Annotated in this window: 112 protein-coding genes, 2 tRNA genes and 7 pseudogenes (2 of these 121 cut by a window edge); 63 read left to right on the plus strand and 58 right to left on the minus strand. The window is 62.1% G+C overall.

What is annotated here, in order from left to right:
• Positions 1 to 625, minus strand: partial view of a sugar phosphate isomerase/epimerase family protein gene (locus EJA05_RS16745; protein WP_125859098.1) — the 5' portion only. 461 nt of this gene lie to the left of the window's left edge; 625 of the gene's 1086 nt are visible here — the first part of the coding sequence; the start codon lies at positions 623 to 625; the stop codon falls past the left edge of the window.
• Between the two features lie 109 nt (positions 626 to 734).
• On the opposite strand from EJA05_RS16745, the gene EJA05_RS16750 reads away from it, so the two are divergent.
• Complete coding sequence (locus tag EJA05_RS16750) at positions 735 to 1319, plus strand: TetR/AcrR family transcriptional regulator (RefSeq protein ID WP_125859099.1); 585 nt, start codon at positions 735 to 737, stop codon at positions 1317 to 1319.
• Positions 1320 to 2011: 692 nt separating this feature from the next.
• On the opposite strand, the gene preA is transcribed toward EJA05_RS16750, so the two are convergent.
• The 3 genes from preA to hydA all read right to left on the minus strand — a co-directional run bounded on the left by preA (position 2012) and on the right by hydA (position 6296).
• Positions 2012 to 3286 (minus strand): NAD-dependent dihydropyrimidine dehydrogenase subunit PreA, encoded by a 1275-nt coding sequence (preA, locus tag EJA05_RS16755; RefSeq protein ID WP_110994707.1) that lies wholly within the window; start codon positions 3284 to 3286, stop codon positions 2012 to 2014.
• Positions 3287 to 4654 carry an NAD(P)-dependent oxidoreductase gene (locus EJA05_RS16760; RefSeq protein WP_125859100.1) on the minus strand — a complete coding sequence of 456 codons (1368 nt, stop codon included), beginning with the start codon at positions 4652 to 4654 and terminating at the stop codon, positions 3287 to 3289.
• A gap of 202 nt (positions 4655 to 4856) precedes the next feature.
• The gene (gene hydA, locus EJA05_RS16765; RefSeq protein WP_125859101.1) at positions 4857 to 6296 is read right to left on the minus strand and encodes a dihydropyrimidinase; all 1440 of its coding nucleotides are present in this window, start codon (positions 6294 to 6296) and stop codon (positions 4857 to 4859) included.
• A 604-nt stretch (positions 6297 to 6900) separates the two neighbouring features.
• Here hydA and EJA05_RS16770 point away from each other — a divergent pair.
• From EJA05_RS16770 to EJA05_RS16780, 3 genes are all read left to right on the plus strand, one after another.
• Positions 6901 to 8391: an NCS1 family nucleobase:cation symporter-1 gene (locus EJA05_RS16770; RefSeq protein ID WP_125859102.1), complete on the plus strand. Its 1491-nt coding sequence runs from the start codon at positions 6901 to 6903 to the stop codon at positions 8389 to 8391.
• 60 nt (positions 8392 to 8451) lie between these two features.
• Positions 8452 to 9738 (plus strand): Zn-dependent hydrolase, encoded by a 1287-nt coding sequence (locus EJA05_RS16775; RefSeq protein ID WP_125859103.1) that lies wholly within the window; start codon positions 8452 to 8454, stop codon positions 9736 to 9738.
• 1098 nt (positions 9739 to 10836) lie between these two features.
• Positions 10837 to 11211: a DUF2784 domain-containing protein gene (locus tag EJA05_RS16780; protein WP_125859104.1), complete on the plus strand. Its 375-nt coding sequence runs from the start codon at positions 10837 to 10839 to the stop codon at positions 11209 to 11211.
• Here EJA05_RS16780 and tam read toward each other — a convergent pair.
• Positions 11188 to 11964 carry a trans-aconitate 2-methyltransferase gene (tam, locus tag EJA05_RS16785; protein ID WP_125859105.1) on the minus strand — a complete coding sequence of 259 codons (777 nt, stop codon included), beginning with the start codon at positions 11962 to 11964 and terminating at the stop codon, positions 11188 to 11190. The two genes, EJA05_RS16780 and tam, sit on opposite strands and share 24 nt — an antisense overlap.
• Positions 11965 to 12070: 106 nt before the next feature.
• Between tam and EJA05_RS16790 the strand changes: the two genes are divergently transcribed.
• Positions 12071 to 12520: a FecR domain-containing protein gene (locus tag EJA05_RS16790; RefSeq protein WP_190305996.1), complete on the plus strand. Its 450-nt coding sequence runs from the start codon at positions 12071 to 12073 to the stop codon at positions 12518 to 12520.
• A 55-nt stretch (positions 12521 to 12575) separates the two neighbouring features.
• On the opposite strand, the gene EJA05_RS16795 is transcribed toward EJA05_RS16790, so the two are convergent.
• On the minus strand, positions 12576 to 13985 hold the full coding sequence (locus EJA05_RS16795; RefSeq protein ID WP_125464526.1) for an amino acid permease: 1410 nt from the start codon (positions 13983 to 13985) through the stop codon (positions 12576 to 12578).
• 439 nt (positions 13986 to 14424) lie between these two features.
• Between EJA05_RS16795 and EJA05_RS16800 the strand changes: the two genes are divergently transcribed.
• On the plus strand, positions 14425 to 15849 hold the full coding sequence (locus tag EJA05_RS16800) for an aminotransferase-like domain-containing protein (RefSeq protein WP_110996152.1): 1425 nt from the start codon (positions 14425 to 14427) through the stop codon (positions 15847 to 15849).
• A gap of 125 nt (positions 15850 to 15974) precedes the next feature.
• Here EJA05_RS16800 and EJA05_RS16805 read toward each other — a convergent pair whose 3' ends face one another.
• The 6 genes and pseudogenes from EJA05_RS16805 to EJA05_RS16830 all read right to left on the minus strand — a co-directional run bounded on the left by EJA05_RS16805 (position 15975) and on the right by EJA05_RS16830 (position 22372).
• Positions 15975 to 16244 carry a DUF3077 domain-containing protein gene (locus EJA05_RS16805; protein WP_125859107.1) on the minus strand — a complete coding sequence of 90 codons (270 nt, stop codon included), beginning with the start codon at positions 16242 to 16244 and terminating at the stop codon, positions 15975 to 15977.
• A gap of 64 nt (positions 16245 to 16308) precedes the next feature.
• Positions 16309 to 16540: pseudogene (locus EJA05_RS16810) on the minus strand (hypothetical protein).
• A gap of 572 nt (positions 16541 to 17112) precedes the next feature.
• Positions 17113 to 18363 (minus strand): IS256 family transposase, encoded by a 1251-nt coding sequence (locus tag EJA05_RS16815; protein ID WP_125857465.1) that lies wholly within the window; start codon positions 18361 to 18363, stop codon positions 17113 to 17115.
• A 413-nt stretch (positions 18364 to 18776) separates the two neighbouring features.
• Positions 18777 to 19799, minus strand: coding sequence for a histone deacetylase family protein (locus tag EJA05_RS16820; protein WP_125859108.1), 1023 nt, complete (start codon positions 19797 to 19799; stop codon positions 18777 to 18779).
• Complete coding sequence (locus EJA05_RS16825; RefSeq protein WP_125859109.1) at positions 19799 to 21040, minus strand: Zn-dependent hydrolase; 1242 nt, start codon at positions 21038 to 21040, stop codon at positions 19799 to 19801. The genes EJA05_RS16820 and EJA05_RS16825 overlap by 1 nt, the downstream gene beginning before the upstream one ends.
• Positions 21041 to 21067: 27 nt before the next feature.
• Positions 21068 to 22372, minus strand: coding sequence for an MFS transporter (locus EJA05_RS16830; RefSeq protein WP_125859110.1), 1305 nt, complete (start codon positions 22370 to 22372; stop codon positions 21068 to 21070).
• 285 nt (positions 22373 to 22657) lie between these two features.
• Between EJA05_RS16830 and EJA05_RS16835 the strand changes: the two genes are divergently transcribed.
• Entirely contained in the window at positions 22658 to 23566 is a 909-nt protein-coding gene (locus EJA05_RS16835) for a LysR family transcriptional regulator (RefSeq protein ID WP_125859111.1), read from the plus strand.
• Positions 23567 to 23572: 6 nt separating this feature from the next.
• Here EJA05_RS16835 and EJA05_RS16840 read toward each other — a convergent pair whose 3' ends face one another.
• Positions 23573 to 24733 (minus strand): GGDEF domain-containing protein, encoded by a 1161-nt coding sequence (locus EJA05_RS16840; RefSeq protein WP_125859112.1) that lies wholly within the window; start codon positions 24731 to 24733, stop codon positions 23573 to 23575.
• Between the two features lie 247 nt (positions 24734 to 24980).
• On the opposite strand from EJA05_RS16840, the gene EJA05_RS16845 reads away from it, so the two are divergent.
• Positions 24981 to 25937 (plus strand): DMT family transporter, encoded by a 957-nt coding sequence (locus EJA05_RS16845; protein ID WP_125859113.1) that lies wholly within the window; start codon positions 24981 to 24983, stop codon positions 25935 to 25937.
• A gap of 25 nt (positions 25938 to 25962) precedes the next feature.
• On the opposite strand, the gene EJA05_RS16850 is transcribed toward EJA05_RS16845, so the two are convergent.
• The 4 genes and pseudogenes from EJA05_RS16850 to EJA05_RS16865 form a co-directional block, all read right to left on the minus strand.
• Complete coding sequence (locus EJA05_RS16850; RefSeq protein WP_125859114.1) at positions 25963 to 26664, minus strand: HvfC family RiPP maturation protein; 702 nt, start codon at positions 26662 to 26664, stop codon at positions 25963 to 25965.
• Positions 26657 to 27490 carry an HvfB family MNIO-type RiPP peptide maturase gene (locus EJA05_RS16855; RefSeq protein ID WP_125859115.1) on the minus strand — a complete coding sequence of 278 codons (834 nt, stop codon included), beginning with the start codon at positions 27488 to 27490 and terminating at the stop codon, positions 26657 to 26659. Before EJA05_RS16855 ends, EJA05_RS16850 begins: the two co-directional genes overlap by 8 nt.
• Positions 27491 to 27570: 80 nt before the next feature.
• Positions 27571 to 27825 (minus strand): annotated as a pseudogene (locus EJA05_RS28810) (HvfA family oxazolone/thioamide-modified RiPP metallophore); the annotation flags it as partial.
• Positions 27826 to 27993: 168 nt separating this feature from the next.
• Positions 27994 to 28557: a DUF4174 domain-containing protein gene (locus EJA05_RS16865; RefSeq protein WP_125464537.1), complete on the minus strand. Its 564-nt coding sequence runs from the start codon at positions 28555 to 28557 to the stop codon at positions 27994 to 27996.
• A gap of 242 nt (positions 28558 to 28799) precedes the next feature.
• Between EJA05_RS16865 and EJA05_RS16870 the strand changes: the two genes are divergently transcribed.
• Positions 28800 to 29018 carry a hypothetical protein gene (locus EJA05_RS16870; RefSeq protein ID WP_125859116.1) on the plus strand — a complete coding sequence of 73 codons (219 nt, stop codon included), beginning with the start codon at positions 28800 to 28802 and terminating at the stop codon, positions 29016 to 29018.
• Positions 29019 to 29060: 42 nt separating this feature from the next.
• Here EJA05_RS16870 and EJA05_RS16875 read toward each other — a convergent pair whose 3' ends face one another.
• Both EJA05_RS16875 and EJA05_RS16880 read right to left on the minus strand, forming a co-directional pair.
• Positions 29061 to 31421, minus strand: coding sequence for a DNA polymerase II (locus EJA05_RS16875; RefSeq protein WP_125859117.1), 2361 nt, complete (start codon positions 31419 to 31421; stop codon positions 29061 to 29063).
• 55 nt (positions 31422 to 31476) lie between these two features.
• Complete coding sequence (locus EJA05_RS16880) at positions 31477 to 32673, minus strand: MFS transporter (RefSeq protein WP_125859118.1); 1197 nt, start codon at positions 32671 to 32673, stop codon at positions 31477 to 31479.
• Positions 32674 to 32788: 115 nt separating this feature from the next.
• On the opposite strand from EJA05_RS16880, the gene EJA05_RS16885 reads away from it, so the two are divergent.
• On the plus strand, positions 32789 to 33700 hold the full coding sequence (locus tag EJA05_RS16885; protein WP_125859119.1) for a LysR family transcriptional regulator: 912 nt from the start codon (positions 32789 to 32791) through the stop codon (positions 33698 to 33700).
• Here EJA05_RS16885 and EJA05_RS16890 read toward each other — a convergent pair.
• On the minus strand, positions 33681 to 34601 hold the full coding sequence (locus EJA05_RS16890) for a LysR substrate-binding domain-containing protein (RefSeq protein WP_125859120.1): 921 nt from the start codon (positions 34599 to 34601) through the stop codon (positions 33681 to 33683). The two genes, EJA05_RS16885 and EJA05_RS16890, sit on opposite strands and share 20 nt — an antisense overlap.
• Positions 34602 to 34771: 170 nt before the next feature.
• Here EJA05_RS16890 and EJA05_RS16895 point away from each other — a divergent pair, with 170 nt between their 5' ends.
• The 8 genes from EJA05_RS16895 to EJA05_RS16930 all read left to right on the plus strand — a co-directional run bounded on the left by EJA05_RS16895 (position 34772) and on the right by EJA05_RS16930 (position 40351).
• Positions 34772 to 35548, plus strand: coding sequence for a YqcI/YcgG family protein (locus EJA05_RS16895; RefSeq protein WP_125464541.1), 777 nt, complete (start codon positions 34772 to 34774; stop codon positions 35546 to 35548).
• 2 nt (positions 35549 to 35550) lie between these two features.
• The gene (locus EJA05_RS16900) at positions 35551 to 36180 is read left to right on the plus strand and encodes a LysE family translocator (RefSeq protein ID WP_125859121.1); all 630 of its coding nucleotides are present in this window, start codon (positions 35551 to 35553) and stop codon (positions 36178 to 36180) included.
• Between the two features lie 34 nt (positions 36181 to 36214).
• Positions 36215 to 37306: a hypothetical protein gene (locus EJA05_RS16905; protein ID WP_125859122.1), complete on the plus strand. Its 1092-nt coding sequence runs from the start codon at positions 36215 to 36217 to the stop codon at positions 37304 to 37306.
• Between the two features lie 92 nt (positions 37307 to 37398).
• A complete protein-coding gene (locus EJA05_RS16910; protein WP_223811836.1) occupies positions 37399 to 38118 on the plus strand; it encodes a sel1 repeat family protein in 720 nt (239 codons plus the stop codon).
• 90 nt (positions 38119 to 38208) lie between these two features.
• Complete coding sequence (locus EJA05_RS16915) at positions 38209 to 38907, plus strand: AzlC family ABC transporter permease (RefSeq protein ID WP_125859123.1); 699 nt, start codon at positions 38209 to 38211, stop codon at positions 38905 to 38907.
• Positions 38904 to 39218, plus strand: a complete 315-nt coding sequence (locus tag EJA05_RS16920; protein WP_125464545.1) for an AzlD domain-containing protein — start codon at positions 38904 to 38906, stop codon at positions 39216 to 39218. The genes EJA05_RS16915 and EJA05_RS16920 overlap by 4 nt, the downstream gene beginning before the upstream one ends.
• Positions 39215 to 40048, plus strand: coding sequence for an AraC family transcriptional regulator (locus EJA05_RS16925; protein WP_125859124.1), 834 nt, complete (start codon positions 39215 to 39217; stop codon positions 40046 to 40048). The genes EJA05_RS16920 and EJA05_RS16925 overlap by 4 nt, the downstream gene beginning before the upstream one ends.
• Positions 40049 to 40123: 75 nt before the next feature.
• Positions 40124 to 40351 (plus strand): hypothetical protein, encoded by a 228-nt coding sequence (locus EJA05_RS16930; RefSeq protein WP_110996175.1) that lies wholly within the window; start codon positions 40124 to 40126, stop codon positions 40349 to 40351.
• A gap of 67 nt (positions 40352 to 40418) precedes the next feature.
• On the opposite strand, the gene EJA05_RS16935 is transcribed toward EJA05_RS16930, so the two are convergent.
• The 5 genes from EJA05_RS16935 to EJA05_RS16955 form a co-directional block, all read right to left on the minus strand.
• Positions 40419 to 40901 (minus strand): copper chaperone PCu(A)C, encoded by a 483-nt coding sequence (locus EJA05_RS16935; protein WP_110996176.1) that lies wholly within the window; start codon positions 40899 to 40901, stop codon positions 40419 to 40421.
• Positions 40902 to 41510, minus strand: a complete 609-nt coding sequence (locus tag EJA05_RS16940; protein ID WP_125464547.1) for an SCO family protein — start codon at positions 41508 to 41510, stop codon at positions 40902 to 40904.
• Positions 41511 to 41792: 282 nt separating this feature from the next.
• On the minus strand, positions 41793 to 42377 hold the full coding sequence (nfuA, locus tag EJA05_RS16945) for a Fe-S biogenesis protein NfuA (protein ID WP_110996563.1): 585 nt from the start codon (positions 42375 to 42377) through the stop codon (positions 41793 to 41795).
• 57 nt (positions 42378 to 42434) lie between these two features.
• The gene (locus EJA05_RS16950; protein WP_125859125.1) at positions 42435 to 43469 is read right to left on the minus strand and encodes an acyltransferase family protein; all 1035 of its coding nucleotides are present in this window, start codon (positions 43467 to 43469) and stop codon (positions 42435 to 42437) included.
• 208 nt (positions 43470 to 43677) lie between these two features.
• Positions 43678 to 45978, minus strand: a complete 2301-nt coding sequence (locus EJA05_RS16955) for a fatty acid cis/trans isomerase (protein ID WP_125859126.1) — start codon at positions 45976 to 45978, stop codon at positions 43678 to 43680.
• Between the two features lie 174 nt (positions 45979 to 46152).
• On the opposite strand from EJA05_RS16955, the gene metH reads away from it, so the two are divergent.
• Both metH and EJA05_RS16965 read left to right on the plus strand, forming a co-directional pair.
• On the plus strand, positions 46153 to 49860 hold the full coding sequence (gene metH / locus EJA05_RS16960) for a methionine synthase (protein WP_125859127.1): 3708 nt from the start codon (positions 46153 to 46155) through the stop codon (positions 49858 to 49860).
• 92 nt (positions 49861 to 49952) lie between these two features.
• On the plus strand, positions 49953 to 50171 hold the full coding sequence (locus EJA05_RS16965; RefSeq protein ID WP_125464551.1) for a DUF2970 domain-containing protein: 219 nt from the start codon (positions 49953 to 49955) through the stop codon (positions 50169 to 50171).
• A gap of 326 nt (positions 50172 to 50497) precedes the next feature.
• Here EJA05_RS16965 and EJA05_RS16970 read toward each other — a convergent pair whose 3' ends face one another.
• The gene (locus EJA05_RS16970) at positions 50498 to 51574 is read right to left on the minus strand and encodes an ABC transporter substrate-binding protein (RefSeq protein ID WP_125859128.1); all 1077 of its coding nucleotides are present in this window, start codon (positions 51572 to 51574) and stop codon (positions 50498 to 50500) included.
• A gap of 216 nt (positions 51575 to 51790) precedes the next feature.
• Here EJA05_RS16970 and EJA05_RS16975 point away from each other — a divergent pair, with 216 nt between their 5' ends.
• The 3 genes from EJA05_RS16975 (at position 51791) to EJA05_RS16985 (ending at position 55605) form a co-directional block, all read left to right on the plus strand.
• The gene (locus EJA05_RS16975) at positions 51791 to 53443 is read left to right on the plus strand and encodes a nitrite/sulfite reductase (RefSeq protein ID WP_125859129.1); all 1653 of its coding nucleotides are present in this window, start codon (positions 51791 to 51793) and stop codon (positions 53441 to 53443) included.
• A complete protein-coding gene (locus EJA05_RS16980) occupies positions 53427 to 53921 on the plus strand; it encodes a DUF934 domain-containing protein (RefSeq protein WP_110995358.1) in 495 nt (164 codons plus the stop codon). Before EJA05_RS16975 ends, EJA05_RS16980 begins: the two co-directional genes overlap by 17 nt.
• Before the next feature lie 124 nt (positions 53922 to 54045).
• Positions 54046 to 55605, plus strand: a complete 1560-nt coding sequence (locus tag EJA05_RS16985; RefSeq protein WP_125859130.1) for a hypothetical protein — start codon at positions 54046 to 54048, stop codon at positions 55603 to 55605.
• A 76-nt stretch (positions 55606 to 55681) separates the two neighbouring features.
• Here the strand turns inward: EJA05_RS16985 and EJA05_RS16990 are convergent, their stop codons facing one another.
• From EJA05_RS16990 to EJA05_RS17000, 3 genes are all read right to left on the minus strand, one after another.
• Positions 55682 to 56530 (minus strand): c-type cytochrome, encoded by an 849-nt coding sequence (locus tag EJA05_RS16990; RefSeq protein ID WP_223811936.1) that lies wholly within the window; start codon positions 56528 to 56530, stop codon positions 55682 to 55684.
• A gap of 62 nt (positions 56531 to 56592) precedes the next feature.
• The gene (locus EJA05_RS16995; protein WP_125861339.1) at positions 56593 to 57255 is read right to left on the minus strand and encodes a c-type cytochrome; all 663 of its coding nucleotides are present in this window, start codon (positions 57253 to 57255) and stop codon (positions 56593 to 56595) included.
• Between the two features lie 147 nt (positions 57256 to 57402).
• The gene (locus EJA05_RS17000) at positions 57403 to 57762 is read right to left on the minus strand and encodes a hypothetical protein (protein WP_125859132.1); all 360 of its coding nucleotides are present in this window, start codon (positions 57760 to 57762) and stop codon (positions 57403 to 57405) included.
• Between the two features lie 161 nt (positions 57763 to 57923).
• On the opposite strand from EJA05_RS17000, the gene EJA05_RS17005 reads away from it, so the two are divergent.
• The 8 genes from EJA05_RS17005 to csrA all read left to right on the plus strand — a co-directional run bounded on the left by EJA05_RS17005 (position 57924) and on the right by csrA (position 63666).
• Positions 57924 to 58226: a DUF1883 domain-containing protein gene (locus tag EJA05_RS17005; RefSeq protein ID WP_046855131.1), complete on the plus strand. Its 303-nt coding sequence runs from the start codon at positions 57924 to 57926 to the stop codon at positions 58224 to 58226.
• A gap of 7 nt (positions 58227 to 58233) precedes the next feature.
• A complete protein-coding gene (locus tag EJA05_RS28275) occupies positions 58234 to 58404 on the plus strand; it encodes a hypothetical protein (protein ID WP_167409850.1) in 171 nt (56 codons plus the stop codon).
• Between the two features lie 36 nt (positions 58405 to 58440).
• Positions 58441 to 59526 (plus strand): NAD(P)H-dependent flavin oxidoreductase, encoded by a 1086-nt coding sequence (locus EJA05_RS17010; RefSeq protein WP_125859133.1) that lies wholly within the window; start codon positions 58441 to 58443, stop codon positions 59524 to 59526.
• 83 nt (positions 59527 to 59609) lie between these two features.
• Complete coding sequence (gene modA / locus EJA05_RS17015; protein ID WP_125859134.1) at positions 59610 to 60368, plus strand: molybdate ABC transporter substrate-binding protein; 759 nt, start codon at positions 59610 to 59612, stop codon at positions 60366 to 60368.
• On the plus strand, positions 60368 to 61048 hold the full coding sequence (gene modB / locus EJA05_RS17020) for a molybdate ABC transporter permease subunit (RefSeq protein ID WP_125859135.1): 681 nt from the start codon (positions 60368 to 60370) through the stop codon (positions 61046 to 61048). Before modA ends, modB begins: the two co-directional genes overlap by 1 nt.
• Position 61049: 1 nt before the next feature.
• Positions 61050 to 62141, plus strand: coding sequence for a molybdenum ABC transporter ATP-binding protein (gene modC / locus EJA05_RS17025; RefSeq protein WP_125859136.1), 1092 nt, complete (start codon positions 61050 to 61052; stop codon positions 62139 to 62141).
• Between the two features lie 56 nt (positions 62142 to 62197).
• Positions 62198 to 63217, plus strand: coding sequence for a DNA topoisomerase IB (locus EJA05_RS17030; protein WP_125859137.1), 1020 nt, complete (start codon positions 62198 to 62200; stop codon positions 63215 to 63217).
• A gap of 251 nt (positions 63218 to 63468) precedes the next feature.
• Positions 63469 to 63666, plus strand: a complete 198-nt coding sequence (csrA, locus tag EJA05_RS17035; RefSeq protein ID WP_110995367.1) for a carbon storage regulator CsrA — start codon at positions 63469 to 63471, stop codon at positions 63664 to 63666.
• A gap of 71 nt (positions 63667 to 63737) precedes the next feature.
• On the opposite strand, the gene EJA05_RS17040 is transcribed toward csrA, so the two are convergent.
• From EJA05_RS17040 to EJA05_RS17055, 4 genes are all read right to left on the minus strand, one after another.
• Entirely contained in the window at positions 63738 to 64109 is a 372-nt protein-coding gene (locus EJA05_RS17040) for a response regulator (protein WP_125859138.1), read from the minus strand.
• Positions 64110 to 64121: 12 nt separating this feature from the next.
• Positions 64122 to 65567, minus strand: coding sequence for an ATPase domain-containing protein (locus tag EJA05_RS17045; protein ID WP_125859139.1), 1446 nt, complete (start codon positions 65565 to 65567; stop codon positions 64122 to 64124).
• Between the two features lie 6 nt (positions 65568 to 65573).
• Positions 65574 to 66731 carry a two-component system sensor histidine kinase NtrB gene (locus tag EJA05_RS17050; protein ID WP_223277152.1) on the minus strand — a complete coding sequence of 386 codons (1158 nt, stop codon included), beginning with the start codon at positions 66729 to 66731 and terminating at the stop codon, positions 65574 to 65576.
• Positions 66732 to 66793: 62 nt separating this feature from the next.
• Positions 66794 to 67102, minus strand: coding sequence for a hypothetical protein (locus tag EJA05_RS17055; RefSeq protein WP_125859140.1), 309 nt, complete (start codon positions 67100 to 67102; stop codon positions 66794 to 66796).
• A 103-nt stretch (positions 67103 to 67205) separates the two neighbouring features.
• On the opposite strand from EJA05_RS17055, the gene EJA05_RS17060 reads away from it, so the two are divergent.
• The 3 genes from EJA05_RS17060 to EJA05_RS17070 all read left to right on the plus strand — a co-directional run bounded on the left by EJA05_RS17060 (position 67206) and on the right by EJA05_RS17070 (position 68115).
• Complete coding sequence (locus EJA05_RS17060; protein ID WP_125859141.1) at positions 67206 to 67418, plus strand: hypothetical protein; 213 nt, start codon at positions 67206 to 67208, stop codon at positions 67416 to 67418.
• A gap of 93 nt (positions 67419 to 67511) precedes the next feature.
• Positions 67512 to 67596, plus strand: a tRNA-Leu gene (locus tag EJA05_RS17065).
• 105 nt (positions 67597 to 67701) lie between these two features.
• Positions 67702 to 68115, plus strand: a complete 414-nt coding sequence (locus EJA05_RS17070; RefSeq protein ID WP_125859142.1) for a DoxX family protein — start codon at positions 67702 to 67704, stop codon at positions 68113 to 68115.
• Between the two features lie 30 nt (positions 68116 to 68145).
• Here the strand turns inward: EJA05_RS17070 and EJA05_RS17075 are convergent, their stop codons facing one another.
• Entirely contained in the window at positions 68146 to 68334 is a 189-nt protein-coding gene (locus EJA05_RS17075; protein ID WP_110995372.1) for a hypothetical protein, read from the minus strand.
• 226 nt (positions 68335 to 68560) lie between these two features.
• Here EJA05_RS17075 and EJA05_RS28585 point away from each other — a divergent pair, with 226 nt between their 5' ends.
• Positions 68561 to 68686 carry a hypothetical protein gene (locus EJA05_RS28585; RefSeq protein ID WP_267285390.1) on the plus strand — a complete coding sequence of 42 codons (126 nt, stop codon included), beginning with the start codon at positions 68561 to 68563 and terminating at the stop codon, positions 68684 to 68686.
• A 128-nt stretch (positions 68687 to 68814) separates the two neighbouring features.
• Here the strand turns inward: EJA05_RS28585 and EJA05_RS17080 are convergent, their stop codons facing one another.
• The gene (locus EJA05_RS17080; RefSeq protein ID WP_125859143.1) at positions 68815 to 69171 is read right to left on the minus strand and encodes a VOC family protein; all 357 of its coding nucleotides are present in this window, start codon (positions 69169 to 69171) and stop codon (positions 68815 to 68817) included.
• A gap of 368 nt (positions 69172 to 69539) precedes the next feature.
• Here EJA05_RS17080 and EJA05_RS17085 point away from each other — a divergent pair, with 368 nt between their 5' ends.
• Both EJA05_RS17085 and EJA05_RS17090 read left to right on the plus strand, forming a co-directional pair.
• Complete coding sequence (locus EJA05_RS17085) at positions 69540 to 69968, plus strand: RDD family protein (protein WP_125859144.1); 429 nt, start codon at positions 69540 to 69542, stop codon at positions 69966 to 69968.
• Between the two features lie 129 nt (positions 69969 to 70097).
• Positions 70098 to 70292 (plus strand): hypothetical protein, encoded by a 195-nt coding sequence (locus EJA05_RS17090; RefSeq protein WP_125859145.1) that lies wholly within the window; start codon positions 70098 to 70100, stop codon positions 70290 to 70292.
• A gap of 213 nt (positions 70293 to 70505) precedes the next feature.
• Here the strand turns inward: EJA05_RS17090 and EJA05_RS17095 are convergent.
• Together EJA05_RS17095 and sohB are read right to left on the minus strand one after the other, a co-directional pair.
• A tRNA-Cys gene (locus tag EJA05_RS17095) sits at positions 70506 to 70579 on the minus strand.
• A gap of 145 nt (positions 70580 to 70724) precedes the next feature.
• Entirely contained in the window at positions 70725 to 71744 is a 1020-nt protein-coding gene (sohB, locus tag EJA05_RS17100) for a protease SohB (RefSeq protein ID WP_125466226.1), read from the minus strand.
• A gap of 198 nt (positions 71745 to 71942) precedes the next feature.
• Between sohB and EJA05_RS17105 the strand changes: the two genes are divergently transcribed.
• The 4 genes from EJA05_RS17105 (at position 71943) to EJA05_RS17120 (ending at position 75085) form a co-directional block, all read left to right on the plus strand.
• The gene (locus tag EJA05_RS17105; protein WP_125859146.1) at positions 71943 to 72656 is read left to right on the plus strand and encodes a histidine phosphatase family protein; all 714 of its coding nucleotides are present in this window, start codon (positions 71943 to 71945) and stop codon (positions 72654 to 72656) included.
• Between the two features lie 54 nt (positions 72657 to 72710).
• Positions 72711 to 73028, plus strand: a complete 318-nt coding sequence (locus tag EJA05_RS17110; RefSeq protein ID WP_125859147.1) for an SCP2 sterol-binding domain-containing protein — start codon at positions 72711 to 72713, stop codon at positions 73026 to 73028.
• Between the two features lie 188 nt (positions 73029 to 73216).
• On the plus strand, positions 73217 to 74284 hold the full coding sequence (locus EJA05_RS17115; RefSeq protein WP_125859148.1) for a phosphotransferase family protein: 1068 nt from the start codon (positions 73217 to 73219) through the stop codon (positions 74282 to 74284).
• Between the two features lie 33 nt (positions 74285 to 74317).
• Positions 74318 to 75085: an SDR family oxidoreductase gene (locus tag EJA05_RS17120; RefSeq protein ID WP_125859149.1), complete on the plus strand. Its 768-nt coding sequence runs from the start codon at positions 74318 to 74320 to the stop codon at positions 75083 to 75085.
• Positions 75086 to 75088: 3 nt separating this feature from the next.
• Here EJA05_RS17120 and EJA05_RS17125 read toward each other — a convergent pair whose 3' ends face one another.
• Entirely contained in the window at positions 75089 to 75910 is an 822-nt protein-coding gene (locus EJA05_RS17125) for a class I SAM-dependent methyltransferase (RefSeq protein WP_125859150.1), read from the minus strand.
• A gap of 138 nt (positions 75911 to 76048) precedes the next feature.
• Here EJA05_RS17125 and EJA05_RS17130 point away from each other — a divergent pair, with 138 nt between their 5' ends.
• Positions 76049 to 77122, plus strand: coding sequence for a helix-turn-helix domain-containing protein (locus EJA05_RS17130; RefSeq protein ID WP_125859151.1), 1074 nt, complete (start codon positions 76049 to 76051; stop codon positions 77120 to 77122).
• An 8-nt stretch (positions 77123 to 77130) separates the two neighbouring features.
• On the opposite strand, the gene EJA05_RS17135 is transcribed toward EJA05_RS17130, so the two are convergent.
• Positions 77131 to 77481, minus strand: coding sequence for a hypothetical protein (locus EJA05_RS17135; RefSeq protein ID WP_125859152.1), 351 nt, complete (start codon positions 77479 to 77481; stop codon positions 77131 to 77133).
• Positions 77482 to 77716: 235 nt separating this feature from the next.
• Between EJA05_RS17135 and EJA05_RS17140 the strand changes: the two genes are divergently transcribed.
• The 4 genes from EJA05_RS17140 to EJA05_RS17155 all read left to right on the plus strand — a co-directional run bounded on the left by EJA05_RS17140 (position 77717) and on the right by EJA05_RS17155 (position 81893).
• Positions 77717 to 77899: a hypothetical protein gene (locus EJA05_RS17140; RefSeq protein ID WP_125464635.1), complete on the plus strand. Its 183-nt coding sequence runs from the start codon at positions 77717 to 77719 to the stop codon at positions 77897 to 77899.
• Between the two features lie 73 nt (positions 77900 to 77972).
• The gene (locus EJA05_RS17145) at positions 77973 to 78353 is read left to right on the plus strand and encodes a glycine zipper domain-containing protein (RefSeq protein ID WP_110995555.1); all 381 of its coding nucleotides are present in this window, start codon (positions 77973 to 77975) and stop codon (positions 78351 to 78353) included.
• A 167-nt stretch (positions 78354 to 78520) separates the two neighbouring features.
• Positions 78521 to 80350 carry an SLC13 family permease gene (locus tag EJA05_RS17150; RefSeq protein WP_125859153.1) on the plus strand — a complete coding sequence of 610 codons (1830 nt, stop codon included), beginning with the start codon at positions 78521 to 78523 and terminating at the stop codon, positions 80348 to 80350.
• A gap of 115 nt (positions 80351 to 80465) precedes the next feature.
• On the plus strand, positions 80466 to 81893 hold the full coding sequence (locus EJA05_RS17155) for a GGDEF domain-containing protein (protein ID WP_125859154.1): 1428 nt from the start codon (positions 80466 to 80468) through the stop codon (positions 81891 to 81893).
• Position 81894: 1 nt separating this feature from the next.
• Here the strand turns inward: EJA05_RS17155 and EJA05_RS17160 are convergent, their stop codons facing one another.
• On the minus strand, positions 81895 to 82656 hold the full coding sequence (locus EJA05_RS17160; protein WP_125464638.1) for a sulfite exporter TauE/SafE family protein: 762 nt from the start codon (positions 82654 to 82656) through the stop codon (positions 81895 to 81897).
• Between the two features lie 100 nt (positions 82657 to 82756).
• On the opposite strand from EJA05_RS17160, the gene EJA05_RS17165 reads away from it, so the two are divergent.
• On the plus strand, positions 82757 to 83656 hold the full coding sequence (locus tag EJA05_RS17165) for a LysR family transcriptional regulator (protein ID WP_125859155.1): 900 nt from the start codon (positions 82757 to 82759) through the stop codon (positions 83654 to 83656).
• A 136-nt stretch (positions 83657 to 83792) separates the two neighbouring features.
• On the opposite strand, the gene EJA05_RS17170 is transcribed toward EJA05_RS17165, so the two are convergent.
• Positions 83793 to 83987, minus strand: coding sequence for a hypothetical protein (locus tag EJA05_RS17170; protein WP_125464640.1), 195 nt, complete (start codon positions 83985 to 83987; stop codon positions 83793 to 83795).
• Positions 83988 to 84451: 464 nt separating this feature from the next.
• Positions 84452 to 84808, minus strand: coding sequence for an SH3 domain-containing protein (locus EJA05_RS17175; protein ID WP_125464641.1), 357 nt, complete (start codon positions 84806 to 84808; stop codon positions 84452 to 84454).
• A gap of 376 nt (positions 84809 to 85184) precedes the next feature.
• On the opposite strand from EJA05_RS17175, the gene EJA05_RS17180 reads away from it, so the two are divergent.
• From EJA05_RS17180 to EJA05_RS17190, 3 genes are all read left to right on the plus strand, one after another.
• Positions 85185 to 85370, plus strand: a complete 186-nt coding sequence (locus tag EJA05_RS17180; RefSeq protein WP_125859156.1) for a hypothetical protein — start codon at positions 85185 to 85187, stop codon at positions 85368 to 85370.
• A gap of 78 nt (positions 85371 to 85448) precedes the next feature.
• Positions 85449 to 85649 (plus strand): hypothetical protein, encoded by a 201-nt coding sequence (locus tag EJA05_RS17185; protein ID WP_110995563.1) that lies wholly within the window; start codon positions 85449 to 85451, stop codon positions 85647 to 85649.
• Positions 85650 to 85922: 273 nt separating this feature from the next.
• On the plus strand, positions 85923 to 87170 hold the full coding sequence (locus EJA05_RS17190; protein WP_223811838.1) for a tyrosine-type recombinase/integrase: 1248 nt from the start codon (positions 85923 to 85925) through the stop codon (positions 87168 to 87170).
• 112 nt (positions 87171 to 87282) lie between these two features.
• On the opposite strand, the pseudogene EJA05_RS28815 reads toward EJA05_RS17190, so the two are convergent.
• The 5 genes and pseudogenes from EJA05_RS28815 to EJA05_RS17200 form a co-directional block, all read right to left on the minus strand.
• Positions 87283 to 87647, minus strand: a pseudogene (locus EJA05_RS28815) (IS66 family transposase); the annotation flags it as partial.
• Positions 87648 to 87711: 64 nt separating this feature from the next.
• Positions 87712 to 88131 (minus strand): annotated as a pseudogene (locus EJA05_RS28600) (IS66 family transposase).
• Between the two features lie 84 nt (positions 88132 to 88215).
• Positions 88216 to 88359 carry an IS66 family transposase zinc-finger binding domain-containing protein gene (locus tag EJA05_RS28605; RefSeq protein ID WP_267285392.1) on the minus strand — a complete coding sequence of 48 codons (144 nt, stop codon included), beginning with the start codon at positions 88357 to 88359 and terminating at the stop codon, positions 88216 to 88218.
• Positions 88295 to 88630, minus strand: a complete 336-nt coding sequence (locus tag EJA05_RS28610) for a transposase (RefSeq protein ID WP_267285393.1) — start codon at positions 88628 to 88630, stop codon at positions 88295 to 88297. The genes EJA05_RS28605 and EJA05_RS28610 overlap by 65 nt, the downstream gene beginning before the upstream one ends.
• A gap of 203 nt (positions 88631 to 88833) precedes the next feature.
• The gene (locus EJA05_RS17200) at positions 88834 to 89652 is read right to left on the minus strand and encodes a DMT family transporter (RefSeq protein ID WP_223811839.1); all 819 of its coding nucleotides are present in this window, start codon (positions 89650 to 89652) and stop codon (positions 88834 to 88836) included.
• A gap of 270 nt (positions 89653 to 89922) precedes the next feature.
• On the opposite strand from EJA05_RS17200, the gene EJA05_RS17205 reads away from it, so the two are divergent.
• From EJA05_RS17205 to EJA05_RS28450, 6 genes and pseudogenes are all read left to right on the plus strand, one after another.
• Positions 89923 to 90540, plus strand: coding sequence for a TetR/AcrR family transcriptional regulator (locus EJA05_RS17205; protein WP_125859158.1), 618 nt, complete (start codon positions 89923 to 89925; stop codon positions 90538 to 90540).
• A gap of 186 nt (positions 90541 to 90726) precedes the next feature.
• Positions 90727 to 92034: a sulfite dehydrogenase gene (soxC, locus tag EJA05_RS17210; protein WP_223811840.1), complete on the plus strand. Its 1308-nt coding sequence runs from the start codon at positions 90727 to 90729 to the stop codon at positions 92032 to 92034.
• Positions 92021 to 92596, plus strand: a complete 576-nt coding sequence (locus EJA05_RS17215; RefSeq protein ID WP_125859159.1) for a c-type cytochrome — start codon at positions 92021 to 92023, stop codon at positions 92594 to 92596. Before soxC ends, EJA05_RS17215 begins: the two co-directional genes overlap by 14 nt.
• Positions 92597 to 93094: 498 nt before the next feature.
• On the plus strand, positions 93095 to 93520 hold the full coding sequence (locus tag EJA05_RS28820) for a TonB-dependent receptor plug domain-containing protein (RefSeq protein ID WP_407692079.1): 426 nt from the start codon (positions 93095 to 93097) through the stop codon (positions 93518 to 93520).
• Positions 93471 to 93920, plus strand: a complete 450-nt coding sequence (locus tag EJA05_RS28825; protein WP_407692080.1) for a hypothetical protein — start codon at positions 93471 to 93473, stop codon at positions 93918 to 93920. The genes EJA05_RS28820 and EJA05_RS28825 overlap by 50 nt, the downstream gene beginning before the upstream one ends.
• A 55-nt stretch (positions 93921 to 93975) precedes the next feature.
• Positions 93976 to 94247, plus strand: a pseudogene (locus tag EJA05_RS28450) (IS3 family transposase); the annotation flags it as partial.
• Between the two features lie 246 nt (positions 94248 to 94493).
• Here the strand turns inward: EJA05_RS28450 and EJA05_RS17225 are convergent.
• The 4 genes from EJA05_RS17225 to EJA05_RS17240 form a co-directional block, all read right to left on the minus strand.
• The gene (locus EJA05_RS17225; RefSeq protein WP_223811841.1) at positions 94494 to 95177 is read right to left on the minus strand and encodes a TetR/AcrR family transcriptional regulator; all 684 of its coding nucleotides are present in this window, start codon (positions 95175 to 95177) and stop codon (positions 94494 to 94496) included.
• A gap of 58 nt (positions 95178 to 95235) precedes the next feature.
• On the minus strand, positions 95236 to 95790 hold the full coding sequence (locus tag EJA05_RS17230) for an OsmC family protein (RefSeq protein WP_125859160.1): 555 nt from the start codon (positions 95788 to 95790) through the stop codon (positions 95236 to 95238).
• Between the two features lie 229 nt (positions 95791 to 96019).
• Complete coding sequence (locus EJA05_RS17235) at positions 96020 to 96352, minus strand: carboxymuconolactone decarboxylase family protein (protein WP_125859161.1); 333 nt, start codon at positions 96350 to 96352, stop codon at positions 96020 to 96022.
• Positions 96353 to 96765: 413 nt separating this feature from the next.
• Complete coding sequence (locus EJA05_RS17240; protein WP_125859162.1) at positions 96766 to 98235, minus strand: amino acid permease; 1470 nt, start codon at positions 98233 to 98235, stop codon at positions 96766 to 96768.
• Positions 98236 to 98567: 332 nt separating this feature from the next.
• On the opposite strand from EJA05_RS17240, the gene metC reads away from it, so the two are divergent.
• Entirely contained in the window at positions 98568 to 99743 is a 1176-nt protein-coding gene (gene metC, locus EJA05_RS17245) for a cystathionine beta-lyase (RefSeq protein WP_125859163.1), read from the plus strand.
• A 51-nt stretch (positions 99744 to 99794) separates the two neighbouring features.
• Here metC and EJA05_RS17250 read toward each other — a convergent pair whose 3' ends face one another.
• Complete coding sequence (locus EJA05_RS17250) at positions 99795 to 100361, minus strand: TetR/AcrR family transcriptional regulator (RefSeq protein WP_125859164.1); 567 nt, start codon at positions 100359 to 100361, stop codon at positions 99795 to 99797.
• Between the two features lie 320 nt (positions 100362 to 100681).
• On the opposite strand from EJA05_RS17250, the gene EJA05_RS17255 reads away from it, so the two are divergent.
• The gene (locus EJA05_RS17255) at positions 100682 to 101377 is read left to right on the plus strand and encodes a DsbA family oxidoreductase (protein ID WP_125859165.1); all 696 of its coding nucleotides are present in this window, start codon (positions 100682 to 100684) and stop codon (positions 101375 to 101377) included.
• Positions 101378 to 102663: 1286 nt separating this feature from the next.
• On the opposite strand, the gene EJA05_RS17265 is transcribed toward EJA05_RS17255, so the two are convergent.
• Entirely contained in the window at positions 102664 to 103644 is a 981-nt protein-coding gene (locus tag EJA05_RS17265) for an IS5 family transposase (protein ID WP_125859166.1), read from the minus strand.
• Positions 103645 to 104330: 686 nt separating this feature from the next.
• Positions 104331 to 104576: pseudogene (locus tag EJA05_RS17270) on the minus strand (transposase); the annotation flags it as partial.
• Positions 104577 to 104876: 300 nt separating this feature from the next.
• Between EJA05_RS17270 and EJA05_RS17275 the strand changes: the two are divergent.
• Positions 104877 to 105167 carry a c-type cytochrome gene (locus EJA05_RS17275; RefSeq protein ID WP_125859167.1) on the plus strand — a complete coding sequence of 97 codons (291 nt, stop codon included), beginning with the start codon at positions 104877 to 104879 and terminating at the stop codon, positions 105165 to 105167.
• Positions 105168 to 105321: 154 nt separating this feature from the next.
• Here EJA05_RS17275 and EJA05_RS17280 read toward each other — a convergent pair whose 3' ends face one another.
• From EJA05_RS17280 to EJA05_RS17295, 4 genes and pseudogenes are all read right to left on the minus strand, one after another.
• Positions 105322 to 106422: an MFS transporter gene (locus tag EJA05_RS17280; RefSeq protein ID WP_223811842.1), complete on the minus strand. Its 1101-nt coding sequence runs from the start codon at positions 106420 to 106422 to the stop codon at positions 105322 to 105324.
• Positions 106423 to 106507: 85 nt separating this feature from the next.
• A pseudogene (locus EJA05_RS28455) lies at positions 106508 to 107056 on the minus strand (acyl-CoA dehydrogenase family protein).
• Positions 106974 to 107891: an acyl-CoA dehydrogenase family protein gene (locus EJA05_RS28460; protein WP_223811844.1), complete on the minus strand. Its 918-nt coding sequence runs from the start codon at positions 107889 to 107891 to the stop codon at positions 106974 to 106976. The pseudogene EJA05_RS28455 and the gene EJA05_RS28460 overlap by 83 nt, the downstream one beginning before the upstream one ends.
• Complete coding sequence (locus tag EJA05_RS17295) at positions 107888 to 108166, minus strand: MoaD/ThiS family protein (protein ID WP_125859168.1); 279 nt, start codon at positions 108164 to 108166, stop codon at positions 107888 to 107890. Before EJA05_RS17295 ends, EJA05_RS28460 begins: the two co-directional genes overlap by 4 nt.
• Positions 108167 to 108349: 183 nt before the next feature.
• Between EJA05_RS17295 and EJA05_RS17305 the strand changes: the two genes are divergently transcribed.
• The 4 genes from EJA05_RS17305 to EJA05_RS17320 form a co-directional block, all read left to right on the plus strand.
• Positions 108350 to 108664, plus strand: coding sequence for a copper uptake system-associated protein (locus EJA05_RS17305; protein ID WP_125859169.1), 315 nt, complete (start codon positions 108350 to 108352; stop codon positions 108662 to 108664).
• Between the two features lie 125 nt (positions 108665 to 108789).
• Positions 108790 to 109665: a LysR family transcriptional regulator gene (locus EJA05_RS17310; RefSeq protein WP_125859170.1), complete on the plus strand. Its 876-nt coding sequence runs from the start codon at positions 108790 to 108792 to the stop codon at positions 109663 to 109665.
• A 104-nt stretch (positions 109666 to 109769) separates the two neighbouring features.
• Complete coding sequence (locus tag EJA05_RS17315) at positions 109770 to 110936, plus strand: pyridoxal phosphate-dependent aminotransferase (protein ID WP_125859171.1); 1167 nt, start codon at positions 109770 to 109772, stop codon at positions 110934 to 110936.
• Between the two features lie 47 nt (positions 110937 to 110983).
• Positions 110984 to 111191, plus strand: partial view of an AEC family transporter gene (locus EJA05_RS17320; protein ID WP_407692102.1) — the 5' portion only. It continues 668 nt past the right edge of the window; the window shows 208 of its 876 coding nt (coding positions 1-208); its start codon is at positions 110984 to 110986; its stop codon lies beyond the right edge, outside the window.

Below are 111191 nucleotides of genomic sequence, written 5' to 3' on the forward strand. Positions count from 1 at the left end.
GCTCACCCACCAGGGCATGGAAGCGCTCGAAGCTGGTGCCGTCGTGCAGGTCCTCGGCCGGGTGGATCTCGAAGCACAGGTTCACGCCCTGCTCGTCGCAGACATCGAGAATCGGCCGCCAGCGCCGCGCCAGCTCTTCGAAGGCAGCCTCCACCAGGCCTTGCGGGCGCTGCGGGAAGGGGAACAGATAAGGCCAGGCCAAGGCCCCGGAAAACGTACCCATGTCGGCCAGGCCCAGATTGCGGCTGGCGCGCGCTGCCAGCTTCATCCGTTCGATGGCCCAGTCGGTGCGGGCCGCCGGCCGCCCCGCCAGCGAAGCAGGCGCGAACGCATCGCACAGGGGGTCATAGGCCGGGTGTACCGCGACCAGTTGGCCGAACATATGCGTGGTCAGTTCGCTGATCTGCAGGCCGTGCCCTGCCAACTGCCCCTTGATCTCGTCGCAGTACCCCTTGCTCTGCGCGGCCAGGGCCACATCGAACAGGCGAGCATCCCAGGCCGGGACCTGCAGGGCCTTGAAACCCAACTGCGCGGCCCTACCGGCGATGCTGTCCAACGAGTCGAACGGCGGGTTGTCACTGCTGAATTGCGCCAGGTGCAGGCTTGGGCCTTTGAGCGTCTTCATGGAATCCATCCTATTGTTTGTCGATCGACAAACAATAGGCGTGATCGACGCTGCCCGTCAATCGCGAATTGGCTAGAATGGCCGTTTGGCGCATTCGGGCAGACAGGCAATGGCAGGACGACCTCGGGAATTCGACAAGCAACAGGCACTGCGCAAGGCGCTGCGGCTGTTCTGGGAACACGGTTACGAAGGCACTTCGATGGCAGCGCTGGTCGCCGAGCTGGGGATCGCCTCGGCGCGGATCTACGCAGCCTTCGGCAGCAAGCAGCAACTGTTCGAAGAGGCCGTGGCACTGTACGAATCGGCCGAAGGCGGTTTTGCCGACCGTGCCCTGGCCCTGCCGGATATCCACCAGGCGCTGGAGCAGATGCTCGAGGACGCCGTCGCTACCTATACCCGTGCCGACGAGCCCAAGGGATGCCTGGTGGTAAGCGCGGCCAGCGGCGTTGCACCGGACAACGTCGCGGTGCAGCAGTGGTTGGCGGATCACCGTCGCCAGCGCGGCGAATCGATCATTGCCCGGCTAAGCCTTGCCCGCGAGCAGGGCCAGTTGCCGGCCGATGCCGATGTGCAGGCCCTGGGGCATTTCTACGCCACCTTTCTCCATGGCATCTCGGTGCAGGCACGCGATGGCGTACCCGCGGCGGCCCTGCGCAGTGCCTGCCACTGCGCCCTGGCATTGCTGCCGCGATAGGCCTGCTTCGAGCAGTGGCACCCGGCGCCTGCCTTGGGATCGTATGTGGGCCAACAGGTGCAGGGCGATAGAGGTGCAGCGCTCTCAAGATCGAGCGCCGCCCGCGCGGCGCATCGCGGGGCAAGTCGCATCGGCGCACCGCCGCTCCCACATTTGTTTCGGGCCAATGAGTCCTGTGAAAGTACCGCTGCCCGCCTTGGTGCATGTCTTGAGTCATGTGATGCAGCGTTAGCGACCACGCCAAAACCGCGTCGTACCAACAAGGCGGACCAGGTGATGGCACAGGAAAGACTGGCCCGAAACAAATGTGGGAGCTGCGGTTCGCCGCTGCGACTTGCCAGCGATGCGCCGCGCGGGCGGCGCTCGATCTCATAGGCGCTGCAAAAACACCGGCAGGCACCTGGTGGCCTTCACCCAATATCCCGCCATGCACTTGGTGGCCATTACCCAATCCTGATTACCCAGGCCCAGCGGTGTGACGCCCAAGGGCCTGTCTTGAAATCGCATGTGGGCTACCAGACGCAGGGCGATAGAGGTGCAGCGCTCTCAAGATCGAGCGCCGCCCGCGCGGCGCATCGCTGGCAAGTCGCAGCGGCGAACCGCAGCTCCCACATCTGTTTCGGGCCAATTATGCCTGTGAGGGTACCGCTGCCCGCCTTGGTGCATGGCGTCAGACATGTGAAAGTCCCGGTTCAACCCACCTCACGGTAGGGATTGCGCGGATCCTGGGTCCAGTTCATGTACGGCTTGCCGGTGTCCTGCGCCTGCATGTCGATGCAGCTTTCCACCGGGCAGGTGATCTGGCACAGGTTGCAGCCCACGCACTCTTCCTCGATCACGCTGTAGGCATGGGTGCCGTCGGCCTTGAGCGTGCTGGCGATGGCCTGGTGCGAGGTGTCTTCGCAGGCGATGTGGCAGCGCCCGCAGCCGATGCAGGCGGCCTGGTCGATGTGCGCCACCGACTTGTAGTTGATGTCCAGGTACTTCCAGTCGGTGGTGTGCCCCACCGCCTGGCCACGGAAAGCGTCCAGGTTGCGGTGGCCATGCTGGTCCATCCAGCGCGCCAGGCCGTCCTGCATGTCCTCGACGATGCGAAAACCATGCAGCATCGCCGCCGTGCACACCTGTACCGCGCCACTGCCCAGGGCCATGAATTCGGCGGCATCGCGCCAGTTGCCGATGCCGCCGATACCGCATATCGGCAGGCCCCGAGTCTCGGGGTCGCGGGCGATCTCGGCGACCATGTTCAGGGCGATCGGTTTGACCGCCGAACCGCAATAGCCACCGTGAGTACTCTGATCGCCAACGATCGGGTGGGCCACCATGCGGTCGAGGTCGACGCTGGTGATCGAGTTGATGGTGTTGATCAGCGACACCGCGTCCGCACCGCCACGATGGGCCGCCCGCGCTGCCTGGCGAATGTCGGTGATGTTGGGGGTGAGCTTGACGATCACCGGCAACGAGCAATGGATCTTGCACCAACGGGTGACCTGCTCCACGTACTCAGGCACCTGGCCGACCGCAGCGCCCATGCCGCGTTCGGGCATGCCGTGGGGGCAGCCGAAGTTGAGTTCGATACCGTCGGCACCGGTAGCCTCCACCAACGGCAGGATGAACTTCCAGGACTCCTCGACGCACGGCACCATCAGCGACACCACCAGCGCCCGGTCGGGCCAGTCCTTCTTCACCTGGGTGATTTCACGCAGGTTGATCTCCAGCGAACGGTCGGTGATCAGCTCGATGTTGTTGATGCCCTGCACCACGCGGTTGGCGCCGTAGTGCGCCGAGTAGCGCGACGACACGTTGACCGCTGCCGGGTCCTCGCCCAAGGTCTTCCACACCACCCCGCCCCAGCCCGCCTCGAAGGCGCGGACCACGTTGTAGGCCTTGTCGGTGGGTGGCGCCGAGGCCAGCCAGAATGGGTTGGGCGCCTTGATGCCGGCGAATACGATGGACAAGTCGGCCATTTACGCAGCCTCCACATTGAGCATGAGTTGGGCATGGATGGCTTCGGCGGCCAGCTTGCCGTGCTGCACGGCCTGGACGGTGAGGTCCTGGCCCAGGGCGGTGCAGTCGCCGCCGGCATAGATGCCCGGCAGGCTGGTCTGCAGGTGTCCATCGACGCGTATGCGCTCGCCATCGCGGGCCAGTTGCGCGGCCAGCGGGTCGCTGATGCTGGCGTCGTCGAAGCGTTGGCCGATGGCCTTGAAGATTGCGTCGGCGGCCAACTCGAAGGTCTCGCCGGTGTCGTCGAGGCGCCCATCGACCAGTTGGGTGCGCACGAAGCGCATGCCGCGCACCCGGCCTGAGTCATCGAGCAACACGGCATCCGGCCGTGCCCAGGTGTGCAGGCGCACCTGATTGTGCTTGGCGATCTCCTGTTCATGGCCGGTGGCGCTCATGTCGGCCTCGCCCCGGCGATACACCAGGTTGACGTCGCGCGCGCCCAGGCGGCTCATCTGCACCGCCATGTCGATGGCGGTGTTGCCGGCGCCGATCACCAGGCAGCGGTCGGCCAATGGCAGTTGGCTGAGGTCGTCGGCCTGGCGCAGTTCGCGGATGTATTCGGTGGCGGCCAGCAGGCCGGGGGCTTCTTCATCCGCCAGGCCCAGCTGACGCACGGCATCCAGCCCCAGGCCGAGGAACACGGCATGGAACTGGTCGTGCAGCTCGGTCAACGACAGGTTGCTGCCCAGCCGTTGGCCGTGGCGGATCTCGATGCCACCGATGCCCAGCAGGAACTCCACTTCGCGCTGGGCGTAGTCGTCCACCAGCTTGTAGCGGGCGATGCCGTATTCGTTGAGGCCGCCGGCTTTCTCTCGCGCTTCGAAGATCACCACGTCGTGGCCGTGCATGGCCAGGCGATGGGCGCAGGACAGCCCGGCAGGGCCGGCCCCCACCACGGCGATGCGCTTGCCGGTGGCCGGCGCGCGCTGGAACGGGTGAGCGGTGAAGTGCGCGTTGTCCAGGGCGTAGCGCTGTAACTGGCCGATCAGCACCGGCGCACATTCCTGGGCGTTGTTGCGCACACAGGCCTGCTGGCAGAGGATCTCGGTGGGGCACACCCGGGCGCAACTGCCGCCGAGGATGTTGGCCGAAAGGATACGCTCGGCAGCGCCTTGCAGGTTCTCGTCACTGATGCGGTGGATGAACGAGGGGATGTCGATTTCGCTGGGGCAGGCGTTGACGCATGGCGCGTCGTAGCAGTACAGGCAGCGTGCGCTTTCGACGGCGGCCTGGCGGGCGGTGAGCGGGGGCGCAAGGTCGCTGAAGGCCTCGGCCAGCTGGTCGGCGCCGGCCCGGGGGCGCGGCAAGTGGTTCAGGGCGTCGATCACGGTTGTAGCCTCTCTCGTTTTTATTGGAGGCGGCGGTGGTCAGGTACCGCTTCCGTTTTGGGGATGGCAGTCAACAGGGGTATCTGGGTTGCGGGGGTTGCCTTGCGCCCCTATCGCCGGCAAGCCGGCTCCCACAGGGTCTGCGGTACGTCTGTGGGAGCCGGCTTGCCGGCGATAGGGCTGCGCAGCAGCCCCAACTACTTCAGCGCTGAACCGGCGTTGGCTTCTGCCGCTCGGCCCGGCGCTCCAGCACCTCGTACACCGACGGGTACGCCGGGCGTTCCACATAGCGCCCTGCCCCCGGCTCGGCGCGCAGGTCGCCGTCGGCCCACAGCACATTGCCCTGGCTGATGGTGTGGCTGGGGATGCCGCGCACGGTGCGGCCTTCGAAGATGTTGAAGTCGACGCGCTGGTGGTGGGTCTGGGCGCTGATGGTACGTGTGCCCTGTGGGTCCCACAGCACCAGGTCGGCGTCGGCGCCGACGCGGATGGCGCCCTTGCGCGGGAACAGGTTGAAGATCTTCGCGGTGTTGGTAGAGGTCAGCGCAACGAACTCGTGCATCGACAGGCGCCCGCTGTTGACCCCGGCGTCCCACAGCACCGCCATACGGTCCTCGATGCCTGCCGTGCCATTGGGGATGCGACTGAAGTCGTCGCGGCCCATGGCCTTCTGCTCGGCACAGAAGCAGCAGTGGTCCGTGGCGGTGGTGTGCAGGTTGCCCGACTGCAGGCCCCCCCACAGTGCGTCCTGGTGCTCGCGCGGGCGGAACGGCGGGCTCATCACGTAGCCGGCGGCGGTGGCCCAGTCCGGGTCGCGGTAAACGCTGTCGTCCAGCAGCAGGTGGCCAGGCAGTACCTCGCCGTACACCGGCTGGCCCTTGGCCCGGGCATAGGTGATCTCGTCGAGCGCCTCGCGGCTGGACACGTGCACCAGGTACAGCGGCGTGCCGAGGGTTTCGGCAATGCGGATGGCGCGGCTGGCGGCCTCCCCTTCAACCTGCGAGGGGCGCGACAGCGGGTGCGCCTCGGGCCCGGTCAGCCCTTGCGCCAGCAGCTTGCGCTGCAGGTGATAGACCAGCTCGCCGTTTTCGGCATGCACGGTGGGCACCGCGCCCAGTTGCAGGCAGCGCTCGAAGCTGGCCACCAAGGTGTCGTCGGCGGCCATGATCGCGTTCTTGTAGGCCATGAAATGCTTGAAGCTGTTGACCCCATGCTGGCTCACCAGCTCACCCATTTCTTCGGCGACCTGCTCGCTCCACCAGGTGATGGCGACGTGGAAGCCGTAGTCGGACGCACTCTTCTGCGCCCAGCCACGCCAGGTGTGGAAGGCTTCGAGCAGCGACTGCTGCGGGTTGGGGATGACGAAATCGATGATCGAGGTGGTGCCGCCGGCCAGGCCCGCGGCGGTGCCGCTGAAAAAATCCTCGCTGGCCACGGTGCCCATGAATGGCAATTGCATATGGGTGTGCGGGTCGATGCCGCCGGGCATCAGGTACTGGCCGCTGCCGTCGAGCACCTGGCAATCGGTGGGTGCTTCGAGGTTTTCACCGATGGCGCGGATCACGCCGTCGGCACACAACACATCGGCGCGATAGCTTTCTTCATGGGTAACCACGGTGGCGCCACGGATCAACAGGGACATGCCGTCTTCCTCGCAGGCTGACCGGTCTTTGTGGCCGGCTCTTGGAATTTTCATGGGCCAGTGCCTGCGGGTTTCGGTCAATCCTGTCAGGCCTGACAAGAATCGAGGCTAGTTGCGGTTCTGACATTCATCAAGAAAAAATATATGCAAATACTCAAAATTTTATCTTATTGATTTATATGAATTAATTGCACGAATCACCAAAACGGAACAGCCCTTCACCATTTTGACGCACTTGACAGGATGCAAATTTGGTCAAGATTTTCTACGCAAATTCAGCTGTTTAAAAACGGCTGGCCAGGCGCAGGCAGCGCAGCGGATACGCCGGGCCGCACCGCTTTGAATCACGGTGTGTTGGCCGGTGTCGGCGTCAACGTTATTCGCACGCGCCAGGCGCAATCAGGAATGCTTTTGCAAGTCAGTAAGTTACCTGCGGTCAGCAGCGACCACCGGGAATGGCCAAGGCCAACCCGGCACGGTTGTTGTAACCCCGGCCACAACCGCCATGGCCGGACCGCAGGTGCAGTACTGGTGGTGTGTGTACTCCGGCCATCGCATTAGCCCGATGAGCAAACAACAAGAAAAAACCCCTGGAGAAGGCCCCATGCAACAAAGCAGATCACAAGTGGTCGAGCAGCATGGCCTGTTCGAGCTCGACGCCGGCAGCGACGTGCTCGACAGCCCCCGTTACAACCACGACATCGCCCCCACCAAAGTGCACCAACGCACCTGGAACAAGTGGCACATCACCGCGCTGTGGGTGGGCATGTCCATCTGCGTGCCCACCTACACCCTCGGCGGCGTGCTCACCGCCTACTTCGGCCTGAGCGTGGGCGAGGCGCTGCTGGCGATCCTGCTGGCCAACCTGATCGTGCTGATCCCGCTCACCCTCAACGCCTTCCCCGGCACCAAGTACGGCATCCCCTTCCCGGTGCTGCTGCGCTCGTCGTTCGGTATCTTCGGCTCCAACGTGCCCTGCCTGATCCGCGCCGTGGTGGCCTGTGGCTGGTTCGGTATCCAGACGATGTTCGGCGGGCTGGCCATCCACCTGTTCCTCGGCTCGCTGTTCCCCGAGTGGAAGGCGCTGGGCGGCACCGGCGAAGTGATCGGCTTCATGCTGTTCTGGGCGCTGAACCTGTGGGTGGTGTTGCGTGGCGCCGAGTCGATCAAGTGGTTGGAGACCTTGTCGGCGCCGCTACTGGTGGCGGTGGGTATCGGCCTGCTGTTCTGGGCGATGCCGCACATGTCCATGACCGAGTTGCTGGCACAACCGCCCAAGCGCCCGGAAGGTGCCAGCGTGGTCAGCTATTTTTGCGCCGGGCTCACCGCCATGGTCGGCTTCTGGGCCACCCTGTCGCTGAACATCCCCGACTTCAGCCGCTACGCGAAAAGCCAGAAGGACCAGATCCTCGGGCAGATTTTCGGCCTGCCGCTGACCATGTTCCTGTTCGCCTCCCTGGGGGTGATCATGACCGCGGCCTCGGCCTCGCTGGTGGGCCAGACGGTGTCCGACCCGGTCAGCCTGATCGGCCATATCCAGAGCCCGGGTTGGGTGGCGCTGGCCATGGCGCTGATCATCATCGCCACGCTGTCGACCAACACGGCGGCCAACATCGTCTCGCCCACCAACGACTTCCAGAACATCGCCCCACGCCTGATCGGGCGCAGCCGCGCGGTCTGGCTGACCGGCTTCATCGGCCTGGCGCTGATGGGCCACGAGCTGCTCAAGAAGCTCGGCTGGATCGTCTCCGACCTGAGCCTTGAGAGCGTGTATTCCAACTGGCTGCTGGGCTACTCCAGCCTGCTCGGGCCGATCGCCGGGATCATGGTGGTGGATTACTTCCTGGTGCGGCGCCAACAGCTGGACCTGGCCGGACTGTACCGCGACGACGTGTACCCGGCGTGGAACTGGGCCGGTTTCGCTGCCTTCGGCGTGCCGGTGGCGCTGACCGTGATGGCCATCGGCAACAGCAGTTTCAGCTGGTTCTACGACTACGGCTGGTTCACCGGTTCGTTGCTGGGTGGCGGGCTCTACTACGCCCTGGGCGGCGTGGCGGTGCGCGGGCCGGCGCGGCTGGCCAAGCCGTTGCCCTGAACGCACCGCTCCCTGCGATGGGACCGCAACAGCCCGACAAAAAAGCCTGAGGAGACACCCATGACTACCCTCGCCAAGGAAGTCCTGCAATCAAGCAAGCACCACATCGACAGCGCACGCCTGTGGCAATCGCTGATGGACCTCGCGTGTCTCGGCGCCACCCAGAAAGGCGGTGTGTGCCGCCTGGCGCTGACCGACCTCGACCGCCAGGCCCGCGACCTGTTCGTGCAATGGTGCGAAGCCGCCGGCTGCACGGTGACGGTCGACGGGGTCGGCAATATCTTCGCCCGCCGCCCGGGGCGCAACCCCAAACTGCCACCGGTGATGACCGGCAGCCATATCGACACCCAACCCACCGGCGGCAAGTTCGACGGCTGCTTCGGGGTGATGGCTGGGCTGGAAGTGATCCGCACCCTCAACGACCTGGGCGTGGAAACCGAAGCGCCGCTGGAGGTGGTGGTGTGGACCAACGAGGAAGGCTCGCGCTTCGCCCCGTGCATGATGGGCTCGGGGGTGTTCGCCGGTAAGTTCACCCTGGAAGAAACCCTGGCCAAGCGCGATGCCCAGGGCGTCAGCGTCGGCGAGGCGCTGAACGCCATCGGCTATGCCGGCCCGCGTGCGGTGCTCGGGCACCCGGTGGGTGCTTACTTCGAAGCGCATATCGAGCAGGGGCCGATCCTCGAGGACCAGGCCAAGACCATCGGCGTGGTGCTCGGCGCGCTCGGGCAGAAGTGGTTCGACCTGACCTTGCGCGGCGTCGAGGCTCATGCCGGCCCCACCCCGATGCACCTGCGCAAGGACGCCCTGGTCGGCGCCGTCGCGGTGGTCGAGGCGGTCAACCGCACCGCCCTCGCCCACCAGCCCCATGCCTGTGGCACGGTCGGCTGCCTGCAGGCCTACCCGGGGTCGCGTAACGTGATCCCTGGTGAAGTGCGCATGACCCTGGACTTCCGTCACCTGGAGGGCGAGCAGCTGGACGCGATGATCGCCGAGGTACGCGGGGTGATCGAGGCGACCACGGCGAAGCATGGGCTGAGCTATGAGCTGACGCCGACTGCCGACTTCCCGGCCCTGTATTTCGACCCTGTCTGTGTTGATGCCGTGCGTCATTCGGCGGCGGGGCTGGGGTTGGCGCACATGGATATTGTCAGTGGTGCCGGGCATGACGCGATTTTCCTGGCGGAGCTGGGGCCGGCGGGGATGATCTTCGTGCCGTGTGAGGGGGGGATCAGCCATAACGAGATCGAGAATGCTACGCCTGGGGATTTGGCGGCGGGGTGTGCGGTGTTGTTGCGGGCGATGCTGGCGGCTTCGGAGGCGATTGCGGGGGGGCGGTTGGCGGCTTGAGGGTTTCGGGTTCGGCTTTCAAAGTGTTGGTTTTGATAGATGTATGCTCATTCAGCGGCGATAGCGACTTTTAGTCACCTTTCCGCCCTTACGGCGGCCTACTTTGGTCTTACCTCGCCGGCCGCGGCCAAAGTAGGCAAAGCCGCCTGCTCCCATCATACGGCCCCTGCGCTGCGCTCCGGGGTCCCCTCGCTCCGGTGCCTTCCGGGCCCGCGCGGCCTACGACTTGCTGCGCAAGTCTACATCTCGCGCCTTCGGCTTACGCCGAAGGGTGCTGCGCACCAGGGCCCTCCAGTCACCTCCACTCGGCCTCCTGAAGTCGCAATTTGTGTTGCCTGGACTATTGCGCGCTTAGAGGCAAAAGCAAAAACAGATCAAGAGCAGATCAAGAGCAGATCAAGAGCAGATCAAGAGCAGATCAAGAGCAGATCAAGAGCAGATCAAGAGCAGTAATGCGGTTATCTAGGTTTGACTGTTGTTTATGTGTTGTTTGTTCGGGCCCTATCGCCGGCAAGCCGGCTCCCACAGGTACAGCGCAAGTCTGAAAATTCGCACTAACCTGTGGGAGCTGGCTTGCCAGCGATTGCAATCCTGAGTTCCCACCCCAATCCAACTAGCGGCCAGCTAACGCCAGCCCAGGCGCCGCCCCTAACTTCGCGTCTTGCAGGAGTAGCGTAGGCGGTCTGGGAGGGCCCTTGGTGCGCAGCACCCTTCGGCGTTAGCCGAAGGCGCGAGATGTAGACTTGCGCAGCAAGTCGGAGGCCGCGCGGGCCCGGAAGACGCCGGAGCGAAGGGACCCGGAGCGCAGCGGAGGGCCGTATGAATGGAGCGAGCGGTTTTTGGTTACTTTTTTCCAAGAAAAAAAGTAACCCGCCGTAAGGGCGGAAAGGTGACTAAGCGTCGACATCACAAATGAATGCACATACAACTATCAAAACCAACACAACAGAATATCCAGCCAAAAACCAAGAAACCAAGAAACCAAGAAACTAAGAAACTAAGAAACTAAGAAACTTAAACCGCACCCATCTTAAAAACAGCACCCTCCCAGACACACATCTGATTTATGCTAAGCCCCCTCCCCCCCGAGCCCACCCCATGTTCTACCGCCTGGCCGCCGACACCCTGGTCCTGCTCCATTTGACCTTCATCCTCCTGGTCCTGCTCGGCGGCCTGCTGGTGCTCTGGCGCCGCAAAGCCCTGCTCCTCCACCTCCCCGCCCTCGCCTGGGGCCTGGCCGTGGAAGGCCTGCACCTGGAGTGCCCACTGACCGACTGGGAAAACCGCCTGCGCGCCGGCGCCGGCAGCGCCGGCTACCAGGGCGGTTTCGTCGAACATTACATCTGGCCCCTGATCTACCCCGCCGGGCTCACCCCACAGATCCAGCTCTGGCTAGGCGCCGTCGTGTTGCTGCTCAACCTCGGCGTATACGGCTACGTGCTCTGGCGCCTAACGCGTCGCCACCACGAATAACCGCGGGAACGGCAGCAGCACCTTGCCGTCAGTGGCCGGCGGGTAATCGCGCTGCATCGCCTGCAGGTACAGCTGCAGGAAATCCGCCTGCTCCCCTTCGTCCAACCGCGCCAGATAAGGCCGTAGCGCCGAGCCCTTGAACCACTCCACCACCGCCTCGGCGCCACCGGGCAGCGGGTGATGATAGGTGGTGCGCCACACATCCACCCGCGCGCACAGCGGGCTGAGCAGGTCGTAATAAAACGCCGCGCTGTGCCGTGGCGGCAAGCTGAAGTCGGCGAACTTGTCGGCCCATGGCCCCTGGCTGGCAATGTCGCGCAACTGCCGGTGCGCGGGTTCGTCGAGATTGTCCGGAGTCTGCACCGCCAGGCTGCCACCCTCGCTGAGCTGGCGAACCAGGTGCGGGTACAGGCTGGCGTGGTCGGGCACCCACTGCAGCGAGGCGTTGGCGAGGATCAGGTCCTGGGGTTCTGGGGCCGCCCAGCCGCCGATATCGGCTATCTCGCAGCGCACCCGCGGGATGCTCAGGCGCGGCCGCTGTCTGGCCTTCTCGACCATGTCGGGGTCGCTGTCCAGCGCGGTCACCTGCGCATCGGGGTGGCGCTGCAACAGCACTTCGGTGGAGTTGCCCGGGCCGCAGCCCAGGTCGGTGGCATGGCGTACCGGGCGTGGCGGCACGGCAGCGAGCAAGTCGCGCACGGCGCGGGTACGTTCGGCTTCGAACAGCGAGTACTGGGTGGCGGACCAGGCCATTGTGTGGCTCCTTGCGTGGCGGATGTGTGCAGCATAAGCCATTCGCCCAGTGGAGCGACGGAACCGAGTGACTATGCTGCAAGTCTGTCCCTGCATGCGCACATCGATGAAAACCGCCCTATCCCTGATCTTGCTCGCACTGGTCGCCGCCTCCGCCCTGCTTGGCTCGCCATGGATGAGCCAAGGCTTCGACCTGGCCGACCTGCGCACCACCGCCAGCCAGCAACTGACCCGTCATCTGGAGGACGGCAGCCTGCTGGTGCTGCAGCCCGACAGCGCGGTGGACGTGGAATACGACACCCAGCAACGGCGCCTGACGCTGCTGCAAGGCGGGCTCTACGTCGAGGTGGCCGATGACGACCCGCGGCCCTTCCTGCTGGCCACCGAACACGGCACCCTGGCCACCCGGGACGGGCAATTGGCGCTGGTGCGCAAGGGCGGGCAATCCGACGTCGAACTGCAAGCCGGCAGCGCCGAGCTCGACAGCGGCGGGCAGCATGTGCGCCTTGGCCCCAACCAGGCGCTGCGCTTCGACCAGGCAGGCCCGGTGCACTGAACGAAAACGGCCGGGCCCCGCAAAGGGCCCGGCCGTCTTGTGCAACGCTCGGCGCTTACGCGCGCTTGGCGCTACGGATCTGGTGCACCACGCCCATGGCCACCACCACGGCGGCAGCGATGCCGGTGGAGATCACCAGGATCTGGTAGTCAGGCATGAAGGCCATGGTCACCAGGGCGGCAATGATGAAGGCGATGACCAGGTAGGTCAGCCAAGGGAACAGCCACATCTTCAGGCGCACTTCCTTGCCTTCGGCAATCAGCTTGCGGCGCATGCGCAGCTGCGAGAAGGCGATCACCAGGTACACCAGCAAGGCGATCATGCCGGTGGTGTTCATCAGGGTTTCCAGCACGTCTTTCGGGCGCAGGGTGTCGCTGAAGTTGATCAGTGCGCAGAACACTGCCACCAGGCACGAACCGATGATCGCGTTCACCGGTACGCCGGTGCCGGTGCGGGTGAACTTGAACAGACGCGGCGCGTCGCCACGCTGGGCCAGGGAGAACAACATGCGCGAAGCGGTGTAGTGGCCGGAGATCAGGCAGCTGCTCACCGAGGTCAGCACCACGAAGTTCATCAGCAGTTCAGCGTACGGCACACCCAGCAGCTCCAGGGTACGGCGGTAAGCGCCATAGCCGGAGACGCCAAGCTGCGGATCGTTCCACGGTACCAGGCAGACGATCAGGAAGATCGAGCCAACGTAGAACAGGCACACGCGCCACACCACCGAGTTGGTGGCCTTGACGATCTGGGTGGCCGGATCCTTCGCTTCGGAGGCGGCGATGGTGACGATCTCGGCGCCCAGGAAGGCGAACATCACCCCCAGCAACGCACCGATCACCGTGGTGATGCCGTTGGGCATGAAGCCTTCGGCGGTCAGGTGGCTGATGCCGCGCACTTCACCGAACTGCCAGACGTTCATCACCGCCGCGGTGCACACCACCAGGAAGCAGACGATCGCCACCACCTTGATCAGCGCGAACCAGAACTCGAACTCGCCGTAGTGCTTGACGTTGAAGAAGTTGACGGTGATCAGCAGCAAGGTCGTGGCCAGCACGAACACGTTGACGCTCACGTCGGGGAAGAAGCCGTGCAGGATCTTGCCCGCCACGTAGGCTTCCCAGGCCATCAGGATCACCCAGTACCACCAGTACAGCCAGCCGATGGTGAAGCCGGCCCAGCGGCCGATGGCGCGGTCGGCGTAGGTGGAGAACGAGCCGGTGTCAGGCGAGGAAGTCGCCATTTCGCCGAGCATGCGCATGATCAGCACCACCAGGATGCCGCCAGCCAGGTAGGCCAGGACGGCTGCCGGGCCGGCGCTGTGGATGACACTGCCGGAACCGACGAACAGTGCGCCGCCGATCACCCCGGCGATGGACATCATCGTCAGGTGGCGCGACTTGAGCGAGGCACTGAGCTTGCTCTCGTGCCCGTCGTTCGCGGTGGTGGATGTGGATGTTGCGTCCATCAGTTATTTACCCCGTGCTTCTTTTTATCCAAGGAAAAACTGTGAAACCCCGATGGTTATCGGTCTCACCTGTACATCAGTGCAAATGCGGGCAGGGAGGTGTGCACGAGCACACGCAGGCCATCCGTGGCGGCCTGCTTACGCGGCCAGAGGTTGCCCTCTGAACGAACTGAACCATGCTGGGTCCGAACCAAAGGCGGCCGGCCGGGCAGAAAGAAGGTGCGAGGCGAACCCCGACGGTAAAGCAGCGAATTTATGATTATTCATGACGCTGGTTCGTGCTGTGTTGGCGATTTCTGACACGTAATGTAAAAATGTCGAACACTTTGAGCCATGCACAGCGGTGCGAAATCTGTACTGCACTGTACAGGCCGCCGATGCAATACACCCCGAATTCCCGGCCGGCGCTTGGCGTTACGCACCCCCGAAGGCACCCCGAATGCTCCAGCTACACCCGGACTCCTCCACCCCGCTGGTCAATCAGATCATCGACGGGCTGCGCGCGCTGATCGACAGCCAGGCGCTCAAGCCGGGGGCGAAGGTGCCGTCCATCCGTGCCTTTGCCGCCACCTACTCGGTGAGTACCTTCACCGTGGTCGAGGCCTACGACCGCCTGGTGGCCCAGGGCCTGCTGGTGAGCAAGGGCAATGCGGGCTTCTTCGTCAATCGTGCGGCGAACGAGCTGGTGGATAAAGCCAACATCGAAACGGACAGCACCCGCCCGACGTTCAATTCCGAGTGGTACCTGCAGCAGATCTTCGAGACCCGCCAACTGCCCTTCAAGCCCGGCTGCGGCTGGCTGCCCAATGACTGGATGTACGAGGAAGGCCTGCGCCGCGGCATGCGCCAAGTGGCCGGCAGCCCGCTGGAACTATCCGGTTACGGCGACCCGATGGGCCTGCCGGAGCTGCGCGCCCTGACCGCGCAGAACCTGCAGCAGGAACTGTCGATCGTCGCCAACCCGGCGCAACTGATGCTCACCCACGGCGCCAGCCAGGCCCTGGACCTGGCCGTGCGCACCCTGGTGCGCCCCGGCGATGTGGTGCTGGTGGACGACCCCGGCTACCCCAACCTGATGAGCATCCTGCGCACCCAGGGCGCAACGCTGGTGGGCGTGCCCCGCACCCCGGCCGGCTACGACCTCGACCATCTGGAGCGGCTGTTGGCGCACCACCAGCCCACCGCCTTCTTCACCCAGCCGCACCTGCACAGCCCGACCTGCTCGCGCACCCCGCTGGCCCAGCTGCACCGCCTGCTGCAACTGGCCAGCCGCCACGGTTTCCGGCTGGTGGAAAACAACCTGTACGCCGACATGATCACCGACCCGCTGCCCTGCCTGGCCAGCCTCGACCACCTGCAGCAGGTGGTGTACGTCGGTAGTTATTCGAAGAGCATCTCGCCCAACGTGCGCGTCGGCTACCTGCTGGCCAACCCCGAACTGATGCAGCAGTTGCTGCATTTGAAGATGCGTTCGGGGCTGACCACCTCGCAGGTGATGGAACGCGTGGTGTACGCCGCGATCATCGACGGCCGCTGGCGCAAGCACCTCAAGCGCCTGCGCCAACGCCTGGCCGAGGCCCACCAGGAGGTGGGCCGGCACCTGCATCGGCTGGGGTTCGAGCTGTTCATCGAGTCGGATGAAGGGATGTATATCTGGACCCGCCATCCGGCGATTCCGGACAGCGCGGCGCTGCTGGATGATGCCCTGGAGAAAGGCATCATGCTCGGCCCTGGGCAGCTGTTCATGGTCGATGCCAAGGCCACCGGCTGGATGCGCTTCAATGTGGCGTTCAGCACCGACCCGGCGATGTGGGAGTTGCTGGAGAAGGTGTTGGTCAAACATGTGCGCCGAGGCGGGGTTTAAACCCGCCTCGCTTTCATCGCCGGCAAGCCGGCTCCCACAAGAGCAGCGCATGGCTTGAGTTTGGTGCGGTCGGGGTGGGAGCCGGCTTGCCGGCGATGGGCCGATCAGCGGCCCCTGTTACCGAATCAATGCACCAAACCCAACTCGGCGTCATCGAGCAACGCCTTGGCCATGGCGCTCAGGTAATACGCCGCCCAGACCATGCGCGGGTCTTCCTCCATGACCCCGAGCAGGGTCAGGTGGCGCACGCAGTCCAGCAGTTCAGAAGCCTGTTCGCGGGCGTGATTGCAGGGTATGCCCGGTTCGATGCGAAACAGCGGCTGGGGACTGTCTTGCCCCTGGCAGAAGCGGGTCTTGCCGGCAGTGGTGGGAGGTGTTGGGTTGTCCGTGGTCATGCCGTAATCCTCGAAGTCATTGCGTTGGGTGTGGCGGCCCGTTCGCTGGCGAACGGGCTCGGCCTCAATGCAAGGGCTGCGGCATCGCCGCCCGTTGCACCTGCGCCAGTGCCGATTCCAGCAGCGAGCACAGCGTTTCCATCTCGTGCACGGCGGCCAGCATCAGCATCGAGCCGGGGGACTTGGTGCAGAGCAGGACGGATGGCCAGGGCGCAGTGCAGGTGTTCGCTGATCTGGACCAGGGTGTCTTCGAGGAAGGCGTGGGGATGGGGTGGGTCGGGGACAATTTTAAGCATTGATCTACTCCTTGGGTCGGGCTACCACCAACCTGCTGTCAAACAGGTGGTGACAGCTGTACGTAGGTTGACAGACCGGCGGAGTTGATCAGTAACCGGCGCACGCGAGCGTGCCCTACGCACAGCCGCCGTTGAAGGACTAGCCATGCGATCACCCCGTAGCGGCCTGTCAAAGCCATGTCGCTGATGTGCAGCGACCCGGCGAGACTAGTAGGCGGAAATTGCCACCGCAACGGAAAAAGTGCGCGGGCATTATCTTTGGGAAATGGACTACAGGGAAGGTGTGAAATCTGATTGTTAGTCTGGGGCTGGCAAGGGCCTGGCTGCAGATTGCATGTGGGCGGCAAGGTGCCAGGCGACAGATTTGCAGCGCCCTTGAGATCGAGCGCCGCCCGCGCGGCGCTTCGCGGGTAAACCCGCTCCCACAGTTTGTTTCGGGCCAATTACTCCTGTGAAAGTACCGGCGCCTGCCTTGGTGCATGCCTTGAGTCATGTGGGGCGGCGGGCAACGGGACTGTCAGATTTTTTGTGTGCGGGCCGGTAATGGCCTGCCGCTAGGCAGGCCCTGATTCTCACCAGGTTGGCCTGATGAACCGATCTCCATACAGAATCGCAAATTGATTCATCGCGCTTTTCCAGTCATGGGCCGGTTTTCCCCAATTGGCTGTGATGTTGCGCAATCCCAGCCAAATCAGTTTGGTCGCTGCATCATCATTCGGGAAATGTCCGCGAGTCTTGATGACCTTGCGTAGCTGGGCATTGATGCTCTCGATGGCGTTGGTGGTATAGATCACCTTTCGGATGGCGGGCGGGAAAACAAAGAATGGAATCACGCGATCCCAAGCCCGTCGCCAAGCAGCCACCACCGTCGGATATTTCTCGCCCCACGGCCCGTTCTCAAACTCATCGAGTGCTTGCTCAGCCGCTTCGGCATTGATGGCTTGGTAAATCGGCTTCAGCTCCTTGGCCAGAGCCCGCCGCTTGTCCCAGGCCGCGTAGTCGAGGCTGTTGCGGATCAGGTGCACGATGCACGTTTGCAACGTCGTCTCTGGAAACACGGCACTGAGAGCCTCTGGCATACCTTTGAGGCCATCGGTCACGGCAATCAGCACATCTTCAACACCGCGCGTCTTGAGATCGTTAAAGACCTTCATCCAAAACTTCGCACCCTCGGTGTTCTCGATCCAGATGCCCAGGATATCGCGCGTACCGTCGGGGAGAACGCCCAGGGCCAAGTAAATGGCCTTGTTGCGAACCAGGCCTTCTTCGCGGATCTTCACCCGCAGTGCATCGAAGAAAATGACCGGGTACATCGGCTCCAGTGGCCGCTGTTGCCACGCGCCAATCTCTTCCATGACCTCGTCTGTCACAGAGCTGATGAAATCGGGTGAAACGTCGGTTCCATACTGCTCGGACAGGAAGGCCCGGATCTCTCTGACCGTCATTCCACGGGCGTACATGGCGATGATTTTGTCATCGAATCCGGTGTAACGGCGCTCATGCTTGGGGATCAGAATGGGCGAGAAGCTGCCGTCACGGTCCCGAGGGATATCCAGCCGTAGCGGGCCATCGCCTGTCAGCACTGTCTTGCCACTCGTGCCATTGCGCTGGTTGGTCTCATCCTCTGGGCGCTGCGCGCCCGGAGGATAGCCCAGGTGATGGCCAAGTTCGGCGTTCAGGGCCCGCTCGATCAGCGCTTTCTTGAAGGCGGCAGAGGCCTCTTCGATAGCCTCTGCGGTCATCAGTGGGATTGCGGAAAACTGTTCAAGCAGCTCTTTCGGGACCTTCGGTAACTCTCGAAGCGGTTTCTTTTTGGTTGGCATGCATGCACCTCTTACTCATGGTATGCCCGAACACAAAATTTCTGACACCCTCCTTGAGATCGAGCGCCGCCCGCGCGGCGCTTCGCGGGTAAACCCGCTCCCACAGTTTGTTTCGGGCCAATTACTCCTGTGAAAGTACCGGCGCCTGCCTTGGTGCATGCCTTGAGTCATGTGGGGCGGCGGCAACGCCCACACTGAAACCGCGTCGTACCAACAAGGCGGACCAGGTAAAGGCCCAGGAGAGACTGGCCCGAAACAAACTGTGGGAGCGGGTTTACCCGCGAAGCGCCGCGCGGGCGGCGCTCGATCTCAAGAACGCTGCAAGACTGTCGCCATGCACCTGGTGGCCCACATGCAATTTCAAGACAGGCTCTTGGGTGCCACACCGCTGCCCTTGGGTAATTCGGCTGCCACTAGCGCCAGTCTTCCTTCGCCGCAAAAAACGCCCGCGCATTCGCCTCCAGACTCTCCAGGTGATACCCGCCCTCCTGCACGATCAGACACGGCAAACGCAACCCACGAATCTGCTCACCCAACCGGGCAAAACCTTCAGTGGTCACCGCCACCTTGCTCTGCGGGTCCAACTCGTAGATATCGAACCCCAGCGACAACACCAGCACTTCGGCACCAAAGTCCTTCACCGCATCCAGCGCCACCTCCAATTGGCCCATGAAGTCGGCCTCACTGGCACCGTGGGCCATGGGTAGGTTGAGGTTGTACCCCTCCCCAGCACCACTGCCGCGCTCGTCCTCGAAACCGGCGACGCCCGGGTAGAAATTGGTCGGGTCGCCATGCACCGAGACATACAGCACATCACTGCGGTCGTAGAAGATCTCCTGGATGCCCTGGCCGTGGTGCATGTCGGTGTCGAGGATCGCTACCCGGCTGTAACGGCTGCGCAGGGCCTGGGCGGCGACAGCGGCGTTGTTGAGGTAGCAGAAGCCGCCCGCAGCATCGAAGCGCGCATGGTGCCCTGGCGGGCGACACAAGGCGTAGGCAGCGGGCTCGCCGTCGAGTATCGCCCTGGCCCCGGCAACGGCACTCTGCGCCGACCAATAGGCCGAGCGCCAGGTGTACTCGCCCACCGGGCAACTGCCGTCGGCCAGGTAGCGCCCGGCCTGGGCGAGGATGCCGCGCAGGGCGTTGGGCTCGCGGACGAAGATGTTGGACATGACTTCGTCGCCCCAATCCTCAGGCACTTCCTTCCAGCGTGCATGGGCTTCTTCGAGAAAGCGCAGGTACGCCTCGCCGTGCACGGCCTTCAGTGGCGCAAGACCTGCGTCGTCAGGCTGGCGAATGTCAAAGCCCAGGCCCTTGGCGGCCTGCAGCAGGCGCTGAGCGCGCTCGGGGACTTCCTGCGGGGTGCGCATGGCACCGCGGGAGTAGTAACTGCGCGGGTGGTGCAGCAGCTGTTCAGGGTGGAAATAGCAGCGCATCAGGCGTCTCCTTCGGCAACCTGGCCGGCACGGGCCAGCACGGCATTGAGCAGTACGTCGGCGCCCTGGCGGGCGTCTTCGGGCAACACGTCCTCGGCCTCGTTGTGGCTCAGGCCGCCGACGCAAGGGATGAACACCATTGCCGTCGGGCAGTAGCGCGCCAGCAGGATGGCGTCGTGGCCGGCGCCGCTGACGATGGTTTGCTGGCTGTAGCCCAACCCGTCCACGGCTTGCTGCACCGCCGCCACGCAGTCGGCGTCGAACGGCGTGGCCGGGCTGACCCAATGGCGTTCGACCGTGACCTTGAGGCCGCGCTGACGGGCAATGGCCTGCAACTGCAAGCCGATATCGCGCTCCATGGCCTCGATGGCCTCGTCGCGGTGGTGACGCAGGTCGAGGGTGAAACGCACCAGGCCGGGGATGGTATTGCGCGAGGACTTGGCGATGTCCAGCTCGCCCACGGTGGTCAGGCCCTCGGGGGCAAAGGCGCTGGCCAGTTGCTCGACAGCCTGGATCATCCGCGCCACGCCGTACAGGGCGTCCTTGCGCAGCGCCATCGGCGTAGTGCCGGCATGGGCGGCCATGCCTTCCACGGTCACGTCGAGCCAGCGTATGGCCTGGCCGCCGCTGACCACGCCGATCGCCTTGGCGTTGTCCTCGAGGATCGGGCCCTGCTCGATATGGGCCTCGAAATAGGCGTCCACCTTGCCACCCAGCGGGCGCTGGCCGGCGTAACCGGTGCGCGCCAGTTCATCGGCCACGCTGACGCCGTCGGCATCGCGGATCGCCAGGGCCTGCTGCAGGTCGAGGCTGCCGGTGAACACCGCCGAGCCGAACATGGCCGGGGTGAAACGGGCGCCCTCCTCGTTGGTCCACACCGCGATCTCCAGCGGCTTGCGGGTGCGGATGCCGAGGTCGTTGAGGCGCCGCACCACTTCCAGCCCGGCCAGCACGCCATACACACCGTCGAAGCGACCGCCCTCAGGCTGGGTGTCGAGGTGGCTGCCCATCATCACCGGCGCGGCATCCGCCTCGACGCCGTCGCGGCGGGCGAACAGGTTGCCGATGGCGTCCACGCTCAGGCTCAGCCCGGCCTCGCGGCACCAGTGGCCGAACAGTTCGCGACCGGCCTTGTCCTCGTCGCTCAAAGCCAGGCGGCAGCTACCGCCACGGGCGGTGGCGCCGACTTCGGCCATGGCCATCAGGCTCGCCCACAGGCGTTCGCCGTTGCTTTTCAACATTGCAGGTACTCCAGACAAATCAGGGAATCAGGCCAGTTCAAGCTGCTGGCTGCGGCTGTACTGGCGTGCCAGGGCCAGTACACAGACCAGGGAAATACAGGCGATCAGGCTGTAGAACAGCGCCATCGGCCACCACTGGCCGGTGAAACTGTGGGCCATCCAGGCGCCGATCAGCGGGGTCAGGCCTCCAGCGATGGCGCCGCACACCTGATAGGCCAGGGAGATCGCGGTGTAACGCACGCGGGTTTCGAACATGCCACTGACGTAGCCGGCGATCACCGCGTAGAACGAGGCCATGCACGCCGCCGCCAGGGCGATGCCGAGCACGATCAGCGAGGCCTGGCCGCTGCCGACCAGCACGAACATCGGGTACGGCGAGGCCATCGCCAGCAGCGCCACCAGGGCCAGGAAGCGCGTGGCGCCGAGCTTCTCTGACAACCAGGCGGCCAGCGGCTGCACGCAGAACTGGATGACCGCCACAAAGAACAGGCATTCGAGGATCAGCGAGCGCTCCAGGTGCAGTTGCTGGGTGGTGTAGCTGATCATGAAGGTGTTGGTGAAATAGACCCCGGCGATGCCCAGGGTATTGGCGCCAATGCACAGCAGCAGCGGGCGCCAGGCAGTGCGCAGCACCTCCAGCACCGGAGCCTGCTCCTTGCGCTGCGCCTTGTGCGCCTGCTCGCGACTGGCGAGGAACTCGGGCGACTCATTGACCCCCAGGCGAATCGCCAGGCCCACCAGCAACAGGGCCGCGCTGGCCAGGAACGGCACGCGCCAGCCCCAGCTCATCAGATCCTCTTCCGGCAGGCGGGTGACCACGCCGAAGGCCAGCAGCGAGAGGATCAGGCCGGCCGGGCTGCCCAGCTGGGCGAACGAGGCGAAGAAATTGCGCCGGCCCTTGGGCGCATGCTCGCCGGCCATCAGCACCGCCCCGCCCCACTCGCCACCCACGGCGATGCCCTGGACCACCCGCAGCACGATCAGCAGCACCGGCGCGGTGGCGCCAATCTGCGCGTAGGTCGGCAGCAGGCCGATGCACACGGTGACCACGCCCATCATCACCAGGGTGATCACCAGGGATTTCTTGCGGCCGATGCGGTCGCCCACATGGCCGAAGACGATGCCGCCCAAAGGCCGGGCAAAAAAGCCCACGGCGAAGGTGCCGAAGGCGGCCATGGTGCTGAACAGGCTGTTGTCGGAGGGGAAGAACAAGGCCCCGAACACCAAGGCGGCGGCGGTGGCATAGATGTAGAAGTCGTACCACTCGATCATGGTGCCGATGAACGCGGCGGCGGCGGCGCGGCGGGGTTGGGGCGAAGCGGCGGGCTTCATGGGGTGGCTCCTTTGTTTGTTGTTCTGGCAGGAGTTGGGGACACGGTTTGCGCTCTTGTGGCGCTTCGCAGTGCGGACCTGAAGGGTCGAGTTGCCTGCTTCGCGGGTAAACCCGCTCCCACAGGTCTTGCGCCTACCCTGTGGGAGCGGGTTCACCCGCGAAGCAAGCGACACCGAACTGGCAGGCCTGCGCTTCAATGACTGCGATTTTTCGGCCCGCCCCTATGATTAGTCAATTTTCTATTTATTATTCGAAGTATTAACCCTGCTTATAAAGAGCCCACCATGCCCGACCGCCTGCTCAACGACCGACTCGACTGGAACCTGCTGCGTACCTTCCGAGTAATCGGCCAGGAGCTGTCGATCAGCCGCGCCGCCGCCCGCCTGCACCTGACGCAACCGGCAGTAAGCCAGGCGCTCAAGCGCCTGGAAGAGCAACTCGGGCGCCAGCTCATCGCCCGCCGTGGGCCGCGCTTCGTGCTCACCGAGGTGGGCGAGCAATTGTTCGAACTGGCCGGCGAGGTGTACGGGCAGATGTCGCAGATCGGTGGGCTGCTGGAGCAACCGGCGGACGAACTGGTGGGCAAGGTGCGCCTGCTGATGATCAGCCGTGTCGTCAGCGAACGCCTCGACGACTGCCTGGCAGACTTCCACCGCCAGCACCCGCGGGTGGAGCTGGAAATCGACGTGATGCGCAGCTCGGACATCGTCGCGGCGCTGCAGGAAAAGACCGCCACCGCCGGGCTCAGCCTCAACCGCCGGCCACAGCCGCGCCTGGAGCAGCGCCTGTTTCTGCGCCAGCGCTACGCGTTCTTCTGCGGCAAGCACCACGCCCTGTTCGGCCAGCATCAGAGCGACCTGCAGCGGGAGAATTTCGTCAGCTTCACCAGCGACCAGATCGGCGGGATGCTCTCGCCGCTGACCATCTTCCGTGACCAGCAAGGCTTTGCCGGGCGCATCGTCGCTTCATCGCCGAGCCTGGAAGAGGTGCGCCGGTTGGTGATCGCCGGTTTTGGCATCGGCTGCCTGCCCGAGCATGTGGTGGCGGCGGATGTGGCGGCGGGGCTTTTGTGGAAGCTGCCGCCGCTGGAGGGGATCGCCGATGTGGATATTCACCTGCTGTGGAACCGCGAGCAGCGGCTGAGCCGCGCGGAAAGCGCCTTCATCGAGGCACTGCAAAATGGCCTGATCTGAGCCTGGTCAGACAGTGCTGCGCGATCCATCCATCAACTGCAAGCTGTTGCGCCCGGCGCGCTTGGACGCGTACAGCAACCGGTCGCCCTGCTCGATCAGTGCCGCCAGGCTGGCCGGCGGGCGGTCGAACAGGTGAGCGCCGATGCTCAGGGTCACCGCTTCGGGGGTAGCGCAGGCGTGCGCGGCCGTGTGCTGGAACTGCTGGCGCAAGGCCTCGGCCAATGCCTCGATACGTCCCCGTGACGCATCGGCCAGCAGGATCACGAACTCGTCGCCACCCAACCGCGCAGCAATCGCCCGCTCCGGCAGCAAGCTTCGGATCATCTCGCTCAGGGCGATCAACAGGCGATCGCCGGCGCCATGCCCATGCAGGTCGTTGACCAGTTTGAAGTGGTCGATGTCGATCAGCAGCAAGGCGCCGGGGCGCTCTGGCGCGACGTCCTTGAACAGGGCCGGCGCCCGCACTTCCAGGGCACGGCGGTTGTACAGCGCGGTCAGTGGGTCGCGCGCGGCCAGGCGCTCGATGCGCTCTTCGCGGCGGTAGCGCACGGTGCCGGTCATCGACAGGGCGATCAGCATGATCGCCATCGCGCCTTCCACCAGGGAGACCTGGATGATCTGGCCACGGAAGGCACTGAGGTCGATCAGCGTGCCCGGCAGCAGTGCCGGCAGGGTCTTGGCCAGGTAGAACAGGCCGTGGAACAGCAGGATGTAACGCAGCTGCACCGCGCCGACGCTGAACGATTTGCCATGGGGACGCAGCAGCCAGCTGGCCTGCAGGGTGAGCAGCGCGATCATGCTTGACTGGACCACCAGCAAGGTCTTCGACCACTGCGGCCAGTCCGGCAACAGCAACATGGCCAGCCAGGCCGGGATGATCAGGTACCAGGCCCGCGACAGGCGCGTTTCGGTGAAACGCGACACACCCAGCAGGAACAGCCAGTGGGCGCTGATCAACATGCCGTTGGCAAACCACACGCCAATGAACAGGTAGCCACTGCTGCGCAGCAGTGCCAGGGAAGAACCGACGCTGATGATCGCGAAGCTGGCGCTCCAGCACAGCAGCGAAGACTCGCGCACGCTGCTCCACTCCACCGCCAGGTACAGGGCGGCGGCAGCCGCAAGGGCGATGGTGAGCGTGAGGATGGTGGAAGCGTCGAACGCCATGAACGGGGTAGCCTGTGTCTTACGTTTTTAAAGGAAGGATTGTATGCGTTCGTAGGGGTTTTCGCAGGAGGATTGCCATTCAAATGATGGCACTCATCCGATTCATGCATGCGAACGCAGGTCGCAGCAGACTGGCTCGCTGTGCTAAGTGCGGCGCTGGGTGATTTGTGGAGTGCGACAGGTTATGGTCGAAACGCTTGTCGGCCGGCACATCGTTGGCCAGTACTCATTTCGCTACGGACCCGCCATGCCCCGCCTGCCCGCCCCGCTCCACCGCGCCCTTGCCAATGGCAGCCTCTACGCCGCGCTCGCGGCGCTGGGTTTCAGCTTCAAGGCAATCTTCGTCAAGCTCGCCTACGCCGCGGGGCCTGTGGATGCGATCAGCCTGCTGGCGCTGCGCATGGCCATGTCCTTGCCGTTGTTCGCTTGGCTTGTGTGGTTCAGTCGCAAGCAAGGCGGTAGCGCGCTCACGCCTGGGGACGGGCTGCGGGTTGCGCTGCTCGGGCTGTTCGGTTATTACCTGGCGAGCCTGTTCGACTTCTACGGCCTGCAGTACATCAGCGCCGGGCTGGAGCGGCTGATCCTGTTCACCTACCCAACCCTGGTGCTGCTGATCCAGGCCGTTGCCCAACGCGAGCGCCCCACCCTGCGCACCCTGGCGGCCATGGGCCTGTGCTACCTGGGGCTGGGTATCGCCTTTGTCCACGACATCAGCGTCACGGGGATGGGCAGCCAGGTGGTGCTTGGCGCGTTGTGGGTGTTTGCCAGCGCGGTGACCTATGCGCTGTATTACGCCGGCACCGGGGTGATGCTCAAACGCATGGGCTCGATGCGCCTGGCCGGGTTGTGTGGCACGGCCTCATCGCTGATGGTGCTGGCCCATTACCTGTCGGTGGCCGAGGTGGCGCCACTGTTCGAGCTGCCTGGGGCAGTGTGGGGGAACGCGGCACTGATGGCGCTGTTCTCCACGGTGCTGCCAATCTACTGGGTGGCCTTGGCGATCCAGCGCCTGGGGCCTACCCACACTGCGGCAGTGGGCAACCTGGGGCCGGTACTGACGGTGCTGGCGTCATGGGCGATCCTGGGCGAGGCGGTTTCGCTGTACCAGGTGATCGGGCTGGCTGTGGTGTTGTTCGCGGTGTCGCGCTTGAAGCCTGCGAAAAAAGCCGAAGCCGTGGCGCCGGGCAAGCAGGCCGAGGTGTAGACGCGCCCCAGCGCCGGCAGCCGCCTCAAAGCCTGGTCCCGACGATGACACCCTGCCCGCGCAACTGCTCCAGTAGCGCCAGGCCATCCGCTTCATCCTTGCCCAGCGCACGCAGACGTTGCCTTCCAGTGCCCGGCAAACCAACCAGCAATTGCCAGGCCAATGGCGCCAGGCGGGCGAAGCGAACCTGCAGGTCGATATCGCGGTACACCAGCAGCAGGGTCGGTGTCTCGGGCGCTTCGCTCGGCTGGAAGTCCGGGCCGATGCGCTCCACCGGCCAACGATAGGCCAACACGCGGGCCACGCAGGACAGCAACGGCTCGCCGGCCAGCAGGTCACCGTCGGGGTGATGGGGCGGGTCTTGCGCGTCGCTCAGGTACAGCTGCGCCTCGACCCATTCGTAATGCGCCAGTTCCAGTTGCCAGGGCGTATCGAGGTCGATGCCTTGCAGGTAATCGATGAACGCCTCGGCGATTTCGGTGAACAGCGGTGTCTGGCTGCGGTAGTTGGCGTAGAAGTCGTGTACCCGGGCATGCCAGCGTTGCTCACCGAGGGTTTGCCGCAACACCGGGAAGCTGCCCGCCAGCAGGCTTTCGATAGCGCCGTAGAACAGCTCGCGATAGACCTTCAGGCGCCGCGCCTCGATACCCGGCGGTGGCGGGTTGGCGGCCGGGTCGCGCAGGTGCCGGGCCAGGGTGAACTGTTGCTCGCGCAGGGTTTCAGGCATGGCAAGGTGCTCCGTGGCGCTGTTGCAGGGCGCGGATCTGCGCCGTCTCGGCCAGCAGCTCGGCCAGCGGCGGGTAGTTGAAGTCGCGCTCGAGCACCGTGGGGTGGGCGCCGAAACGCTGGCAGGCGCTGGCGAACAAGGCCCACACATCCGCCTTGACCGGGGCGCCATGGGTATCGACCTTGAGGTCCGGTGCTTCGTCGTAATGCCCCGCCACATGCATGCCCACCACCCGCTCGCGGGGGATGCCGGCGAGGAACGCCTGGGCGTCATAGCGGTGGTTGCAGGCATTGACGAAGACGTTGTTGACGTCCAGCAGCAGGTCGCAATCGGCCTCGTCGAGCACCGCGCGGATGAACTGCAGTTCGCTCATGGCCTGGTAGGGGGCGGCGTAATAGCTGATGTTCTCGACCGCAATGCGCCGGCCCAGCAGGTCCTGGGCCTGGCGGATACGTGCCGCCACGTGTCGCACGGCCTCGTCGGTGAACGGGATCGGCATCAGGTCGTAGAGATGGCCGTCGTCACTGCAGTAGCTCAGGTGCTCGCTGTACAGGCGCACCTGGTAACGGTCGAGAAACTGCCGGGTGCGGGCGAGAAAGGCGACGTCCAGCGGCGCGGTGCCGCCCAACGACAATGACAGGCCGTGGCAGGCAATGGCGAAGCGCTCGGCCAGCTGCGCCAGGCCCTGACCGTAAACACCGCCGACCCCGATCCAGTTCTCCGGGGCGCATTCGAGAAAATCGACCGCGCCGGCCGGCATCGCCAGTAACTCAGGCAGCAGGCCGCGACGCAGGCCGAGGCCTGTGTGCAAAGGTTGCGAATTCATGGGTCAGCCTCCAGAAAAGCGCGCGGCGCCCAAGGCGCCACGCTACAGCAAGGGGATCAGGCTTTACCTTTGCCTTCAGCGCCGCACTTGCCTTCGCCGCACTTGCCCTCTGCCTTGTCGGCCTTCGCGTCGGCACCACACTTGCCTTCGGCCTGGCTGGCCTTGCCGCTGCCGCCACATTTGCCCTCGCCGCATTTGCCTTCACCGGCGGCCTTGGCCGCTGCCAGCTGGTAGCCCTGGCTCAAGGGTTCAACGGCAAACGCACTGTTGCCCAGAACCAGGCCACCGAGCAGGGTGGCGCCGAGCAGGCTGAGGGTCTTGGGGGTCGATTTCATGGTGTCGCTCCACTTGTGGTTGGAAAGTGGAGCCATTGAAACGGCGCGGTGTGTCGTGGGTGTATCGCGATGAGCGGCGTTTTGTAAGCCAGTCGGTCGTGATGAGGCGCAGATACACAGTGATACAGGAAAGGCCCCCTGCTGGCGTAGAGGGCCGTGGCAGAGCGGTCAGTCGTCCAGAGGCTTGGGCGGTTCGGCAGGCTTGGCCGGTTTGGCGGGCTTGCCTGGCTTGCTGTCCTTGGCCTTGGGTTCGGCCGGTGCCACCGCCACCGGCTCCGGCGCAGTGACCGCCTTTTCACTGGCCGGCAGTTCGTCGACGGCCTTGAAAATCACCTGCGGGTCGATTTTTTCACCGCTTTCATCATCCTTGAGGACGTGGCGTTCGCCATCCTTGCCCACCAGGATCACCTTGGTGCCCTTGCTGGCGCCCAGCTGCAGCTCGCGAATCAGGGCCATGGTGGTCTGCTGTTCGAGGTTCTTGTCCTCACGTTTACCCATCATCTGGGCGACGCTGTACAGCACCAGCCCACGCTCCTTGAAACCGGCCTGCACGGCCGGGTCTTTCAAGGCCTCGTTGAGGCCGCGCAAGGTCGGGTCGGCGCTGCTGGGCGCAATCACCACCAGCGGCCGCGCTTTGCCCTGCTCCTTGGCCAGGGGGGCATCGCTGTCGGCGGCCAATGCGGGGACGGCGAAGGCGAACAGGGTGGCGAGGGTCAGTGACCTGACGAGCATGGGCATCTCCTTGTTAATTCTCATGACTACAGATCCTGGCGAAAGATCCGACATGCGAGCCTAAACCACCGAACCCGGCGGACAACGCGGGCAAAAGTAACTTGCGATGTCTGAGTGGTAACGGGGTGCGACACCCTGAGCATAGTCCAACCGCCCGCGGGCCAATGGCTGGAGGCATTGTGATAGCATGCGCGCGCCTCGGGAGAGGCATCGCTTGTTCACATTCAGTAAGGAATACGCCCGTGAAAGACTTCGTCATCAGCGTCAACAACATCGTGCTGTACGTTTCCCTGGGCTTGATCTGGCTGGTAGCTCTGATCACCCTGTTCAGCGTTGGGTTCCTGCAAGGGCTGGGTATTTTTGTCGGCGGCAGCCTGGTGTGGTGCATCGTCTCGGGCTTCTGGTTCGTCCAGTCGGCCACCTACGAAGAGCTGCGCAAGCTCAACGCCAACAAGGGCTGAGCCATCCAGGGCGGCGCCGCGACGGTGTCGCCCTCCCCGGCGCTAGAACAGCGGCAGTTGCTGGCCGGTCAGCGCCGCGAAGTCATCGCCCACGAACGGCAGGATGGCGTCGGCCACCGGCTGCAACTGACGGCTCAGGTAGTGCTGGTGATCAATCGGGGACTGGCGGTTCTCCAGCGGTTCGGGGCCTGAGGTGGTGATCAGGTAACTGATCCAGCCGCCGTTCTGGTACTGCTTGGGGCGCCCCAGCCGGGCGTTGTATTCATCGGCCAGGCGCGCGGCGCGCACATGGGGCGGCACGTTGCGCTGGTAGTCGGCCAAGGGCCGGCGCAGGCGCTTGCGGTACACCAGCAGTTCGTCATCCTCGCCCGCCAGCAGGCGCTGCACGGTTTCACGCACGTAGTCGCGATACGGCTGGCCACGGAACACCCGGCCGTAGAGCGTCTGCTGGAACTGCCGGGCCAGCGGCGACCAGTCGGTGCGCACCGACTCCAGGCCCTTGTAGACCACGTCCTCGCTGCCATCCTGGCGCTGTACCAGGCCGGCGTAGCGCTTCTTGCTGCCCTCTTCGGTGCCGCGGATGGTGGGCATCAGGAAGCGCCGGTAATGGGTTTCGAACTGCAGTTCCAGGGCACTGTCCAGCCCCATGGTTTCGCCCAGGTGCTGGCGCCACCATTGATTGACCTCGGCCACCAGCGCACGGCCGATGCGCGCCGCGGCCTCCTCGCCATGGGCGCCCTTGAGCCAGACGAAGGTGGAGTCGGTGTCGCCGTAGATCACGTCGTAGCCCCGCGCCTCCACCAGGGCCCGGGTCTGGCGCATGATCTGGTGGCCGCGCATGGTGATCGACGAGGCCAGGCGCGGGTCGAAGAAGCGGCAACCACTGGAACCGAGCACGCCATAGAAGGCGTTCATGATGATCTTCAGCGCCTGGGACAACGGCGCATTGCCGTCGCGCTTGGCGGCCTCGCGCCCTTGCCACACGCGCTCGACGATGGCCGGCAGGCAGTGCTCGCTGCGCGAGAAGCGCCCGCCCCGGAAGCCCTCGACCGAGTGCGCGTCGTCCGGCTGGCGCAGGCCCTCGACCAGGCCCACCGGGTCGATCAGGAAGGTGCGGATGATCGACGGGTACAGGCTCTTGTAGTCGAGCACCAGCACCGAGTCGTACAGCCCCGGGCGCGAATCCATGACGAAGCCGCCAGGGCTGGCTTCGTCGGGGCGGCTGCCCAGGTTGGGCGCGACAAAGCCCAGGCGATGCATGGGCGGGATGTACAAATGACAGAACGCGGCCACCGAGCCGCCACTGCGGTCCACCGGCAGGCCGGTGACGCTGGCGCGTTCCAGCAGGAAGTCGAGCAGCCGGGTGTGGGCGAAGATCCGCGTGACCAGTTCACAGTCCTTGAGGTTGTAGCGGGCCAGCGCCGGCTTGTCCTCGGCGAACTGGCGGTTGATTTCGTCCATGCGCTGGTAGGGGGTGCTGATGGCCTTGCCCTCGCCGAGCAACTGCTGGGCAACGCTCTCCAGGCTGAACGAGGGGAAACTCCAGGTGGCTGAACGCAGCGCCTCGATGCCATCGATCAGCAGCCGCCCGGGGGCTTCGGCGAAGAAGTGGCTGCGGCTGCCATGCTCGCGCAGGTGCAGCGGCGCGCCGTCACGGCCCAGGCACAGCGGCACGTTCAGCCGCTTGGCGTGTTCGTGCAGCAGACGCAGGTCGAACTGCACCAGGTTCCAGCCGATGATCGCGTCGGGGTCGTGGCGCGCCAGCCACTGGTTGAGACAGTGGATCAGCCCGGCGCGGTCGTCGCAGTAGTGCAGGTCGAAATCCATCTGGCTGGCATCGCCATTGGCCGGGCCCAGCATGTACACCGTGCGCTGGCCGCAGCCTTCCAGGCCGATGCTGTACAGCTCGCCACGCTCGCTGGTCTCGATATCGAGGGAGACCAGGCGCAGCGGCGGGCGGTAGTCGGGGTCGGGCTTGAGCTGGGCGTCGATCAGCGTGCCGTTGGCATCGGGCCGGCCATCGAAACGCACCGGGGCGGTGATGAAACGCTCCATCAGATAGCGCTCGGGCGGACGGATATCGGCTTCGAACACCTCGATGCCGGCAGCGCGCAGGCGCTTGTCGAGGGCGATCAACTGACGGTGCTGGCGGCAGTACAGGCCCAGCACCGGGCGCTGGTCGAAGTCACGCAGTTGCAGCGGCTTGAGCTCGACCCCCTGCTCACCGGCCAGCAGCACCCGGGCATGCTCGGCCTGGGCGACGGGGATGAACGCCACCGACGGTTGCGGCGCCAGGCGCAAGTGGCGCGGGCCCTGGTCGGTGGCCAGCCAGAACTCGACGCTGGTGCCTTCGGGCGTGTCGTGCCAATGGCGGGTGAGGACAAAGCCCTGTTGGCGCTGCACTGCGTGGTCCTTGCTTGGATTGCTGGAGGGCGATTCTACACCCTGCAGCGGCCGATCAGCGTGCGCCAGCGACGAATCCGGCGCGGCGCCCGGCAAACACCAGCAGCCAGGCCAGCCCGGTGAGCGCCAGCACCACGCCACCGAACGCGCCGACCCCGGCCCCGGTCAACAGCAGCCCGCCAATGATCCCGCCCAGGGCGATCGCACTGTTCCACACCGTCACCAGCATCGACTGGGCCACATCGCCGCCCTCGCCTGCCGCGTCTGCGCAGGCGGTCTGCAGCAGGGTCGGGGCGCCGCCGTAGGTGAGCCCCCACAAGGCCACGCTGGCATGCACCAGCCAGGCCGAACCCTGGGTGTGCCCCAGGGCCAACGTGGCCAGGGCGAAACCGGCCAGGCACAGCAGCACCAGGCCGCGCAGATGGCGGTCGACGCCAAGCCCGACCAAGGCGATGCCGGCCAGTGAAGCCAGGCCGAAGGTCATCAGCACCTGGCCGACATCGGCGCCCATGCCAGCCGCCGCCAGCAGCGGCACGATGTAGGTGTAGAGAATGTTGTGGCCGAGGATCCACGCCAGGATCACCAGCAGCACCCGCGCCACCCCTGGGGTACGCAGTACGCCCAGCGCTGAAGGGCGCTTACCGGCGGCCTGGCCGGGGAAGTCCGGCACCGCGCGCAGTACCCAGGCCACCAGCAGCAAGGCCGCCAGGGTGACTACCACGAAGGCGGCGCGCCACCCCAGCCAGGCGCCCAGCCAGGTGCCGATGGGCAGGCCCAGCGACAAGGCGATGGGCTGGCCGAGCATGGCCAGTGCCATCGCCTTGCCTTGTTGTGCCGGTGCCACCATGCGCCGCGCATGCCCGGCGATCAGGCCCCAGGCCAGGCCGGCGGCGGCGCCGGTGAGAAAGCGCAGCAACAAGGTCAGCTGATTGTCGCTGGACAGTGCGGTCAGGCCGTTGAACAGGATGAAACCGATGATGGCCAGCAGCAGCGCCCGGCGCCGCCGCCAACCTTGGGTCAGGGTGACCAGCGGGATGGCGGTGAGCAACGAGCCCAGCGCGTAGGCGGTAACCCACTGCCCGGCCATGGCCTGGCTGATGTGCATGCCGTTGGCCACCTGGTCGAGCAGGCCGGCGGGCAGGGTTTCGCTGAGGATGGCGATGAAGCCGGTCAGGGCCAGGGCCAGCAGCCCGCTCAAGGGCAGTCGCGTGGCGGTGGCGGGCGCCTCTACGGCGGTGAAGGCAGGGTTCATGGGGGTGTCCTGGGCAATGATCAAGGCAGGCATCTTGCGGCGCCGAGGCACTACGGAAAAAGATGGGTAGAATTCCGCTCACCCAGGACATCAACGTCCGTAATCGGAGCACGACATGGACAGCCTCAGCGGTTTCGTGGTTTTCAACCGGGTTGCCGAAACCCGCAGCTTCGTCGCCGCCGGCCAGTCGCTGGGCATCAGTGCCTCGGCGGTGGGCAAACGCGTGGCGCGCCTGGAGGGCCGCCTGGGCGTGCGGTTGTTCCACCGCAGCACCCGAAGCATCACCCTGACCGCCGAGGGCGCGCTGTTTCTCGAGCGCAGCCGGCGCATCCTCGCCGAGATCGAAGCCACCGAGCAGGAACTGTCGCAGGCCAACGGCGCCCCACGCGGGCGGCTGCGGGTAAGCCTGCCGCAGGTGACCGGGCTGGTGATGCCGGCACTGGCCGAGTTCATGGCGCGCTACCCGGACATCGAGCTGGACCTGGACTTCAGCGACCGCATGGTCGACATCATCGGCGAGGGTTTTGACGTGGTGATGCGCGGTGGCCAACCGCTGGATTCGCGCCTGAACGCCAAGTTCCTCGGCCATTTCCAGCACCGCCTGGTGGCCTCCCCCGACTACCTGCGCGAGCATGGTCTGCCCGAGCATCCGCGCGAGCTGGCCGGGCACCGCTGCCTGCACTACCGCTTCCCCAGCAGTGGCAAGCTGGAAACCTGGCCGCTGCGCCGCGAACACCCCGAGCAGGACTACGAGATTCCCATCTCGATGGTCTGCAACCACGTCGAGACGCGCATCTGCTTTGCCCTCAACCACCGCGGCATTACCTGCCTGCCCGACTTCAGCGTACGCGCCGCGCTGGCCAGCGGCAGCCTGGTGAGCGTGCTCGACGACTTCATCGAACGGCGCGGCAGCTTCTACCTGCTGTGGCCGTCGGGGCGCCAGGTGCCGCCCCGGTTGCGGGTGTTCATCGACTTCATGCTCGAACGGGTGTTCCCCGGCAACACGCTCAGCCGTACAGGTAACTGATGTCCTTGTGCGCCAGGGCCGGCACCCGGGCCAGCAGGTAGTCGCGCAGCTTGTGCATCTGCCGGGCCTTGGGGCTGGACTTGAGCCAGGTCATGTAATAACCGTCGCCGGTCGCGACTGCCTGCGGGAAGGGCGTGACCAGGTTGCCGGCGGCCAGGTCGGCGCTGGCCAGCACCAGGTCGACCACCGAAATGCCCAGGCCCTGCTGGGCCGCCGAAATGCCCTGGTCGAGGGTATCGAACACCTGGCCCTGGTCGATGCTGATGTGCGACGCATCCACCCGCGCCAGCCAGCGCCGCCAGTCGCGCCGGTCCGGTGAGGGGTGAAGCAGCTCGCAGCCTTCGAGCACGGCCAGGTCCGGTGCCGGCCCGGGCAGGTAGTCGGGGTGGCAGACCGGGATCAGCCATTCATCGAACAGCTTCAGGCTCTCGACGTCTGCCGGGAAACGCCCGTTGCCGAGCAGGATGGCGCAGTCGTAAGGCTCGGAGTAGAAGTCCACGGCGTCGATGTCCATCCACACGCTCGACAGCTGCACCGCGCAGCTGTTGTCGACCTTCTTGAAACCGTCCAGCGCGCGCAGCAGCCAGCGTACCGTCAGCGTGGACGGCGCCTTCAGGCGCAGGCCGTAGCGGTCCTGGCGCAGCAGGGCACAGGCGTTTTCGATGATCTTGAAGCCGACCTTGAGCTCCTCGGCCAGCAGCCGGCCATGCTCGGTCAGGCGCAGCTTGGGGCCGCGCCGCTCGAACAGGTCGCAGCCGAACAAGGCTTCGAGTGTCTTGATGTGATGGCTGACCGCGCCCTGGGTCAGCGCCAGCTCCTGGGCGGCGCGGGTGAAGGAGCCATAGCGCGAGGCAACCTCGAAGGCACGCAGGGCGTGCAGGGCCTGAATCCGTTCCGACATAGAGGCTTCCAGAGCATGAGCGAGACTAATAGTTGGTCATAGTTCCAGGCGTTTTACAACCTATGACCCTTCTCGGAAAATGCCGGAAACAACAAATATAGAGCGGTTAACCGTATGGATATGCCGGTAAAACCACCTTAACTGCCGATTTGCGACTATCTGGGGAAATCATGTTTACGGGTTATGGAAATTGCTACCGCCTGGATGCGCTGGAGCTGGCCGATGAACATGTTCAGAACCCACACCACTGGACACACAAGGCCATAGAACACTTCAAGGAAACCCTCGCCAACCCTGACTTCCCTTGCCTGTTCGGGCGCAAGGCGGTCAATGCGCGCACCTGCCACATTCTCTTCGCCCGTGCAGAGCAACTGGCCGACGACATCGCCCGGGGCCTTGCCGACTACATCGCCACCATCGAGCCCATACCGCTCAAGCAGCGCATCGGCAACCCGTTGCTGGTGTTCCTGCAAACCGCCGCCGACACCTCGCTGCAACAGCAGCAGGCCCTGGCCTGGGACGTACTGCGCCAGGTGCACAGCCGTGATCCCAGCCCCTGGCCACGCGAGGTGCCACAAGACCCGCACGACAACCAGTGGTCGTTCTGCTTCGCCGGCATGCCGCTGTTCATCAACATGAACTTCCCTGCCCACCGCCTGATGAAAAGCCGCAACCTGGGCCGGCACATTGCCTGGGTGATCAACCCGCGGGAGAGCTTCGACGAGGTAGCCAGTGCCAGCACCGCCAGCGGCCAGCGGATTCGCGCACGCATCCGCGAGCGGGTGCAGCACTACAACGATGGCGTGATGCCAGCCTCGCTGGGCTTCTTCGGCCAGCACGACAACTTCGAATGGCAACAGTACCAACTGCAGGAGCCCGGCTCGCTGAACCCGGCCCGCTGCCCGTTCCATGCCCACGCAACACCCGACCCTCTGATCGAGAACTGAACGTGAATACCGCACTGACCGCCACCTACGCCCTCACCGTCCTGCTGCTGATCGCCACACCCGGCCCGGTGGTGGCGCTGATCGTCAACACCGCCGCCGCCGCCGGCTCGCGCAAGGCCCTGTTCACCGCCATCGGCACCAACTGGGCCTCACTGGTGCTGATCGGCGTCGCGGCCTGGATCATCATGACCAGCGCAGCCATCGACAAAACCTGGCTCAACGGCATGAGCCTGCTGGGCTGCCTGTTCATCGGCTATATCGCTGTGGGCACCCTGCGCGAAGCCCTGCAGGCCCCACCAGCACAGCAGGCCGCAGCCGAAGCGCCAGCGGCCACCCGCGGCGGCCTGCTGCAGGGGTTCATGGTCGGCATCTCCAATCCCAAGGACATCATCTTCTTCATCTCGTTCTTCCCGCAGTTCATCCAGATCACCGAGTCGTTCGGCAAAAGCATGGTGGTGCTGTCACTGCTGTGGATCGCCATCGACTTCGCCGTGCTCAGCCTGTACATCTTCGCCATCGGCAAGATCGCCTCGCAGCGCAGCAACCGCCTGATCAGCCTGGCTTCGGGGGTTGCCCTGCTACTGATCGCCGGCGTGGGCCTGGCCTACAACCTCAAGGCCCTGACGGCCTGAGCCCTGCCGTGCGGCACGCCGCCAAGGAGCGTCCATGACCCTGATCGCCAGGCCCACGACAGGTGTTGCGCAGCCGTTGCAAGACAGCTATCAGCGCTTCCTGCAGCTGGGCAGCCGCCGCGCACCGCAGACACTGTACGTTCACGAACAGGGCTATCGCTCCAGCACCATCAACACCGACGCACAGGGGATGCGCTACAGCCATCGCGCCGGCAAGCGCTTTTCGGTGGCCGAGTGCGCAGGCGCAGGGCGCATCAACCTGCTGGTGGGGGGCTCCACCGCACTGGGAGTCGGTGCCAGCTCCGATGAACATACGGTGGCGTCCAATCTGTCGCTGCTGACCGGCGAGACCTGGCTAAGCCTGGCCGGATGCGGGCTCAACGCCACACAGGAACTGCTGCTGTTCCTCACCCATCAGCACCGCTTTGGCCAGCTCGGCCATGTGGTGGTACTCAGCGGCTTGAACACCCTCGCCCAGGAGGCACTGGTCGAGGTACTCGCCGCTGCCCACGACCCGCAGCACTCGCAGGCCCACCTGGCGTTTCTCAATCGCTTCAACGAGGGGGTGCAGGACACCGCGCCGGCGCGCCGCGCATCATTGTGGCAGCAGCTGCGGCATGCCGTTGCCCCTCGCCAGGCGCCGCAATGGCCGACGCTCGATGCATTGTCGCCCGCAGACAAACGCCTGGCCCGCGCCGCCGACAGCATCGGCCGTACCTTGCGCCAATGGGAGCGCCTGCTGGCAGACGACCATACCAGCCTGACCTTCATCCTCCAGCCGCTGCTGCCCTGGTGCCGCGAGACGCTGCCCACCGGCGAACAATCGATGCTGGCCAGCCTGGCGAAGCAACCGACGAACTTCGATCGCCTGCTCGGTGACAGCTACGACCGCCAACTGCACTCGACGTTCTTTCGACGCATCAGAAGCCAGGCCGAGCCGGTCCCTTGCTACGACATGAACTGCATGCTCAGCAGCTCACCGGCTTTTGCCGAAGACCTGTTCGTCGATCGCCTGCACTTCAACGATCAAGGCAACAATGCCCTGGCCAAGGTGATCACCGCCAAGCTGGGCCTGGCCCAGGAAAAACACGCGCAACGCAGGGTGCCGCCGGCCAAGCAGGGCTGATAGGGGTTTCCCGGACTTCCGGCAAGCGTACGAGGATGGCTAGAATACGCTGTCGTCGCACCTGATTCGCCTGAGGCACACCCGCACCTGCCATGACCATTCAAGCCGTCCACCCACGCCAGGGGCTTGGCACCCTGCGCGCGGCCTGCCTGCCGCTGCTGCTGACGACGTTCGCTGCCCAGGCGTTGGAAGTGAGCATCGACCCGCATGCTGACCTGCTCTACCGCCAGGCCTTGCCGTTACTGGAGCAGGCGGACGTGGCAGACGACAGCGCCAGCCCGTTGCGTACCGTTGCAAGCGACCCCGAACTCAGCCGCCAGGGCCAGGCCATGGCCCGCACCCTGCCCACAGCGGTGGCGCTATTGAAGAAATCAGTGGCGCTCGATCACCCGGTCGCGCAGTACCGCCTGGCGCTGTACTACATCACCTTCCTGCCGACCACACAGATTCCGGACGCTGCCTGCCCACTACTGGAAGCCAGCCTCAAGCAAGGTTTTGCCCCGCCTGCACTGGCCATCGCCCGTTGGTGTCGGCCGTACAACAGCAGCCCTGCCTACCGCGAGGCGCTGGAGTCGATCCCCCGTATGGCCACCCTGTATGCGCCCTACTACCCGCAGCCGGCCACGCGCCTGGCCTGCAGCCGCAGTCGGCCACAAGGCCTGGCGTTACAGTGGGGGCGCCAGCGCGACTACCAGGCCGAAGTGTTCCGCCTGCTCAGTGACCTCGACCCGGTGCGGCGCCAGGCCTTGCTACAGAAGGCAGTGGAAATCAATGGCTGCGCGACGGCGCAACAACACTTGAGCAATCGCTAAGCCCTCGTCGGCAAACCAGCAAGAACGTTCAAGCCAGCGGGCGACACCTCTGGCATGCTGGCCCACCCTGTCGATTCGTTGTCGTGCCCCATGCCCAACCCCACCCTAGCCCGCCAGGCATTCGTCCATGGCGCCATCGCCATCCTGCCGCTGTCACTGGCCGTCGCCCCCTGGGGGCTGCTCGCCGGTTCCATGGCCATCGAAGCCAACCTCAGTGCCTGGCAAGGCCAGGGGTTATCGGCCATTGTCTTCGCCGGTGCCGCGCAACTGGTGGCGATCGGCATGCTCAAGGGCGGCGCCAACCTGTTCTCGATCCTGCTCACCACGCTGCTGCTGACCTCGCAACACCTGCTTTACGGGCTGTCGATGCGGCCCGTGCTGTCGGGGTTGCCGACGCGCTGGCGGCTGGGGTTGGGGTTCCTGCTCACCGATGAGTTCTTCGCTCTGACCAGCCACCACGACCAGCAGCAGTTCAACCGCTGGTACGCCCTGGGGGTGGGCCTGACCTTCTACGTGGCGTGGAACCTGTTCACCCTGGCCGGCATCATCCTCGGCCAGAACATCCCGCACCTGGATCAGCTGGGCCTGGATTTCTCCATTGTCGCCACCTTTGTCGCGCTGATCGCGCCGCTGGTGCGCAACCTGCCCACGGTGGTGTGCGTGGCGGTATCGCTGTTCTGCTCGGTGCTGTTCAGCTTCTGGCACTGGGAAACCGCGCTGGTGGCGGCCGGCCTGCTGGGCATGGCCGCGGGCTTCATCTGTCAGAAATTCTCCGGAGGCCGTCCATGATCTGGCTGCTGATCTTCGCCATGGGGGCGGTGGTGTTCCTCAACCGCTATGCCTTTCTGGAACCGCGCCTGCCCTTGCGGCTGAGCTCCAACGCCCGGCAGTTCCTCGGCTTTGCCGTGCCCGGCATGCTCACGGCCATCTGCGGGCCGATCATCTTCCTGCCTGGCCACCAGCTCGATCTGAATCCGCTCAACCCCTACCTGCTCGGCGCGCTGGTGGCCATCACCCTGGTGCTGTTGACCCGCAGCGTATTGCTGAGCATGCTGGCGAGCATGCTGATCTTCTTCCTGCTGCGCAGCTGGCTGGCATGACCACGCCCCAACGCGAACAGACCCACCTGTGGCAAGCACCGGCGCTGGGCGACGTCGAGATGCTGCACGCCCGTTACTTCCAGCAGCGCTTTGCCCCGCATGTGCACGAAGGCTATGTGTTCACGGTGATCGAGTCCGGCGCCCAGCGCTTCTGGCACCGTGGCAGCGAGCACCTGGCGCCGGTGGGCAGCATGGTGTTGATCAACCCCGACGAGCTGCACACCGGTGCCACCGCCCATGAGGCCGGTTGGCGCTACCGTGGGTTCTACCCCGAATGCGCACGGGTCACCGGGGTGCTCGACGAGCTGGAGCTGGGCCGCCACGGCATGCCGCTGTTCAAGGCCAGTGTGATCCAGGACCCGGCACTGGCCGCGGCCTTCAGCCAGCTGAACCAGCGTTCGGAAACCGGTGCCAGCGCCCTCGAACAACAGACCGCCTGGCGCCAGGCGGTATTGGCGCTGGTGCAGCGCCACGGCCACTGCGCCGAACCCGCCGCCCCCGGCCATGAGCCACTGGCGGTGGCCCGCGCCCGCGAGTTGCTGGAAAGCCAGCTGGCCGACCCACCGTCGCTGGAAACCCTGGCGGCGGCGGTGAACCTCTCGCCCTTCCACTTCGCCCGAGTGTTCCGCCAGGCCACTGGCCTGCCGCCCCATGCTTGGCTCAAGCAACGCCGCCTGACCCGTGCCCGGGAATTGCTGCGCAGCGGCCTGCCGGCCCTGGAAGTCGCCTTCAACCTGGGGTTTGCCGACCAGAGCCACCTCAGCCGACAGTTCAAACAGGCCTATGGCGTCACCCCAGGCGCTTACCGCCAGGCCTGCCTGAGCCCCTGACGGCGTGCGGCAATCCACCCCAGGCAGCCTGGCAGGCCACTGCTACACTCAAGGGGCTGAACGGAGGATCCCGCCATGTCCGAACGTGAAATCACCAATCTGCTGTCGCTGATGACCCAGCGCCAGGCCAACTTGAGCAGCGCCTGCAAGGAAATCGCCGACTGGATCGATCGCCAGGGCGACGTGCCCGCCGCCGGCAAGATCCGCGCAAGCCTCAAGGCGCTGGAAGCCGACGAAGCGCAGGTGCGCAAGACGCTGACGTCACTGAGCATCGAACGCCCGCTGCCCCGCTTCCGTAGCTGAACGCACATCGCGGGAGCCTGTGCACCGGGCTGAAAAAGTGAGGGCCGCATAAGCGGCCCCAACTGGATCAGTGCTTCATGTGCATATGATCATGCCCGCCGCCCGCCTCGGCAGTGAGCGGACGCACCGTTGCCTGCACCTGCAGGGTTTCCTTGGCGCCCTTGGCATCCTCGATGGTCAGGGTCAGTGGCACCTGCTCACCATCCTTTACCTGCTGGTTCAGGCCCATCAGCATCACGTGCAGGCCATTCGGGTCGAGGGTGACCGGCTTGCCGGCCGGCAGTTCGACCGCCTTGACCTCACGCATGCCCATCACGTCGCCGTTCATGGTCATTTCGTGCACCTGCACGGTCTTGGCTACGGGCGATGCCACGCTTACCAGTTTGCTGTCGCTACTGGCGGTGAGGGTCATGAAGGCACCGGTGGATTGCTGGTGCGGCACGCTGGCGCGCACCCAGGCGTCGCTCACGGTGGTCTGGGCGAAGGCCGGCAGGGCCAGGCCGAACAGCGCCAGGGCAGCCAGGGTGCGTTTGATCGGTTGCATCGACATTCAGCAAATCTCCATCAGGGTGAGCAGGTCTTCGGTGCATTCCTTGGCATTGAGGGAATGGCCGAGGCTCAGGCGCAGGGTGCCACGGGTATCGTAGACGTAGCTGGTGGACGAGTGAGAGACGGTATAGGTGTCGCCGACCGGGACTTTTTCGTAGAACACCTTGAACTCCCGGGCCACTTCGGCGATTTCCTCGGGGGTGCCGGTGAGGGCGATGATCGACGGGTCGAACGCCTTGACGTAGGCATCGAGCACTTCGGGAGTGTCGCGTTCCGGGTCCAGGGTGATGAGCACTGGCTGGAACAGCTCGAGGTCACGGCCCCGGAGCATCTTGCGGATCTGCGCCACACGCGCCAGCGCAGTCGGGCAGACCGCCGGGCACTGGGTGAAGCCGAAGAAGATCATCGGCATGCTGCCGTAAAAGCTCGACAGGGAGCGTTCGTTGCCCTGGGTGTCCTTGAGCTTGAATTTGCGCCCGAGGATCTCGTTGCTCATGTTCTTGCCGTACTTGAAGTCCAGGCCGCGGGCCGGGTTGCAACCCGCCAACAGGCCAAGCCCCAGTACGCCCATCCCGGCGACTACCGCGCGCCGGGTCAACAGATCAGTCATGGAACCATCCTTTACAGGGAAGGTGCCGGCCCTTGGGATGGGCCAGCCAGAAAACCGGGGCATTCTGTCATGCCACCCCCTGGCCATCCACCCGACCTAGGGTGGATCGGGCTGCAGCCCTTTGAATACGGGGCGCGACCGGTTGTCGCAGGGGTTGAATCCGTAACAGTTTGTTGCTAGGGATCAAGGCAGGCATCGTCTAAAAGCATCGCGGGGCAAGCCCGCTCCCACGCAGGTTTGTGTGCGTGGGAGCGGGCTTGCCCCGCGATAGGAAGAATCACCTTAGTAGTAGGCGTTTTCTTTCTGACTGTGGTCAGTCACGTCACGCACGCCCTTGAGCTCCGGAATGCGCTCGAGCAGGGTGCGCTCGATGCCTTCCTTGAGCGTCACGTCGGCCTGGCCGCAACCCTGGCAACCACCGCCGAACTGCAGCACGGCAATGCCGTCATCGACCACGTCGACCAAGCTCACGGCACCGCCGTGGCTGGCCAGGCCCGGGTTGATCTCGGTCTGCAGGTAGTAGTTGATCCGCTCGTTGATCGGGCTGTCTTCGTTGACCATCGGCACCTTGGCGTTCGGGGCCTTGATGGTCAGCTGGCCGCCCATGCGGTCGGTGGCATAGTCGACCAGCGCGTCTTCGAGAAACGGCACGCTGACGGCGTCCAGGTAAGCGGTGAAGCTCTTCAGGCCCACCGGCTCGTCGTCGGGTTTTTCTTCGCCTGGCTTGCAGTAGGCGATGCAGGTTTCGGCGTACTGGGTGCCCGGCTGGGTGATGAAAATACGGATGCCGATCCCCGGCGTGTTCTGCTTGGAGAGCAGATCGGCCAGGTAATCATGGGCGGCGTCGGTAATAGTTATAGCGCTCATGGAAGTTCCTCACAGACTTGCCGGCAGTGTACGCCAACCCGTGCCCCGAACAAAGTCCTAGTATTTGACTCGGGATAGCGCCAGCGCGGGTTCCGCGGCCACGGGAGCCGCAAACCAGGCCTTGAGCCGCCCGTACAAGCCACGTTCCAGCCAGTGATAGCTGAACCACGACATTAGTCCGATTGACGGCACGCACAGGGCGAATACCAGGTACGGGTTCAGGCGCAGCCGCTGGCTGGCGAACAGGCCAGCGTAAAGCACCAGCACATGGATCAGGTACACCGAATAGGAGCAGTCGCCCAGCATCTTGAGCAGCCGGTTGCCTTTGAAGTACGGCTCCAGGGCAATGAACGCCAGTACCACCAGCGCGCTGGGCAGGCCCCAGTGCAGCAGGCGCTGCGAGGCGTCCAGGTGATAGAGCGCGAAGCCCGCCAGCGCCAGCAGCCCCAATGGCAGCCATAGCCCCTCGCGGATCAGCCCGCGCCGGTACAGCACCCCCAGGCCGATGCCCAGCAGGAATTCATAGACGATGTCGTTGTTGTAGAAACGGCTGAGCACACCCAGGCGGCCGAGCACTTCGCTGACCAGCAACAGCGCCGCCGTCACCAGCAACAGGTGATGGCGCTGGCGCACCAGGAAGGCCAGGCCGAACAGCAGGTAGAAGAACATCTCGAAGTTCAGCGTCCAGCCGACGTTGAGCGTGGGGTACAGGCCATAGCCACCAGGGTTTTCGGCCGGGATGAACAGCAGCGACAACAAAAGGTGCTGCCACTCGAAGACCTGGTGCGGCATCCAGCGGCTGGCGATCAGCATCAATACGGCCATCAACAGTGTGTAGAACCAGTAGGCCGGGACGATGCGCAGGGCGCGGTTGAGCAGGAACTGCCCGGGGGCTATGTCCTTGTCGCGGGTGGACAGGTAAATCACCAGCCCGCTGATCACGAAGAAGATATCCACCCCCACCGCACCGCGCTCGGCGAGCAGTTGGCCGATCGGGCCGCTGGCGTGGAAGTCGAAGAAGATTTGCCGGAAGTGGTGGCAGACCACCACCCAGGCGGCGAATGCGCGCAGAGCTTGAAGCGAATACAGCATGAAATACCTGCGATTGCCGGTGCATTGAGGCCTTCGCGAGCGCGTCGCGCTCGTTCGCGGGTAAACCCGCTCCCACAAGCACTGTGCTGAACCCAAGGTCTGCACTATCCCTGTGGGAGCGGGTTTACCCGCGAAGGGCTGCAAGGCAGCCCCAAAGCCTGTTCACCCACTCCGACCGCAGGATACCGGGAATGTCCCGGCTGACCGATCAGAGGTTCTCGTAGCGGTTCATGTCCAGCACGCCCTCTTCCACCGGATCGGTCTCCTGCAGGTAGCGGCTCAGGTCATGGAAGTAGCGCCAGAACTCGGGATGGCTGCGGCGTACGCCCCAACGCATCACCACCCGCTCGAACTTCGCCGTGTCGTCACGGGCGGCCTCCAGGTCTTCGACAAACTCCGGTACATCCTTGGCCGGCACATTGAAGATGAAGTTGGGATAGCTGCTGAGCACGCCGGGGTACAGCGTGAGGCTGTCCAGCCCAGGCTGGTAGCGGTACGCCTCGCCAAGCAGGAAGGCCACATTGCTGTGGGCGCGGTTGCGCAGCAGGCTGTAGACCTGGCGCTGGCCGCCCTGCCCTTCGATACGCAGCATCGTCGCCTCGGGCAACTGGCCGATTACCTTCAGGCCGGCGGCCGGGCGTGAAACCAGACGACTGAGCGACTGCTCGACATCACGGAACTCCTCGCTCATCTGCGGCCGCGAGCAGAAGGCCCCCTGACAGCGGTTGATCGGGTCAGGCGCGGCATTCAGGCTGCCGGTGCGCTGCAGCAACTTGAGACCGAAATCGCGCTTGGGGTCGTGCTTGTCGAGCTTGAGGGCACTGGGGGTGTCGGTGTCGATGTCGGTGTAGTCCATCCACATCTTCACCTTGCCGCTGTTCTGGTACCAGTCGCCGAGGATCTCGCCACGCTTGTTGGCCGGCATCAGGCGCAGGAAATTGACCTCGGCGCCGTTGCGGATCAGGTCGAAGTACAGGCGAGTCTGCAACTGGTGCGAGACGTTGCCGAACACGTCGAAGTTCACCGCCAGCTGGTAATAAGTGCGTTCGAACAGCGGGTAGTCGAACAGCCACATGGTCAAGGGTACATCGCCGATCAGGCCCTTGGTGACCGAGGCGCTGTCGAAGTGGCGGAAGATGCTCAGCAGGGCATTGTCATTACCCGCCCACAGGGTCGACCAGCTCGGCGCGGGCTGCTCGGCATAGGCCTCGCGGCGCAGCGCCTCGTAGTCGTTGCGCTTGTCGCGATAGGCGTGCCACAGGCTCAGCACGCTGCCCACGTCGTCGATCTGGCCCGGCATGGCCAGCAACGGCGTGGCCTCGCCCCGGTAGCGCGCATCGGTGATGTAGAGGTCGTGGGCCGGCTCCTGGAACAGCGCCCAGAAGTTGTCACGGATCACGTCAGTGGCGATCTGCCCACGGCACACCGGGCCACGGATGAAGGTACGCACGAAATATTCGGCGTTATCCAGCATGAACTGGTAACGCGCCACCGCCGGGATCGCCTCGAAGGTTTCGAACGGGTTGGCGCGGTGGCGCGGGCCGTAACCGGGCAGCGCATCGGCGTGCCAGTCGCCGCTGTAGAACAGCTGCTTGACGCGTTTGAGCTTCTGCGGGCCCATCGGGTAGGTGATGTGGGTCTTGTGCACTATCACACCCTGCACCGGGATCAGCCGGTAGTAGAAATCGGTGCCGGGCGGGTCGTTGGGGCGGCGGGTGGCGATCAGGTCGACCGGCTGGCCGCTGGGCGTGCGCGAGCGTACCCACTGGAAGAAGTGGCCCTGCTCGCCGCCCTTGAAATAGATGTGGGCGAGGAACAGGTGCTCGTACAGCCAGCGGCCGACCAGCGCTTCGGTCGAACCCGGGCGGTTGAGCAGCTCTTCCCAGTCGGCGATCTGCTGCGCTTCGACGGCACTTGGCTGGATCGGGGTCTTCTCCACCGGGGCACCGGCCGCCAGCCAGCGCTGCAAGGTCTGGTACTCCTGGTCGGTCAGGCCGGTCACCGCCAACGGCATGCCCTCCTTGGGATGGGCACCGGCGTAGGCGTCGAACTCGTGGGGCATGGGGCACATGTTGTTGCGGTTGAGCCCCAGCACGATCTCTTCGGGCAGCTTGGCGTTGGGCGTGAGCGGGGTCTTGTGGCCCAGCTCGAGCATGCGTGCCATCAGCGCTGCCTGGCTGCCTTGCTTGTCCAGCACCGAATAGAAGCCCTGCTTGCGCCAGCCGGCCTCGTCACGGGCGTCATAGAACAGCCGGGTGGTGGGCACCGCCTTGCTGCGCTCGCCCTGATAGACCGGCACCTTGGAGGCGCCGCGCTCGGCGCCTTCGGCACTGCCCAGGTTGAGCTGGCAGGCAGCATCGTTGCAGGCGTGGCAGGCCACGCACTTCTCGGTGAAGATCGGTTGAATGTCCCGGGTGTATGAAACCGCCGGGCTGGATTGCGGGGCCTGCGCGAACGCCGCGCCACTGATCAGCAGTGCGAAGGCGCTGGCAAGAATGCGAAACAGCATGTGCCGAATGTCCTGGTTACTTGAAGCCATCACGATGTGCCTGGCGGGTCCTGAGGTGTGGGTAGCGCGCCTCCCAACATGAGTGAAATTCATGCAAATGGGCAGAACGCCTAAAATCCATGCAGCTTTGTTATTATTCGGCACCTTCTGATATTCGCCCGACCAGGTAGTCCTATGTCCGACCGCAGCGCTCGTTACCAAGCACTCCAGAAAGCACTCAAAGAGCGCATCCTGATCCTCGACGGCGGCATGGGTACTATGATCCAGAGTTACCGCCTCGAGGAACACGACTATCGTGGCACGCGCTTCGCTGATTGGCCAAGCGACGTGAAGGGCAACAACGACCTGCTGCTGCTCAGCCGCCCCGATGTGATCGCGGCGATCGAGAAAGCCTACCTGGACGCCGGCGCCGACATCCTCGAAACCAACACCTTCAACGCCACGCAGATTTCCCAGGCCGACTACGGCATGGAAGCGCTGGTGTACGAGCTCAACGTCGAAGGCGCACGCATCGCCCGCCAGGTGGCCGACGCGAAAACCCTGGAAACCCCGGACAAGCCGCGCTTCGTCGCCGGCGTGCTCGGCCCGACCAGCCGCACCTGCTCGATCTCCCCCGACGTCAACGACCCGGGCTATCGCAACGTCACCTTCGACGAACTGGTGGTGAACTACATCGAGGCCACCCGCGGCCTGATCGAGGGCGGCGCCGACCTGATCCTGATCGAAACCATCTTCGACACGCTCAACGCCAAGGCGGCGATCTTCGCCGTGCAGCAGGTGTTCGAGGAAGATGCTGTCGAACTGCCGATCATGATCTCCGGGACCATCACCGATGCCTCCGGCCGCACCCTGTCCGGGCAGACCACCGAAGCGTTCTGGAACTCGGTGCGCCACGCCAAGCCGATCTCCATCGGCCTGAACTGCGCCCTGGGCGCCAAGGACCTGCGCCCGTACCTGGAAGAGCTGTCGGGCAAGGCCGACACCTTCGTTTCGGCGCACCCCAACGCCGGCCTGCCGAACGCCTTCGGCGAATACGATGAAACCCCGGCAGAAATGGCTGCCGTGGTCGAAGAGTTCGCCGCCAGCGGCTTCCTCAACATCATCGGCGGCTGCTGCGGCACCACCCCGCCGCACATCCAGGCCATCGCCGAGGCCGTGGCCAAGTACAAGCCGCGTGAAATCCCGGACATCCCCAAGGCCTGCCGCCTGTCGGGCCTGGAACCGTTCACCATCGATCGCCAGTCGCTGTTCGTCAACGTCGGCGAGCGCACCAACATCACCGGCTCCGCCAAGTTCGCCCGGCTGATCCGTGAAGAGAACTACACCGAAGCGCTTGAGGTCGCCCTGCAGCAGGTCGAGGCCGGCGCCCAGGTGATCGACATCAACATGGACGAAGGGATGCTCGACTCCCAGGCCGCCATGGTCCGCTTCCTCAACCTGATCGCCGGCGAGCCGGACATCTCCCGCGTGCCGATCATGATCGACTCCTCCAAGTGGGAGGTGATCGAGGCGGGCCTCAAGTGCATCCAGGGCAAGGGCATCGTCAACTCGATCTCGATGAAGGAAGGCGTCGAGCAGTTCAAGCACCACGCCCGCCTGTGCAAGCGCTACGGCGCCGCCGTGGTGGTGATGGCCTTCGACGAAGTCGGCCAGGCCGACACCGCCGCGCGCAAGAAAGAAATCTGCCAGCGCAGCTACGACATCCTGGTCAATGAAGTGGGCTTCCCGCCGGAAGACATCATCTTCGACCCGAACATCTTCGCCGTCGCCACCGGCATCGAGGAGCACAACAACTACGCCGTCGACTTCATCGAGGCGTGTGCCTATATCCGCGACCACCTGCCCTACGCCCTGACCTCGGGCGGTGTGTCCAACGTGTCGTTCTCGTTCCGTGGCAACAACCCGGTGCGCGAGGCGATCCACTCGGTGTTCCTGTATCACGCCATCCAGAACGGCCTGACCATGGGTATCGTCAACGCCGGCCAGCTGGAAATCTACGACGAAATCCCCGCCGCGCTGCGCGAGAAGGTCGAGGACGTGGTGCTCAACCGCACCCCCGAAGGCACCGACGCCCTGCTGGCCATCGCCGACGACTACAAAGGTGGCGGCGCCACCAAGGAAGTCGAGAACGAAGCCTGGCGCTCGCTGCCGGTCGACAAGCGCCTGGAGCACGCCTTGGTCAAGGGCATCACCGCGCACATCGTCGAAGACACCGAGGAGTGCCGCCAGCAATGCGCGCGCCCGATCGAGGTGATCGAAGGCCCGCTGATGAGCGGCATGAACGTGGTCGGCGACCTGTTCGGCGCCGGCAAGATGTTCCTGCCCCAGGTGGTGAAATCGGCCCGGGTGATGAAGCAGGCCGTGGCCCACCTGATCCCGTTCATCGAAGCAGAGAAAGGCGACAAGCCCGAGGCCAAGGGCAAGATCCTCATGGCCACGGTCAAGGGCGACGTGCATGACATCGGCAAGAACATCGTCGGCGTGGTGCTCGGTTGCAACGGCTACGACATCGTCGACCTGGGCGTGATGGTGCCGGCCGAGAAGATCCTGCAGACCGCCCGCGAGCAGAAGTGCGACATCATCGGCCTGTCCGGCCTGATTACCCCGTCACTGGACGAGATGGTCCACGTCGCCCGCGAGATGCAGCGCCAGGGCTTCCATCTGCCGCTGATGATCGGTGGCGCCACCACCTCCAAGGCGCACACCGCGGTGAAGATCGAGCCCAAGTACTCGAACGATGCCGTGGTCTACGTCACCGACGCCTCGCGCGCGGTGGGCGTGGCCACCCAGCTGCTGTCCAAGGAGCTCAAGGCCGGCTTCGTCGAGAAGACCCGCGAGGAGTACGTGCAGGTGCGCGAGCGCACCGCCAACCGCAGCGCCCGCACCGAGCGCCTGAGCTATGCCCAGGCCATCGCCGCCAAGCCGCAATACGATTGGGCCGGCTACCAGGCCGCAGTGCCGTCCTTCACTGGCGTGAAAGTACTGGACAACATCGACCTGCGCACCCTGGCCGAGTACATCGACTGGACCCCGTTCTTCATTTCCTGGGACCTGGCCGGCAAGTTCCCGCGCATCCTCACCGACGAAGTGGTCGGCGAGGCGGCCACCTCGCTGTACCAGGACGCCCGCGAGATGCTCGACAAACTCATCGACGAAAAGCTGATCAGTGCCCGCGCGGTGTTCGGCTTCTGGCCGGCCAACCAGGTCAACCATGACGACATCGAGGTGTATGGCGACGACGGCAAACCGCTGGCCACCCTGCACCACCTGCGCCAGCAGACCATCAAGCCTGACGGCAAGCCGAACTGGTCGCTGGCCGACTTCGTCGCGCCGAAGGACAGTGGCGTGACCGACTACGTGGGTGGCTTCATCACCACCGCCGGCATCGGCGCCGAGGAAGTGGCCAAGGCCTACCAGGACAAGGGCGACGACTACAGCTCGATCATGGTCAAGGCCCTGGCCGACCGCCTGGCCGAGGCCTGCGCCGAATGGCTGCACGAGCAGGTGCGTAAAGAGCACTGGGGTTATGCCAAGGACGAGCACCTGGACAACGAAGCGCTGATCAAGGAGCAGTACAGCGGTATCCGCCCTGCCCCTGGCTACCCGGCATGCCCGGACCACACCGAGAAGGAAACCCTGTTCCGCCTGCTCGACGGCAGCGCCATCGGCGAAACCGGCCCAAGTGGGGTGTTCCTTACCGAGCACTTCGCCATGTTCCCGGCGGCGGCGGTCAGCGGCTGGTACTTCGCCCACCCGCAGGCGCAGTACTTTGCCGTGGGCAAGGTGGACAAGGACCAGGTCGAGCAATACAGCGAACGCAAGGGCCAGGACCTGAGCGTGAGCGAGCGCTGGCTGGCGCCGAACCTGGGTTACGACAGTTAAGCCCGCTCCGAGCCCATCGCCGGCAAGCCGGCGATGGGCTCGGAACATTCACCTACACTGTCCCTGATTGCCTCTGACCCAAGGAGCCAACCATGGACGATTCCAGCCAAGGCAAACCGCCCACCTTCTGGCAGATGCTGCAAAGCATCCTCGCCGCCGCCTTCGGCGTGCAAAGCGGCAAGAATCGCGCCCGCGATTTCACCTACGGCAAGGCCAGCCACTTCATCGTAATGGGCACGCTGTTCACCCTGGTGTTCATCTTCGTGCTGATCGGGCTGGTGCAACTGGCGGTGCATCTGACTGCGCGCTAGACAAACATGCAATCCCTGTAGGACCGCAAGCCATCAGGTCACGATGAAATGGATGCTGAACGCAAACCGCCCGCGGGTATCCACTCCGCGGGCGGTTCAGGTTTGTTTCACGGTTTATGGCGGCCCGTTACTGGTGGCTGACCCAATACACGGCGGTGACCACCACCAGCACGATCAGGCACAGGATCGCCCAGGCGTCGACACTGCTGTCAGCTTTGCGGACCTTGGTTGAGTTTCCCATTGCATTGCCTCTTGTAGTGGTTATGGGAATGCACTTCACAAGCAGCAGTTAAGTCCAGCAATGTCCTTCGCTCAAGCAGGGACTTTCAATAGTCGACGGGCGACGTGAGAAACGGGTAGCGGTAGCTGGCCGGCCGCCCTTCGGCGCTGTAGTGATGAAAGTCGACGCCGTGGCCACCCTGCTCCAGCAACTGCAGCCAGCGTCGGGCCTTGGCCGGGTCGATCAGCTGCAAGACCGGCACCTGATGCTCGCGCAATCCGTCGCGATTCACCGCCAGGCCCATGGCATCGTCGTGCAGCATGACCATGGCCCAGCCGCCCAGGGTGAAATGGCCGCCCATCAACACCCCCAGGCGCCCGTCGATCAGTGCACGGAGGGCTTCCGGCGAGCTGTTCACCGCACTGAACACAGCATCGCGCCCCGGCACCTTGCCAGCCTGCTCGAAGGCCCGCATGGCGCCGAAGGCCATTTCATCGTTGGCCGACCACACCAGCCGCGTCTGCGGATAGCGCTCCAGCAGCACCTGCGCCTGTTCGAAGGCGCGCTGGCGGTTCCAGCCGCCATACACCACCTGGCGCAAGCGCACCTGCGGGAAGTCCGCCAGCGCGCGGCGCATGCCCTGCTCGCGCAGTTGCGAGGCCGGGGTGGTCTTGACCCCGGCAAAGGCCAGCAGGTCGACCGGCTCGGACGAGGGCGGCAGTTTCGCCACCATCGCCTTGAGCATTTGGTAGCCGGCCGCTTCGTCGTTGTTGGTCAGGGTGCCGAGCACTTCGGGGTACTTGTCGGGCTGGGCCTGGATGCTGCGCGCTTGGCTGTCCGTCAGGCCGTTGTTGACCAAAAACAGCTTGACCCCGGTGCCGCGGGACAGGCGAATGATCTCGGGAGCGACGTACTGTTCGTTGACCAGCACCAGGTAATCCGGGCGTTCCGGCCCCTGCAGCACGGCGCGGGCCTGGGTCAGGGCGAGGTCGGCCCGGCGCTCGCTGTACTGCACGCGCAGTTGCATGCCCAGGTCCGTGGCGGCGGCCTGCATGAAGCGTGAGTAGTCGACCCAGAACGTCTCGTTGGACAAGCCTGGGTTGAGAAATACCACCGAAGCGGCCTGTGCGCCCGCCACCAGTGGCAGGCTCAGGCACAGGCCCTGGCACAAGGCCTTGAGCATGCGGTTACATCCCTGGGGAGCAAACAGCGGAGTATACGCGTAGCGCGGTGTAGAGCGGGCAAATGGCAGTCAGTCTCACTTAGTCCAAATGGTTCTTTTCATATGCAAAAACATCACTTTAGCGCATAAACCCACTCTGCTATCGTTCCCCCGCTCCGCTCCGGAGTGCGCGGCCGTGCGCGCGATTAGCTGCATGCAGCCTGAGACAGGACTTTTATGTACGTATACGACGAGTACGATCAGCGGATCATCGAGGACCGCGTCAAGCAGTTCCGTGATCAGACCCGCCGCTACCTGGCCGGTGAGCTGAGCGAAGAAGAATTCCGCCCGCTGCGCCTGCAGAACGGGCTCTATGTCCAACGCTTCGCCCCGATGCTGCGCGTCGCCGTGCCCTATGGCCAGCTGAACGCGACGCAGGCCCGTATGCTGGCGAAGATCGCCCGCGACTACGATAAGGGCTACGCGCATATCAGCACCCGCCAGAACGTGCAGTACAACTGGCCGGCACTGGAAGACATCCCGGACATCCTGGCCGAGCTGGCCACCGTGCAGATGCACGCGATCCAGACCAGCGGCAACTGCCTGCGCAACGTGACCACCGACCAGTTCGCCGGTGTCGCCGCCGACGAGCTGGTGGACCCGCGCCCATGGTGCGAGATCGTCCGCCAGTGGACCACCTTCCACCCGGAATTCGCCTACCTGCCGCGCAAGTTCAAGATTGCCGTCAACGGTTCGAGCGACGACCGCGCCGCCATCGAAGTGCACGACATCGGCCTTGAGCCGGTGCGCAACGCTGCCGGCGAGCTGGGCTTCCGCGTGCTGGTAGGTGGCGGCCTGGGCCGTACCCCGGTGATCGGCGCGTTCATCAACGAGTTCCTGCCGTGGCAGGAGTTGCTCAGCTACCTGGACGCCATCCTGCGCGTGTACAACCGTTACGGCCGCCGTGACAACAAGTACAAGGCGCGGATCAAGATCCTGGTCAAGGCCCTCACCCCGGAAGTGTTCGCCGAGAAGGTCGAGGCCGAAATGGCCCACCTGCGCGGTGGCGACACCACCCTGACCGAGGCCGAAGTGCAGCGCGTGGCGCGCCACTTCGTCGACCCTGAGTACCTGGCGCTCGACAACCAGGACTTCAGCACACTGGATGCCGAGCACCCAGGCTTCGCCCGCTGGCGTTCGCGCAACACCCGCGCGCACAAGAAGCCGGGCTACGTCGCTGTCACCCTGTCGCTCAAGCCCACCGGCGTCGCCCCGGGCGATCTGACCGACAAGCAGCTGGACGCCGTCGCCGACTTCGCCGAGCGCTACAGCTTCGGCTACCTGCGCACCTCGCACGAGCAGAACATCATCCTCGCCGACGTCGAGCAGCGCCAGCTGCACGCCCTGTGGCTGGAACTGCGCGAGCAAGGCTTCGCCACGCCGAACATCGGCCTGCTGACCGACATCATCTGCTGCCCGGGCGGTGATTTCTGCTCGCTGGCCAACGCCAAGTCGATCCCGATCGCCGAGTCCATCCAGCGCCGCTTCGACGACCTGGACTACCTGTTCGACATCGGCGAGCTCGACCTGAACATCTCCGGCTGCATGAACGCCTGCGGCCACCACCACGTCGGCCACATCGGCATCCTCGGGGTGGACAAGAAAGGCGAGGAGTTCTACCAGGTTTCGCTGGGCGGCAACGCCGCGCGCGACGCCAGCCTGGGCAAGATCCTCGGCCCTTCGTTCGCCCAGGATGACATGGCCGACGTGATCGAGAAGCTGATCAACGTGTATGTCGAGCAACGCACCGAAGACGAGCGCTTCATCGACACCTACCAGCGGATCGGCATCGACCCCTTCAAGGAACGCGTCTATGCAGCGAATCATTAAGAACAACCAGATCGTCGACGAAACCTGGCACCTGCTGCCCAAGGACGTCTCGATCGACGAGCTGACCAACTGCGACGACTACATCGTGCCGCTGCAACTGTGGCGTGACCATCCGAGCATGCTCAAGGCCCGCGACGGCGGCCTGGGCATCTGGCTGGACAGCGACGAGGAAGCGGAAGAGATCGGCGCAGACGTCCAGCACTTCCAGGTCATCGCCCTGAACTTCCCGGCCTTCACCGACGGGCGCAACTATTCCAATGCGCGCCTGCTGCGTGACCGTTACAAGTTCAAGGGTGAGCTGCGCGCCATCGGCGACGTGCTGCGCGACCAGCTGTTCTACATGGCCCGCTGCGGCTTCGATGCGTTCGCCATCCGTGCCGACAAGGACCCGGAAGACGCGCTGCAGAGCCTGAAGGACTTCTCGGTGACCTACCAGGGCGCCACCGACGAGCCGCTGCCGCTGTTCCGCCGCCGCTGATCGTCAGCTGCTGCTTCGACCGGCCCGCCTTATGGCGGGCCGGTTCGTTTCGCACATATCGCTCAGGTTTGACGATGGCATGCCGATATCACCGGTAGACCCATTCCCGCGCAAGGACAGCGACATGAACCCGATCAGCGCCGCGCTGCGGCTCCCCCTCGCCTACAGCAGCTCCCCCCCCCAGCAGACCGTCAGCCTGCACAAGGCCGCACACCCCGCCGACAGCCCAAGCGCTCAGGTCAACCTCGGCCTGGATACCCGCGTTGCCGATGCCCAGACATACTCCGCCAGGGGCTCGCTGGGCACACCGCAAAGCCGTTACCTCTGGCAGCAGGAAAACACCGACCCGCTCAGCCTGCACATGCAGGGCAGCCTCAGGAGCAATACGCTGAGCGGGAGTTTCCAGGGCCTGGGCGCAACCCTCATGGAACAACTGGTCGCCAACGGCGGCCAGCGCGTGTCCCAATCGGCGCTGCTGGCAGGCGCAAACAGCCAAGCCGACGCCGTGCTGCTGGCCCAGCAGCAGTCAGAGCTGCGTAAGTACGCCAGCAACCACGTGACCTTGAACCTGACCACCGCTTCCGGGGCAACTGTCACCCTCGGCCTCTACAGCAGCGAGAAAGGCCTGGCCGTCGATGCCGAGGTGCAGAACGGCACCCTCAGCGACACCGAACTGAAGAGCCTGGCGAGCCTCGCCAATGGCTTCGAGTCGGTGATCAGCGGCCTGAACCAGCAGCCGCCGCGCCTCAAGCTGGACGCTATGCTCAAGCTCGATCAGAACCTGTTCACCGGGCTGCAGATGAATGCCAGGCTCGATCTGGTCGACGGCGAGCAGCAGACCTTCGATCTGCGTCTGAATCAAACCACCCGCAGTGTCAGCCTGCAGGGGCCGAACGGCGACCTGCAACTGAACCTCGACACCCAGGGGGGTAGCTTGCTTGGTGGCACGGCGCAGCGACAGGCGGCGCTCAACAACTACCTGGCCCAGTTCGATGCTGCGCAGGAGCGCGGCAAGGGCGATGCGCACTTGATGACGCTGTTCAAGGACGCCTTCCGCCAACTCAACCAGGTGGACGACAATAGCCCGCGCCCGGCCGAGCACAGCATGCCAAACCACACGTTCAGCCGCTCGCTGCTCAGCGGTCTGGCCGACTTCAGCGCCTCGATCAGCCAGACCAGCACGCGACCAAACCCGCTAAGACTGGATGAAGAGGACCGCTTCGCCTACCAGGTCTCGCAGTCCACCTCGACCCAGAGCAAGGGCAACAACGTCACTCGCCAACAGCAGCAGCAGGCCACCCTCGACGCCGCCTGGCACAGCAGCCTCGACTCGTCGGCACGGCTTACCGACGGCGTTGTTGGCGGTGACTACCACTACCGTGTGCTGCGCGAACAGGCCAGCAGCATCAGCCGGCTGTCGATACTCGACGGCGAACTGACCGAGGCAGGGGTAAGCCAACAAGCAAGCAGCACCAAGCGCGTGCTGACCATGCGCGATGGGGCCGTGCAATCCGATATCAGCACACCGCGCTCGGCAAGCAAGTCCCGTGACCTGATGGCGCTGCTCGACCAGCTGTTCAAGCAGGAAAAGGCCCGCGTAGAGGGGCTTGAATCAACCCTGGACCAGCAACTGGCAAGCAACAGCCAGCTGTGGTTGCTGCAGACGGACCCAGCGCGAATCTAGCGCGGCACTGCTGGAACACACCTGGCCGCCTTTGCGGGGCGGCCCACGGCGTCATGGCCGTGGGCCGCTGCCACGCTCAGCCGCCGGTGCCCTGCCCGACCAGCACACCGTCGACCTTTTGCCCGTACAGGTTGACCCCGTCATTGGCATGGAACTTCAATCGCGTCTTCTCGATCGAGCCGTCCACCAAGCGTGGATCCTGTGGCCGCTCGTGGCGGTTGATCCACGCAGCCACGTCCCAGGCCTGCTGGTCGCTCAGGCTGCCAGGCTTGCCCAGCGGCATGTTGTATTTGATGAACGACGCCGCGGTGTTGATGCGGTGCATGCCCGCCCCCCAGTTGTACGAGTCCTTGCCCCACAACGGCGGCATCACGTATTCCCCGGCGACCTTCTGCCCTTCACCGTTGTCACCGTGGCAGATCGCGCATTGCTCGCGGTACACCTGCTGGCCACGCTTGAAATCGTAGCCGCCCGCGGGCTGCGCAACGTCGGGGTAGCCACGGCCGGCGATCTCGACGCCGGTCGGCGCCTGGGTCGACAGCCAGTAGGCATACACACTCAGCGCAGTCATCTGCGGGCTGTCGGCCGCCGGTGGCTTGCCATTCATGCTGAACTGGAAACAACCCTGGATGCGTTCGGCGAAGGTGTTGACCTTGTCGTTTTTCTTGCGGTAGGCCGGGTACATCGGATAGGCGCCCCACAACGGCGCCGAGTGGGCCATGCGCCCCTGATCAAGGTGGCAATTGCTGCAATTCAGGCCATTGCCCACGGCGTCGGGCATCAAGCGGCGGGTATCGACGAACAATGCATGGCCTTGGCGGACCATCTTGCCAAAGGCGTTGTCGGGGATGGCGCTTTCGGCGGGCGCCACGAACTGCGGCGCGGCCTGCACGCCCGGCACCTTGAGCTGCGATTGATCTTCCATGGCAATCGGCGCGGCCTGGGCAATGCCCATGGCCAGCAACAGCACAGCGGGGATCAGGGTTTTCATGGCTTGACCTCCTGGCTGGGCGACGGGCTTGCTGCGTTGGCGAAATACTCGGCTATCGCCTTGACCTCGGCATCGGTCATGGCCTTGGCCACGTTGACCATCAACTGGTTGGGGTCGTTGCTGCGGCTGCCGTCGCGCCAGGCATTGAGCTGGGCAACCAGGTAGCCGGCCGGTTGCCCGGCCAGGGGCGGGAAGTGTTCGCCGACCCCGCTGCCACCAGGCCCATGGCACTGCACGCAGCCAGGGATCTGCCGGCCCCAGTCGCCATACAGGGCCAAACGGGATACCGCATCGCCGGCAATTTGCTGGCGACGCAGCTCGGCAGCGCCATCGGCAGGGAGCGCCGCCAGGTAGGTGCTGACGGCGTCGATTTCCGCGTCACTCAGCGCCTTGGCCAGCGGCTCCATCACCGCCTGCTTGCGGCTGCCCTGGCGAAAATCCCGCAGTTGCTTGGCAAGGTAGCCGGCAGGCAAACCCGCAAGGCGGGGGAAGCCGGCTGCGGCAATGCCTTTGCCGTCCGGCCCATGGCAGCCAAGGCAGGCCATGGCGGCGGGGTTCTGCCCGCCCTGGTTGAAGACCTGTTGCCCGTCGGCGGCATACGCCGAGGGCCAGGCCAGGATCAGCCAACCGCCGATCACGACACGACTCAGGGATATCATCACGGAAGACTCCATTTTCCTTGTTATAAGCTTAGGCTCAAACGACATAAGCCCAGAAATACTAGGGCTTATCCCCGGTATGCGACAACGTGTCACCGGGAAGGAAAAGGGCAATCTGCCTTTTAATCGATCAATGACTGCGCTGGATCAAGAACCGGAGATGCACGCTGTCGCCGCCGTGCGTACATCCCCCAGGCGCAGGGGGAAATTGCTCAACCGCTCATGAACCTTGATCGCACTGCCGCTGCCACGCTTGTCGATGTCCAGCAGCGCCGCCGGCCCTGCGCTGGCCGAGAGTTTTTGCGGCACGATCAGGCGCAGGCCGTCGCCGCGCACTTCTTCACCCAACGGGTCACGGCTGTCCGCCAGCTTGCGCTTGACGCAATCGGCGTATTCACGGGGCGTCTTGCCAGACATCACATCCATGGTTTCGTGGGACTGCTCCAGCTCCGTCACGCTTGCGCAGCCCCCCAGCGCCAGCGCCACCGCCGCTACCAGCCATTTCATTTACGCTACTCCAATTGCAAAGGTCACCCTCTGACCGCAGCCAGGCGCAATTGCTCCCCGATCTGGCAGAAATCTCCCCGCCGGCTCGAGCCCGGACGCAAGTGTAGCCCCACATCGTGGTATCTTTCGCCTTTGCAGAAACAACCCTTGCGGAGCACCCCATGAAATTCGTACACCAGCGCGAGCACCTGAACGAGGACGATATCGTCGTCATCGAATGCTCCCAGCGCTGCAACATCCGCCTGATGAACGACGCCAACTTCCGCAGCTTCAAGAATGGCGGGCGACACACTTACCACGGCGGCCACTTCGAGAAGTTCCCGGCAAAAATCACCGTGCCCAGCACCGGTTTCTGGAACATCACCATCGATACCGTCACCACGCGCCCGATCTCGGTGACCCGCAAGCCGACCCTGACGCACAAGATCAAGATCATTCGCCGCTCCTCGTCGAAACTCGGATAACGCCCGCATGACCCAGACCATCAAGTATGTGATCAAGTACAAGCTCGACGGCGAACGCCGCTGGGATTTCGCCCTGATGCCCGATGCCTCCCTGGAGCAGGCGCAGCAGGCCCTGCGCAAGATCCACGGCGACGACGCCGAGAAGATCAGCGACATTCAGGTCAGCAAGGCCCTGTAAAACCGCCCCGATCCCGCCGCACTCTAGGAGTCGCCCATGAGCACCTGGCCAGACCGCCGCATCCTCGACCTGTTGAACATCGAGGTGCCCATCCTCCAGGCGCCCATGGCCGGCGCCAGCGGCTCGGCGATGGCGATTGCCGTCGGCAACGCCGGCGGCCTGGGCGCCCTGCCCTGCGCCATGCTGACCCACGACCAGCTACGAGGGGAAATCGAGGCCTTCCGCGCCGCGTGCAGCGGGCCGCTCAACCTCAACTTCTTCTGCCACCAGCCGCCAGCACCGGACCCCGAGCGTGACGCGCGCTGGAAGCAGGCGCTCAAGCCCTACTACGACGAGACCGGCGCCGACTTCGACGCACCCACGCCGGTGTCCAACCGTGCGCCGTTCGACGAGCAGAGCTGCCAACTGGTGGAGGCGATGCGCCCGGAGGTGGTCAGCTTCCATTTCGGCCTGCCTGCCGCCGAACTGCTGCAACGGGTCAAGGCAACCGGGGCCAAGGTGCTGTCCAGCGCCACCACGGTCGAGGAAGCCATCTGGCTTGAGCAGCATGGCTGCGACGCGATCATCGCCATGGGCTTTGAAGCGGGCGGCCACCGCGGCATGTTCCTCAGCGACGATATCAACAGCCAGATCGGCACCTTCGCCCTGGTACCCCAGGTGGCGGATGCCGTGGGCGTACCGGTGATCGCCGCTGGTGGCATTGCCGATCACCGCGGCCTGCTCGCCGCCCTCGCCCTGGGCGCCTCGGCGGTGCAGATCGGCACCGCCTACCTGTTCTGCCCACAGGCCAAGGTTTCGCCGGCGCATCGCCGCGCACTGGACAACGCCCCGGCCAGCGATACCGCATTGACCAACCTGTTCACCGGGCGCCCTGCGCGCGGCATCAACAACCGCATCATGCGCGAGCTGGGGCCCATGAGCGCACTGGCCCCGCATTTCCCCCTGGCAGGCGGCGCATTGATGCCGCTACGGGCGATTACCGACCCACAGGGCAACAGTGATTTCAGCAACCTCTGGTCAGGCCAGGCCCTGCGCTTGGGTAAACACCTCGACGCGGGCGAGCTGACACTTGATATTGCCAATGAGGCGCTTAATATCTTGACCCGTAGATCAGCTTTTTAGCCGCACCGCTCTTCCCGACGGATGGCTTATCGCTATATAGTCAGCACCATAACGATAACCATCCGTCCCTAGGAGCCTTCTCGATGCGTATTCGCCTGTCCCACCTGGCCGCCGCCACCCTGGCCAGCCTGTTCTCCCTCAACAGCGCCTGGGCCGATGAGGTCCAGGTTGCCGTGGCAGCCAACTTCACCGCGCCCATCCAGGCCATCGCCAAGGATTTCGAGAAGGATACCGGCCATAAGCTGGTCGCAGCGTACGGCGCCACCGGCCAGTTCTACGCACAGATCAAGAACGGCGCGCCGTTCGAAGTGTTCCTCGCCGCCGACGACAGCACCCCGGCCAAGCTCGAGCAGGAAAAAGAGACCGTTGCCGGCTCGCGCTTCACCTACGCCATCGGCACCCTGGCACTGTGGTCGGCCAAGCCCGGCTACGTCGACAGCAAGGGCGAGGTGCTGAAGAAAAACGACTTCAAGCACCTGTCCATCGCCAACCCCAAGACCGCCCCTTATGGCCTGGCCGCCACCCAGGTGCTGGACAAGCTCAAGCTGACCGAGGCCACCAAGGCCAAGCTCGTCGAAGGGCAGAACATTACCCAGGCGTTCCAGTTCGTTTCCACCGGCAATGCCGAGTTGGGCTTCGTCGCCCTGTCGCAGATCTACAAAGACGGCAAGGTCGAGACCGGCTCGGCCTGGATCGTCCCGGCCTCGATGCACGAACCGATCCGCCAGGATGCGGTGATCCTGAACAAAGGCAAGGACAACCCGGCGGCCAAGGCGCTGGTCGACTACCTCAAAGGCCCGAAAGCAGCCGCCGTGATCAAGTCCTACGGCTATGAAATCTGATGCCGCTCGACGCCAGTGACCTGGGTGCGATCTGGCTGACCATCAAGCTGGCCAGCCTGACCACTGCCATCCTGCTGGTGGTGGGCACGCCCATCGCCTGGTGGCTGGCACGCACCCGCTCCTGGCTGCGCGGGCCGATTGGCGCGGTGGTGGCGCTGCCCCTGGTGCTGCCACCGACGGTGATCGGCTTCTACCTGCTGCTGATGCTTGGCCCCCATGGCTGGATCGGCCAGGCCACACAGGCGCTGGGCCTTGGCAGCGTGGTGTTCAGCTTCGCCGGGCTGGTGATCGGCTCGGTGGTGTACTCCATGCCGTTCGTGGTCCAGCCTCTGCAAAACGCCTTCAGCGCCATTGGCCAGCGCCCGCTGGAGGTGGCCGCGACCCTGCGCGCCAGCCCCTGGGATACCTTCGTCCATGTGGTGCTGCCGCTGGCACGCCCCGGTTTCATCACCGCCAGCATTCTAGGCTTCGCCCATACCGTGGGCGAGTTCGGCGTGGTGCTGATGATCGGTGGCAATATCCCCGACAAGACCCGCGTGGTTTCGGTGCAGATCTTCGATCATGTCGAGGCCATGGCCTATGACCAGGCCCACTGGCTGGCCGGGGCCATGCTGCTGTTCTCCTTCCTGGTGCTGCTGATGCTTTACGCCGGCCGGCGTGGCAAGGCTGGCTGGAGCTGAAATGAGTGCTTCGATACAGGCGCGCCTCACCCTTGCGCGCGACGATTTCACCCTGGATGTCGACCTGCACTTGCCCGGGCGTGGCATCAGCGCGCTGTTTGGCCATTCCGGCTCGGGCAAGACATCGTGCCTGCGTTGCCTGGCGGGCCTGGAACGTGCCACCAGTGCCTACATCGAGGTCAACGGCGAGGTCTGGGAAGACAGTGCGCGTGGGCATTTCATTGCCCCGCACAAACGCCCTGTGGGTTATGTGTTCCAGGAAGCCAGCCTTTTTGCGCACCTGTCGGTGCGCGGCAACCTGGAGTTCGGCTGGCGCCGCATCGCCCCCAGTGAGCGCAAGATCAAGCTGGAGCAGGCGTGTCAGTTGCTGGGCATCGGTCATCTGCTCGAACGCAAGCCTGCAACCTTGTCGGGCGGCGAGGCACAACGTGTCGGCATCGCCCGGGCGCTGCTCAGCAGCCCGCGCCTGTTGCTGATGGACGAGCCCCTGGCGGCCCTGGACAGTGCGCGCAAGCGTGAAATCCTGCCCTATCTGGAGCGCCTGCATGACGAGCTGGATATCCCGCTGATCTACGTCAGCCATGCCCAGGATGAAGTTGCGCGCCTGGCCGACCACCTGGTGCTGCTGGAGCAGGGCAAGGCCCTGGCCAGCGGCCCGATCGGCCAGACCCTGGCACGCCTGGACTTGTCGCTGGCCCAGGGCGAGGATGCCGGCGTAGTGCTCGAAGGCGTGGTGGTCGGCCATGACCCGCACTTTGAGCTGTTCGACCTGCGCTTGCCCGGCGGCGAAGGTCCGCTGTTGCGCATCGCCCATCCTGACTTGCATGTGGGCAGCACCCTGCGGCTCAAGGTGCAGGCCCGCGATGTAAGCCTGGCGCTGAGCGCCGACGGCGCCTCGAGCATTCTCAACCGCCTGCCGGTGCAGGTGCGCGAATGCCACGCGGCAGACAACCCGGCCCATGTGATGGTAAGCCTGGACGCCAGCGGCAGCCCCCTGCTGGCGCGCATCACCCGCTACTCGGCAGAGCAACTCGGCGTGCAGCCGGGCCAGCACCTATGGGCGCAGATCAAGTCGGTGGCGCTGCTCGGTTGAGCAACGCCGCAGTAGCGATTGTCCATTGCTGCATGACCGCTCGATGGACTGCACCGATGCCCGACTGCCCGCCACCCGCCGCCCTGCACTATGTCGACGATAACCAGCCCGGATTGAGCCGGCGCCGGCGAGGCGAACGATTCCTCTACTTCGATGCCTTGGGCCGGCAGGTGCGCGATGCCGCGACCCTGGCGCGCATCGCGGCGCTGGTCATCCCGCCAGCTTATACCGAGGTGTGGATCTGCGCCGACCCGCTGGGCCATTTGCAGGCCACCGGCCGCGATGCCCGGGGGCGTAAACAGTACCGCTACCATCAGCAATGGCGAGAGCAGCGTGACCAGTACAAGTACGGCCGCCTGCTGGCCTTCGCCGAAGCCCTGCCCGCCTTGCGCAAGCGGCTGGACGAACACCTGGCCCGCCGCGGGATGGACCGGGAAAAAGTGATGGCGCTGGTGATCAGCCTGCTCGACGCAACGCTCATTCGCATCGGCAATCGGCAGTACCTTCGCGACAATCGCTCCTACGGGCTGACCACGCTGAACTGCCGTCACGTAAAGGTTCGGGGCAGCACCATCCGCTTTCAGTTCCGCGGCAAGCGCGGTGTCGAACACGACGTCACGCTGCAAGACCGACGCCTGGCGGCGCTGCTCAAGCGCTGCATGGAACTGCCTGGCCAGGCGCTGTTCCAGTACCTGGACGAAGGTGGGCAACGCCACAGCATCGGTTCGACCGAGGTGAACCAGTTCCTCCAGCAGTTGACCGGCGCCGACTTCACCGCCAAGGACTACCGCACCTGGGCCGGCAGCAGCCTGGCCCTGAGCCTGCTGAGGCCACTGGCCTGGGAGCCCGACAGCGAAGCCCGGCGCCAGGTGGCGGCAACCGTGCGCCAGGTGGCCAACCGCCTGGGCAATACCCCAGCCGTTTGCCGCCGCTGCTATATCCACCCTGCGTTGTTCGAGCATTTTCAGCTCGGGCGCCTGGCACAGTTGCCGCGAGCGCGCCGGCGCAAGGGTCTGGAGCCCGAGGAAGCGGCGCTGCTGGTTTTTCTGCAGGCACTGGACGCAAACGATCATTGAGCTCGGCTATTTCACTTATCAAACAAGGAAATTTCCCATATGACGTCAACCACCCTATCCTTGCCACCGAGCACCTCCGCTGATGGCCAGCATCATATGTCCACCAGCACCTGCAACTAGAGACAGGCATAAATTGTCTGACGGAGGAATTACTATCCGCCGAAAGCGTCTTTAATGGAAAGGAAGAGGGACAAAGCTCCCACCGTTGTGGTAAATGGCCCGGCGGTTTTTACATCACCAAGGAGAACTACATGCTGATACTCACCCGTAAGGTCGGCGAAAGCATCGTCATCAACGACGACATCAAAGTCACCATTCTGGGAGTCAAGGGGATGCAAGTGAGGATCGGCATCGATGCGCCGAAGGATGTCCAGGTGCACCGTGAAGAGATTTACAAGCGAATCCAGGCAGGCAGCCCTGCCCCGGAGAAAGGCGACGAGAAACACTGATCACCCAAGCATCAAGCCGCACGGACGCGTCTGATCGATTGCCCGCCCACGCGGGGCGCCCACCCTGAACCTCAGGTGCCCAGCAGTTCGCGCACCTTGGCGATCATTCTGTCCATGTCGAATGGCTTGTCGAACACCGCGGCGAACAGCTCGGGGCGGATCAGCTTTTTGTCGGCCTGCGCACCACTCATGAGAATGACCGGCAGGTGCGGCAGGTCCAGTTCGGTGCGGATAGCCCGCACGAGCTCCACACCATTCATGACCGGCATCATGTAATCGGTGATCACCAACTCCACATGCCTGCCTTTTTGCATCCCATTCAACGCCTCCAGGGCTTTGCGCCCGTTGCTGGCCTTTTCCACCTGATAGCCTTCGTCCTCCAGGGCGAAACCGAGGATATCGGCGATCAGGTACTCGTCATCGACGATCAGGATGGTGTTCATGGCGTCATCCCATCAGCGATCGCCCTGCGCGACCGCTGTGCCGCTGAGCACGCCACTTGCGCCATCGAAAGCCCGCCCCAGGGTGATCCCCTGCGGCCCCAGGTGCAGCGCCTGCAGCGTTGGGTCGTGCTCGCTGTCGCGCACCTTGATGATCGACAGCATGCGGTGCAGCTTGGCATCGAGTTCGGCGAAGCGCATCAACACCAGATTGTCGACGATGCTCGACAGGTCCGGTGCCGGCGCGGTGATCTCGGCGCCGAAAATATCACGCATCTCCCACGTGAGCAGGACGGTCACTTCACGCGCGCGCAGCTCACCGGTCAGGGCACGGAAGAACGCGTTCAAGCGCCCAGGCTCCAGCGCCAGGCGCCCGAACGCGCCGAGGCTGTCGATCACCACGCGCTTGGCGCCCAGCGCTCGCACCTGCTCCAGCAAACGTGCGCCTACCTCATCCAGCAGCCCCTCAGTGGTGGGTTGCCAACTGAGCTGCACGACCCCGTCGCGCTCCTGCCCGGCGATGTCGAAACCCAGTGCTTGAGCCTTGAGACGCAGGCGAGCGGGCGTCTCGTAGAACCCAAAGTGCAGCCCGGGTGCGTGCTCATCGGACGCTGCCAGAAACGCGATACCCAAGGCACTTTTGCCGACCCCGGACGGCCCCATCAGCAGGCTCACGGAGCCTTCAGCCAAACCGCCGCCAAGCATGCGATCCAGGTCGCTCACCCCGGTAGTGGCGCGGCTCAGCGCCTGCGCGCCAGGCTGGCTGGGGTGGCTGTACAGTGATTCCAGCCGCGGGAAGACCTGCAACCCTGCTTCGCTGATCAGGCATTCGTGGCGCCCCGACAACGCCGCGCTGCCACGGGTCTTGCGCAATTGGACATGACGTACCGCCGTGCTGCCAACCATGTGCTCGCCCAGCTCGATGACGCCATCGACCATGGTGTGCTCGGGGCTGCCCTCCTCCAGGCGTGCGCTGGTCAGCAGCAGGACGGTGCATCCGGCAAAAGCGGCATGCCCCTGCAATTCGGAAACAAATTTTTTGGTGTCGAGGCTGGTTTCCGCCCGCGAGCGGGCGTTGAGCAGGCCATCGACGATCAACAGGCTGGCCTGCTGCCGGGCAATCTCCTGGCGCAGCAACCGCACTACGGCATCGAGGCCATCCTGCTCAAGGGTGTCGAAAGCGCTGACGAACTGAATGCTGTCGCCCACCAGCGTCTGATCGAAAAACGTCAGGGTCGACAGGTACTGGAACAACCGCTCATGGGATTCACTGAGCAACGTGGCCACCAGCACCCGCCCGCCTTCGCGAACATGGTTGCAAGCAAGCTGGTTGGCCAGGATGGTCTTGCCCGAGCCCGGATGCCCCTGGACGATATAGGACGCCCCCACCACCAACCCACCCTTGAGCAGGGCATCGAGGCCTTCAATGCCGGTGGCCAGTCGCTTGAGCTGTTCAACCATGATTTTTTACTCGCCTGTCTGCGGTTGGTCATCGGGGCATGCCGGCAGATACAGGCTCATGCAGGTCCCCTTGCCGGGCCGGCTGGCAACGCGGATGGCGCCATTGCTCTGCCTGGCGAACCCATAGGCCTGGCTGAGCCCCAGACCGGTGCCTTTGCCGAAAGGTTTGGTGGTGAAAAACGGCTCGAAGATACGTGGCAAAACCTGCGGATCGATTCCCTCGCCGTCGTCCCGCACGTCGAAACGCACGTAGCGCCCTTGCAAGCCCTCCACTTCACCGGCCAGCTCCACACTGTCGACCACCAGGTCAATCCGTCCCGCCGTGCCGATCGCATCCCGGGCATTGAACATCATGTTCAGCAGCACCATCTGCAACTGCCCGGCATCCACTTCAATGGCAGGCAGCTCTGCCTGGATCTGCTCGACAAGCTCGATGTCGGGAGGCAACGCATGTTCCGCCAGTGCGCGAATGGACCCGGCCACCTGGGCAGGCGAAATCCGCGCGACACTCAGCTGCCGATAGCGGGCAAAGCTGAGCAGTTGCTGGGTCAGCTGGGTGCCCCGCTGCCCGGCATCGAGAATGTGTTCGAGCATACGCCGGGTGCGGCCGGGGTCCTGACTGTTGATAGCCAGGCGCGCGGAACTGAGGATGATGGTCAGCAGATTGTTGAAGTCGTGGGCCAGGCCGCCGGTCAGTTGGCCGAGGGCCTCGAGTTTCTGTGCCTGGAACAGCTGGGCGCGCATGGCGTCCAGTTGCAGCGCGGAATCCCGGCGATCGGTGATGTCGCGCGTGACCTTGGCCAGGCCGATGATCTGGCCCTGCTCGTCGCGAATGACGTCCATCGCGGCCAGGGCCCAGAATTGCGTGCCATCCTTGCGTACGCGCCAGCCCTCATCCTGCGCCACTCCTTGCTCCAGGGCCTGGCGCAACAGGCGTTCGGGGCGGCCGTCGGCACAATCTTCGGCGGTGAAGAACAGAGAGAAATGCTTGCCTATCACCTCGTCGGCGCGATAGCCCTTGATCCGTTGGGCACCGGCATTCCACGACACCACATGGCCATCTGGGTCGAGCATGTAGATGGCATAGTCCACCACCGCCTGAACCAGCTGTTCATAGCGCGCTTCGGGCATCACTGACTGGGCGGGCCGGTCCGTTGCTGGCATGCGAACTCCCCAAGCACCGCGATAAGGACATACTGAGCGTAGTCAAAAGTCCTGCAAGCACCCTACTCCATGCGACGACCGTCAACTCCAGGCTCACGCAATGTCGGCACCAGCCTGCGTGGCATTGCCACTTTGAGCAGCCACAGGCCCACCAGTAAGATCACGGCACCGCCGCCCACGGCCATGAGCCGTTGAGACGCCGAATGCAATTCATCCAGGCCCAGCACCACAAGATAGCTACCCAGCCCCATCAGGCCGACGAAGAGGAAGGCTGCCAGCAGGCAAACCAGCAACAACAACACACGCCAAAACAGCTTCGGGCGCACAACACGCCCTGCTGCGCTGGCCTGGCCTGAGGAAAACGGGGGCATCACGGCTTACTCACTTGGATCCAATGGCGCAAAGGTGGCGCAATGACAGCCTGCTGTCAATTGGCCTATAGTGGCACCTCGCTTACCTGCAAGGATGCACCACATGCGCTCGAATCAACGTCTGCAATTGCTTCAGGACGACCTGCTGCACACTGCTGCCGAAATCGACACACTGTGCCAGGCACTGGACGGCCACGCCCTGTATCTGCGTCATTCAATCCATAAGACTGATGCTCGGACCATGGACAACCATGTCCACGACTTGCGTGATTCTGCCTGTGAGCTGCGCGGAATCGCCCACACCATCACGCCCTGAACCTGCAGGCTGGTTGACGCTTCTATAACAATGGGTTATAAAGCGCGCTTGATTGCCAAGGCCATCTATCAATGAGGCGCGGCGATCAACAGTGCGAGTGTGGTGGAATTGGTATACACAGCAGACTTAAAATCTGTCGGCGTGAGCCTTGCGGGTTCGAGTCCCGCCACTCGCACCATCTGTTTTCGATGAAGGCGCCCTTGCGGCGCCTTTTTCATGCCCAGCGGAATTCCGCCTGGCAGCTGCTAGAGTGGAAACTGTCCCCGTCCATCGGAGCGCCGCCATGCGCTATGCACTGCTCGAAGGCCAACGCGACTTCATTCTGCTGCTTGCCCGAATCTTCCTGATGATCCTGTTCGTACTCGCGGGCTGGGGCAAGCTGACCGGCTTCGAGGGCACGGTCGGCTACATGACCTCCCTCGGCGCACCGGCCCCGATGCTGACTGCCGGGGTGGCGGTGATCATGGAGTTCCTGGTCGCCATCCTGCTGATCCTCGGCTTCTATACCCGGCCACTGGCGCTGCTGTTCGCCCTGTTCGTGCTGGGCACAGCGCTGCTCGGCCACCCGTTCTGGAACATGGTCGACCCTGAACGCAGCGCCAACATGACTCAGTTCCTGAAAAACCTGAGCATCGTCGGCGGCCTGCTGGCACTGGCCGTCAGCGGCCCCGGGCGTTTTTCGCTCGACCGCCACTGACCGCCGGATCAATACGCGATTGCTGCGACGTCAATCGTCGCAGTCATCGTGCCAGGCCGGGTGATCCTCCTCGTCATCGAAATCATCCTGCAGCTCCTCGTCTTCCTCGACTTCATCCAGCGCCCCCTGCGCATCCGCCTCAGGGTCGAAGCTGTCGTGAAATTCGTGGTCAAGCAGATGGTCGTGCTCGGGCTCTGGCAAATCGTCTTCTTCGTACATCACACACTCCACACACTACAGGCCGCCTGTATAGGCGCTTCGGCGCCAGCGGTCAATGCAGCGGGTAGTTAACCCTGACTTAACCGACCAGGCGCAACCTCAAGGCTCTCCCTTCAAGCACGTTCCAGCCCGCCGGCCCCGGCGGGCTTTTTTTGCCTGAGCCCAGCCGTGCTGATGCGCTTGGCCGCTTCCGACGACCACCGCAGAACAGGATGAAAGTAGAGTCGTGGCCATCGGCGCAGCATTGCATGGCCTCGCCATCGAAGAAACAAGCCGCGCCGACGCAATAGGCCTGAAGCGCTACGCAGTAGAAAGACGCATGATTGATGAAAAATTCAGTAACGGTTATTGAAACCTGACTTACCGAGCCTTCACAAAATTCTGACATCTGTAACGGCAGACTGGCCTTGCTTCGATACGTTCTGTTTAACCCGCCTAGATGGCGGGTTTTCTTTTATTCGCTGTTTCTGCCTGGTCGCTTCAATCCACAGAAGTCCAGACCGCGAGCTCGTAACCATCCGGATCGATGAAGTGGAACCTCTTGCCGCCGGGAAATGCGAACACCGCCCTGCTGATCCTTGCCCCTGCAGCCTCAAGCCGATGTTGCGTTTCTGCCAGATCATCCGCATACAGGATCACCAGTGGGCCACCAGGCCTGACGGGCTCACCCGTGGTGAAACCGCCCGTCAATCGCCCATCCGTAAATTCGGTATAGGTCGGGCCATAGTCCACGAACTGCCAGTTGAAAACCGCACCGTAGAACGCCTTGCTGCGGTCAATATCGCTGACATTGAATTCGATATTGTCGATCTGATGATCCTTGCCTCTGGTTGCCATGTTTCACCTCCTTGTTAATGGCGGGAATCTATCACACCTGGGCCATTTCCAATTTCCAGGCATCCTTCTTGTTGATGAGGGCAATCTAGCATTGCAGCGCCACAGCACAAGAATCTCGCGACTCAAGGATAAACGTCAGCCAGCCGCTGCCGATACAGCAAGACCCACCTCAATACGTGCATGCTCGAAATGCCTCACTCACGACGAACGCCCAAGCCAGGTCCTGCGCCACTCATTTTTACCAGTGTACTTCGCGACTGTAGCGCGCCGTTGCTACGAACTGTTCAACGAGCGCAATTTCAGTAACCCCAAGCCGGTTAACTCCTGGGCCCTACTCATTCGCTATTTACCACAACACGGAGCACCTGATGGAAGTCTCAAGGACGTCCCTTCTGATGAAACGCATAGGGGCGTACATCATCGACTACGGAACAATTGTTCTTCTCGGCCTATGGCTCACCCAGCAAGAACGTCTGTTGTTCGCAGGGCTTGAACTGGTCTTTGTCTACCTATTCCTATATCCGCTATGGGAATGGCTTCTTAAAGGCAGGACACCGGGGAAGCTTGTATTTGGGCTGACCGTCATCAACGGAGCAGGTGGCCCACCTACGCTTGTACAAGCCCTGATTCGAGGATTCACCAGACACATCGAGGCTCCGCTAGGGATCATAACGATCTTCATCTATGCGCAGTCCGCACGATGCCAACGAGTCGGTGACATGCTCTCTAGAACCTATGTCATACCGACCAAGGATCTAGCTCTGCTCCGCGCAACGATGCAGGCGTCAACCCTTTGACATTGCATGCAACCCAAGCCCGGCCAAGCGCCGGGCTTTTCGTTCGCCGCTTGCCAACAACCGCCACAAGCATCACGCCCATCTGGTCTACCCTTACCCCTTCCAACCACTCACGCGAAGGGTGCCGAGATGCCCGAGAATGAGAAGCGAAGGTTTGCCGAGGCGCTGGAGCACTGGGCGGAGGCTGTTGATGCGATCCGCGCGCGAGAACGTGCCGAGGCCATTGCCTGGGCTGAGGAGCTGAAGAAGGCGCATCTCACGCGGGCACTTCATGCCAGTGACCTGGGCAGGCACCACGCTTGGAAGCATCGCGGTGAGGGGTGAGCGCCAGATCAAAAGCCCTGTGCGGGGCTGGGCGACTGACTTAGGGCACTCGAAAGAAGGAATCAGCGAGCGGGTTTACCGCCGTGTCGACGCCGTCAGCCCCACCAAGTAATGCGCTGATGCGGAAACGATGCCTGATTATGCGGAAATGATCGTCTTTTTCGACCCACAAAGAAAAGCCCCGCAGACGTTAATCTGCGGGGCTTTCGAATATGGAGGCCGAGGTCGGAATCGAACCGGCGTAGACGGATTTGCAATCCGGAGCATAACCACTTTGCTACTCGGCCTCAAAGTCGGAGTCAGCTTTCGCTATCTCCTTGAAACTGCTGGGCTTTTTCAAGTTCAGCTGCGTTTCGATGGAGGCCATTATGTCGGCAATCGATTGACCTTGCAACCCCCTTCAAGAAAAAAATCTTCAAGGGGTTCAAGGTGTTAGCGAAGGCGCCCAAGTTTGCTCCACAGCCCTACCAGCGTGTTCTCCATCGCGCCACTGGCAGCCACGCCAATACGCTCCTGCAGGCTCTTGCGCTCGGCAAAACGCAAGTGGAATACATTGGCCTCGCGGGCGCTGCGGCTCAGGTACTCGTCGCTGGTGCCAAGCTCATCGACCAGTTGGCGGTTGAGAGCGGCAATGCCCAGCCAGACTTCGCCGGTCGCCACTTCATCGATGTGCAATTGCGGACGGTAGCGGGCAACGAAATCCTTGAACAGCTGATGGGTGATGTCGAGGTCTTCCTGGAACTTCTCCCGGCCCTTTTCGGTGTTCTCGCCGAACACCGTCAGGGTGCGCTTGTATTCACCTGCCGTGAGCACCTCGAAATCAATATCGTGTTTCTTCAGCAAGCGGTTGATATTGGGCAATTGCGCCACCACGCCGATCGAACCGAGCACGGCGAAGGGTGCGCTGACGATCTTCTCGCCGATGCAGGCCATCATGTAGCCGCCGCTGGCGGCGACCTTGTCGATGCAGATGGTCAAGGGAATGCCGGCTTCACGAATGCGCGCCAGCTGCGAAGCCGCCAGGCCGTAGCTATGCACCAGACCGCCGCCGCTTTCCAGGCGCAGCACCACTTCGTCACGTGGTGTGGCCAAGGTCAACAGCGCAGTAATCTCGTTGCGCAGGCTTTCGGTGGCCGAGGCCTTGATGTCGCCATCAAAGTCGAGAACGAACACCCGGCGTTTCTGCTCGGGCTTTTTCTTCTTCTGTTGCTTCTCGTCCTTCGCCTGCTGCTTGCGCAGCGCCTTGAGCTCGCCTTTGTCGAGCAGGCCCGACTCCAGGCGCTCACGCAGCTCTTTATAGAATTCGTTGAGGCGGGTGACCTGCAATTGCCCACCCGGCTTGCGCCGCCCCTTGCCGCGCAGACCGGCGATGGCCGACAACACCATCAGGATGGCGATCACCAGCGTTGCGGTTTTGGCGAGAAAGCTTGCGTATTCGGCAAGAAACTCCACGTTGACTCCTTGATAGACCAGCGCCAGACAGGCACGAAATGCTTGCAGCATACCGGGCTGCCTGGGCTGCTGCCAGCCATCGACAACGCCGGCAACACAGTTCAAACGACCTTTTCAAACGCTTGTATGTTTTTTCGTTGACAGCCTTGGCAGGGCATCCTAACCTCGCTGCAACCTCCAACCGGGCCGGACAACTTCGTGGGCAACCTCTACCTGATCCGACATGGCCAAGCCTCTTTCGGTGCCGCCGACTACGACGTCCTCTCGGCCGTAGGCGAGCGTCAGAGCCTGGCGCTGGGCGAGCACCTCGGCCAACTCGGGCTGCGCCTGGATCGTTGCGTCGCTGGCAGCCTGCGCCGCCAACAGGATACCGCCCGCCTGGCACTGCAAGCCTTGCACGCCAACGGCAGCCAGGCCCCTGCCATCGAGACCGACCCGGCCTTCAACGAATTCGATGCCGACGGGGTGATCCGCGCCCTGCTCCCCGGCCTGCTGGCCGATGAGCCCGAAGCGCTGCACGTACTGCGCAACGCTGCGCAGAACCGCAGTGAGTTCCAGCGCCTGTTCGCCTTGATGGTACAGCGCTGGCACGCGGGCGAGCATGCCCACGACGACAACCTGGAAACCTGGCAAGCCTTCACTGGCCGGGTGGGTGACGGGCTGCAGCGGTTGCTCGACAGCGCTGCCAGCGGTGAAAACATCGCCCTGTTCACCTCGGGTGGCACCATTGCCGCCCTGCTCCACCTGACTTGCGCAATCACGCCGGCACAGGCCTTCGCCCTGAACTGGCAGATCATCAACACGTCGCTCAGCCACCTGAAGTTCCGTGGCCGTGACGTGGTACTGGCCTCCTTCAACAGCCAAGCCCACGTGCAGCTGCTGAGGGCGCCGGAGCTCATCACCTACCGATGAGCCCGGCCTGTTTTGTCCCTGCGGACTTGAATATCACTTAATAAGGAAAACACCATGAGCGATGTAGCAAAAGCCGTCGAGGCAATGAAAGCGAAATTCAACCCCGCCGCTGCCGCCGGCCTGGACCTGGTGTTCGGCTTCAACATCACCGACGAAGACAAGCACTACGCGCTGCTCGTCAAGGATGGCACCTGCGAGATCCAGGAAGGCGAGAACGCCGATGCCAACTGCACCCTGGTGCTGGACAGCGAGACCCTCAAGGACATCGTCAGCGGTGACACCGATGGCATGCAGGCCTTCATGGGCGGCAAGCTGCGCGTCGAAGGCGACATGATGCTGTCGATGAAGCTCAGCGAGCTGTTCCCGGCCTGATCGGCAACGCGAACTGCGAATGAAAAAACCGAAGCGTCCTGCGCTTCGGTTTTTTTTTGCCTGCCCAGCATCAAGGCCATTGATCGCCCGGCAACACCCCGACCAATAAGCGCCTGGCACGCTTGTACCAACAGCCATGGGAAATTAGATTAGCCAATAGTCCTTGTTATTGATCATAAGGAAATCGCATGACGATCACCGATCAGTCCACCCAGGTCCGCCCCGGCGAAGAACTCGATGCCGCCGTCATCGATCCCTATCTGAAGGATCACATACCCGGCCTTGAAGGCCTGCCGACCATCAGCCAGTTCCCTGGTGGCGCCTCCAACCTTACCTACCTGCTGGCCTACCCGCAGCGGGAGTTCGTGCTGCGCCGCCCGCCGTTCGGGCACAAGGCCAAATCGGCCCATGACATGGGCCGTGAGTTCCGCATCCTCAACCGGCTCAACGAAGGCTTCCCTTACTGCCCCAAAGCCTACGTGCACTGCACCGACGAATCGCTGGTCGGCGGTGAGTTCTATGTGATGGAGCGGGTCAACGGCATCATCCTGCGCTCGGATATCCCGGTCGAACTGAACCTGGACCCTGCCCGCACCGAAGCCCTGTGCAAGAGCTTCATCGACCGTTTGGTCGAACTGCACCAAGTGGACTACAACGCCTGCGGGCTGGCCGACCTGGGCAAGCCGGAAGGATATGTGCAACGCCAGATCGAAGGCTGGGCCAGCCGCTATGAAAAAGCCCTGACGCCCGATGCGCCGCGCTGGGAGCAAGTCATTGCCTGGCTGCGCGAAAAAATGCCGGCCGACCACCCGCGCCCTGGCATCGTGCACAACGATTACCGCTTCGACAACGTCATCCTCGACAGCAACAACCCCATGCGCATCATCGGCGTGCTGGACTGGGAGATGGCCACCATTGGCGACCCACTCATGGACCTGGGCAACAGCCTGGCCTACTGGATCGAGGCCAGCGACCCGGCACCGGTGCAACTGATGCGCCGCCAGCCCAGCAACGCACCAGGCATGCTGACCCGCCAACAGTTCGTCGACTACTACGCCGAGCGCGCAGGTATCACCCTCGACAACTTCGACTTCTATTACTGCTATGGCCTGTTCCGCCTGGCCGGCATCGTGCAGCAGATCTACTACCGCTTCTTCCACGGCCAGACCCAGGACAAACGCTTCGCCCAGTTCATCCACATGAACCGCCTGCTGGAGCAAATGAGCCTGCAACTGATCGACAAATCCCGCCTGTAAACCCGGCAGCGACAGACAACAAGGAATACAAGCATGTCCAAGACCCAGCTGTTCGACCTCGATGGCAAGATCGCATTCGTCTCCGGCGCCAGCCGCGGCATCGGTGAAGCCATCGCCCACCTGCTGGCCCAACAGGGCGCCCATGTGATCGTCTCCAGCCGCAAGCTCGACGGCTGCCAGCAGGTGGCCGAGGCGATCATCGCCGCTGGCGGCAAGGCCACCGCGGTGGCCTGCCACATCGGCGAGATGGAGCAGATCCAGCAGGTGTTCGCCGGGATCCGCGAGCAGTTCGGCCGCCTCGATATCCTGGTCAACAACGCCGCCACCAACCCGCAGTTCTGCAATGTGCTGGACACCGATCTGGGCGCCTTCCAGAAGACCGTCGACGTGAACATCCGCGGCTACTTCTTCATGTCGGTGGAGGCCGGCAAGCTGATGCGCGAGCACGGCGGCGGCAGCATCATCAACGTGGCCTCGATCAACGGCGTGTCACCCGGCCTGTTCCAAGGCATCTACTCGGTGACCAAGGCGGCGGTGATCAACATGACCAAGGTGTTCGCCAAGGAGTGCGCACCTTTCGGTATCCGCTGCAACGCCCTGCTGCCGGGCCTCACCGACACCAAGTTCGCCTCGGCACTGGTAAAGAACGACAGCATCCTCAACGCCGCCCTGCAACATATCCCGCTCAAGCGCGTGGCCGACCCGAGCGAAATGGCCGGCGCCGTGCTGTACCTGGCAAGCAGCGCGTCCAGCTACACCACCGGCACCGCACTGAATGTCGATGGCGGTTACCTGTCCTGAGGCTCAGCCCTTGAGCGCCTGCAGCGTGTAGCTCAGCGGCAGGCGCCAGGGGGCTTCGATCAGGCGCCACTCACCGTCGGCGCCCTTTTCCATCTGCCCCGGCAACGCCTCCCAGGGGATGCTCTGGTGCTCCTCAAGGGCGGTCAGCCGCAGGCCATTGCCCAGCAGTGCGCTGATCACCTCGCCCAGCCCGTGGTTCCACTCATGGGTCTCGGTCTGGGCCAGCGCCTGGTCGGTGTCCACGTAGGTCTGGTCGCTGTGCCACACCGTGGGCGCTTCACGCTCGAAATACGGGTAGTCCAGTTGCAGCCGGTCCTGATGGTCCTCGTTGACGGCCATCAGCATCGGATGGCCATCGCGCAGGAACAGGCGCCCGCCCGGCTTGAGCAAGGCCGCCACCGTGCGCGCCCAGCGCTCGATGTCAGGCAACCAGCACAAGGCGCCGATGCCGGTGTAGACCAGATCGAAGCTGCCTGCCGGCAGCACCTGCTCGGCACGATAAACGTCCGCCTGCACATACTCGATGCACGCGCCACAGCGCCCGGCCAAACTGCGCGCCTGCGCCAGCGACGCCGCCGAGAAATCCAGGCCCCAGGCCTGGGCGCCAAGCCGAGCCAACGACAGGGTATCGGTACCGATATGGCATTGCAGGTGCACCGCGCGCAAACCGCGAAGCTCGCCCAGCCTCGGCAGGTCGAAACGCACGACCTCGGACAGGTGTCCGGGGTCGCGGACGAATGTCTCGACTTCATAATCCTTCGAGGCCGCGTGCAGCGGCGCGCGCTCATCCCAACTGGCGCGATTGAGTTCCAGTGATCGGCTCATGCGGTAGTACATCCCTGTCCTGATGGAGTCGGCTGCCACGTTAACCGCCCCTGCTCAGGCACGGCAATACCCGTCAACCTCAGGTTGACAGCTCAGGTATACTGCGGCCTTCGGCCCCCGCCCAAGGATCCAGCACCCATGACGGAAAACAGCTTCGCCTTTCGCCTCAAGGAACTGCTCGAACACCACAAGCTGACCCTGCAAGCGGTTGGCACGGCCCTGGGGATATCGCGCACTGCAGTGCACAAATGGACACGCGGCGGCGAGATCGACTACGACAACCTGCGCAAGCTGGCGGACTTTCTCAAGGTCAACTGGATCTGGCTGCGTTACGGCGAGGAAGCCCTGCACAGCGTGCAGCAGGCCGAGGTGGTCGAGCTGCCGATGACCGATGTGCGCCGACGCTACACCGCCGAGATCATGGAGAGCGAAATGCGCATGAAGCTGGCCCAGGAAGGCGCGCGCATCGTCACCTGGGAGTGGAATCTGGTCAGCGACGAGGTCACCTACTCACCCAACGTCGAGGCGGTGTATGGCTGGCCGGTACGGCGCAACGAGGATTTCTGGGCCCATATCCACGCCGACGACGCCCGCCACATGCAGGGCATGTACGCCCAGGCGGTCGCGCAAGGCACTGGCTGCGAGTGTGATTTTCGCATCACCCGGCCCGATGGTAGCCAGCGCTGGATCGCCTCGCGCGCGACGGTGCTGCAGGACAGCGTCGGGCGCCCGGTGAAAATGGTCGGCATCAGCATGGACAACACCGAGCGCAAGGTCGCCGAAGAACACCTGCGCCAGAGCGAGGAACGCTTTCGCGCGATCTTCGAACTGGCGTGGGGGGCATTGGCCTATATCGACCCGGACGGCACCTGGCGACGGGTCAATGGTGGCCTCTGCGAATTGCTGGGCTACAGCGAGGCCGAGCTGTATGCCATGACCTTCCAGCAGTTGACCCACCCCGACGACCTGCCGGGCAACCTCGTGCTGCTAGGGCGCATGCTGGCCGGCGAAATCGAGCGCTATGAAGTGGAAAAACGCGTGCGGCACAAGGATGGCCGCTTTATCTGGGTGCGCGCGCGCACTTCGCTGCAACGGCATGCCGATGGCCAGCCGGAACATCTGATCAGCGTGTTCGAGGACATCGGTGCCGAGCGCGAAGAGCATGAACGTTTGCAGGCGCATATTGCCGGGCTGGAGGCGCGACTGCGCTGAGCGCAGCCTTACAGGCAGGTCGCCGCTGCCGCCCGGCGCTGCAGGGCCATGCCGTCATTGTGCTGGGCGTAGTAGTCCACCCGCGTGCCGCCGGCCTGGGCGTAGACATCGACGAACGATTCCGCCTCGCGGGTATACACGGTGAAACCGCCCGCCTTGCGCGCTTCAAGGTAGCCGCTGGCATCCACGCCAAAGGTCTTCTCTTCCTGCCAGCTGAACTGGATGCACTGGGCGACCACATCCGGGGTCTTGTGCGAGTCCAGGCGCGCGGTCGGCGCGCCGTTACGCGCTGCCTCCATGGTCGACGACGCACAGCCCACCAGCAGCAGCACCACAGTCATCGGCAGAATCGCTCGCATGTTCCATCCTCGGGACAAAAAAGAACGCGACTCTAGCACGGCAAACCAGGGTTCGGCGTCTGTCCCGAACTGATTCAGTACCAACCATGGGCACGACGTTTCGTCCATCCGCCCTGGCCTGGATGCCGCTTATCGCCAGGGCACCAATATTTTGCGGGGTAAAGAAACCAAATCGATCGACCAAGGTCTCAGCGAGTACCCGGTAAACCTTTACCGATCAAGGACCTATATCGTGATGACTCGCCTCGCAAGCCTTTCGCTGATCACCGCCGTGCTACTGCTTGGCGGCTGCTACAGCCACCACTACCACGACGATGATGATGGCTGGCGCGACGGTGATCGCGGCCACCGCCATCACCACCGCCATGATCGCGATGACGACGACGATCGTCAGTACCGTGACCGTTACCAGCGCTGAAGCGTCTTCCCAACCTTGATTCGCCGCCCGCAAGGCGGCACCCCACCCTGATGATTCCTCTGAGGTTCACAACATGCGTCTGACTCTGCCTTCCCTCGCCCTCGGCCTGCTGCTCTGCCAGGGTGCTTTCGCCGGTGACGGTACCGCGGCCATCGGCGGCGGCCTGGGCGGCGCCTTGGGTAACGTGGTCGGTAAACAGATCGGCGGCAGCACCGGCGCCGCCATCGGCGCAGGCCTGGGCGGCGCGGCAGGCAGTGCCGTCGGCGCACGCAAGGGCAACCGCACCGAGGCGGCTATTGGTGGCGGCCTGGGTTCGGCAGGCGGCTCGCTGATCGGCGGCAAGCTCGGCGGCTCCAACGGTTCGACCATCGGCGCAGGCCTTGGCGGCGCAGCCGGTGGCGCCATCGGCAACCACATGGGTGACAGCAACCGCAAGCACAAGCACCGTCACTGATCGACGCTGACACCCTCGCGGGCGGTGCAGGCTTGTTACATGGCCGCACCGCCCGCGATCGTTTCGCCCGGCAAAACATTGCAGCACGTCAACGACGCATTCGCGTCAAGCTGCCACACTAGGGCCATCGCTTTTCGCGCCCTTGTGTGAAGGAACACCCCCTCCCCATGAACCAAGAGTTGCTCTGGGTCCTCGGCCTGCTGGCCGTCGTCGTCGTGCTGTTCATCATCAACCGCCCACGCATGGACGTGGTTGCGTTGCTGGTGATCCTCATCCTGCCGCTCACCGGCATCCTTACCGTGGACCAGGCCCTGGCCGGTTTCAGTGACCCCAACGTGGTACTGATCGCTGCACTTTTCGTGATCGGCGAAGGCCTGGTACGCACCGGCATCGCCTACCGCATCGGCGAATGGATGAGCGAGCGTGCTGGCAACAGCGAGGCGCGCCTGCTGGTCCTGCTGATGGTCGCGGTGGCCGGCCTGGGCTCGGTGATGAGTTCCACCGGGGTGGTGGCGATTTTCATCCCGGTGGTGCTCAGCATTGCCGCGCGCCTGAAGCTCTCACCCAGCCGGCTGATGATGCCGCTGAGCTTCGCCGGGCTGATCAGCGGCATGCTAAGCCTGGTGGCCACGCCACCCAACGTGGTCGTGCATAGCGAGCTGATGCGCCACGGGCAAAGCGGCTTCGGCTTTTTCAGCTTCACCCCGTTCGGCCTGGTGGTGTTGGTGCTGGGCATCGGCTACATGCTGCTGACCCGCCACTGGCTCAATGGCGAAGTGCGCAAGGATGGCCGGGTGGAAACCCGCCGCACCCTGCTCGACCTGGTGCTGGACTACAAACTCAACGGCCGCGAACGCCGCCTGCGCATTCGCCCGCACTCGCCACTGATCGGCCATACCCTGGGCGAACTGGAACTGCGCACTCGGCATGGCGCCAACGTGGTCGGCATCGAACGCCAGCACAAGTTCACCACCCGGGTGATCGCCGCCGACTCGGGCACCGTGCTGCAGCAGGGCGATATCCTGCTGCTCGACCTGTTCGCCAACCGCGACGACCTGCGCAGCCTGTGCCAGACCATGCAACTGGAGCCGCTGCACTTCAAGGCGGCCTACTTCATCGACCAGTCCCAGGAACTGGGGATGGCGGAAGTGTCGCTGCCGCCAGGCTCGCAACTGATCGGCAAGAGCATCCTCGAACTTGCGTTCCGTACCCGCTACGACCTCAACGTGGTGGGGCTGCGGCGCGACCAGTTGGCCATCGAGGAACAGTTGGTTGAAGAAAAGCTGCGCCTGGGCGACACCTTGCTGGTAGTCGGCCCGTGGAAAGCGGTGCGCCAGCTGCAGGCCAAGCCCCGCGACTTCCTGGTGCTGAGCCTGCCGGCCGAGATCGACCAGGTGGCACCCGCAAGCGCCCGGGCGCCTTATGCCCTGCTGAGTTTGGCGGTGATGGTCGGGTTGATGGTCAGTGGCCTGGTGCCCAACGTGCTCGCCGCGCTGATCGGCTGCCTGCTGATGGGCGCGGGGCGCTGCATCGATATGAACAGCGCCTATCGCGCCATCCACTGGCAGAGCCTGGTGCTGATCGTCGGCATGCTGCCGTTCGCCCTGGCGCTGCAGAAGACCGGCGGCATCGACCTGGCGGTGGGCGCCCTGGTGAGCCTGCTCGGCGATGCCGGGCCAAGCGCGATTCTCGCCTGCCTGTTCGCTGTCACCGCAGTCATCGGCCTGTTCATTTCCAACACCGCCACGGCGGTATTGATGGCGCCGGTGGCCATCAGCACCGCGCAACAGCTGGGCATGTCGCCCTACCCGTTTGCCATGACGGTCGCGCTCGCGGCATCGGCTGCGTTCATGACCCCGGTATCGTCGCCCGTCAACACCCTGGTGCTGGGCCCCGGGCAGTACCGCTTTGCCGATTTCGTCAAGGTCGGGGTGCCGTTCACCTTGCTGGTGATGCTGGTGACCGTGCTGATGGTGCCATGGGTTTTTGGCTTGTAATCTGACACAGTATTCAGGAAATTCCCGGCGAATTGACATCAATTGGCGACTTGAAACAAACTGACGCGACTTTGCCCCAGGTGCCTACGGCCGTTTTCCTGGATTCCGTCTTCGCTTGTCGGTCGAGCTTATGGTGTCTCCAGTTCCGTCGCGCCTGCTGCCTTTAGCCATCCTGTTCGGCTTGACGCTCGCCCTGACACTTACGGGTATCCTGGCCAGGCCGATCGAATCCCTGTCGCTATTCTGGCCGGTCAACGCCGTGCTGGCCGGGGTCTTGCTGCGCAACCCGCGCCAGGCCACAGTGCTCGGCTTCGGCCTGATCTACCTGGGGATGGTCGCTGCCGACCTGGTCACCGGCTCCGCCTGGCAACCGGCCCTGTGGTTCAACCTGTGCAACCTTGGCGCCATCCTCAGCATCTGGTACCTGATGGCCCGTTTGCCACGGGTGCACAGGCGCCTGCGCACACCCCACGGCACCCTGTGCCTGTTCGGCGCCTGCGCTGTCGGTGGCATGGTGGCTGCCAGCCTGGCCTGCGTCATGGCCGCGCCGTGGTTCGAGCAGTCATTGCGCGCCACCTGGCTGGCCTGGTTCAGCGAGCAGTTCTCCACCAGCGTATTAGTCCTGCCGGTACTGCTCACCGCCCCCTCGCCCCGCGCCTTCACCCGCAGCGGCAGCCAGCCAATCTCCATGGCCCCTCTGCTGGTGTTGCTGGCCTCGCTGGCATTGAGCATCTTCTTCGGCGGGCCTGGGGCGATTGCCTTCCCGATCGCCGCCCTGCTGTGGTGCGCCTTGAGCTACTCGCCTTTTCTCGTTTCGTTGCTGACCCTCACTGCCGGCAGCACCTTGATCGTTGCCGTGGCGCAGAACCTCATGCACTTCAGCGTGCCGCAGAGCGAGCCGGGCGTGACCACCTTGATGTCGGCACGCCTGGGCATCGCCATGCTGGTGCTCGGCCCGCTGGTGGTGGCCTGCGTGAGCAATGCCAACCGCAGCCTGATGGCGCGCATGGCGCACCAGGCCACCATCGACCACCTCACCGGCACCCTCACCCGCAGCGCCTTCACCCGCCGCGCCAACGGCCTGCTCGACAGCCGTCAGCAGCAGGCTCCGGCCCTGCCGTTGACCCTGATGATGCTCGACATCGACCATTTCAAGACCATCAATGACCGCCACGGCCACGCGGTGGGTGACCTGGTACTGCGCCAGTTTGCCGACACCCTGCAGGACCAGTTGCATGACGGCGAGCTGTTCGCCCGCCTGGGTGGCGAAGAGTTCGCCATTGTCGTCCCGGGGCTGGCGCCGGAGTTGGCCAGGTTCACTGCCGAACGCCTGCGCCGTGCCGTTCAGGACCTGCAGTTCGCCCAGGCCGGGCAGCGCCTGCAGATCACGGTCAGTATCGGTATCGCCGGTTGCAGCAGTGACGTTGCCGCGCCCAGCCTCGACGTGCTGCTGGCCAGCGCTGATCAGGCGCTGTACCGCGCCAAGGCCCACGGCCGCAACCGTATCGAGCTGGCCGAGACCCAGCGCCAGATAGTGGTCTGACTCAGCCGCTGAACAGGTCCCAGCTCAGCTTGGCGATCAGCACACAGAGCAGGATCAGGAACAACCCGCGCACGAACCCCGCCCCCTTGCGCACCGCCAGCCAAGTGCCCGTCAGCGCGCCGAGGATATTGAACAGCGCCATCGGCAGTGCAATCGCCCACAACACATTGCCCGAAGGAATGAAGAACACCAATGCCGCCAGGTTGGTGGCAATGTTGACCAGCTTCGCCGAGGCCGAGGCATGCAGGAAGTCGAGGGCGAAGAAGCGAATGAACAGGAAGATCAGGAAACTGCCGGTACCCGGCCCGAACAAGCCGTCGTAGAAACCGATGGCGCCACCGATCAACACCGCCAGGCATTGCTCCTTGCGGCCGATGACGGTGGGCTTGTGCAAGGTACCGAAGTCCTTCTTGCAGAAGGTGTAGACGGCCATCAGCACGATCATCGCCAGCACCATCGGCCGCATCACGCTGGCCGGCACCAGCGACACCGTGGCCGCGCCGCAGAAGGACATGACGAAGGCGCTCAGCGCCGCCGGGACGATCAGCCCCCAGTCCAGCTGCACCTTGCGAATGAACGAACGCGCCGCAAAGCTGGTGCCACAGACCGACGCCAGTTTGTTGGTACCCAGCAACGCGGCCGGCTGTGCAGTGGGCAACACGTTGAACAGGGCCGGGATCTGGATCAGCCCGCCGCCACCCACGGCGGCGTCGATCAAGCCAGCGGCAAAGGCAAACAGCGAAAGCAGGGCGATATCCATCATGTCGGCAGTCCAGGCGGCAATAAGCAGGCCGCCAGACTAATCAAAGGGCCGCGCTTGTGTTGAAATGCCACGTTGCGAAAACTGCAACAAGGATAAGCCCATGGCCCTGGATATGCTGCGTGAGATCCAAGCATTCGTCAGCGTTGCGCACAAGCGCAGCTTCGTCAGCGCAGCCCGCGCCCTGGGCCGCTCCCCCAGCGCCGTTACCCGCGCAGTGCAGGCGCTGGAAGATAACAGCGGCGCCAAGTTGTTCAACCGCAGCACCAGCACCGTGACCCTCACCGAAGCCGGCGAACGCCTGCTGCCCCACGCCGAGCGCTTGCTGGATGTGCAACGCGATGCCGCCGACGAACTGGCCGCGCTGGCGGGCAGCGCGCAGGGTTGGATCCGCCTGGCCGCACCCGAGGTTCTGGCGCAGCAGGTACTTCCGCAGGTATTGGCCGAGTTCTCCAGGCGTCATCCTCAGGTGACCCTCGATGTGCAGTTCAGCGACCAGGCGCTCGACCCACTGCTTGGCAAGCTCGACTTCGTCATCCGCGGCGCATTCCCCCAGTCCAGCGAGCTGATCGGCTACCCGCTGTGGAGCTACCGTCGACACCTGTATGCCAGCCCGCAGTACCTGGTTCGCGAAGGCACACCCCAGGGGCTGGAGGATCTGGAGCGGCACGCGCTGATCCTGCACACCGCGCCACGCATCCTCAAGGCCTGGCACTTCTGCCGCGAGGGGCATATCACCAGCCTGCGGCCACAACCACGGTTGCGCCTGGGTTCAGGTGTCGCGGTGCTGCAAAGCACCCTGGCCGGCGCCGGCATCGCCCGGCTGGCCGACTGGCTGGCCGAACCCGAGGTGCGCGCAGGGCGCCTGGTGCGGGTCTGCGCCGATTACCACCTGACCTCCAGCACCGGCCAGGACCCGCAGATGCATGCGCTGTACCCGACAGGCGACGTGCCGGCGCGGGTACGCGAGCTGCTGCAGGCCCTGCGCGCCGCGCGTCCGTGAGCACAAAAACAGAGGGTGAAAACGCTGTTCACTTTCTGCTCAATTTGACAGAGGCCACGGACCACAAGGCCCAGAGAACTTTATCCACAGACCTACCCACGTTTTTTGTGGACAGTTTCAGCAACGCTTGCAGGATTTATCTGAGCTTGAGCAACGCCGTATTGGCCAACCTGACCATTTCGATCCATTCACTTGCACTGATCACTCCAGAATGCTCCAACGCTTCGGCACTGCGCAGCGCCTGATCGTAGTCCTCCTCATGCAGGATGCCCTCTGCGAGATAGCGACTGCGCCACTCCAGCATCGCTGCAGTGTCTTTCTTGCATTCCATAGTGCGTATTGTCTCCAAGGCAAGTGATCGGCCCGTGTTCCCGGGCCCTTTTTACGGGGGCGGGAGAGTACACGAGCACCTTGCACTTGAGAATGACTTGCAGCTACCGCCTGTCTAGACGACTGCGGCAAATGGCCAAGGGCCGAAGGGAGAAAATCGAGCCCGCCTTGATGCCAGACGGGCTGAGGGATGAAGCGCAGGTTTTCAACCTGGCGGAATGGTACCCAGCAAACCGATCATGATAGTCAGCAGCAGAAAACCACCCAGGAACAGAGCAAGCTTGCCCATCGGAACCTCTACAGTGTGATGACGGAACAGCGGGGCCGGCCGATGCAGGTGCAGAGCAGCACAACCGGCCCGGCATTTGCCGGTTCGCAAGCGCCGGGCCTGGAAGGTATTGTCGGCTCGGCGCTGATACGGTTACAGATTCAGGTTCGTGGAAAAAAAGCAGATCAGATGTTCTTTCAGCAGCCCAGCAAGCGCAGTTTCTCCTGGGGCAACCAGCCCAGTTCGCCGTTGCGCAAGTTGCGGCACCACAGCCAGCCGTTCAGTGGCCGCAGGCCCTCGACCTGCTGGCCCGGGTCGATGTCCAGTTCATGGGCGCAATAAGCCTCCACCGCCCTGCCCCGGTCGACGCCGATCCGCTCGATCACCTGCGCCGGTACCCAGCCCGGCGCCTGCCCGCTGCAACTGCACAGGTACCAGTCCTGCCAAGGTTCCTCGCCCTCGTAGCGCTGACCGATGTCCAGCAAAGTGCCGCCAGCGAAGGTGATGGGGGTGGGGTATTCGCTGCGGTGGTGCTCTATCACGACGTACTTCACATGCCTCTCCCTGGCGGTGAAAAGCGTCGATGCTAGCAGAAACCGCCAACGCGGGATCGCCGGGGCCGGCAACTTCCCGCGCAAGTCAATTGCAACATATCGTTTCAACTCATTCGAAGACGTCCTACGGCGTCAGGTTCATTATCGACGCTGCGTGTATGGCTTAAGCCCAACCATGCCAAGGCTTCTGGCGCGACCGTTGGGGGACACCCAAAAATCAAGCCCTGATCTATTCGTAGGACCAATCTGAATGTTCTGTAGCCGAGTTATCGCCAATTCAGGAAGCGTGTATGAATGATCAGTATTGGCACGCGGAATGAGCTGATACCTTCGTTGGCACTAACAACGGCAAGGAGGCCCTTCATATGAGATCGACATGGATCAGTACCACACCTCCGCCCTCGCCCTGCAAAAACATCTGCTGAACCTGCGCCAGGAGCTGGTGCGGCTCAAGGCACACGGCCAACTGGAAAAGGCAGATCACCTCGCCGGGTTGATCGCGCATATCGAACTGACGCTGGCTGACATGGCCTCACCCTTCAGGTCACCGACGCTGCAGTGAACACAGGGGCTGGGCGAGCGTTTGGCCTTGATGGTGGTAACCTAGGGCTCACCCTCAGGCACCAGGAAGATCCGACACGTGCACGACGCACTCGATAGTTTACTAAGCGCGATTGGCAGCATTTTCGAAGCCATCGGCAATCTCTGTAATGCACTGCTCAACTGGCCAAGTTTCGACAAGCCACGCCGGGTGTTCACCCGTGGCTTCGTGGCCTTCTGCGTGCTGGTTGCGGTGCTGGAGTTGTGGTTTTTGAATGCGACGTTCGGGCAGGGTGCCTGATGGGGGAATTCGGCGGGGGTGACTATGCCCGAAAACGCAAAAAGCCCTGAATAATCAGGGCTTTGAAAGTGGCGGAAGCGTAGTCATTCGAAGTGTGTTTCCACTCCCGACTACCGGCATCCAAAACCCGACGCCCGGCCGCTCTAGAACGGCATATTTGGTGTAGCTTGAATGTTGCCGCAGTGTTCTGGCTTCCGCCCAGTTCCGTCTGTTTCCACCCTACGAGTGGGGGACCAAATGGGGGACCGGATTCAACGTTCGGAGGTCACCCCCATGCCCAAGCTCACAGTGAAATTGATAGAAAACCTCAAGGACTATGGCAAGTACGATGATGGCGATGGCCTGCGCCTTGTCATTCGAAAGTCTGGAAAAGCGTGGGTGCTGCGCTACCAGCTTGCAGGCAAGCGCAAGGAAATCGGCTTGGGCCCTTACCCTCACTATGGATTGAAGGAAGCGCGCTCCCGCGCCGACACTCACAGAGCATTGATTCGTGAGGGTATCGACCCTCTGACACACAAGGCTGATGCACTTCAGCAGGCTGAGGCTGCGCGGGTTGCTCGGGAGCTGAATCTTGAAAACACCTTCCGCGCTTGTGCAGTGGACTACATTGAAGCCCACAGAGCTGGCTGGAAGAACGCAAAACACGCGCAACAATGGGTCAACACACTTACTACTTATGCATTCCCCTTTATCGGAGAAAAGCCAGTCGACGAAGTTGAAACAGACGATATCTTGAAGATTCTGAATCCAATATGGACCGCTAAGCCTGAGACAGCGGCCAGGGTCAGAAACCGGTTAGAGCTTGTTCTCGATGCTGCCAAAGCACGCCGGCTGCGTACCGGTGAAAACTCCGCTCGCTGGCGGGGTCACTTGGACAAGCTTCTGCCTAGAAGAAGGCTGGTAGACCGTGGTAATCATCCCGCTCTACCCTGGGAGCAATTGCCAGCCTTCATGGCAGAACTAGAGCATTCCAGGGACCTTAGTTCAACTGCGGTAAAGTTAACCGTGCTGTGCGCTCTGCGTACAAGCGAAGTGATAGGTGGATATTGGGAAGAAGTTGATCTGGACGAAGAAATTTGGACTATTCCGGCTTCCCGAATGAAAGCCGGGCGCCAGCATCGAGTGCCGTTATCTAAAGCCGCCCTTCATACGTTCAGGTGCCTGAAGGCGGTAAGCAAAAGCGGGTTGCTTTTCCCTGGTCGTAGCATTGGTCGACCGCTCTCGAACATGGCAATGCTACAAAAAATACGCGGTATGGATGAGAAGTCCTTAGCCAACAACGGACCAGGCTGGCGCAACGAAGCCGGCGAAGTCATCACCATGCATGGTTTCCGATCAAGCTTCAGAGACTGGGCTGCCGAGACAACTAACTTCGCCAACATCGTTCCTGAAATGGCCTTGGCGCATAAAATTAGTAATGCGACTGAAGCAGCGTATCGACGAGGCGATCTGCTGGAAAAACGAAAACAGCTTATGGAGGAGTGGGCTCGCTATGCACTGTCAGGTTGCAAAACAACCTGACAGTGGCAAGGTGCTGCAAACGCCGTCCGTATGTTAAGCCCATTGAAACTACCTTGAAGGCTGAACCTGATCGGTACCAAGGTAAGCGGCCAGCGAACACACCTTGCACAGATCAGGCAGGCGTCCACTGATGCGGCATCAGTCGCTCGATCTCGCTGGCCCGCTGCGTCGGCAGCCGCGTCAGTACATCCTTGAGATAAGCATACGGATCATGCCCGTTGATACGCTCTGACTGGATCAGGCTCATGATCGCGGCCGCCCGCTTGCCGCTGCGCAGCGATCCCGCAAACAACCAGTTGAGCGCCCAAGCGCTTACGGCCGGATCAAGTTCTCGATCAGGTTGTTGTCAATGGGCACAGCACGATCTGCCAGGTAGCGCGTCAGCGCTACCCAGCGTTTGAGGCTGTAATCCAGAGCCTTCGATGTGGTCGAGCCCTCGGCCACCAGTTCACGCAGGGCCAGCATCCACTCATGCAGTTTTTCAGCGATGGGCAGCTTTTATTGGCTGCATGCAAGTCAAAGAACTTGCGGCGTGCGTGGGCTATGCAGCCGATCTCGGTGATGCCCAGTTCGAAGCTGGCTTGTAGCCGGCAAAGTCATCACAGACCAGCTTGCCGTTCCAGGCGCCCAAGAAGTTACGCGCATGTTCGCCAGCACGGCTGGGGCTGAAGTCCTAGATCACGGCCTTAAGGCAGAGAACGGCGTAGCGCTGTAGGCCCAGGCATAAGCGCGACGGGTTTTCTTCTCGCCGGGGTGCCAGCATTTGTACCGGCGTTTCATCGGCGTGCACCACGCGCTGGGCCAGCAACACTTCGAGCAGCACATCGACCAGCGGCTGAAGCTGCACGCCGGTTTGACCCACCCACTGCGCCAGTGTCGAGCGCGGGATGGCCAGGCCGGCACGGCCGAAGATCTTTTCCTGTCGATAGAGCGGCAAGTGGTCGGCAAACTTGGCCACCATCACGTGGGTCAGCAGGCCGGCAGTGGGGATGCCTTGTTCGATTACTTGCGGCGGCACCGGGGCCTGGATCAGCGTTTCGCACCGTCAGCAGGCCCATCTCCCGCGAACGTGCTGCTCGACAGTGAACATGCCCGGTGTGTAGTCCAGCTTTTCGCTGACGTCTTCAACAATGCGCTGAAGCTGGTAGCTGCAAGCACACTGAGTGTCGTCCGGTTCGTGATGGATCACGGTGCGCGGGAACTGGCGCCAGCGACGCACGCTTGGGTTGCTGGCGTGGTTCTGTCTTTGCGGGTGGTGGATGGAGGGCTTTTAACTCCGCCTCGAGGGCCTCAAGGTCGGTATTGAGCAGGTCGTCGAGCAAGCTGCCTTGCGCCGGGCTGATCTGCTCACTGCGCTTGGCGAACTTGTGTCGTTTGAGGATGGCGATCTCGTGAGCGAGCTGCTCGATGATCGTTTCATCACGATGGATCTTTCTGCTTTGGGTGTCGACCTTAGACATCAACTGCGCAGCCAGTGTGCGCAGTTGTTCGGGGTCATTTGGTCGAGATCGGACAAGTAAGTCATGGGGTGGGTTTTACCAAAGCAGCTGACTGCTTCAGCTAAAAGGCAGCATTTAAAGCAATGTAATTGCGCCGCCTGCTCCTTCTTCGTCAACATCAGTAATTCATATGAAACGGACACCTCACACCCAAGAGGCCTGAATTACGCGCCTCGCTTGCTGCCCAACACCAACGCAACGCCCCCCAGCACACCCACGGATGCCAATACCATCCTTAAACTCAGGCTTTCATCAAGCAAAACGATGCCTGCCAGCGAAGCTAGAATCGGCACGCTCAACTGCACCGTTGCCGCTTGAAACGCTGCAAGATCACGCACGACGACGTACCAAACCGCGTAACCGACGCCTGACGCCAGCGCCCCGGAAAGAACGGCGTAAAGCATCCCCAGCAAATCCCAGCGCAGCCCTGGCAGAAATGGCAAGCTAGCAATCAGAACCAAGGGAATGGAGCGGATGAAGTTGCCGGCAGTAGTCGCCAGAGGGTCGACGCCCCCTTTGCCAAACAGTGAGTAAATTCCCCACGCAAGTCCCGATAGCAACATCGTGAGCGCACTAAGGGCATCGGGGGATGCCGCGCCTGGAAGCAACAAGCTGACCAAGCCAGTAAGCGCTAACACAAATCCAACGACTGTCAGCGTGGACATCCGCTCGCCTTTGAACAAGCCGTACAGAACCATGCTCAGTTGAACTGCGCCAAACAGCAGCAACGCGCCCATCCCAGTTTCCAAATGAACGTACGCGAAGGAAAAAGCGAAGACGTAAACGAACAAGGCTGCGGCGCCCTTCCAGCTGCCTTTAACCCTGGTTGAGGACAGTCTCAAGGCACACATCAGCCATAACACCAAGGCGCCGCTGGTCAGCCTGACAACGCTGAAACTCGCAGCATCGATGTCGGTGTGCTTGAGCGCCAGGCGGCACAGTAGCGAGTTCGCGGCAAAGGCGACCATGGCGAAACAGGTCATCGCTATCAATCTTGCCGAGGCTGATGAGTTGGACGCCCGAGTTAAGGGTTTGCTCATTGTCATGGTCAATCCGAATGCCTGGGTAGGCTCTTAGAATTCTCGACGCCACCGCGCCCTTAGAAACACGTTCGATTTAAGTGGGCTTATAGTCGCTCCTGTACCGATCGGTCAATACACCCCCTTACCAGCAACGGGGTTTAGCATGACCCGTTTGTATCCTTCAACGCGCACGCTGGGTATGATTGACGCTCAACTGGTTGGAACTGACCCATGGGAAAAAAGAACGCCATCGTCGCTGCCGAACCTGCTGAAACAAGCACCAAGGAGCGGATCCTGAAAATCGCTGCGCAGTTGTTTTCGACGCGCGGGTTTCATGCGACTGGAATGGCTGAATTGGAAAAAGCAACTGGCCTAGCTCGGGGCGCGCTGTATTACCATATCGGCAGCAAGGAAGAATTGCTGTTCGAAATCACCAGCAGGTACTTGCGGGTGCTCATCGCGGAAGGTACACCTTTGTGCGGGAGCGATTTGTCTTCGGAAGATAAATTTCGCCAGTTTTCGGCCATCGTGATGCGCACGATTGTCACCCATCTGGCCGAAATGACGGTGTGTTTCCGGGAAGTGTATTCGGTCATTGGCGAGCGCAAGACCGAGCTGCTTGATCTGCACCGCCGGTATGAAAAGCTCTGGTCGCACATCCTCAAGGCTGGCGTGAGCGAGGGGACCTTCCGTACATCTGACTCGTTGGCCGTGAAGGCTATCCTAGGTATCCACCACTACAGCTACTTGTGGATCAAGCCCGGAGGCCCGCGTTCCCCGGAATCCATCGCGACATTCTTCTGCGACACCCTCCTGCCCGGACTTAAGGTTGAGCCACGCCTGGCTTGACTGTCATTAGCGGCGCTTCAAATGCGCCGCCTCCATCGACCTCCTCCTCATTCACGTCCCATCACCGATGGTCGTCCTTGCGACTGGACCACGCGCGTTTTTCCTTCTATTCTAGCCACAGACCGACCGATCAGTCTACAAGCTTGCCGTTGGGTCCGTCCCGACAAAGAACCCCAGGGAACAACAATGACAAAGAAATCCATGGTCCCCACCAAGCAAGACACGTCTGAGACATCTTTGGCTCGCAGGGACTTCCTGATAAAAAGTGGAACCGTTATCGGCGCTGCCGCCTTTGCTCTGAGTGATAGCGCTCTGGCCAATGCAGAGACGACCAACATCGCCCCGCTTGACCCGAACCTGCCCCTTGAAGTCCCGCAATGGTCCCGCAGTCTTGGCACTCCCACGGCAAGCCCTTACGGCAAACCTTCAACGTTCGAAACCAAAGCAGTTAGGAATCTATATCCCGGCCTGAAAGAGACCATGTCCGCCTACAGCACCTCTCCACTTCAGGAACTGGACGGCATCATTACCCCGAATGGTCTGTTCTATGAGCGCCATCATGCGGGCGTCCCGCAAATCGATCCGGCTGAACACCGGTTGGTAATTCACGGCTTCACCGAAAACGCCTTGATCTTTACCGTGGACGAGATACGCCAGTTCCCCGCCGTGTCAAGAGTGCACTTCATGGAGTGTTCGGGCAATCCATCGTTTCTACCTCCGTGGGGCAAAACCGCCGCCGAAGTCAGTGGCCTGGTCAGTTGTGCTGAGTGGACTGGCGTTACCTTGAAGACCCTGCTGGATGAAGCCGGGCTCAAACCGCAAGCCAAGTGGATCATTGCCGAAGGGGCGGACGGCGCGGCAATGACACGCAGTATTCCCATCGAAAAATGCCTGGACGATGTGATGGTTGTCTACAGCCAGAACGGCGAGCGTCTAAGGCCGGAACAGGGCTACCCGTTGCGTCTGTTTGTCCCCGGCTACGAGGGCAACACCCACATCAAATGGCTGCGCCGACTTCATGTCACCGATGCGCCCGCCTACAGCCGGGAAGAAACCGCCAAATACACCGACTTGATGGCCGACGGTAAAGCTCGGAAATTTTCCTTTGTCATGGAATGCAAATCACTGGTGACCTACCCTTCCGGCACCCAGAAACTGACGCGCAAGGGTCTGCATGAGATGCGTGGCATAGCCTGGAGCGGCCACGGCAAAATCACCCGTGTCGATGTTTCCGTTGATGGCGGCAATACCTGGACGCAAGCCAAGTTACAGGAGCCCATTCTGACCAAGGCGCTGACCGCCTTCAGGGCGCCTTTCGAATGGAACGGTCAAGAGTTGATGATCATGAGCCGCGCCATCGATGAGACCGGATATGTTCAGCCGATGCTGGAACAGTTGATTGATGAACGTGGCAAGGTCTCTTTCTACCACAACAATTCGGTGCAACCGTGGCGTATTTCCAGCAATGGGGAGGTGACCAATGGACGGGCTTAAAGGTGGTTCGTTATTCATCGGTCTGCTTTGCGCCTGTGCGCTGAATCATGCCTCGGCACAATCCCAATACGGTTTGGGCACCAAGGCTACCGAAGCGCAGATAGCCAGTTGGAACATCGATGTGGCACCCGACGGCAAAGCCTTGCCTCAAGGGCGCGCGACGGTAGCGGATGGGGAAAAGGTCTACATGAACAGTTGCGTCAGCTGTCATGGCGTGAAGCTCGAGGGCGGCGTCGGACCTGCGTTGGCGGGAGGCGAAGGAACCCTGACTACTGACAAACCGCTCAAGACAGTCGGCAGCTATTGGCCTTACGCAACGACGCTTTTCGACTACATCCGAAGAGCCATGCCCTTCCAGGCGCCACAGTCATTGTCCAACGAACAAGTCTATGCAGTGACCGGCTACATCCTGCACATGAACAAGCTGCTGGACGCCAACGCGACCGTGGATGCGTCGATCTTAACAAAGATAAAGATGCCAAATCGAGACGGTTTTTATACCGACGACAGACCGGACAGCAACGCGGTTGTCTGCGTGTCGAACTGTTTAAAAGTTCACTGACGGATCAAAAAATGTAAAATCCGCTCTTCGAAAGACCGTCCTTCTCAACGAGCTTTGCTGATGAGGCTGGACGGCGCGGCATTCGAAATGCCGGCAGGATGTGCTCTCCCCTGCCATTGTCCGTCGAGGCTGATTGCATCATCGCAAGCCTGTTCCCTGCCATCCTGCTGCCAGCGTTTTTCGAGCTACTCGCCCTGCTTGCCGGTGAGCCAGCCAAGCCGTTGCCCGCACAACCGACGCCCTGGTCACCCAGACAGCGCTGACCCATGATCAACCCTCGTGCTTCCCCCGCCCTACTTCCTTCGCCTTGACATCATCACCATCTACCGCTGGATGACGCGCGACCGGTGTGTGCTCATATTAAGCTAGGAAGCTTTTCATGTTTCGCTTGACTACTTTGGCGTTGCTCGCGAGCTTACCCCCCGTTACGTCAATGCCTCGACCAACCAGCCGAAACCGGCCACCAGCCTGGACCTGGATACCCCCATCGAAAGCGGCTTGCATCTGGACCTCAGCGCCCGGGAAAATCCCGCCTCTGTAAGCTTGGCTGATCGCAAGCCTATGGAACGTATCGGAGCACGCAAATTTCAAGACGCTGTGAACGCTCTGCCTGGGATTAACGCTCCTGCGCCATCCGGCTGGGGCAGCTATGTGTCGTACTGTGGCTTCAACGATGCCCAGATCAGCCAGCTGTTCAACGGCATCAATCTGCAATACGGCGGCGCAGCACGTCCGGTCGGTGCCTGGAGTTATGATCGGGTGGAATTGCTCGGCGGCCCCTCCTCCTTCCTCAACGGCAGCGGTGCCCTAGGTGGCAGCCTGAACGTCATCACCAAACTTGCCCAAACGCGACGAAGATACCTTCGTGGGCCGGATGAGCTACGGTCACTACGACATCTGGGAAACCACGGTCGGCTTCAATAAAGCGCTCAACAGCGGAGCGGGTCCACGCCACTATGCGCGCCTCGACTACAGCCGTACCAGCGGCAACGGCTACATCGATCGCCAGGACAACGGTGCGGGCAACTTGGCCTACTCGCTGCTCAGCGACATCAACGACCGACTCTCCCATACGCTGGCGATCGAATACCTGGAAGAGAAGAAAGACAGTCCCTACTGGGGCACGCCGGTACTAGAACCAATGGCCGGCAGGTTGCACATCGACAAGCGCAACCGCTTCAACAACTACTACGTCAACAACAGTCGCTACGAGCAGCGTACCCGCTGGATAGGCTCGATCACTACCAGCTGGACGACAACACCCAGTTGCGCAATACCTTCTACCATTACGACGGATAGCGCGATTAGATTACCCCAACCTTGAGGTTTACCGTTCCAACAGGGATAACAGCGCCATCGCCCGCTCCGGCGGTTACCGCCAGCGGCACAATCAGGAAGACGACCAGACATTACTGGGTTCGATTAAGCATGAGTGGCAGGAGAGCGGCGGCGTTTATGGCTACCGCAAAATCCATGCCGACCCGCATGATGTCGGTGAAGATGGTGGTCGGCATTGTGTGGAGAGGCTGGTGTGTCATGGGGTGGGGGTGCAGCGCTATCAGGCAGGTATCGGAGTCGCCTCGGAAAGTACGACAGTAAGCCGGCGGTCGCCTTATCCAATTGGCTGGAGCGCCAGTTCGATGTTGTAGAAGGCAGATCAAGAGGAAAACCTATAATATGCGGGAAGATACTCGTGGTGACGTGCTCCATTACATTAAAATATTCTACAATGCAAAATGCCGGTAAGATTTCAACAATTAGCTGCAGCCAATAGCGTTTGAAAAGCATTACGCGACGAGCTTGCAAGGTACTTAGTGGATCCTGAGCGATCCATCAGCCTGTTGACTGATGTGACCTCTGAACAAGCTCCTCAGTGACTAATTTACCATCATTACGGCTAAGGGACCAAAACGGAGACTCCGCTTAATTCAGAGCTTGTGGATAGATGAGCTAGTCCACTATTTGAAATGATCGATAATAAGACGAGATCGAAGCCTTTCAGTAGATACTCAGATGAACCAAGTGTCCAGTCAATAAAGCTTGCTCCCTCCAGGGTGCTGAGCAATAAATGAGCATACAGCTTTAGGTCGCTTTGCGGCTTTTGGCCGCAGACTTCAAACAACTGTCGGAGCTTTTCTTCAATCCACGCGAGCTGTTTGTGGAAAAAGCTCGTGATTAGAAGTTGAAGGGATTCAGGTAAAATAGGAAATTCGGCCGCTAAAGCACCACACAATGGCAGGAGCCCGCGGCTAATGCTGGCTTGGAAAATTGTGGCAAACGTTTTGAGTTGCTCGGCAGGGCTCATCCCGGCGCCTTCGATCTGCTCCAAATTCACTATGAATCTCGCCATGTAGCGCTCGATAATTTCCTCGCCGAGTTTTTCCTTCACCGAAAAGTGATAATGGATACTCGCCTTTTTTATGCCGATCTCCATGGCGAGGTCGGCGTAACTAAAACCTGTGTAGCCCCTTGTGCGAATCAGATGCTCCGCATAGCTAAGCAGGTCCTCCCGCGTGTTGAGTGGCATAGAGCGCCCCAAACCAGTGCTTGTCCGAATTGAGATGCCTGCATGCTCACGCATTCAAAGCAGTTGCCGCCTGACGGCGGCAACGATCCTATCATGCGTAGGTGCAGACTAATTACGAATTACGTACCTCCAAAGTCGGAATCATCCGAATTGCCTTCGAGAAATTGGCCAAGTTTACCGAGGTCTTAGTTACTACTTTGTGCAGTTCTTCGACGCGCTCTTTCGGGGCGTCGGTATCGATACGAACAGTGTAGCTTACCTCGTCGTAACCTGGGTTGACGCTCTCGTTCAAGCCGAGGAAGCCCCTGAGATCCAGCTTGCCGTCCGCTTCGATTTCAAGGCTGTTGACCTTGATACCCATGGCTGCAGCGTTGGCCACATAGCCGACAGACAGGCATGCGTTCAGAGCAGCCATCAGAAGTTCTTGTGGGTTCGGAGCACTGTTAGCGCCCAGCAGTTGCTCAGGCTCATCGGCAGCGATTTCGAAGTGACGCTGGTAATTTTCGCCACCTAGAGAGTAGTGGTTGACGGTAGCGACAGTGCGAGTCTGGTGCTCCCACTTGGTCTTCACATTAAAACGAGCTTCGCCTACCGCTGGCGATTCGGTGACACTTTGTGCGAACTGCTGCAGGGCTGCTACATCAATGCCATTCAGGTTGTTACTCATCTGCTTTTCCTCTCAAGTGCACTTAAGCGCCGGACGGCTTAAGATGAATCACAATAAATCTATCAACCAGTTGGTACAATTACAAGCTCTTGATCGACACATATTTTGCACAGGCTTGTAGCGTGCTTCGCGTATTGCGCCTACCTATCAAATTGTGCAGTCATTCACACTTGAGCAACAAACTGACTGTCTCAATATGTATTGGTATCTAACAGATAGGCTTACCTGTTTACTCTTTATCGAAGGCATCCAGAACGTGGGTACTGTAGACGAGTGCTGCACCTGCGTTCATGTTGATCGCTACACCAAGGGCTTCAGACACCTCTTCAACGGTTACGCCGAGCTTTTTGGCTTCGGCGACGTGGAATGCGATGCAGCCATCGCAGCGCGTAGTTACGGCGACTGCCAGGGAAATTAACTCGCGAGTCTTAGCATCCAGATGGTTAGTCTTGGCGCCTGCGCCACCCAGAGCCATGACACCTTTGATGGTGTCCGGAGAAAGCGCGCCCAATTGCATGAGTCGAGCGTTGATATCTTGACGGGCTTGTTTCCAATCTTGCATGTGATCCTCGCAGTTTCGCTATGGCACAGAAAGTAAGTTATCACCCAAGGAGCCGGGTTTAAATAATGTTACCATCTAGTAGGTAGGCTGACAAGAGCTGTCGTTCGCCACCCGTAGGTGGCTCTCCAATCACGTCAGCACAGGCCACCCGACCTGTGCTGAAATAGCCTTCCGTTCAGCGACCGCAGCAAGCTTTGCCATGAGCCCGATGAGCTTCTCCGTTTTCGAATATTCCGGTAAGCGCATACGAAGCCCGGGGCGATTCAGGCCAAGGGTGGCGATAGATCAACAGCCGTGAGCTTGCCTAGCTAAATCCCTAGCTCGCCAGCCAGAGCACGTATGAAGCAGCCGGCTTGAGGAAAAAGCATCTGCGGAAAAGCCGCGCTAGGCGCGGCTTCGTATGACGGGGCAAATCACTTAAGAACCGTCACTTCCGGGACAACCCGGCCTTCTGGCTTTTTATTTTTTACATGTGCTGTACGCGACCAGCCCCACATCAACGCAATCGCAATAACTGGAATCATCAGCAGCGTATACGTCCCATTGGGATAATCGAACCCGATCATGACCAACACTACAAGTAAGAAGCCCAAGGTCAACCAAGAGGTATATGGAGCGCCTGGCATCTTAAACTCAACCGCTTCTACCTCTCCTCTCTTGACAGCTCGTCTGAAGTAGATTTGCGAGAGAACAATGAATCCCCAAGTTGACAGAACCCCAAGGGCGGCTACGTTCAACATCAACTCAAAGATCTGAGAAGGGATCAAGTAGTTCAGAAGTACGCCAATAGCATTGATTGCCACTGTCAAGATAATGCCCTTGAACGGAACGCCCTGCGAATTCATGGCAGCCAACGACTTAGGTGCAGAGCCACCCATCGCAAGCGAGCGAAGCACCCGGCCAGTGGCGTACAAGCCTGAATTGAGACTCGACAATGCTGCCGTCAATACCACGATGTTCATTACCGTACCGATACCTGGTACGCCAAGAGCGCCAAAGAACGTCACGAACGGACTAACATTGGCTTCGTACATCGTCCACGGTAAAACCGTAACCAACAAGACCACAGAGCCAACATAGAAAAGCCCAATCCGCCAAATTACGCCATTGATAGCCTTGGGAAGAACTTTTTTCGGATTTTCAGTCTCGCCTGCCGCCGTACCTACCAACTCAATACTGGCATAAGCGAACACCACCCCCTGCATGATAATGATTGCTGGGAGCACACCATTAGGGAAGATACCGCCATTGTTGAAAATTAGATCCAACCCTGGCTGATGCCCTGCAATCTCATGGCCTGTTGCGAAGAAGAAGGTCCCTACTGCCAGGAAGGTACCGATAGCAGCTACCTTGATTACTGCGAACCAAAATTCCATTTCCCCGAACCACTTAACGCCGACCATATTAAGCAGCGTGACGAGCCCTAATGCACTCAGTGCAAAAAACCATTGAGGCACGTCACTGAACATATTCCAGTATTTCATATAAATTGCAATGGCCGTAATATCTACTACACCCGTCGTTGCCCATACAAGAAAATACATCCAGCCGGCAACGTAGGCGACTTTTTCGCCCATGAACTCACGAGTATAGGATACGAAACTACCGGAACTTGGCCGATGCATGATCAGCTCTCCCAGTGCGCGTAGTATCAGGAACGCAAATAAACCACATACTAAATACGCCACTGCTAACCCTGGCCCGGCTGTGTGCAACCTGCTGCCAGCTCCCAGAAAAAGGCCGGTCCCGATAGCGCCTCCAAGTGCGATCATCTGAACATGGCGATTTTTTAGATTTTTTGCATAGCCATGCTCATGGGATTCAAGCCACGACTTTTTATCAACGTCGGAATCTGGCTTAACTTTTATTTTTGTGTTTGTCATAGTCCACCTAATCACTCATAGGGTGTCAGTGCCGCTCCGCCACGAAACACTGATTCATCAACAACGCTACTGCGGTGCTCCTCGACCAGACTTGGCTTATGCCAATGCTTTCCATGGAAGCGACGAAGCCAAATGGTTTGTTAGAGACGATAAAACGCTACCACCTAGTAGGTAGACATTCAACAAAAATCATAATATTGGTATAAATAGCTGATTTATAAGGATTTTTACATCCTCTACCACTAGGTAGCGGTTTGCGTATATGATGCCTAAGGGTTTAGGATGCACAGCACCCGACGCCTTAAATAATGGCCTTTGTCATGGAAACGGTTATGAGTGCAAAACAAGAGTATGATGTGCAAACGCTTTTGACCCATGGTGGAATACAGCCCGACCAGCATCACGGGTTCGTGAATACACCGATTTATCGCGGGTCGACTGTCGTATTCCCTAGCGCCGAGGCATTTCGTGAGGGACGGCAAAAATACCAGTACGGTCGATGGGGGAACCCCTCTACCGATGCATTGACAAGCGCAATCAAAGCGCTAGAAGGAGCAGAAGGTACGGTGCTATGCCCTTCGGGCCTTGCCGCATGCTCAACGGCGATCCTTGCTCTGATGGAAGCTGGTGATCATATTTTGATCCCAGATAACGTCTACTCACCCGTTCGCACGCTGTGCGATTCACTGCAGAACCGCTTCAATTTTGAAGTGACTTATTACGACCCCACCCTTGGTGCTGACATCGAGAGCCTGGTCAAACCGAACACGAAGGTCATCTACACCGAGTCACCCGGCTCCCTGACCATGGAGGTCCAGGACATCCCTGCCATCGTGAGAGTCGCCCGGACACACGGCGCATTCACTATCACCGATAACACGTGGGGTACACCTCTCTTCTTCCCCGCCATTGAGCATGGAATCGATCTTTCGGTGATGGCCGCGACCAAATATATCGTAGGTCATTCTGATGCGATGCTGGGTACCATTTCTGCTTCGCCGCGCGCGTGGGATAAGATCAAATCCTTCCACGCACTGACGGGCATTTTCGCCAGCCCCGACGACGTTACGCTTGCCCTCCGCGGGCTACGCACGTTGCATGTACGCCTGGAGCGACACCAGAGAAATGCGATCGCTGTAGGGAAATGGCTTGAGCAACGATCCGAAGTGAAATCGGTTTTCTACCCAGCTCTCGAATCCCATCCTCAGCACAACCTTTGGAAGCGAGATTTCAAAGGTGCTTCTGGGCTCTTGTCGTTTGTGACACGAGAGGCACCACAGGCGTGTGTAGACAAGCTTGTTGATTCATTGAAGTTGTTCTCGATTGGATACTCGTGGGGAGGCTTTGAGAGCCTGGTGCTCCCCGCAACGCTACAATCAATAAGAACCGCAAAACCATGGGAAGAGCCAGGGCATTTGATTCGACTTCATGTCGGCCTGGAAGACGCTGACGATCTTATTCGAGATCTAGAGGAAGCGCTTAATGAATTCAGTAAAAATTTGAAGTAACTTCCGTGTCAGTCTCGCCGGCGCGCTAGCCCGACGTCGGCGACGACCAAATCACGAATGCTTTGTAAAGCCACTCAAGAAGCATTCAAAAGAATTCTCAGAACTAGAGTCTTCTTGGATAGCCCAAGAAACAAAGGCCTCCCCCTCCAAGAAATTCAGAATCGTTCGAGAAAGTGGCTTGAGCCCTTGCGAAGTCTTTATTTCGCCCTCCTCTTGCCCGAGCTTGACCGTATCCTCTACCCAACGTAGATGTAGCTCAAAAAAGCCTTTAGTGAGCTTACGCAGGCTATCCGGTAGTACAGCGATTTCCGCGGCCAGAGCGCCACAAAGCGGCAGAAGGCTCGCATCACGACTTTCACGAAATAAGGCGGAGAACGCAATTAGACGCTGCACCGCGCTTTCAGACTCCTGATCGATTTGCTCAAGACGCTTACAGAATCTGAAGATATAGTTCTCCACAATCGCCACACCTAATTTTTCCTTTGTTGGGAAGTGGTGATGGATGCTTGCTTTACTAATACCAATGATGTGTGCAAGGTCAGCATAACTGAACGCTGCATACCCTTTTGTGCGCAACAAAGACTCTGCAGATGCAAGAAGGTCAGTACGGGTACTCATTCCAAACTCGCTTAACAAAATAAGCTTACAGAATACCTCGTTTTACACGCACCATCAAGGTACCGCCTATCCTAGGACGGCCCCCTTAAATATAGCTCGCAGTGAAGCCACGTAAACCGGCCTTGCACATGACCCGAGATGCTGACAACACAGGAGACAGCAAGGCGAAAAACCTGAAAATTGACTTGAGGCAAGTGCCTACCCACCCGCGAACAGGCTTCACGTGAGGCACGTTCCCCACCAGCACTGAGAGACATTGCAGGGCTACCTACTAGATGGTAGAATTAGACTAAACCTATCATTTCCACTTGGAATTAACCATGACCACCTCGATCCAAAGCCTCACCGTTGATGTCTGGTCTGATTTTGCCTGCCCGTGGTGCTGGATTGCAAAGCATCGCTTCGAAATGGCACTCGCAAACTTTAAGCATCGCGACCAAATCAAGGTTAATCATAGAGCTTACCGCCTAGCGATAGGCCAAAGACCAATGCCAATCAAAGACGTTCTGCTTAAAAAATTTGGTAACCATCGCTCAGTGGACGATTTTGTAAATAGCATTCAAACTCACGCAGAGGCGACAGGCCTAGTCTATAATTTTGACACACTATTATTTGGTGACACGACCGCTGTTCATGCTTTAGTTAAAGCTGCCGACAGGCTTGACGTTAGCCAGGCACTGATCGAAAATCTCTATGAAGCTAGTATTACGCGAGGAGTCTCACTCTACGATCTCGATTCAATTGCGGTGGAGGCGGCAAAACTAGACATCCCGAAAGAATTTGTCAAAAACGCTTGGACCAATAGCGAATTAATTCGATTGATTACTAAGGATGAGTCTACGGCCAAGAGCTTCGGAAGCGGGGTCCCGCTTTTCCAACTTGCCAAAACCTGCACTATATCGGGCGCGCAATCAGTAGAGGTATTTACTCAGAGTCTTGAGCAAATGTACTCTTCAGCCACCAGCAGTCTATCATACCAAGGTATGACTTGTGACCTGAGTGGATGCGAAGGTTAACTCATAATTTAGCCCTCGATGCGCTCCAGGCCTAGCTCGTTATTCTCAGGGCTACCCTGCGCCCACAGTTCACATAAGAAATATTTAAGCAATTTTGACTACGAGAACTCTTGGAGCTTTATTAGCGACCCTATTCACTGTGACGTATTGCGCCAATGTGCGGCCATTCACCACTCATCATCGCTTAGCGGAAACCAATCGAAAATTTGCATCCTTGGAAACAGCCAGCGCAGTGCAATCACTGGAGGAAACTTTTACCTTCAAGGGATTTCTTATCGTTGAACTTTGGAAGCTTACAGATCTGCGCCACACTCTACAAAGAACTTTAGAGTTATCTGGAACGAGAGCTGCTCCAGGCCTATCAGAGGGATCAGAGGGATCAGCCAGCTAGTTTATCAACCACCATACCCACCAGACCCCGGACAGATAATATGGGCAACAAAGAATCCAGCCCCCCCTCCTTCAGATTCAGCACCACGCGGACTGAAGGCTCCCGCCGGGTGAGGTACTCTGAGGGAAATCACATCAACACTGAGGAATGCCTTCTCTGCGTTCCAACGGATGATCACCCCAGAGCAACCCCGGATGTTGCCGCTGACCGAAACCTGACCGAGGGTTTAAACTGCTTCGACTTACTTTTCGAGCAGGAAACACAGGCTGATCCGCATGGAAATGCTGGGACAAATATTACGTATCGAATCTCAGGGTTTCGAGGAGGGGGCTGAGAAACCTCATCTTGCCTGCTACGCGCAAACAGCCGGTCAGCGAGATCAAGCTGGAGCACACAACCACGATCATCACCGAGTTGCGTCGCCAACGCATATCATAGCCCTAGCAAACTGGCTATCGGAACACCAGCCGACCCAATGCTATCTGGCGAGTGCTATCCGCAAGAATTGAGTGCGGTTGGTAACGACTGCGCTGCCGGGCGATGATCGTTATCTTTCGCTTCAGCCGTATGTGTATGACTAGAACTAACACGCTGGGGCTCATTCAAGGCGAAGAAAAATACCGCCACCGCCATCGAAGCCACTGAAAATGGTACCAAGGTACGGATACTGAAAATCGCTGTAGCGCTTTTTCGACGCGGGACTTCACACAACCGGTCTTGCTGAGCAGGAGAAGGCTACAGTCCTGGATCGAGGCGCTCTATATCATTTAGGGATGCTCCGATCAACTTGCCGAAAAGCGGCGGCAGGCCAAACATTCTCCGGCGCGTACCGCTGCTTGCCGAAAGAAAGTCCCATGCACAGCGTTTTGAGGGCTTTGTCGCCCGGTCTTCCGTGTTACGCGCGTAACTTGCCCATACCCATCAGCTGCTTTCGAGCCATCCATAGGTTCGACAGAGCGAACAGAGTGGTCAACTGAGCCGTGTTCTTCATCAGCCCTCGAAAGCGCACTTTCACGTAACCAAATTGCCGTTTGATCACCCGAAACGGTTGCTCAACCTTGGCCCGTGTCTGAGCTTTGCAGTACTCAATTTGGCGCTTGGCTTTGTAAAGCAGGCTGCGTTTGTTCAGCTTGGAATACGTGCTGCGGCGCGCGGCGACTTGCCAGATCACCTCACGATTTTCATGCTCTTCGCGCTTCTCGACACCGGTGTACCCGGCGTCTGCATACACCGCGTTTTCTTCGCCATGCAACAGCTCGGCGACCTGTGTGACATCGGCCACATTGGCTGCGGTGCCATGGACGTGATGAACCAGGCCGGATTCAGCATCGACGCCGATATGAGCCTTCATCCCGAAAAAATACTGATTGCCTTTCTTGGTCTGATGCATCTCGGGATCGCGCTTGCCTTCTTCGTTCTTGGTCGAACTTGGGGCATGAATAATGGTGGCATCAACGATGGTGCCCTGGCGCAACGACAGGCCTTTCTCCTGCAAGTAACCGTTGATGACCGCAAGGATCGCAGGTGCGAGTTGATGCTTCTCCAGCAAGTGCCGGAAATTCATGATCGTGGTGTCTTCGGGGATCGGCGCGCTCAGCGTCAGGCGTGCGAACTGGCGCATAGGCGTGATTTCGTAGAGCGCTTCTTCCATGGCCGGATCGCTCAGGGAGAACCAGTTCTGCAACAGATGGATGCGCAGCATGGTTTCCAGCGGGTAGGGTTTTCTACCGCCGCCGGCCTTGGGATAGAACGGCTCGATCAGCCCCAGCAGCCCAGTCCAGGGCACGACCTGATCCATCTCGGCGAGGAAGCGTTCGCGGCGTGTCTGCTTGCGCTTGCCGGCATATTCGAAGTCGGAAAAGCTCATCTGGCTCATGGGTGGCTCGGATCAGGTGGTCAGGCGTATTTCAGCACATTTGGGGACTTGATCGGAGAATCCTTAGGCAAAAGGAAGAGTTGCTATTCGAAATGACCAGCCGCTATCTGCGTATCGTGATTGCTGAATGTGCCCCGTTGTGAGAACGCGATCTGCCTGCAGAGGACAATTTCGGCAGTTCTCCGCCATAGTCATGCACACGCTCGGGGAAAATCTGGCCGAGGTGACTGTGTGGTTCCGTGAAATATATTCCGCCATCGGCGCACGCCAGCCGAACCGCTAAACTTGCACCGTCAGTATAAAAAGCTCTGGTCATTAATCCTCAGCGCAGGCGTCCAGGAGAAGACCTTTTGTACATCAGACTCGTTGGCCGTAATGCCCGACTCCACTGCAGATTTCTTTTGCGACACCATTCTGCCGAGACTAAAAATTCCGCAAGCTTGACCACCATCAGCGGCGCAACACCTGCTGCGCCGGGGATGCCGTTGGCCAAGGTAGGAATGCCCGCCATAAAGAAATGACCGGACGGATCGAATCAATTGTTCTTGTTGATTTAATCGAATCTTCCCCTGTTGCAGCTAGTGTTGCTCTCTGCTGCCCAAGACCAACGCCACGCCGCCTAGGACAGGCACACTTAATTGAACCGTAGCCACTTGAAACGCTGTCAGTTGGCGCACCGCGCTATACTAGGCTCTGTCTGAAAAGAGGTGTCTCAAACACCGCATCGCGCAGGCCAGCGAGACCATCGCTGCATAACTTTTCGTCAGCTTGTCGAAGCGAGTCACGATCCTTCGATTCTCTTTCAGCCAGCCAAACATGCGCTCGATCACATTGCGTTGACGGTACTTTGGGCGATCGAACAGGCGGGGTAGCCCAGGCTTGGGTTTGCGCTTCATCGAGCGCAAAGGAACAACCGACTGCATGCGGTATCGAGCGTTCCTGAGTCCTCGGAGTATGGATGCCCGTTGGCGCTATGAAAAAACAAAAGCCGGGGCGATCCGCCTCCCCGACTTTTGTTTGATTCAATGAAAACCCTGCCAAGAGTACAACACCGGATCGACTGCAACTTAGCATAGCACTCTGGCAACGCGGCGCTGCGACAGCACGCCGCACCCTCGGCACCCAATCTGCATCTGAGGCCACTACGCCAGCCCTGCGTCAGAACGTCGCACCTCACAGCTACCGTCGCTTCCATAGACTCAGGTCTCCAATAAAAACCTGAGAGGTAGGTCATGAAAAAAACACTCGCAATGCTAGCCTGTATAGCAACAGCAAGCCTGGCTCACGCCGCCCAGGACCCAGAGGCAGTGTTCAAGCGCGCCTGCCAGATGTGCCACAACGGCCAACTGCCCATGGCGCCGAAAAAAGGTGACCACGAAGCCTGGAAAACGCGTCTTGCCCAAGGCAATGACGTGCTGGTCAAGCACGTCACCGAGGGCTTCAATGCAATGCCGCCTCGGGGCCTGTGCATGGACTGCAGCGCCGATGACTACAAGGCCGTGATCGACTACATGTCCAGGTGATTAATGCCCAATGCCGCACGTACCGTAGCGCGGCGGATAGCGGGTATTGGCTCATCCCCTGCTGTCGCGCCGCCGAGCACCCAAATACAGGCACAGAAACGCACCAAGCAGCAACACCGCGATCATCGCCCACCTCACCTGGCTGTAACCCTGACTACGCCCGAGCAGCAAACCGAACAACGGCGGCCCCAACGCGAAACCACCGAAGAACCCCACCGACAACAGACTCGCAGAGGCAGCCGGCGCACCAAACGAGCGGTCGCGCAGCACCATGCTCATCGCCACCGAATTGGTCCCCACCGCGGTCAGCCCCATGCCCATACTGCTGACCCAGAGCCACGACCAGGACTGCGGGCCAGCCGGGCTCACACTGTAGACCGCCAGCGCCGCAAGCAGGCAGGCATAGCACGCCCAGCATCAGGCTTTCGTCCTTCATGCGTGCGGCCAGTGGGGTCAGCAGCACACGCGCCAGGATCCCCATCAACCCAAATACCGCTACCAGCGAACCCGCTAGCACCGCAGGCATGTCCTGGGCGCGGGCATAGACCCCAAGATAAGTGACGAACGACGACAAGGTGATGGCCACGCAACACTGCACAGCCATCAACAGGGCCAGGCAGGCCGACGGGCGTTGAAGGGTGATCGGCAGGCCTGCCTTGCCCGCCTGCCGTGCAGGTAGAGAGCGCATGCCGATGCACCCCAACAGCAGGGCAATCGGGGCGAACAGCACAAGTGCCGTTCGCCAGCCCAGGCCCTGAGCGATGGCAGGTAACAGTAACCACGCGAACAGCGCCGACACCTGCACCCTGGCCTGCTCGAAACCAACGGTCGCGGCCCGCTCGGCAACCGGCAGATTTTCGGCGATCAACAGATTGGTCGCAGGATTGGCCAATGCCTGGGCCGCGCCACAGATGGCCAGGGCGATCACCAGCCCGTAGAAGCCTGGCAGAAGGCCGGCCAACGCATACGCCAGGGCGTAGGCGCCAAACAGCAGCCCCAACGCCCGCCGCCCACCGAGTCGATCGACGATGGCCCCGGCCCACAACGAGAGCAGCGCGGCCAGGGCGAAGGCACTCATGGTCAGGTAATCCAGCCTGGTCTCGGGAACACCCAAATCGGCGACCTGGTACGGGCCCAACGCACCGATGGCGTAGAACACCAGCATGGGCAAGGCCATGGCCGCACCCAGCAAGCTGCGCAGCAACAGCGCGGAGGGTTGTCGGACCTGCGCCATAAACGCGTGATCAGTCTGCATGTTGGCCGTCCTTGTCGTCGTCCATTGCGGTTATCCCGTGTACAGATAACGACGACGGCGCGGCGAAATTCAACCCACTCCCGGCTTAGTGGGCAGCGATCATCTGCCGTCCCACGGCGCTGACGAGCGCATCGTCAGTACCATCCATGAAGTGGCTGGCGCGGGCATGTCGGTAGATCCCCGACAGAGGCGTAGCGTCGCCCAGCCCCTCGGCGCCGTAGACCTAGATCGCTGAATCCGCATTCAGGCTCAAGGCCCTGGATGCCGCCAGCTTGGCGAGGTCGGCTTCCACGTCGTGAGGCTGCCCCTGATCGAACCGGGTCGCGGCGTCGCGCAGCAGTGATCGGGTGGCATAGATCGCCTGGTACGCCTCAACCATGCGTGAGCGCACCAGTTGCTTGTCCGCAAGGCGCGCCAGGGTGCCTCGTGGCGAGACAATACGCGCGCCCATCAGGTCAGAGCAGCGCTGCGCCATGCCCAGCAAGTGCGCAGAGCGCAGCAGGCGCCCCAGGCCCAGACGCTCCTGGATCAGCGCAAAGCCCTGACCGACTTCACCCAGGACCTGCTGCGGGTCGACCCGCACGGCACAAAGCCGTACCCCCGATTGCCCCTGATAGCGCCCCAGTACGCTCATCCTCCCGGCGACTTCCAGGCCGGGCGTGCCGACGCACCACGAACAAGGTCAGCGCCTGCTCCACCGGCCCATCACCGGTGCGTGCCACCACGGTGATGAATGCCGCCTGCTCGGCACGGCAGATAAACCACTTCTCGCCGTCCAGCCGCAAATGATCGCCGCACCGATGAGCGCGGGTCTTGAGGGTTGCGGATATCGAGCCGATGCTGTTGGGCTCCGACATGCCGAAACTGGCCACAACCTCCCCGGCGAGCACTGGCACGAGTACCTCATGGCGCAACGCCTCACTGCCGTGACGCAGCATGATGAAGGGCGGGCGCAGCCGTGCAGAAGAACAGCCGGCAGGCAACTGTTCGGCGCCCTCCTCGGCAGTCGCCCCGGCGAGGTACTGGCTGATGCACAACAACCCCGCCCCAGGCAGTGACAGGCTGCACTCGACAGCCTTGCTGACGCGCAGGCGCCCCAACGCCGAGGCCATCAGCCAGGTCAACACCAGGCTGGCTGCCACGTTGGTAAGGTAATCCAGATCGATGGCCTCCGCCTGTCCACGTGCCCGGCCATGTACCGCCATCAGGCCGCAGGCGGCCTGCAGGGTGAATTCGCTGATAGCCCTCGGGGCATCGCTGACCCAGCCGGAGATGCTGCAGTGGACCGGTTGCATGCCCTCGCCTTCCAGCCGATAGATCCGCCGCCGCCCGTCACCTGACGCATGGCGAACCTCCAGCCCCAACGCCCGCGCCTGGACGCTCAAGGCGCGCTGCAGCGGATCATGTGGGTCGGCGAAGGGGCCGAGCAGCCGGCAGCCGCCCAGCACGGTCGGCGAAACATCGCTCATCGTGCGCCTCCGGCGACGGCGTGTAGGAGGGTGAGTTCATCGTGGTCGCTCACAGCAGTGTCAAGGTTATCGAGAAAACGGATGTCCTCATCGTTGAGGTACAGGTTGATGAAGCGATGCAGTTGCTGCTCGTCCATCAGCCGCTGGCGAATGCCCGGGTAGCACCGCTCGAGGTCTTCGACGACCTCGCGCACCGTCTGCCCTTGGGCCTGGACACGCTTGCTGCCGTGGGTGTAGCTGCGCAACAGGGTGGGAACACTGACAAAAACCGGCATGGGGTACTCCTCGGCCACAAGGCCGATAACAGGAAGAATCGGACGGTGGCGCGGCTCAGGCCGCGCGGGTGCCGCTGTCGATGATGCGCAGGCTCTCTTTGATCACCTTGCCCTACGCGATGCGGTAGCACCGCACAGGATGCTCGCAGCCCAAGACGGTAGAGAGGATCAGGTAGTGAACCTGTGGCTCGTTGGCGAACTCGATATCGGCTTTGCTCGGATACCCTCGAGGGCGACCACGCCGTGGCCGGCTGGCTGCAGGACCAGCGCGGCGGCCGCGCCCTGCTGCGCAAGGGCCATGGCTGGGGCGTGGTGTTGTGCGCGGGTGATTCGCTACTGGACCCGGCTTCCCTGCGCAGCGCCGGGCTGCGTGAACAGGGCGCCGAACGACTCAGCCAGGCGGTGCGCGAGGCCGAACGCAGCCAGCCAACCGAACGGATCAGGCAGTTCGCGCTGTTTCACGGCGTGGTCAAGGACGCCGCTCACGGCAATCACTGAAATCCTGCTACTCAAGGGTCGGCATGTCCCAAGCACGGGCAAGCGGGCCTTGCAGTTTCGTCAAGACAGCACGTATAAAACCAACCCCGTACCTGCTTGCCGGCAGCAAAGCATGAGAAAACACTATGTCATTGCGTGCACTTCGTTCTTTGATCGCTATCGCTCAGCACGGCTCGTTTGCGCGAGCGGCAGACACCGTCCATCTCACCCAATCGGCAGTGAGCCTGCACGTAAAGTCGCTTGAAGAAGAGTTCAATGCCGCTTTGTTCGACCGCTCGCGGCGCTTGCCCGTGCTAACCGACGCTGGCCATCTGGCCGTGGAGCGCGCGCACGAGATCATTGCACTTTACGACAGCATTGCTTCGGACATTGGGGCTGATAACGAGCTGCGCGGCCGACTGAAAATCGGCGCCATCCAGACGGCATTGGCCGGTGCCTTGCCACTTGCCCTCGCCGCACTGGCCGCCGAACACCCTCACCTGCGCATAAACGTAGCCTCGGGCATGTCTGCCGAATTGGCCACGCGCGTAGAGGCGGGCGAGTTGGATGTCGCGATCACTACAGAGCCGGTGAAACCATACCCCTACGGCCTGGTCAGTACGACACTCTATGAAGAAGGCTTTTGGATCATTGCGCCGAGCTCATGCGCAGGCCTGGATTTTCGACAGCTACTTCAACAACTCCCCTTCATCCGCTTTGACCGCAGGGCCTGGGCCGGGCGCACCATTGATCGAGAGCTTCGGCGGATGCGCCTGCGGGTGAAAACCAGCATGGAGCTGGACAGCCAGGATGCAATCATCCAGATGGTTGCCAGCGGTTTGGGGGTGTCAGTGGTGCCGCTATCGAACCAAAACCTCGAAGACCTCAAGCACCTGGACGTGCAGCCGTTCGGATCACCGCAAAGCACGCGTCGCGTTGTGCTTCTGGAACAAGAAGAAAGACCACTCGCACGGCTGGCGGCAGCGCTGGCGCAAGCGGTCAAACAGCACGCGCCTACGTGATGACCCATGATTAAAACTTGTTGAACCGTGAATTTTAAATCGTTTTTACTTTAGGTCTCGAGTTCATATCGTAGTGCCCATCCCACTGTATTGCGAAGGGCACCATGCACAATATCGAAACGCCAAACAGCGCTTTCCAATCGCCGATTCTGCTCATGGCCAAACGTGCCGCCGCAATGCGCGCCGCGGGTCGAGACATCGTTGACCTGACGCTCGGTGAACCTGACTTCAACGCCCCCGCGCACGTAATAGAAGCTGCGCATCAAGCCTTGGGCAGCCGCCTGAGCTATGCCCCGTCAAACGGCATTGAGCCCCTGCGCCGTGCTATTCGTATGCGGGCCTGGGAAGATCGCGGGTTGGACTTCGGCGATGATCAAATCGCGGTGGGATGTGGCGCAAAGCAGATTATTTTCAACGCATTCCAGGCTACCCTAACGCCCGCTGACGAGGTTATCGTCCCCGCGCCCTACTGGGCCAGCTATCCCGCCATGATTAAGATGTGCGGCGCGCAACCGATCATCCTGCCGACCACCGCTTCGCAAGGCTTCAGGCTGACTGCAGAGCACCTGACAGCGGGTCTGCGCCGAGCAGTATCGCCCAAGTGGGTGGTGCTCAATGCGCCCGGCAATCCTTCAGGGGCACTTTACTCAAAGCGCGACCTCCACGCGTTGGCTGACGTTCTGCGCCAGTACCCGAAGGTGATGGTGTTGTCCGACGATATCTACGCAGAAATCCGCTTCACCCAGGAGCCTTATCTGACACTGGCGTCAGTAGCGCCAGATCTGGCAGAACGCATCCTCATTGTCGACGGCGTATCCAAAGCCTATGCCATGACAGGTTGGCGCGTCGGCTGGGGGTGCGGGTCGAAATCACTGATTTCGGCAATCACTACCGTGCAATCACAAAACTGTACACAGACCAGCACCTTGAGCCAACGTGCTGCAGTGGCTGCGCTTGAAGGGCCACGAGACTTTCTGGCCGAGCGCAACGCGATCTATCGGCAGCGCCGGGATGCTGCGCTTCACGTCCTGCGCTCGAGCAACAAGCTGCAGGTGCCCTGCCCGGAGGGTGCGTTCTATCTACTTGCGCAGCTCAAAACGAGCATTGACGACCAAGCTCTTGCGCTTGATCTACTCGAAGCCGGCATCGCAACGGTTCCCGGAAGTGCCTTTGGACTGCCTGGGCACCTGAGGCTTTCTTTTGCCACAGACGAAGCCACCTTGGTTGAAGGGTGCAAGCGCTTGGTTAGTGCGCTGGAGGCGTACGCGTGACGGCCGAACTTTTAATAGCACTTGCTCCTATCGCATTGCTGATTGTCATGGGTACCTGGCTCAAGCGCAGTCGATTTTTGCAAGACAGCTTCTGGGCACAGGCCGAGCGCCTGGGTTACTACGTTCTGCTGCCGGCGCTTTTTCTGCACGGTCTGGCGACCGCCAAGCTGGACAATGTACCCGTCCAAGGGATGATCATGGCGCTTGTCCTTTCGACGGTCATGGTCGCGGTGCTGATGGTCGGTGCCCGTCCGT

The organism is Pseudomonas oryziphila (assembly GCF_003940825.1).
Classification (GTDB): Bacteria; Pseudomonadota; Gammaproteobacteria; order Pseudomonadales; family Pseudomonadaceae; genus Aquipseudomonas; species Aquipseudomonas sichuanensis.

Coding starts and splice junctions, on each gene's coding strand:
- metC (WP_125859163.1), top strand. CDS start 98,568: ATGAGTGCAAAACAAGAGTATGATGTGCAAACGCTTTTGACCCATGGT.
- EJA05_RS16815 (WP_125857465.1), bottom strand. CDS start 18,363: ATGCCAACCAAAAAGAAACCGCTTCGAGAGTTACCGAAGGTCCCGAAA.
- EJA05_RS17060 (WP_125859141.1), top strand. CDS start 67,206: ATGCGCTCGAATCAACGTCTGCAATTGCTTCAGGACGACCTGCTGCAC.
- EJA05_RS16855 (WP_125859115.1), bottom strand. CDS start 27,490: ATGAATTCGCAACCTTTGCACACAGGCCTCGGCCTGCGTCGCGGCCTG.
- EJA05_RS16985 (WP_125859130.1), top strand. CDS start 54,046: ATGAACCCGATCAGCGCCGCGCTGCGGCTCCCCCTCGCCTACAGCAGC.
- EJA05_RS17055 (WP_125859140.1), bottom strand. CDS start 67,102: ATGCCCCCGTTTTCCTCAGGCCAGGCCAGCGCAGCAGGGCGTGTTGTG.
- EJA05_RS16770 (WP_125859102.1), top strand. CDS start 6,901: ATGCAACAAAGCAGATCACAAGTGGTCGAGCAGCATGGCCTGTTCGAG.
- EJA05_RS16920 (WP_125464545.1), top strand. CDS start 38,904: ATGATCTGGCTGCTGATCTTCGCCATGGGGGCGGTGGTGTTCCTCAAC.
- EJA05_RS17215 (WP_125859159.1), top strand. CDS start 92,021: ATGGACGGGCTTAAAGGTGGTTCGTTATTCATCGGTCTGCTTTGCGCC.
- EJA05_RS16865 (WP_125464537.1), bottom strand. CDS start 28,557: ATGCTCGTCAGGTCACTGACCCTCGCCACCCTGTTCGCCTTCGCCGTC.
- EJA05_RS17280 (WP_223811842.1), bottom strand. CDS start 106,422: ATGCAGACTGATCACGCGTTTATGGCGCAGGTCCGACAACCCTCCGCG.
- modC (WP_125859136.1), top strand. CDS start 61,050: ATGAGTGCTTCGATACAGGCGCGCCTCACCCTTGCGCGCGACGATTTC.
- modA (WP_125859134.1), top strand. CDS start 59,610: ATGCGTATTCGCCTGTCCCACCTGGCCGCCGCCACCCTGGCCAGCCTG.
- soxC (WP_223811840.1), top strand. CDS start 90,727: ATGACAAAGAAATCCATGGTCCCCACCAAGCAAGACACGTCTGAGACA.
- EJA05_RS17170 (WP_125464640.1), bottom strand. CDS start 83,987: ATGGAATGCAAGAAAGACACTGCAGCGATGCTGGAGTGGCGCAGTCGC.
- EJA05_RS16750 (WP_125859099.1), top strand. CDS start 735: ATGGCAGGACGACCTCGGGAATTCGACAAGCAACAGGCACTGCGCAAG.
- EJA05_RS17115 (WP_125859148.1), top strand. CDS start 73,217: ATGACGATCACCGATCAGTCCACCCAGGTCCGCCCCGGCGAAGAACTC.
- EJA05_RS17080 (WP_125859143.1), bottom strand. CDS start 69,171: ATGGCAACCAGAGGCAAGGATCATCAGATCGACAATATCGAATTCAAT.
- EJA05_RS28275 (WP_167409850.1), top strand. CDS start 58,234: ATGACCCAGACCATCAAGTATGTGATCAAGTACAAGCTCGACGGCGAA.
- EJA05_RS16790 (WP_190305996.1), top strand. CDS start 12,071: ATGAAAACCGCCCTATCCCTGATCTTGCTCGCACTGGTCGCCGCCTCC.
- EJA05_RS16775 (WP_125859103.1), top strand. CDS start 8,452: ATGACTACCCTCGCCAAGGAAGTCCTGCAATCAAGCAAGCACCACATC.
- csrA (WP_110995367.1), top strand. CDS start 63,469: ATGCTGATACTCACCCGTAAGGTCGGCGAAAGCATCGTCATCAACGAC.
- EJA05_RS17075 (WP_110995372.1), bottom strand. CDS start 68,334: ATGTACGAAGAAGACGATTTGCCAGAGCCCGAGCACGACCATCTGCTT.
- EJA05_RS17145 (WP_110995555.1), top strand. CDS start 77,973: ATGCGTCTGACTCTGCCTTCCCTCGCCCTCGGCCTGCTGCTCTGCCAG.
- EJA05_RS17135 (WP_125859152.1), bottom strand. CDS start 77,481: ATGCGAGCGATTCTGCCGATGACTGTGGTGCTGCTGCTGGTGGGCTGT.
- EJA05_RS16795 (WP_125464526.1), bottom strand. CDS start 13,985: ATGGACGCAACATCCACATCCACCACCGCGAACGACGGGCACGAGAGC.
- EJA05_RS17120 (WP_125859149.1), top strand. CDS start 74,318: ATGTCCAAGACCCAGCTGTTCGACCTCGATGGCAAGATCGCATTCGTC.
- EJA05_RS17275 (WP_125859167.1), top strand. CDS start 104,877: ATGAAAAAAACACTCGCAATGCTAGCCTGTATAGCAACAGCAAGCCTG.
- modB (WP_125859135.1), top strand. CDS start 60,368: ATGCCGCTCGACGCCAGTGACCTGGGTGCGATCTGGCTGACCATCAAG.
- EJA05_RS28610 (WP_267285393.1), bottom strand. CDS start 88,630: ATGTCTAAGGTCGACACCCAAAGCAGAAAGATCCATCGTGATGAAACG.
- EJA05_RS17250 (WP_125859164.1), bottom strand. CDS start 100,361: ATGAGTACCCGTACTGACCTTCTTGCATCTGCAGAGTCTTTGTTGCGC.
- EJA05_RS17255 (WP_125859165.1), top strand. CDS start 100,682: ATGACCACCTCGATCCAAAGCCTCACCGTTGATGTCTGGTCTGATTTT.
- EJA05_RS16905 (WP_125859122.1), top strand. CDS start 36,215: ATGACCCTGATCGCCAGGCCCACGACAGGTGTTGCGCAGCCGTTGCAA.
- EJA05_RS28825 (WP_407692080.1), top strand. CDS start 93,471: ATGAGCTACGGTCACTACGACATCTGGGAAACCACGGTCGGCTTCAAT.
- EJA05_RS17315 (WP_125859171.1), top strand. CDS start 109,770: ATGCACAATATCGAAACGCCAAACAGCGCTTTCCAATCGCCGATTCTG.
- EJA05_RS17180 (WP_125859156.1), top strand. CDS start 85,185: ATGGATCAGTACCACACCTCCGCCCTCGCCCTGCAAAAACATCTGCTG.
- EJA05_RS16780 (WP_125859104.1), top strand. CDS start 10,837: ATGTTCTACCGCCTGGCCGCCGACACCCTGGTCCTGCTCCATTTGACC.
- EJA05_RS16955 (WP_125859126.1), bottom strand. CDS start 45,978: ATGCTGTTTCGCATTCTTGCCAGCGCCTTCGCACTGCTGATCAGTGGC.
- EJA05_RS16965 (WP_125464551.1), top strand. CDS start 49,953: ATGGACGATTCCAGCCAAGGCAAACCGCCCACCTTCTGGCAGATGCTG.
- EJA05_RS16805 (WP_125859107.1), bottom strand. CDS start 16,244: ATGACCACGGACAACCCAACACCTCCCACCACTGCCGGCAAGACCCGC.
- EJA05_RS16820 (WP_125859108.1), bottom strand. CDS start 19,799: ATGCGCTGCTATTTCCACCCTGAACAGCTGCTGCACCACCCGCGCAGT.
- EJA05_RS17040 (WP_125859138.1), bottom strand. CDS start 64,109: ATGAACACCATCCTGATCGTCGATGACGAGTACCTGATCGCCGATATC.
- EJA05_RS16845 (WP_125859113.1), top strand. CDS start 24,981: ATGCCCCGCCTGCCCGCCCCGCTCCACCGCGCCCTTGCCAATGGCAGC.
- EJA05_RS17310 (WP_125859170.1), top strand. CDS start 108,790: ATGTCATTGCGTGCACTTCGTTCTTTGATCGCTATCGCTCAGCACGGC.
- hydA (WP_125859101.1), bottom strand. CDS start 6,296: ATGTCCCTGTTGATCCGTGGCGCCACCGTGGTTACCCATGAAGAAAGC.
- EJA05_RS16995 (WP_125861339.1), bottom strand. CDS start 57,255: ATGATATCCCTGAGTCGTGTCGTGATCGGCGGTTGGCTGATCCTGGCC.
- EJA05_RS16970 (WP_125859128.1), bottom strand. CDS start 51,574: ATGCTCAAGGCCTTGTGCCAGGGCCTGTGCCTGAGCCTGCCACTGGTG.
- EJA05_RS17110 (WP_125859147.1), top strand. CDS start 72,711: ATGAGCGATGTAGCAAAAGCCGTCGAGGCAATGAAAGCGAAATTCAAC.
- EJA05_RS17230 (WP_125859160.1), bottom strand. CDS start 95,790: ATGAGTAACAACCTGAATGGCATTGATGTAGCAGCCCTGCAGCAGTTC.
- EJA05_RS16850 (WP_125859114.1), bottom strand. CDS start 26,664: ATGCCTGAAACCCTGCGCGAGCAACAGTTCACCCTGGCCCGGCACCTG.
- EJA05_RS16825 (WP_125859109.1), bottom strand. CDS start 21,040: ATGTTGAAAAGCAACGGCGAACGCCTGTGGGCGAGCCTGATGGCCATG.
- EJA05_RS16940 (WP_125464547.1), bottom strand. CDS start 41,510: ATGACTGATCTGTTGACCCGGCGCGCGGTAGTCGCCGGGATGGGCGTA.
- EJA05_RS17225 (WP_223811841.1), bottom strand. CDS start 95,177: ATGCGTGAGCATGCAGGCATCTCAATTCGGACAAGCACTGGTTTGGGG.
- EJA05_RS16950 (WP_125859125.1), bottom strand. CDS start 43,469: ATGCTGTATTCGCTTCAAGCTCTGCGCGCATTCGCCGCCTGGGTGGTG.
- EJA05_RS17150 (WP_125859153.1), top strand. CDS start 78,521: ATGAACCAAGAGTTGCTCTGGGTCCTCGGCCTGCTGGCCGTCGTCGTC.
- EJA05_RS17205 (WP_125859158.1), top strand. CDS start 89,923: ATGGGAAAAAAGAACGCCATCGTCGCTGCCGAACCTGCTGAAACAAGC.
- metH (WP_125859127.1), top strand. CDS start 46,153: ATGTCCGACCGCAGCGCTCGTTACCAAGCACTCCAGAAAGCACTCAAA.
- EJA05_RS17085 (WP_125859144.1), top strand. CDS start 69,540: ATGGAAGTCTCAAGGACGTCCCTTCTGATGAAACGCATAGGGGCGTAC.
- EJA05_RS16885 (WP_125859119.1), top strand. CDS start 32,789: ATGGACAGCCTCAGCGGTTTCGTGGTTTTCAACCGGGTTGCCGAAACC.
- EJA05_RS28460 (WP_223811844.1), bottom strand. CDS start 107,891: ATGAGCGATGTTTCGCCGACCGTGCTGGGCGGCTGCCGGCTGCTCGGC.
- EJA05_RS17295 (WP_125859168.1), bottom strand. CDS start 108,166: ATGCCGGTTTTTGTCAGTGTTCCCACCCTGTTGCGCAGCTACACCCAC.
- EJA05_RS17125 (WP_125859150.1), bottom strand. CDS start 75,910: ATGAGCCGATCACTGGAACTCAATCGCGCCAGTTGGGATGAGCGCGCG.
- tam (WP_125859105.1), bottom strand. CDS start 11,964: ATGGCCTGGTCCGCCACCCAGTACTCGCTGTTCGAAGCCGAACGTACC.
- preA (WP_110994707.1), bottom strand. CDS start 3,286: ATGGCCGACTTGTCCATCGTATTCGCCGGCATCAAGGCGCCCAACCCA.
- EJA05_RS17005 (WP_046855131.1), top strand. CDS start 57,924: ATGAAATTCGTACACCAGCGCGAGCACCTGAACGAGGACGATATCGTC.
- EJA05_RS16830 (WP_125859110.1), bottom strand. CDS start 22,372: ATGAAGCCCGCCGCTTCGCCCCAACCCCGCCGCGCCGCCGCCGCCGCG.
- EJA05_RS16880 (WP_125859118.1), bottom strand. CDS start 32,673: ATGAACCCTGCCTTCACCGCCGTAGAGGCGCCCGCCACCGCCACGCGA.
- EJA05_RS17000 (WP_125859132.1), bottom strand. CDS start 57,762: ATGAAATGGCTGGTAGCGGCGGTGGCGCTGGCGCTGGGGGGCTGCGCA.
- nfuA (WP_110996563.1), bottom strand. CDS start 42,377: ATGAGCGCTATAACTATTACCGACGCCGCCCATGATTACCTGGCCGAT.
- EJA05_RS16990 (WP_223811936.1), bottom strand. CDS start 56,530: ATGGAAGATCAATCGCAGCTCAAGGTGCCGGGCGTGCAGGCCGCGCCG.
- EJA05_RS17190 (WP_223811838.1), top strand. CDS start 85,923: ATGCCCAAGCTCACAGTGAAATTGATAGAAAACCTCAAGGACTATGGC.
- EJA05_RS17030 (WP_125859137.1), top strand. CDS start 62,198: ATGCCCGACTGCCCGCCACCCGCCGCCCTGCACTATGTCGACGATAAC.
- EJA05_RS16980 (WP_110995358.1), top strand. CDS start 53,427: ATGCAGCGAATCATTAAGAACAACCAGATCGTCGACGAAACCTGGCAC.
- EJA05_RS16895 (WP_125464541.1), top strand. CDS start 34,772: ATGTTTACGGGTTATGGAAATTGCTACCGCCTGGATGCGCTGGAGCTG.
- EJA05_RS16935 (WP_110996176.1), bottom strand. CDS start 40,901: ATGTCGATGCAACCGATCAAACGCACCCTGGCTGCCCTGGCGCTGTTC.
- EJA05_RS16915 (WP_125859123.1), top strand. CDS start 38,209: ATGCCCAACCCCACCCTAGCCCGCCAGGCATTCGTCCATGGCGCCATC.
- EJA05_RS17235 (WP_125859161.1), bottom strand. CDS start 96,352: ATGCAAGATTGGAAACAAGCCCGTCAAGATATCAACGCTCGACTCATG.
- EJA05_RS17070 (WP_125859142.1), top strand. CDS start 67,702: ATGCGCTATGCACTGCTCGAAGGCCAACGCGACTTCATTCTGCTGCTT.
- EJA05_RS16840 (WP_125859112.1), bottom strand. CDS start 24,733: ATGGCGTTCGACGCTTCCACCATCCTCACGCTCACCATCGCCCTTGCG.
- EJA05_RS17140 (WP_125464635.1), top strand. CDS start 77,717: ATGACTCGCCTCGCAAGCCTTTCGCTGATCACCGCCGTGCTACTGCTT.
- EJA05_RS17130 (WP_125859151.1), top strand. CDS start 76,049: ATGACGGAAAACAGCTTCGCCTTTCGCCTCAAGGAACTGCTCGAACAC.
- EJA05_RS16930 (WP_110996175.1), top strand. CDS start 40,124: ATGTCCGAACGTGAAATCACCAATCTGCTGTCGCTGATGACCCAGCGC.
- EJA05_RS16910 (WP_223811836.1), top strand. CDS start 37,399: ATGACCATTCAAGCCGTCCACCCACGCCAGGGGCTTGGCACCCTGCGC.
- EJA05_RS17090 (WP_125859145.1), top strand. CDS start 70,098: ATGCCCGAGAATGAGAAGCGAAGGTTTGCCGAGGCGCTGGAGCACTGG.
- EJA05_RS16975 (WP_125859129.1), top strand. CDS start 51,791: ATGTACGTATACGACGAGTACGATCAGCGGATCATCGAGGACCGCGTC.
- EJA05_RS16890 (WP_125859120.1), bottom strand. CDS start 34,601: ATGTCGGAACGGATTCAGGCCCTGCACGCCCTGCGTGCCTTCGAGGTT.
- EJA05_RS16800 (WP_110996152.1), top strand. CDS start 14,425: ATGCTCCAGCTACACCCGGACTCCTCCACCCCGCTGGTCAATCAGATC.
- EJA05_RS16835 (WP_125859111.1), top strand. CDS start 22,658: ATGCCCGACCGCCTGCTCAACGACCGACTCGACTGGAACCTGCTGCGT.
- EJA05_RS17050 (WP_223277152.1), bottom strand. CDS start 66,731: ATGCCAGCAACGGACCGGCCCGCCCAGTCAGTGATGCCCGAAGCGCGC.
- EJA05_RS17160 (WP_125464638.1), bottom strand. CDS start 82,656: ATGATGGATATCGCCCTGCTTTCGCTGTTTGCCTTTGCCGCTGGCTTG.
- EJA05_RS17265 (WP_125859166.1), bottom strand. CDS start 103,644: ATGAGCCAGATGAGCTTTTCCGACTTCGAATATGCCGGCAAGCGCAAG.
- EJA05_RS17165 (WP_125859155.1), top strand. CDS start 82,757: ATGGCCCTGGATATGCTGCGTGAGATCCAAGCATTCGTCAGCGTTGCG.
- EJA05_RS17045 (WP_125859139.1), bottom strand. CDS start 65,567: ATGGTTGAACAGCTCAAGCGACTGGCCACCGGCATTGAAGGCCTCGAT.
- EJA05_RS17010 (WP_125859133.1), top strand. CDS start 58,441: ATGAGCACCTGGCCAGACCGCCGCATCCTCGACCTGTTGAACATCGAG.
- EJA05_RS17200 (WP_223811839.1), bottom strand. CDS start 89,652: ATGACCTGTTTCGCCATGGTCGCCTTTGCCGCGAACTCGCTACTGTGC.
- EJA05_RS17240 (WP_125859162.1), bottom strand. CDS start 98,235: ATGACAAACACAAAAATAAAAGTTAAGCCAGATTCCGACGTTGATAAA.
- EJA05_RS16925 (WP_125859124.1), top strand. CDS start 39,215: ATGACCACGCCCCAACGCGAACAGACCCACCTGTGGCAAGCACCGGCG.